Source organism: Marinobacterium sedimentorum (genome assembly GCF_024267675.1).
Taxonomy (GTDB): domain Bacteria; phylum Pseudomonadota; class Gammaproteobacteria; order Pseudomonadales; family Balneatricaceae; genus Marinobacterium_A; species Marinobacterium_A sedimentorum.
In genome coordinates this window covers 113922-227446 of record NZ_JALDYX010000001.1, presented here as the reverse complement: position 1 = coordinate 227446, position 113525 = coordinate 113922, and the positions used below count along the sequence as shown (strand labels likewise).

Genomic DNA, 113525 nt, shown 5'->3' with positions numbered 1-113525 from the left:
CGGGTACATCCTCGGCGCGAAATACTTCGAAAATGGCATTTTTTTGCCCGGGATACGCCAGCATGCCGGTGGCCGGATCAATCTTCACGCGTACTATGCCGTCTGGCTGTACGGGGCCGTTTTCGGGGGCCTGATCCAGCGCGGTTTCCATAAAATCGATCCAGATGGGCAGTGCTGCGGTACCGCCGAATTCGCTGCGGCCAAGGGGGGCTGGCTGGTCGAAGCCGACCCAGGCAGTAGCGACCAGGTCACGGTTAAAACCAGTGAACCAGGCATCCTTCTGGTCGTTGGTCGTGCCGGTCTTGCCGGCCAGGTCGGCGCGCTCCAGGCTGCGGGCACGGGTCGCCGTGCCCTGGCGAATAACGTCCTGCAGCATGCTGTACATCAGATAGGCCGTGCGTGGGTCCATGATGCGTGGGGCGCTGGGTGAGAGCGGCTCGGTCGGGGTGTCACTCTCGATATCTTGTGATGGGCTGCAGTCCGCGCAGGCGGGTCTGGCCTGAAATAGCAGGTTGCCGTGCTGATCTTCAATACGCTGGATAAAGTAGGATGAGACCTTGTAGCCGCCATTGGCAAGCGCTGCGTAGCCGGTGACGATTTCCAGTGGCGTGACGTCGGCGGTGCCGAGCGAAAGCGACAGATTGCGCGGCAGGCGCTGCGGATCAAAGCCAAAGCCCTTGATATAGTCGATGGCGGTATCGATCCCCACTGCACGCAGCAGGCGAATGGAAACCAGATTGCGGGATTTGAACAGCCCTTCACGCAGCCGTGTCGGGCCGTAGAACTGCTCGCTGTAGTTTTGTGGCCGCCAGTCACCTTCCAGGCTGGCGTCTTGCAATACCACAGGTGCATCGTTGATCAGGCTAGCCGGGGTAAAACCGTTGTCCAGCGCGGCGGCGTAGATGAAGGGCTTGAAGTTGGAGCCCGGCTGTCGGTAAGCCTGGGTGGCACGGTTGAATTTGTTGAGATTGAAGTTGAAACCGCCGCTGAGTGCGCGAATGGCACCGTCCTTTGGATCCAGGGCGACAAAGGCACCCTGAACCTGCGGGAGCTGGCTAAGGGTCCAGTTCTCGGTGTTTTTATAGAGCCGGATGATATCGCCGGGGGACAGAATGTCTGCCGCCTTTTTGGGGGAGGCGCCCATGGCGTTATTGCTGAGGAACTTGCGTGCCCATTTGAGGCCATTCCAGTCTACGGTAACGGTCTCGCCGCTTTTCAGACTGGCCTGGATGCTATTGTCCTCCACCAGGGTGACGATGGCGGGTTCCAGATTGGCATAGCTCGTCATGCTTTCAAGTTTTTGTGCGACAGCGTCGGCAGTCAGGGCCGTATCGAGCTGCGACTCTGGGCCGCGATAGCCGTGGCGCGTGCTGTAGTCAAGCAGGCCATTCTGCAGCGCAAGGGTGGCCTTGGTCTGCAACTTGCTATCCAGAGTGGTATAGACGCGATAGCCCTCGTTATACAGCTCTTCGTCAAAGCGTTCGAAAAGTTCGCTGCGCACCATTTCTGCCACATAGGGTGCGTTCAGTTCGATGTCCGCGCCGTGATAACGCGCTGTGCTGGGCGCGGCTGAGGCCTCCTCGAAAGCCTGGTCGGAAATGTAGCCCAGGCTGTGCATGCGCTGCAAAATCCAGTTGCGTCGCTCAATGGCGCGTTGCGGATTGCGGATGGGGTTGTCGGTGGAGGGGGCTTTGGGCAAGCCCGCAATGGTGGCCATCTGCGCCAGTGTCAGATCCTGAATGCTGCTGCCGTAATACACGCCCGCGGCGGCTTCGATACCGTAGGCGCGCTGCCCCAGGTAGATCTTGTTGATGTAGAGTTCGAATATTTCTTCCTTGGTCAGCTCTCGCTCAATGCGCAGGGCCAGCAGGATTTCTACGAATTTTCGGTTGAAGGTGCGTTCGCGGCTAAGGAAAAAGTTCTTCGCAACCTGCATGGTGATGGTGGATCCACCGCTCTGGATATGGCCGGTGGTGGCAAGCTGGAATGCGGCGCGGCTCAGTCCTTTGAAGTCGATACCGATATGCTCGAAAAAACGGCTGTCTTCGGCTGCCTGGAAGGCGCGTACCAGATCGGTCGGGATATTGTCGTAACTGACGGGGGTGCGGCGCTTTTCGCCAAATTCGGCTATCAGTTTGTTGTCGCTTGAAAAAATGCGCATCGGTGTCTGGAACTGAACTTCACGCAGACTTTCGACGTCTGGCAGCTGTGGCGCAAGGGTGTAGTAGACACCCGCAACGGCCAGCAGCATGATGACGAGTCCGGCCAATGCCAGTTTTACGAATATTTTTACCAGCGAAATCAACACGCCCATGCTACCTTTTAACAAACTTTTAGTGCGTAGCTGGTAGTATATCGGTTGCATGCCCGGAGCCTCTAGCATTGCGTAGTTTTATTTTCCGAAGTTTATGGCTAGAGTTGGTGAGTGCGATGGAAAACCCTGCAGTCTGCAAAGGAATACAGCAGTGTTGAGCTTGCTAGGAAACAAATCTGGAGCATGGGTCGGTGTTGACATCGGGTCATCGTCGGTCAAGCTGGTGGCGCTGTCCAAAAGTGGCACCGAATATTCATTAAATTCATACGCTGTGGTGGCGTTACCGGCGTCGACTGTGGTCGATGGCAGTATTCAGCAGATTTCCGAAGTATCGGATGCAATTGAAAAAGCATTGCGTAAAATCGGCCTGAAGCTGAATTCGGCGGTGACGGCGGTTCCCTCTTCGGCGGTAATCACCAAAAAGCTGCAAATAAGCAACGTTTTTGACGAGTTCGAACTTGAAGAACAGGTCAAAATCGAGGCGGATCAGTTTATTCCCTACCCGCTGGATGAAGTCTCACTGGATTTTGAGGTGATAGGCCCTGTAGAAGGGGTCTCGAACCTCAACGATATACTTGTTGTGGCCTGTCGTCGGGGTGATGTCGAGCAGCGGGAAGAAGCCATCAATGGTGCCGGCCTCAAATGCGAGATCATTGACGTCGATACCTATGCCATGGAACGGGTCTATCCGTGTCTCGTGGGTGATTCGGTCAAGCCCGGCGAATTGGTAGGGCTGGCGGATATAGGTGCTTCGACCCTGACGCTGAATGTATTCAAGGATGGGGTCATTATCTACAGTCGTGAACAGGCTTTTGGTGGCAATGATCTGGTCAATGCGATTCAGCAGCAGTACGGCATGCCGGCAGCTGATGCCGAGCAGGCGTTGCGACACAATGAGTTGAGCGACGAAATCCGGGAAATGCTGGTGATGCCCTTCCGTCAGACCATAGCGCAGCAGGTCTCGCGATCCATGCAGTTTTTTTATTCCTCCGGTGTGCAGCAGCAACTGGCGCAGCTGATCATAGCCGGTGGTGCTGTATCCATTGAAGGCATAGAGCCGCTGATGGAAGCGGAAGTGGGTATACCTACCGTTGTTGCGAATCCGTTTGCAGCAATGAAAATCAGCTCTAAGCTGAACAAGCAGCGACTAAAGGCTGAAGCTCCCCTGCTAACGAAAGCCTGCGGGCTTGCGATGCGCTCATTTGATCAATAGGGATAACGTATGGCGCGGATTAACCTACGACCATGGCGTGAAGAGCGAAATGCCGCACGGCAGAAGCAATTCATTACCAATCTGTTGTTCACTGTCTTTCTGGCTGGCGCAGTCTCATTTGGGATTAGCTATTATTTTGACGTTCAGATGGATCGCCAGCAGGCTCGCAATAATTATCTCAAAGCTGAAATAGTCAAGCTTGACGAGAAAATAAAAGAAATACGGGAGCTGGAACGGCAGCGCGAGCGCTTGCTTGAAAGGCTTAACGCCATCCAGGAATTACAGGGTAACCGTCCGCTGGTAGTACGTTATTTCGATGAGCTTGTGCGAGTTTTACCAGACAAGCTTTATTATTCCTCCGTATCCCGCAGTGGTGAAAGTGTTTCGGTCAATGGCCTTGCGGAGCAAAACAGGGATGTATCCAATCTGATGCGTGCCATGGATTCTTCCATCTGGTTCGGTGAGCCCAGCTTGTCCCAGGTTAGAAGTGCAGGTGCGGTGCGCCAGTTTGACCTGAGTGTACCCCTGACCAAACCCAAAGAAGATGGAGGGCAGCAATAATGGGTGCCCTGAGTAATGCCTTCAAAGGTTTCGATATTAATAATGTTGATGTCAATGAGGCCGGCAACTGGCCCATTGGCGTCAAGGTGATCGTGTATGTCTTTCTGTTCAGCGCCTTGGTGGGTGCGGCAATCTACTTCTATGTGAACGACCAGTACATTGCGGTTGAGCGGGAAATTGCCAAGGAACCGCCCATTAAAAAGGAATTTCAGAATAAGGCCTTTCAGGTGGCGAACCTGCCGGCATTGCGCAAGCAGATGGCGGACGTCGAGGGGCGTTTTTCCGAACTCTTGACCCAGCTTCCGACCGACAAGGAAGTGCCGGGTTTGCTGGAGGATATTTCCGATATCGGGCGTGGCGCAGGCTTGTCGATTAACAGCATTGCGCTGCAGTCTGAGCGAAAGAGCAAGTTCTATATTGAGCTGCCCATAAACATTTCTGTTGCCGGTACCTATCATGAGCTGGGGCAGTTTGTCAGTGGTGTGGCGGCAATTGATCGAATAGTGACACTGCATGACTTCAAGGTCAGTCCCGGCAGTGGCTCTTTGGTGATGACAATCCAGGCGAAGACGTATCGTTATGATGACACCAAATAAGCACGCAGCTGTCGCGGGCAGCACTGTCAGGGCTGGAATCGTATTCCTGCTCGCAACCCTTGCCAGCGGCTGTATCTGGGTGGAAGACACCGCAGACCTGCGCTCCTATGTGCAGCAAACCCAGGCGAAACCACCCGGGAAAATAAAGCCTCTGCCCGAGTTCAAATCCTATGAGGCCTTTATTTATCAGGGCGCGAGCCTGCGTGATCCATTCCAGCCGCTGATCGAGCTGGTGGTTGAAGAGGATCTGGGGCCTGTATCCAACTTGAAGCCAGATACCGAACGCCCGAAAACCTATCTTGAGTCCTTTCCGGTCGATGGCCTGAGCATGGTGGGAACCATAACCAGTCTTGATGGTGGTAGTCTCTGGGCATTGCTGAAAGATCCTAAAGGTGAAATTCATCGCGTGAGTAACGGGGATTTTATTGGTCTGGATTATGGCCAGGTGCAGGAGGTCTCCGAGCTGGGCCTTGAGCTTGTGGAAATTATAGAAAATGGACGGGGGGGCTGGATGAAGCGCCCGCGCGTGATTGCCCTGCCTGAAAAAGAATGATCAAAGGACAGCTAGGTTTATGAAGACATACAGCATATGCAAGGATAACTCCGTTTCACGGGGTCTTGGGTGGCAGTTAATGCTGATACTGGCATGTTGTCTTATGGCGCTGCAGGTGCGGGCGGAAAGCGTGATGCTGAAGGACTCGTCCTTCGTCGCCTTGCCGGGTCACAAGCTGGAAGTGCGGCTGGATTTCAATATGCCGCCGCCGTCGCCCAGGGCCTATGTAATTGACAGCCCGCCGCGACTGGTGCTGGATCTTGCCGGCGCGAGTAATGATTTGGGGCGCCGTCAGCTGGACATCAAAACCGGCCAGGTAGACAGTCTGAACATGGCTGAAACAGACGGGCGCTTGCGGATCGTCGCCAATCTCAATGAAATGGTGGACTACCAGACCTACACGGAAGGTAATTCACTCTTTATGGTGTTTGGCGGTTCCGCCGGGGCGCTTGCCTCAGGCGCATTGCGTGATCGCTCTGCAAAGTCGGTACAGGGCTCCAGGCCTGAACCGGGCCCTGTGGGCACGCGGGTTCAGGGTATTGATTTTGAGCGTATGGATGGCGGGCTCGGTCGTGTACTGATTTCGATGTCAGACGACAAGTCCGGTCTCGATATCATTGAAGAAGGCAATAATGTCGTCATCAACCTGCTGGGTGCTTCGTTGTCCGGCTCGCTTGAGCAGCGCGTTGATGTGCAGGACTTTGCCACGCCGGTCATGTTTATCGATGCCATGAGCAGCGGCGCCAACACCACCATTCTGGTCAAGCCGGGTGCCGCGCCCTATGACTACATGGCTTATCAGACCGGCAATCAACTGGTGCTGGATTTCCGTCCGATCACCTATGCCGAAGACGAGAAACGCAAGAAAGAGCGTTTTCCGTTCACCGGCGAGAAAATCGACCTGAACTTCCAGGACGTGGATATCCGCTCAATCCTGCAGATTATTGCCGAAGTTGCGGAGATGAACCTGGTGGTTGATGACAAGGTCAACGGCAACATTACCCTGCGACTCAAGAACGTGCCCTGGGATCAGGCGCTGGATCTGGTGCTGAAAACCAAGAGCCTGGCTAAGCGGGTTGTAGGCAATGTGATGCTGATCGGGCCGGCTGCCGATATTGCACAGCGTGAACTTGAAGAGGCTGAGGCTCAGAAGCAGGTCAAGGAACTGGCGCCCCTGGTCACAGAGTTCATACAGGTGGACTTTCGTAAATCGTCCGAAATGAAGTCCCGGGTAGAGCAGGCCAAGCTGATTTCCGAGCGCGGTTTTATCATGTCGGACGATGAGACCAATGTGCTGATGGTGCGTGAAACCGCGGCTCAAATCGAAGAAATCCGTGATACACTGCGGCGCTTCGATGTTGAGGTGGCGCAGATTCTGATCGAAGCGCGCATAGTGTCGGCGTCCAATGATTTCCAGAAAGACCTGGGGATTCGCTGGGGTGCATCGGCGGTAGAGAATCGCAAGAACAGCTCTTTTGTTATAGATGGTGGTGCGGGGTCTGTTGTGAATCCTGGTTTGTCCAGCACAGACACTACGGGTAATATCGCAAATTCAAATCTGATGGTGGATCTGGGGGTAACACCGCAGTCTTCCATTGTGTTCAGCTACATTCGGGATAACTTCCTGCTGTCGGCCGAACTGTCTGCACTGCAGACCGAAGGCAAGGCGGAGATTGTCTCTCAGCCCAAGGTCATTACGACCAATGGCAAGCCGGGACTGATCGAGTCCGGGGTACAGATTCCGTACCAGACCGTGGAAGATGGCGAGGTCAGCATCCAGTTTGAAGATGCAACTTTGAAACTGCAGGTAACACCACAGCTGAATCCGGGGGATCGCATTACGCTGGATCTTGATATTACCCAGGACTCCGTCGGTGCGGTGCTGCCCAACGGCGAGGTTTCGATCAACACCAACCAGTTGACCACAACGGTCAATGTGGCGGATGGCGATACAGTGGTTCTCGGCGGGGTCTTCCGTAACGAGACGGTAAACAACTTGAGCAAGACGCCGCTGCTGGGAGACCTTCCGGTGATAGGCAGCCTGTTTCGCAAGCGTGAACAGTCCAACACCAAGACGGAACTGTTGATCTTTATTACGCCGAAGCTGATCAGGGAGTCTCTGGCAGTTCAGTAATCGGGGTTTGGTACAATTTGAACATCTTTCTTATAGGCCCTATGGGAGCTGGAAAAAGCACCATAGGGCGTCTTCTTTCTCACGAGCTGAATCTGGAGTTTATCGACAGTGACAGGGAGATAGAGGCCCGTGCGGGGGCGAATATTCCCTGGATATTCGATGTGGAGGGGGAAACTGGCTTCCGTGAGCGGGAGGAGTCCGTCATCCGCGACCTTTGCGAGCGTGACAATATCGTGCTGGCAACCGGCGGCGGTGCAGTCATTCGTGAGGCCAATCGTGCTGCCCTGCAGTCCCATGGCGTTGTCATTTATCTGCATACCACTGTTGAGCAGCAACTCGAGCGTACGGCGCGGGACAAGAATCGTCCGCTGCTGCAAACCGAGAACCCCGCCGAGACATTGCAGCAGCTGCTGCGTCAGCGTGATCCCCTCTATCGGCAGACCTGTGATATAACCCTGCATACTGACAGGCGCCATCCCAAGGCCGTCGTATCTGAAATTTTTCGTCAGTTGTCCAAGCTTGGTCTGGTCAGGTGACTCTTTCTACACAGGAGTGATTCGCAGGTGCAGAATTTAAGCGTCGATTTGGGTGAGCGCAGTTACCCCATTTACATTGGCGAAGGCTTGCTGCAGCAAAAGTTGATCGAGCCCTATATCAGCGGCAGGCAGATCTGCATCGTAACGAATGAAACTGTTGCTCCGCTGTATCTGGCCAGGGTTCAGCAGGCGCTGCTGGACTATCAGGTTGATACGCTGATCCTGCCGGATGGCGAGCAGTACAAAACGCTGGAGCACCTGAACACAATTTTCGATCGTTTGCTTGAGCTTAGGCACAACCGCACCACCACGCTGATAGCGCTCGGTGGCGGGGTGGTGGGCGACATGACCGGTTTTGCCGCGGCCTGCTATCAGCGGGGTGTGAACTTTATCCAGATGCCGACCACGCTCCTGTCCCAGGTGGACTCTTCGGTGGGCGGCAAGACCGGCGTTAATCATCCGCGGGGCAAAAACATGATTGGGGCCTTCTACCAGCCCCAGTGTGTGCTGATCGATACCTCGGTGCTGGGAACCCTGCCTGCGCGGGAGTTGTCAGCGGGCCTGGCCGAAGTGATCAAGTACGGACTTATTTATGACGCCGAGTTTTTCGACTGGCTCGAGTCCATGATGTCGCGGCTGGTCTCGGGTGATACCGAGTGCCTGGCCAAAGCCATATACCGCTCCTGTGAAATCAAGGCAGAAGTGGTGGCCCAGGATGAGAAAGAGTCCGGCATACGAGCCTTGCTGAATCTTGGCCATACCTTTGGGCATGCCATTGAAGCGAATCAGGGCTATGGCAACTGGCTGCACGGGGAGGCTGTGGCGGCGGGAACGCTGATGGCCGCAGATCTGTCTCGTCGCCTTGGCTGGCTGAGTGATGCGGAGGTGGAACGTATCCGTGCGATTCACCTTGCTGCCGGGCTGCCCGTATTGCCGCCTGCGAGCATGACAGAAGATGACTTCCTGTCGCTGATGGCGGTCGACAAGAAGGTGCTCGATGGGCAGCTGCGCCTGATACTGCTCGAAACAGTAGGTAAGGGCATAGTGACCTCCGAGTTCGCGCCTGAACTGCTGGTCGAAACGCTGACCTCGCAACTGGCACTGGCACGGCAGTGAATGGACAGATGCGCCAGCAGGTAGCAGCAGGAGTGCCAGTGGCCTCTTCCTCGCCCTATGTTGGCGATAACCGCATTGAGTATTTTGAGCCGCCATCGCGTTTGCAATTGCTGGACAAACTGCATCATCTGCTGCGCTTCTCCGATTTTCTGCTGGTTATTCAGGGTGAGGCCGGTAGTGGCAAAAGCACACTTCTACGCCAGCTGAGACCTCAAGCCGGCGATGGGCGTCTGTGTCACCTGGTGCTGCAGCAGGCGACGGGTGCCTCGGCGTTGCTGCGCCAGTTGGGCGAAGGCTGTGGGCTGGATATCGCCGACTGCGAGACTGAAGGGCAATTGCTCGAACTGATTCACCAGGAAGCGCAGCATGCCAGGGACGCCGGAATACAGTGGTTGCTCGTGGTGGATGATGCCGACAGGCTGGATGATGAAGCGCTGGAGCTGCTGGTCAATCTGCAGTGTGCCGGTATTGCGTCCATCCGCACAGTGCTGGCTGGGCGCCGCATCGCGCAGCGCCTTGAGGCGACAGGTCTGGCCCAGGAGCTGGATGGGCGTATGCATACGGAATGCCTGCAGCCTTTTGGGGTTGAGGAGGCGGGCGATTTTATACGCCTGCGTTATCCGGCACTGGAAGTACTGGACAGTCGGAAACTGCAACAGCTGGTAAGCAACAGCGATCGGATGCCCGGTTCCCTTGAACGGCTGGCATCCAATGCCCTGCGGCTGAAGTCGCCAACACAGACCCCGGCGCCTCGCGCACGGCGGGACAAATCAGGACGGGTGCTGGGAGGAGCGTCCCTGATGCTGGTTGTCATTGTCGCCATGGCAGGCTGGATTTACTGGCAACCGGAGGCCGCCTCCAGTATCGGAGAGCGGGTTTCCGTGCCCCTGGCCGTGCCGGTAATAGCGGCGTCTGTGGATCAGCCGGTAACTACGATTGATGTTATTGCTAATCGCCCGCAGGTCACCGCGCTGTTACCGGTTCCGGCTGAGGACGCAGGGCGGGCCGCAGAAGCTATTGTTGGTCTCGCTATTCACCCGGTTGTTGATGAACTCGTCGACACGATCAAGCCGGCATCGCCGGCATTATTGCCGGCCTTAAGCGCGCAGGATTTCCTGCCCGCTGCTCGCGAGGCAGCGCCCGTTGGTCGGCCCACTGTGCAGCGTTCATCGCAGCCGGATGCCGGCTTGATGGAGATGGTTGTTGCGGCCGAGCCAGCAGTGGTACCCAGGCCGGTGCCGGGATTGGTTGAGGTGCCAGTAATGACTGAGTCCGAACCTGCGGCAAAAGAAAACTCGGGCGTGAAGACTGTGTCAGCGGTGTCTGTAAATGTGGCTTCTGCGCTACCCCGGAGCACTGCGATGCAAGGCGAGGATGAGCTGCTGAGCTGGCCGGACAAAGGCTATACGCTGCAGTTGCTGGGAGCACGTCAGCTGGAAACCGCCAGGGATTTTATTGCTGATCAGCAGGATCCCGCTGCATTCAATTATTTTTCCACCCTTTATAAGGGCAAGCCGTGGCACGTGGTGATTATTGGCCGCTACGGCAGTCGAAAGGAGGCCAGTGCTGCGGTGCAGGAATTGCCCAGGGCACTGCAAAAGCTCAAGCCCTGGGCTCGCAGCATACAGAGCGTTAAGGCGGATATCCGCAAGGCGTCCCGTTAGGGAGTAGCAAGCTGCGGCGGCGTCAGGTGTCAGGTGCCCGGGGCCTGGGCCTGATTCGAGTGTCTTTGGCAGGCGCGCTGATACTGTTCCTGTCGTTCTGATTAGCTGTTAGTGTTGCAGTGCGGTATTCGAGTGCTGTGAATTTTTCTTCTTGATTCCCCCGTTGTTACTACTTTCCGTGTAGGCTGGTGGCACTCCAAATATCACTGCAGCGTTACTTTGCTGCATATGCGTTATAATGCTGTGTGCCCAAAATCTTGCAAACCTGGTGCGGGTTGTACCCCGTCGCGTTGATGTTTTCGATGACGCAGGCCGCTGCGCAAAATTTGTACCGAAGCACGCGCCTGTGTAGAATGATCCTCCCTTTTTGCCTGAGTTGTGCGGCTGCGGCGACTAGGTTGGTGATAACGTATTGATACAAAAGAACTTTTAAGTGAGATTGGCTATGAGCAAAGGTCTGTATCGCCCCGGTGAGTTCAAGGATAACTGTGGTTTTGGGCTAATGGCTCACATGCAGGGCAATCCAAGTCATGACCTGCTTGAGAAGGCCATCGAAGCGTTGGCGTGTATGACCCATCGTGGTGGTATCGCTGCAGATGGCAAGACCGGCGACGGTTGCGGTCTGCTGATGCAGAAACCTGACTCTTTCCTGCGGGCCGTAGTGCAGCAGGAACTGGGCATTGTGCTGCAGGAGCAATATGCGGTGGGCATGGTATTCCTGCCCCGAGCGGCGGCGCAGGCAGATGCGGCGCGCAAGATTCTTAATACCGAACTTCAGGCCCAGGGTCTGGAGGTTGCCGGCTGGCGCGTGGTTCCCACGGACGAAAGCTGCCTGGGGCCAATTGCCCGGGATACGCTGCCACTGATCGAGCAGGTGCTGATCAATGCCAACGGCAAAAATGAGCAGGAACTGGCGATCAGCCTGTTCGTTGCCCGTCGCAAGGCTGAAATTGCCCTCGACGACGATGAAGACTTCTATATATGCAGCCTGTCCGACAAGGTCTTGTCCTACAAGGGCCTGACCATGCCGGTGGATTTGCCGGTGTTCTACAAGGACCTGGCTGACCCCCGACTGGAAACGGCGGTCTGTACCTACCATCAACGTTTCTCCACCAATACGGCGCCGCGCTGGAAGCTGGCACAGCCTTTCCGCTTCCTGGCCCACAACGGTGAGATCAACACCATTGAAGGCAACCGCAACTGGGCGCGAGCCCGGTCGCCGAAGTTTGCCACTGATCTGCTGCCCAACCTCGAAGAGTTGCAGCCGATCGTCAACACCAGTGGTTCGGATTCCTCCAGCATGGACAACATGCTTGAGTTCCTGATGGTGGGCGGCATGGATATCTACCGTGCGGTGCGCATGATAGTGCCGCCGGCCTGGCAGAACGTCGAAACCATGGACACCGAACTGCGGGCGTTTTACGAGTTCAACTCCATGCACATGGAAGCCTGGGATGGCCCTGCCGGCATGGTCATGACCGATGGCCGTTATGCCGTCTGCATGCTGGACCGCAACGGTCTCCGTCCGTCACGCTGGGTAATGACGCGTCAGGGTTATATCTGCACCGCCTCCGAGATCGGCGTATTTGATTACAAGCCGGAAGATATTGTGGCTCAGGGCCGCGTTGGGCCAGGTCAGATTCTGGCCATCGATACCCAGACCGGTGATGTGCTGCATACCGCTGATGTCGATAATGACCTCAAGCAGCGCCATCCCTACAAGAAGTGGCTAAAAGAGAACTCGCTGCGTCTTGAAACCACCATGAACTTCACCGAAGAGTCGCGCTCGTTCAGCGAGATGTCGGCCGATGAAGTTAAAACCCACATGAAGATGTTCCAGGTTACGTTCGAAGAACGTGATCAGATCATCCGTCCGCTCGCCGAAACGGCGATGGAAGCGGTGGGCTCCATGGGCGACGACAAGCCGATGGCGGTACTGTCCAGCCGTATTCGTTCGCCCTATGACTACTTCCGGCAGCAGTTTGCGCAGGTGACCAACCCGCCCATCGATCCGCTGCGTGAAGCTATAGTGATGTCGCTCGAAACCTGTATTGGTGCCGAGCGCAATGTCTTCGAAGATACGCCGGAACATGCGCGGCGCGTGATTCTGACCACGCCGGTATTGTCGGCGAGCAAGTTCTATCGCATTCGCGACAACGATGTGCCCGGTTTTGGCGTGGTGCGCATCGACCTGAACTACGATCCGGATACGGGGCTGGAGCAGGCACTGCACAACCTCTGTGACCAGGTCGAGCAGGAAGTGCGCAGCGGCAAGGTACTGCTGGTGCTGTCTGATGCCTTGATTGAAAAGGGCAAACTGCCGATTCACGCTGCGATGGCAACCGGTGCCGTGCACCACCGTCTGGTGGAAAAGGGCCTGCGTTGCGACTGTAACCTGATTGTGGAAACAGGCACCGCGCGCGACCCGCATCACTTCGCTGTGCTGTTCGGTTTTGGTGCCACCGCGGTCTTCCCGTACCTGGCCTACCGTGTGCTGAACGACCTCTGTGCCAGCAACGAGCTGCAGATGGCGCCGCTGGATGCCCACGAAAACTATCGCAAGGGCATCAACAAGGGCCTGCTGAAGATCCTGTCCAAGATGGGTATCTCCACCATCGCGTCCTATCGCGGTGCCCAGTTGTTTGAAGCCATAGGACTGAGCTCCGAGATCGTGAATCTGTGCTTCAAGGGCGTAGTCAGCCGCATCGAAGGCGCACGTTTCAGCGACTTCGAATTCGAGCAGGCTCAGCTGGCGAAGGAAGCCTGGACGGCCCGCAAGCCGATTCAGCCCGGCGGCCTGCTGAAGTACAAGCACGATGGCGAATATCACGCCTACAACCCGGATGTGGTCGTGGCGATCCATGAAGCGGTGGTCAGCGGTGATCCGGCCAAGTACCAGCGTTATGCGGATCTGGTGAACAAGCGCGGTATTGCCACCCTGCGTGACATGCTGTCACTGCGCAGCGATACCAAGTCGATCCCGCTGGATCAGGTTGAGCCGGTGGAAAACATCTTCCCGCGCTTTGACTCCGCGGCCATGTCCCTGGGCGCGCTGTCACCGGAGGCGCACGAGTCTCTGGCGGTGGCCATGAACGAGCTGGGCGGTCGCTCCAACTCCGGTGAAGGTGGTGAAGATCCGCTGCGTCACGGCACCATGAAGCGTTCCAAGATCAAGCAGGTGGCCTCGGGTCGTTTTGGCGTTACGCCGGAATACCTGATGAGCGCCGATGTCATGCAGATCAAGGTTGCCCAGGGGGCCAAGCCCGGTGAAGGTGGCCAGCTGCCCGGCGGCAAGGTCAATGAACTGATCGCCCGTCTGCGTTTCTCGGTGCCGGGTGTAACCCTGATTTCACCGCCGCCGCACCACGACATCTACTCGATCGAGGATTTGGCACAGCTGATCTTCGACCTCAAGCAGATCAACCCCGAAGGCCTGGTGTCGGTCAAGCTGGTGTCCCGTCCTGGCGTCGGCACCATTGCCTGCGGCGTGGCCAAGGCCTATGCGGACCTGATCACCATCTCCGGTTACGATGGCGGCACGGCGGCATCGCCGCTGACGTCTATCCATTACGCCGGCTCGCCCTGGGAGCTGGGTCTGGCGGATGCGCACCAGTCTCTGCGTGGCAACCAGCTGCGCGGCAAGATTCGTCTGCAGACAGACGGCGGCCTGAAAACCGGCCTCGACGTCATCAAGGGAGCGATTCTGGGCGCCGAGAGCTTTGGTTTTGGCACCATGCCGATGGTGGCGCTGGGCTGCAAGTACCTGCGCATCTGCCACCTGAACAACTGCGCCACCGGCGTGGCAACCCAGAACGACGATCTGCGCCGGGATCATTTCCGCGGCACCGTAGAGATGGTCAAGAACTACTTCCGCTTCGTGGCTGAAGAAACCCGTCAGTGGATGGCGCAGCTCGGTATACGCACTCTGGAAGAGCTGGTCGGCCGGGTTGACCTGCTGACCCTGCTCGAAGGTGAAACCTCGCGCCAGAAGGGTCTGGATCTGAGCCCCATCATCAGCGATGGCGGCGTGCCGAGCGAGTACCCGCATACGGTGCAGCAGAGCCGCAACGAGCCGTTCGACAAGGGCGAACTCAACAGCGCCATGCTGGAACTGGCCGGCGAGGCGATTGACGCCAAGCGCGGCGGCGACTGGGAACTGGCGATCTGCAACTGCGACCGTTCCGTGGGTGCCCGCACCTCCGGTGCCATTGCCAAGCGCTACGGCAACAATGGCATGGCGGACGAGCCTGTCACCTTCCGTTTCCGTGGTCATGCCGGTCAGTCGTTCGGTGTCTGGAACGCCGGCGGTCAGAACCTGATCCTGGAAGGCGATGCCAACGATTATGTCGGCAAGGGCATGGCGGGCGGCAAGCTGGTGCTCTATCCGTTCAAGGAAGTTACCTTCAAGTCGAACGAAACCGCGATCATGGGCAACACCTGCCTCTATGGCGCCACCGCCGGCAAGCTGTTTGCAGCCGGCAGTGCGGGTGAGCGCTTCGCGGTGCGCAACTCCGGCGTACACGCCGTAGTGGAAGGTGCTGGCGATCATTGCTGTGAATACATGACAGGCGGTCTGGTAACCGTTCTGGGCGCGACCGGATACAACTTCGGTGCGGGCATGACCGGCGGATTCGCCTATGTGCTGGATCTGGAAAACAACTTCGTGGACAAGTACAACCACGAGCTGGTCGAGATTCACCGTATTCACACTGAGCAGATGGAAGCCTACAAGAACCACCTGCGTTCGGTAATCATTGAATTCGTCCGGGAAACGGGCAGCCAGTGGGGGCAGGAAATTGTGGATAACTTCTTCGATTACATCCCGCGCTTCTGGCTGGTCAAGCCCAAGGCCGCGAGCCTGAACGCTTTGCTGGAAAACATGCGCAAGCGTCCGGAATAAAAACGCCATTTTATCCCTCGGGTCAGGCAGGCCCCGCACAGTTGAGCTGTGTCGGGTCTGCGCGATTCTTTGATGACAGATTAACGAGTGCCCGCCGCTGGCGGGTACCCAAGAAGAGGTGGGGACTATGTCTAACCGTCTGAGTAACGATTTCCAGTTCCTCGATGTGTCCCGTGAAGGGCCGGGCAAAATCAATGCCGAGGTTCGCAAGCACGAGTTTGCCGAAATTTATGATCCGTTCAAGCCGGAGGATGTGGCTGATCAGTCCCATCGCTGCCTGGATTGCGGCAACCCCTATTGCTCCTGGAAGTGCCCGGTGCACAACCATATTCCGAACTGGCTCAAGCTGATCTCGGAAGGCAACATTCTGGAAGCGGCGGAGCTGAGTCATCAGACCAACTCGCTGCCTGAAGTCTGTGGCCGTGTCTGCCCGCAGGATCGTCTGTGTGAAGGCGCCTGTACCCTGAATGATGGCTTCGGTGCCGTGACCATCGGCTCGGTGGAGAAATACATTACCGATACCGCCTTCGCCATGGGCTGGAAGCCGGATATGTCCAAGGTGGTGCGCACTGACAAGAAGGTCGCCATCATAGGCGCGGGCCCGGCGGGTCTGGGGTGTGCCGATATCCTGGTGCGCAACGGTGTCACCCCGGTGGTATTCGATCGCAATCCCGAGATCGGTGGCCTGCTGACCTTTGGCATTCCCGAGTTCAAGCTCGAGAAGGATGTCATGAAGCGTCGTCGCCACATGTTCACCGAGATGGGCGTCGAATTCCGTCTGAACGTGAACGTCGGTACCGATATCACCATGGCGCAGCTGATCGAGGAATATGATGCCGTCTTCCTCGGCATGGGGACCTACACCTATATGAAAGGTGGCTTCCCGGGTGAAGACCTGGACGGTGTTTTCGATGCACTGCCGTTCCTGATTTCCAACGTCAATCACTGCCTCGGATTCGAGAAGGATCCGTCGGAGTATATCGACATGGCGGGCAAGCGCGTTGTGGTACTCGGCGGTGGCGACACGGCGATGGACTGCAACCGTACCTCGATTCGCCAGGGCGCGCAGAGCGTGGTCTGTGCCTATCGTCGTGACGAAGCCAACATGCCGGGCTCACGCCGCGAAGTGGAGAACGCCAAGGAAGAGGGCGTCGAGTTCCTGTTTAACCGCCAGCCGGTAGAGATTGTTGGCGAAGCGGGCCGTGTTGTCGGCGTGAAGCTGGTGACAACCCGCATGGGTGAGCCGGATCATAATGGTCGTCGTCGCGCCGAAGTCGTCCCGGGCTCTGAAGAAGTCATCGAAGTCGATGCCGTGCAGGTTGCCTTTGGTTTCCGCCCGAGCCCGGCGCCCTGGCTGGCAGACTTCGATATAGCCCTGCATGAAGACGGCCGGGTTCAGGCTGATCAGAAACCCAAGGTTGAGGGGCGCTTTCCGTTCCAGACCACCAACGCCAAGGTGTTCGCCGGTGGTGACATGGTGCGTGGCTCGGATCTGGTCGTAACGGCCATCGCTGAAGGCCGTGATGCGGCTGAAGGCATCCTGGACTACCTCGACGTCTGATTCTGTACCCTGCCAGACTAAGGCCGCCTTCGGGCGGCTTTTTTGTTCCCGGGGTAAGGTTTCGGCGGAGCATGGATAGCCGGGGCTCGGGCTTGGCACAAACCCTGCTCCTGTGCATCCCTGCACTCGCAGGATAAGTACGTCCATGTACAAAAAAAGGCAGCCCGGAGGCTGCCTGCAAACAAAGAGTGAGATAAAGCCGGCAGCGAACGGGATTGTGCGATCCCGCCGTGCCCAATGCCACACGCCTGGGCGTGCGGCACTATTCAAGGTTACAGCTTGCTGCTGTAGACCTCGAATCGGGTCTGGACCGACGCCGGTGGGGCGCTGGTGACCAGGGAGGCAATGATGATCGCCAGGGTGGCGAACAGGATGCCGGGAACGATTTCGTACAGCTCGTAGATACCGCCGGAGAGCTGTTTCCAGACCACCACGGTGATGCCGCCGACCAGGATGCCCGCCAGGGCGCCGGCGCGGTTCATGCGTTTCCAGTACAGCGCCAGTATCAGGGTTGGGCCGAAGGCCGCACCGAAGCCCGCCCAGGCGTAGGACACCAGCCCGAGAACCGTGCTGTCCGGGTTCATCGCCAGTATCAGTGCCACAATCGACAGACCGATAACCGCAACGCGGCCGACCATAACGATTTCCTGCTGGCTGGCATTCTTGCGCAGCAGATTGCGGTAGAAGTCTTCCGCCAGTGCGGAGGAGGATACCAGCAGCTGGGAATCGGCGGTGCTCATGATGGCGGCCAGGATAGCCGCCAGCAGGATGCCGGCAACGATGGGGTTGAACATGGCGTTGACCAGCAGCATGAAGATGGTTTCGCCGTCACCGAGGTTGCCGCCAAGATTGCTGTCAACATAGACAATACCGGTCAGGCCGACCAGAAAGGCGCCCGCCATGGCAAGGCCGGACCAGATCACGGCGATGCGACGTGCCGCAGGCACGGCTTCATTATCACGGATGCCGGCAAAGCGGGCCAGAATGTGCGGCTGACCAAAGTAGCCCAGGCCCCAGGCGGCCAGCGAAACGATGGCAATCCAGGTCAGGGGTGTGCCGCTGGCATCGTTCCAGATGGTCAGCAGTTCCGGGTTTTTCGCTTCCAGTGCGCTGAACAGCTCAGTAATGCCGCCTTCGCTCTGCATGGCAACCACCGGGACTATCACGAGTGCGGCGGCCATCAGCAGGCCCTGGACCAGGTCGGTCCAGCAGACGGCAAGGTAGCCCCCGAAAAGCGTATAGGACACGACCGCGACAGTACCGACGATAACCGCGATGCTGTAATCCAGTCCGAATACGGTTTCGAACAGCTTGCCGCCGGCGACGAGGCCCGAGCTGGTATAGAACAGGAAGAACAGCAGAATGAAGAAGGCTGAAATGACCTGAATCATTTTGCTGCCATCTTCGAAGCGGTTGGAGAAAAACTCCGGCAGGGTCAGGGCATCATCGGCTTCAAAACTGTAGGTGCGCAGGCGCTTGGCCACCAGCAGCCAGTTCAGGTAGGTGCCGAGCAGCAGACCGCCCCCCAGCCAGACAGCTTCCATGCCGGAGGCAAAGGCATAACCGGGCAGGCCCAGCAGCAGCCAGCCACTCATGTCGGATGCGCCGGCGGACAGCGCCGCAGGCCAGGGGCCCAGCGAACGGCCGCCGAGGAAATAGTCTGCCGAGTTGGACGTGCGTTTATAGGCGTAGAGCCCGATTCCCAGCATCATAATCAGGTAAACGATGAAGGTGCCTATAATTGCGGCATTGTTTTCAATCATAAAATTGCGCCTCGTTGATAGCTCGCCTTAACAGGCATAGTTGTTATTGTGGCCTTCGGTCGGTCGAAGGTTAGCAAGCGGAGCAGAGTGATTCTGCGATTATTCGGCCTGACTCCCCAGTTCCAGCAGGGTGGCGTTGCCACCGACTGCGGTGGTGTTGGTGGTGCAGACCTGCTCGGTAATAAAACGGTACAGATACTGTTCGCTGCCAATCAGTGACAGTCCGGCGGCATCAGTTTCGGCGACCAGCTGCACCAGGACGCCGTCACGGCTGCTGAGCTGGCGGTTAAGTTCCCGCGCGGTATTGTCATCGCAGACGCAGGCAATGCCGGCCAGAGATGGGCACTGGCTGAGTTCCAGTATCGATTCCGCGCCTTCTATCAGCTGTGCCACGGCGGCCGGGCAGCTGCCTGCAACCAGCTGGCGCAGCAGGTCGCGGCAAAAACCGATCTGGCTGGCGTCGGGCGCCAGCAGTACGACATTACCGCTGATCAGTGCTGCCACCAGCTGGCCAACGATGGCCGTTTCGCTGCTGTGCTGCTCGCCGGCAATGATATAGAGGCCGCGTCCACTGGTGGAGAGCAGATTGGACTCGCCGGTGGGGCCCTGCATTTCCAGCGGGGTATCGATCAGGCGCAGGGCCTGGTCGATCTGCCACTGGGCAATGCGTGTCTGCTCCAGGTTCAGCTGAGCGACAAAGTGCTGCAGCAGTTGTGCGCGCCCGGCAACGCCGAGTCCGTTCCAGCCTTCCCAGGCTCTCAGGGCGGACTGGGCAGCCTGGACGAGTTGAGTCTGTTTGATCATGGTGGTCACTCCTATGGCTATTCGGGGGCTCAGAGCGCAACTTCGCGCGTAAAGCGCGGCAGGTAGCGCGGACCGCCAGCCTTGGGGCCGGTGCCTGAAAGACCCTGGCCGCCAAAGGGCTGTACACCCACAACTGCACCAATCTGGTCGCGGTTAATGTAGATGTTGCCGACGCGGGTGCGGCGGGCAATGTGCCGGGTGGTTTCTTCGTTGCGGCTGTGCACGCCCAGTGTCAGGCCGTAGCCGGTGGCGTTGATGGCATCGATAACCTTATCGAGTTCGGATGCCTTGTAGCGCACCACGTGCAGGATGGGGCCGAACTGCTCGCGTTCAAGTACCGCGATATCGCTGATCAGGAAGGCGGTAGGAGCCACAAAGGTGCCCTGGCTGGTGCTTGGCGGCAGTGGCGTCTGGCCGATCAGCTGGGCGCTGGCCTTGAGCTTCTCGATGTGGGCCAGCAGACCCTGCTGTGCCTTGCGATCAATCACGGGGCCTATGTCGGTGCTGTGCAGGCTGGGGTCACCCACAACCTGCTGCGACATGGCGCCGCGCAGCATGTCGATAATACGATCGGCCACATCTTCCTGCACGTACAGCACGCGCAGCGCCGAGCAGCGCTGTCCGGCGGAGGCGAAGGCGGAATGCACGACATCACGTACCACCTGCTCGGGCAGGGAGGTGGAATCGATGATCATGGCATTCTGGCCCCCGGTTTCAGCGATCAGGGGCACGATTTCGGCGTCGCGCTGGGCCAGCGACCGGTTGATCAGCTGCGCAGTTTCGGTGGAGCCGGTAAAGGCCACGCCGGCAATGCGCGGGTCGCGGGTCAGGGGCGCACCAACACTGGCACCGTCACCCGGCAGCAGGGCAATGGCATTGGCCGGAATGCCGGCCTGAAGCGCCAGTTCAACGGTACGGCAGGCGATCAGGCTGGTCTGTTCGGCGGGCTTGGCGATGACGCTGTTGCCGGCCACCAGGGCGGCGCTAACCTGGCCGAGGAAGATCGCCAGCGGGAAGTTCCAGGGGCTGATGCAGACGAACACACCGCGGCCATCAAGGCGGTACTGACGGTCCTTGCCGGTGAAGGCGGTGCCCAGCAGCGGCTGCCCAAGTCCGCGACGGGCCTGAACGGCGTAGTAGCGGCAAAAATCCACGGCTTCTCGTACTTCGTCGATACTGTCCTGAATGGTTTTGCCCGCTTCCAGGTGGCACAGCGCCACCAGCTCAGCCAGATTGTCTTCCAGCAGGTCAGCCAGGCGCTCCAGGCAGGCGGCGCGGCTATCAACCGGAGTGGCGTTCCAGCTGAAAAAACCGTCGCTCAGCAGGTCAAGGGCTTCAGTGACGTCCTGGGTGCTGGCCCAGTGCATCTCGCCGACGCGGATGCCGTGGTTCTGTGGTGCCAGTACCGGGTGGACCTGTTCGGTCTTGCGCCGGGTGCCGCCAATGATGGGGCCACCGTTCCACTGTTGCTGCATGAAGCCGTCGACCGCCTGCTTGAAGGGCGTCCACTGGCTGTCGATTTCGATGTTGGGGCTGAACGAGTTGCGACGTTCGTCACCATACAGATCCCGCGGCAGCGGAATATGCGGATTGGCGAGGGAGGCGCGGCTGCTCAGGGTTTCGACCGGGTGGTGTATAAGGTCGGCAATCGGATGCCGGGCATCAACCAGGCGGTGCACGAAGGAGCTGTTGGCACCGTTTTCCAGCAGGCGGCGGACCAGGTACGGCAGCAGATCCTTGTGGCTGCCCACCGGTGCATAGATGCGCACGCTGACGGAATGGTTTTTCAGCACCCGATTGTAGAGCGCATCACCCATGCCGTGCAGACGCTGGAACTCGAAGTCGTCGTGCTCGGTCATGGCCAGGATGGCCGCCACTGTATGGGCGTTGTGGCTGGCAAACTGCGGGTAGATCTTGCCGCGTACAGGTGCGCTCAGCAGAAAACGGGCGCAGGCCAGGTAGGCGGTATCTGTGGCTTCCTTGCGGGTGTAAACCGGGTAGCCGTCTATGCCGCGTTGCTGGCACAGCTTGATTTCAGAATCCCAGTAGGCGCCCTTCACCAGACGTACCGGAATGCGGTCGCCCTGTTCGCCGGCGAGGCTCGCCAGCCAGGTCAGTACCGCAAGGGCACGCTTGGAGTAAGCCTGTACCACCAGACCGAAGTTGCCCCAGCCGGCGCAGGCCGGGTCGCGGTAGAGTTTTTCAAACAGTGTGAGGGACAGCTCCAGCCGATCCGCCTCTTCGGCATCGATGGTGATGCCGACATTGAGTGCGCGCGCCTTGCCGATCAGCTGCAGAACGCGTTGGAAGAGTTCGTCCAGGACGCGGGCCTGCTGGCCGACTTCGTAACGCGGGTGCAGCGCCGAAAGCTTGATCGAAATGGTCGGTCTGGAGGTCTTGCCGTCGCCGTAGGTATCGTGGCCCACGGCCTCCACGGCACGCACATAGTCGGCGAAGTACTTGTCGGCATCCCTGTCGGTGAGCGCGGCTTCACCCAGCATGTCAAAGGAGTAGGTGTAGCCCAGGTCGCGGGACTTGCGGCCGCGCTTGAGCGCCTCGCCGATGTTGCGACCCAGCACAAACTGGTGCCCCATGATCTTCATGGCCTGGTACATGGCCTTGCGGATCACGGGCTCGGAGAAGCGGTTGACCAGACGGTTGATGACGTTGGCGGGTGTGCCATCGTCCTTTTCGTCCATGGTCACGACCTTGCCGGTGAGCAACAGGCCCCAGGTGGAGGCGTTGACGAACAGGGAGTCGGAGTTCTTGAGATGTTTTTTCCAGTCGGCAACGCTGAGCTTGTCGCGGATCAGGGCATCGGCGGTGTCGGCATCGGGAATGCGCATCAGGGCCTCGGCCAGACACATCAGCAGAATGCCCTCGCGGGTATCCAGGCTGTATTCCAGCAGCAGGGCGTCAATCATGTGGATGGCGGCGTCGTCGGCCCGCACCTGTTCGATCAGGTCGGTCGCGCCCAGGGTGGTGCCTTCCAGTTCCGCGTCGCTGGGCTGAGCCAGTGGCAACAGCTCCTGCAGCCAGCGGTTTTCATCGATCGCATAGAGGGGCGATATTTGTGTCCAGAGTTCTGCGGACGGGCGGGTGATGAAGTCCGGGTTTAGAACATCAATGGCCTTGAACATGATCGGGTACCTCAAGGTCCTGCAAAGGCAGGGACGGGCTGCGGTTTTCGGGGGCCTGTGGATAGGTCAGCACGGGGACTGGCTCAGGGGCAGACACCTGGGAGGCTGCCCGGCAATACTCAACCGACTGCGAACCTCCTGAGTTTGGCTGTTTTTTTGTGCTGTTTTTCGTTAAATAGAACCACTATTCGCCTTAAAACATAGCAAAAACCAGCTCAAATCAGCCGGCTCTCGCTACGGCCGAGCATTCTCGGACAGCCTCTTGGGAGTCCTTGGTCTCGCCTCCCTGGCGATAACGAGCCGCGCCGAGTGCATCGGCGACTAAACACACTTTAGTGACAGATCGGTGGGAGGTCTTACCGGAAACTCCGGAATTCTTGTCGAAAAATCCGGCCTCAGGGGGTCTGGAAGGCGGCTTGCTGACGATATCGTGCGGGTGTTTCGCCAAAGTGGCGCCGAAAGGCATGGGTGAAGGCACTCTGATTGGCAAAGCCGCATTGCTCGGTTGCATGGGATACAGAGTAGCCCTTTTCCAGCAGTGTGCGGGCCGCCGTCAGGCGTTTGATAAGCAAAAACTGGTGCGGCGTCATACCGGCCTGGCGCTTGAAAAGCTCGTGGAACTGGCTGCTGCTCAGGCAGGCGACGCCGGCCAGGTGTGCCACGCTAATCTTGCGCTGCATATTGAGCTGAATGTATTCATTGATCAGAGCCAGATCCAGCAGCCCCGGCTTGCGGGCCGGAGCTCGGGTCGTAATATGGTTGCCCAGGGTGCAGATCAGCATGTTGCTGCAGGCCCGTGCCAGCATGGGGTCGTTGGGATACTGGCGGATTTCCCGGCTGACCGCATTGGCCAGTACCTGCAGCTGGCTGTTCATGTCGAAGTAGGCCGCCTGGTCGAACAGCCGGTTGATGCGTTCGCGCTCCTCGCGCGAGACGCTCTGGCTGGTGGCCAGGTTGATCACCAGGATACTGTTGCTGCCAATGCCGCAGAACGCATGGGCAGTGGACGAAGGCACCACGCAGCCCATGCCCGGGCTGACGCGCTGGCCAAGCCCCTCGAGTTCAAATGCAGTCTGGCCTTCGAGTCCGAGGACGAGCTGATGGTAGCCGTGATCGTGGCTGTGGGCGCTGTCGGGCAGGGTGAGAATATCGGCGGCTTTGACCATGCTGGTATATTAGGGGTTAGCCTTTGCAGAGTGACCGGCCGGGATCTGCGGGCTGGTCAGGAATGAGTCCAGTATACCGGTGTCTAGACGCCAGCAACACCGTTGCGGCGCTGCCCAAGCGCATGTATTCCGAGCGGTTGCTGGCAAAAACAGTTGTATGCGCATTTTTTGTCGGAAAACGCTAAAATGGCGCGATTATTTTGACCGCTAACTGATGGCTGATCCCGATGGCTGAATTGAAGAACGACCGTTTTTTGCGAGCGCTGATGCGCGAACCGGTAGACGTAACTCCGGTGTGGATGATGCGCCAGGCCGGGCGTTATCTGCCTGAATACCGCGCCAGCCGGGCGCAGGCCGGTGATTTCATGAGCCTGTGCAAGAACCGCGAGCTGGCCTGTGAAGTGACCCTGCAGCCGCTGGAACGTTTCGATCTGGATGCGGCGATTCTGTTCTCCGATATCCTTACCATTCCGGATGCCATGGGCCTGGGACTGTACTTCGAAGCCGGCGAAGGCCCGCGCTTTCGCAAGGTGATCCGCAGCGAAGCCGATGTTGCGGCGCTGCCGGTGCCGGATGCGGCCTCGGATCTGGATTATGTGATGGCGGCGGTACGCGAGATTCGCGGCGCCCTGGGTGGCCGAGTGCCGTTGATCGGTTTCTCCGGCAGTCCCTGGACCCTGGCCACCTATATGGTTGAAGGCGGCTCGAGCAAGGATTTCCGTCACATCAAGCAGATGATGTACAGCACGCCAGAAGTGCTGCACGCGCTGCTCGACAAGCTGGCGCAGTCGGTGACCAATTACCTGAATGAGCAGATTCTGGCCGGCGCTCAGGCAGTGCAGATTTTCGATACCTGGGGCGGCGTGCTCAGCGGCCCGATGTACCATGAGTTTTCGCTTAATTACATGCAGAAGATCTGCGCCGGCCTGCTGCGCGAGCACGAAGGCCGCCGCGTGCCGGTGATACTCTTTACCAAGAATGGCGGTCAGTGGCTGGAGTCGATCGCTGATGCCGGCGCCGATGCGCTGGGGCTGGACTGGACCTGCGATATTCAGGATGCGCGCCGTCGCGTGGGTGATCGGGTCGCGCTGCAGGGCAATATGGATCCGTCTGTGTTGTATGCGCCGGCTGCGCGTATCCGCGCCGAAGTCGAAAGCATTCTTGCGGGCTTTGGCGAGGGTAATGGCCATGTGTTCAACCTGGGTCACGGCATACATCAGTTCGCAGATCCGGAGCAGGCGCGTATTTTTGTGGATGCAGTGCATGAACTCAGCGCCCGTTATCACGCCTGATTCCAAATCGAATTCATTAGCCCTTTGGTGTAATCGGAGTCGTTCATGAAGCAATTGCAGAAGCTGTTTGAGCAGAATCAGGCCTGGTCGGAACGCATATCCCGGCAAAACCCGGATTTCTTCCCCACCCTGGCCAAACAGCAGGCGCCGGAGTATCTGTGGATCGGTTGTTCCGACAGCCGGGTACCGGCCAACGAGATCATCGGCCTGCTGCCGGGGGATGTGTTCGTGCACCGCAACGTGTCCAACCTGGTGATCCACACCGACATGAACTGCCTGTCCGTGCTGCAGTACGCGGTGCGGGTGCTGAAGGTGAAGCATGTGATGGTGGTCGGGCACTACGGCTGTGGCGGCGTCAAGGCATCGCTGGAGCCGACCCAGCTGGGCTTGATCGACAACTGGCTGCGCCATGTGCGTGATGTCTACTTCAAGTACCGTGGCATTCTTGATCAGTGGAGCGACAACGAGGCGTTCAAGCTGGACCGTTTGTGCGAGCTTAACGTGATCGAACAGGCCTACAACGTCTGCAATACCACCATGGTGCAGGAAGCCTGGAGCAACGGCCAGGAGCTGTGCATTCATGCCTGGGTCTATGGTCTGGACAGCGGTGTGCTGCGGGATCTCAATTTCTGTGTCAGCAGTGCCGAAGAGATCGATACGCTGCAGCAGCAGGCGGTGGAGGCCATCGCCGCCAAGACGATCGCCTGATCGCGTAGCGAATTTTCCTATGCAAGACTCAACAGGAGCGGCCCGCGAGGGTCGCTCCTGTTGTTTTATCAGACCTTGGCCAGCGCCTGCTCAAGGTCGGCCAGCAGGTCATCAATGTGCTCTATCCCGATCGACAGGCGCACGGTTTCCGGTTTCACGCCGGCAGACTTCAGCTCCTCGTCGTTGAGCTGGCGGTGGGTGGTTTCCGCCGGAATCGACGCCAGTGAGCGGCAATCACCGATATTTACCAGTCGGATGAAGATGTTCAGTGCATCGTAGAACCGACGTGTGCCTTCGCGCCCGCTGTGCAGGCCGAAGCTGAGAATGCCTGAGGCCTTGCCGTTCATGTACTTGCGCGCAAGCGCGTGATCCTTGTGGCTTTCAAGGGCGGCGTAACTCACCCATTTCACGGCCTTGTGGTCTTCCAGAAAGTGGGCGACTTTCAGTGCATTGTCACAGATTCGCTCCATGCGCAGGGCCAGGGTTTCGATGCCCTGCAGCAGCAGGAAAGCGTTCATCGGTGACAGCGCGGCGCCCATGTTGCGCAGCGGCACCACGCGGCAGCGGCCGATAAAGGCCGCCGGGCCAAAGGCCTCGGTGTAGACCACGCCGTGGTAGGACGGGTCCGCTTCATTGAGCAGCGGGAAGCGGTCCTTGTGATCGGCCCAGGGAAAGTTGCCGCTGTCGATCACCAGGCCGCCAATGGAGTTGCCGTGGCCGCCAATGTATTTGGTGGCGGACTGCACCACTATATCGGCGCCCTGCTCGATGGGGCGCCACAGCAGCGGGCTGGCCACGGTGTTGTCCACGATCAGCGGGATGCCATGGCGGTGGGCGACTTCGGCCAGCTTTTCAATATCGGCGATGCCGCCGGACGGATTGCCAATACTCTCGCAAAAGAGGGCGCGGGTGCGGTCGTCAATCAGCTTCTCGATGCCGGCAAAGTCATCCTTGTCGACGAAGTTGACCTTGATGCCCTGGCGCGGCAGGGTATGGGCAAAGAGGTTGTAGGTGCCGCCGTAGAGCTCGCTGGTGGAGATGATATTGTCGCCGGTTTCCGCCAGGGTCTGGATGCTGTAGGTAATCGCTGCCATGCCGGATGCGACCGCCAGGGCTGCTATGCCGCCCTCCAGTTCGGCGACACGCTTTTCCAGCACGTCGTTAGTCGGGTTCATGATGCGGGTGTAGATATTGCCCGGCACCTTGAGGTCGAACAGATCGGCGCCATGCTGGGCATTGTCGAACGCGTAGGCGGCGGTCTGGTAAATGGGCACTGCGACGGCGCGGGTGGTTGGATCCGGCTCATAGCCACCGTGTACCGCGATTGTTTCCAGTTTCATCGCTTTTCTTCCTTATTGTGGGCTGTCAACAGAGTCCGGAGTGTAACCTGTTGCGGCTGTATTTAAACCCCGGGGCCACGCAGTCTTGGGCGCGGCGCCCGGCAGCGGTTAGAATGCCCGGATTGATAGCCGGCTCAGAGGATTTCGCCATGGCCAAGGCCAAGACTGCCTACGTCTGCAATGACTGCGGAGCGGATTACAACAAATGGCAGGGGCAATGCGGCGCCTGCGGCAGCTGGAATACCCTGACCGAAGTACGCCTGGCGGCGGCGGGTACGGCTGCGCGCTCGGCTCGCTTTGAGGGCTATACCGGTGCCAGCGACACGGGTGGCAAGGTCGTCAGTCTGTCGGAAGTGAACCTGGGCGAGATGCCGCGTTTTTCCACCGGCACCGATGAGCTGGACCGGGTGCTGGGTGGCGGCCTGGTACCGGGCTCGGCCATCCTGATCGGCGGCCATCCGGGGGCGGGCAAGAGTACCCTGCTGCTGCAGGTCATGTGTCACCTGGCGGCACAGAAGCCTGCGCTCTACGTCACAGGCGAGGAATCGCTGCAGCAGGTGGCCATGCGTGCCCAGCGACTTGGGCTGGAGGCCGGGCAGCTGAAAATGCTGTCCGAAACCTCGGTGGAGGCCATCTGCCAGATCGCGCAGCAGCACCAGCCCCAGCTGATGGTGATTGACTCGATACAGGTGATGCACATGGCCGATGTGCAGTCGGCGCCGGGCTCGGTGGCGCAGGTGCGCGAAAGCGCGGCCTATCTGACGCGCTATGCCAAACAGACCGGCACTGTATTACTGCTGGTGGGGCATGTGACCAAGGACGGCAGCCTGGCGGGTCCCAAGGTGCTGGAGCACATGATCGACTGTTCGCTGCAGCTGGAAGGTTCGTCCGACAGCCGCTTTCGTACCCTTAGATCCCACAAGAACCGCTTTGGCGCCGTGAATGAACTGGGCGTTTTTGCGATGCTGGAAAACGGCCTGCGCGAGGTGCGCAATCCCAGCTCGATCTTCCTGAGCCGCTCGGACGAGCCCAGCCCCGGCAGCGTGGTGATGGTGGTGTGGGAAGGTACAAGGCCGTTGCTGGTGGAGATTCAGGCGCTGGTGGATCAGAGCCATATGGCCAATCCGCGCCGGGTGGCGGTGGGGCTGGAGCACAATCGCCTGGCCATGCTGCTGGCGGTGCTGCACCGTCACGGCGGGCTGCAGACCGGGGATCAGGATGTCTTCGTCAATGTAGTCGGTGGCGTCAAGGTACTCGAGACCGGGGCGGATCTGGCGCTGCTGCTGGCAGTGGTGTCGAGCTACCGCGACCGGCCGCTGCCGCCGGGGCTGATGTCCTTCGGCGAAGTGGGTCTGTCAGGTGAGATTCGGCCGGTGCCCAACGGTCAGGAGCGTATTCGCGAGGCTGCCAAGCACGGCTTCAAGCGGGCCATCGTACCCAGGGGCAATGTGCCCAAAACAGCGCCAGCGGGGATGGAAGTCATAGGCGTGACGCGGCTGTCCGAAGCCCTGGATGCGCTATAGGCTTGCCCGCATAAAAAAACCGGCCTTGAATGGCCGGTTTTTTTACCCTGCCCGTATGCATATCCGGGCAGGGGCTCGGGTCTTTAGTTCATGCGCTTGTACTTGATGCGCTCAGGCTGATGTTCCTTGCCGTAGCGACGCTTGTAGTCGTCCTGGTACTCGGTGTAGTTGCCTTCGAAGAACTCCACCTTTGACTCGCCTTCGTACGCCAGCATATGGGTGCAGATGCGGTCGAGGAACCAGCGGTCATGGGAAATCACCACCGCGCAGCCCGGGAAGCCGAGGATGGCTTCTTCCAGTGCGCGCAGGGTTTCGATATCCAGGTCGTTGGTCGGCTCATCGAGCAGCAGCACGTTGCCGCCTTCTTTCAGCAGCTTGGCCATGTGCAGACGGTTGCGTTCACCGCCGGACAGGTCTTTTACCAGCTTCTGCTGATCGCCGCCCTTGAAGTTGAAACGGCCGCAGTAGGCGCGGGACGGTGTCTGGTAGGTGCCCACGGTGATGATGTCCTGACCGTCGGAGATCTCGGCGAAAACAGTCTTGTCGCCGTTCAGATCCCGGTCCTGATTGACGTAGGCCAGCTTCACCGTGGTGCCAATTTCGATCTCGCCGCTGTCCGGTTTTTCGGCACCGCTGATCATGCGGAACAGGGTCGATTTACCCGCACCGTTACCGCCGATGATGCCGACGATGGCGCCCTGGGGAATGGAGAAGCTCAGGTCCTCGATCAGCACCTTGTCGCCATAAGCCTTGGATATGTTGCGGGCTTCGATGACCTTGTCGCCCAGACGCGGGCCGGGCGGGATGTAGATTTCCTGGGTTTCGTTGCGGCTCTGGAACTCGCGGGAGTTCATTTCCTCGAACTGTTTCAGGCGCGCCTTGGATTTGGCCTGGCGGCCTTTCTGACCCTGACGTACCCACTCCAGCTCTGATGATACGGCCTTGTGATGGGCTGCTTCCTGCTTGGCTTCGGCCTGGAGGCGGTTTTCCTTTTGTTCCAGCCAGGAGGAGTAGTTGCCTTCGTAGGGGATACCGCGACCACGGTCGAGCTCCAGAATCCAGCCGGCGGCATTGTCGAGGAAATAGCGGTCATGGGTGATGGCCACGACGGTACCGGGGTATTCCTGCAGGAAGCGTTCGATCCAGGCCACGGACTCGGCGTCCAGATGGTTGGTCGGCTCGTCCAGCAGCAGCATGTCTGGCTTGTCGAGCAGCAGACGACACAGGGCCACACGGCGGCGCTCACCACCGGACAGGTGCTTCACTTCTGCATCCCAGGGGGGCAGGCGCAGGGCGTCGGCGGCGCGCTCCAGGGCGTTTTCCAGATTGTGGCCATCTTTGGCCTGAATCAGGTTTTCGAACTCGGCCTGGCGCTTGGCCAGTTCATCGAAGTCGGCATCGGGTTCGGCGTAGGCGGCATAGACGGCGTCCAGTCCTGCCAGGGCGGCCTTTACATCGGCCACGGACTCTTCGACGATCTCGCGCACGGTCTTGCTGTCGTCGAGCTCCGGCTCCTGCGGCAGGTAGCCGATATTGAGATTGGGCATCGGGCGGGCTTCGCCGATGTATTCCTTGTCGAGGCCGGCCATGATGCGCAGCAGGGTGGACTTGCCCGAACCGTTGAGGCCGAGGACGCCGATCTTGGCGCCGGGGAAGAAGGACAAGGAAATATTCTTGAGGATTTCACGCTTCGGCGGCACGACCTTGCCGAGGCGATCCATCGAAAACACATATTGAGCCATGGGAGCAGGACCTGTCAGTTCTGGGTTGGCGGCAATTTTAGCTGATCGGGGTAAGCAATGGCTAATGCTGAGTCATGCCGCTTGAATCCGGGATGGTCTTGACTTGAATCAATACTCTCGAGGTCGGTGCCTTTGGTGAGCGTACTAAACTTTAAATGTGGAGGTGGGTCCATTCATCAGGAGGACTTACTCCCTTGATAAGGTCTTTGCCGGTCCTGGGTTAGGGTGCGTCGGCAAGGCCGCGTTAATAAACTATCCAATGATGGGAGGGATGAGACATGAGCAATCTGACCCGCTTTAACAGTCTGTTCGACGATTCTTTTTTCAGTGATTTCTTTCGTCCGATGACCCGCAGTACGGGCGAAAAAGTTCCCGCCATCGATGTGCATGAAAACGATGGTACCTATATGATCAAGGTCGACCTTCCTGGCGTAAAGAAAGAGGACATCAAGATCAGCCTGGATAACGGCATTCTCAGTATTCGGGCCCAAACCCAGTCGGAAGAGAAAGAGGAAAAAGAGGGCAAGCTGATCCGCCAGGAGCGCCACTATGGCGAATTTCTACGCCAGCTGTCCATCGGCTCAGATGTTGATGCCGGGGCTGTGAAGGCGCAGTTTGATAACGGGGTATTGTCCCTTTCGCTGCCCAAACAGCAGGCACTGCCGAACGAGTCTCGGCATATCGCTATCGAATAGCCTGTTCTATTCACGAGATAATGGCCCCGCTCCGGCGGGGCTAGGAGGCTGTCCGACAATACTCGACCTACTGCGAACCATCCGACTCCTTAACATTAAGAGGGGCTGTTTTTTGTGCTGTTTTTCGTTAAATAGAACCACTATTCGCCTTAAAGCACCGCAAAAACCCGCTCAAATCAGCCGGCTCTCGCTACGGCCAGCATTCTCGGAAAGCCTCCTGCTCCGTGAATTCCCCTCCGGTTGCAGTGATCCAGTTTCAAGTGCGCAGTTGCAGGAGTTTCGACTATAATGGCGCCCTTTTCCGCGGTGCTGCAGCACTCCCGGGCTTGGGGCTTTTCAGCTTCGGGCTGTTTTGGGGCTGTAGTGTGGCACCGAACAGCCTTTGCACTATTGGGGACAGCTATGTTTAGCAAAGAGATGACAATCGCCGCATTTGACCCGGATCTCTGGTCTGCCATCCAGGCAGAAGAGCGCCGTCAGGAAGAGCATATCGAACTGATCGCGTCCGAGAACTACACCAGCCCGCGTGTCATGGAAGCCCAGGGCTCAGGTCTGACCAACAAGTACGCCGAAGGTTATCCCGCCAAACGCTACTACGGCGGCTGCGAATACGTCGATATTGTTGAAACTCTGGCGATCGATCGTGCCAAGGAGCTGTTCGGCGCCACCTACGCCAATGTGCAGCCGCATTCCGGCTCCCAGGCCAACGCCGCTGTCTTCATGGCGCTGTGCAAGCCGGGTGATACCATTCTGGGCATGAGCCTGGCCCACGGCGGTCACCTGACCCACGGTGCATCGGTGTCTTTCTCCGGCCGCATCTACAACGCGGTGCAGTACGGTTTGAATGCTGAAACCGGCGAGATCGATTACGCCGAGGTTGAGCGTCTGGCGCTGGAGCACAAGCCTAAAATGATCGTGGCCGGCTTCTCCGCATACTCCCGTGTTGTCGACTGGCAGCGTTTCCGCGATATTGCCGACAAGGTTGGCGCCTTCCTGTTTGTCGACATGGCGCACATCGCAGGTCTGGTTGCGGCGGGCGTTTACCCGAGCCCGATCGAGATTGCCGATGTGGTCACCACCACCACTCACAAGACGCTGGGCGGCCCGCGTGGCGGTCTGATTCTGTCGGCCCGTGCCGATGAAGAGCTGCAGAAGAAGCTGAACTTCGCTGTGTTCCCGGAATCTCAGGGTGGCCCGCTGATGCACGTGATCGCCGCCAAGGCCGTGTGCTTCAAGGAAGCCATGGAGCCGGAATGGAAGGCATACCAGGCCCAGGTCGTAAAAAACGCCCAGGCTATGGTCAAGGTCTTCCTGGCCCGCGGTATCGATATCGTCTCAGGCGGTACCGACGATCACCTGTTCCTGGTTGATCTGATCAAGAAAGACATCACCGGCAAGGATGCGGACGCCGCCCTGGGTCGCGCCAACATTACTGTGAACAAGAATGCGGTGCCCAACGATCCGCGCTCGCCCTTCGTGACCTCGGGTCTGCGTATCGGCACGCCGGCCGTAACGCGTCGTGGTTTCAAGGAAGCGGAAGTGACCGATCTGGCCAATTGGATCTGTGATCTGCTGGACGATCTGGACAACGCAGAAACCAGCGCCCGCGTTAAGCAGCAGGTGCTGGATATCTGCGCGCGCTTCCCGGTTTACAACTAAACCGGCGGCTGCACCTGCGACAGCGGCGATCGCGCTGACGCAGGTGCAAAACGCAGAGCAATTCGGGTAGAATCCGCAGGCGGCTTTTTAGCCGCCTTTTGTTATATGGGCATTTTGCACAGAGCTTTCGTTTAAAAAGCCACTGTGCAAAAAGTCAGCAGGCAACTTAGGGCACCTTTGCCCGCACCGCGTCCAAGCGCGGTCATACTTTGGAAGTCGCGTGATTACGCCTTCCCACACGCTCTTTGAATGGCAGGATTCTCCTATGCATTGTCCATTTTGCGGCGCCAATGAAACCAAGGTGGTGGATTCGCGTCTGGTTGCCGAAGGGCAGCAAGTGCGACGTCGGCGAGAATGTATCAGCTGCCATGAGCGATTTACCTCCTACGAAGCGGCGGAACTGCTGATGCCGCGTCTGATCAAGGCCGGCGGCATGCGTCAGCCCTTCGATGAAGAAAAACTGCGCGCCGGTGTTCAGCGTGCGCTGGAAAAGCGTCCCGTCGGGGTTGAAGCCATAGAAGCGGCCATTAACCGCATCAAGCTGCGTCTGCGCGCTACGGGCGAACGCGAGGTGCCCTCGCGCCTGGTGGGCGAGACCGTGATGGCGGAACTGCGCAAGCTCGACCAGGTCGCCTATGTGCGTTTTGCCTCCGTCTACCGCAGTTTCCAGGATATCAACGAGTTCAAGGAAGAGATCGACCGTTTGTCTTCCCAGACCGATGCTCCGGAGGGGTCTTCCTGATGCGCTGGAGTTCCCAGGATCATGCCTGGATGGCGCGGGCCATTCGCCTTGCGCGCCAGGGTCTCTACAGCACCGATCCCAACCCGCGGGTGGGCTGCGTGCTGGTACAGGGTGACGAGCTGGTGGGCGAGGGTTATCACCTGCGCGCCGGCGAAGGCCATGCTGAGGTCAACGCGCTGCGCATGGCGGGCGAGCGGGCCCGTGGCTGCACCGCCTATGTGACGCTGGAGCCCTGCAGCCACCAGGGGCGCACGCCGCCCTGCGCCGATGCACTGGTGCGCGCCGGTGTGAGCCGGGTGGTGGCGGCCATGGTGGATCCCAATCCTCAGGTGGCCGGACGCGGACTCGAGCGCTTGCGCTCTGTTGGCATCAGTGCCGACAGTGGCCTGCTGGAAGCCGAGGCACGCAGCCTCAATCCCGGCTTTATCCGCCGCATGGAAACCGGCCGCCCCTGGGTGCGGCTGAAACTGGCGATGAGTCTGGATGGCCGCACCGCCATGGCCAGCGGGGAGTCGCAGTGGATTACCGGGCCCGCTGCCCGGGCCGATGTGCAGCGTCTGCGGGCCCGCAGCTCGGCCATCCTGACCGGGGTGGACTCCATTCTACTGGATGATTCCTCCCTGACAGTGCGCCCGGCCGAGGCGGGTTTCAGTGCCGAAGAACAGGCGGCTATCGGTGAGCGTCAGCCATTGCGCCTGGTGCTCGACAGCCGGCTGCGCATGTCGCCCAGTGCCCGCATTCTGGATCAGCCGGGCCGTACTCTGGTGGTGAGCTGCCAGGACGGGACTCAGGCTGAGGCGGCGGCGCTGGTTGTGCGCGGTGCCGAGCTGCTGTGCCTGCCGGGTGCTGATGGCCGGGTTGATCTTGCCGCCCTGCTGGACTGGCTTGGCGCGCAGCAGTGCAATGAACTGCTGGTGGAAACCGGTGCGACCCTGGCCGGCGCCCTGGTCGCGGCGCAGCTGGTGGATGAAATCCTGGTCTATATGGCGCCCAAGCTGCTGGGCTCGGCCGCGCGGCCCTTGCTGGAGCTGCCGTTCGAACGCATGTCACAGCAGATCCCGCTGCACCTGGACGACATGCGTCAGCTTGGCGCTGATATTCGTTTCACTCTGAATCCGCAGTACCCGCAACAGCAGCCGACACAGGAGCAGCTTTGATGTTTACCGGCATTATCGAGGCCATAGGCCAGATTGCGGCGATCGAGATGTACCAGGGCGATATGCGCCTCTATGTACAGACCCGGGAACTGGATCTGAGCGACGTGAAACTCGGCGACAGTATTGCCACCAATGGTGTATGTCTCACCGTCGTGGCCCTGCCGGGGGACGGTTTCTGGGCGGATGTTTCCCGCGAAACCCTGGCCCACAGCCGCTTTGAAAGTCTGGCGGTGGGAGAGCGGGTCAATCTGGAAAAGGCCCTGATGCCCAGCGGGCGTCTGGGCGGTCATATTGTCACCGGTCATGTCGATGGCGTGGGCCTGATAATGGAGCGGCGCGAAGATGCTCGCTCCATTGTGTACCTTGTACGGGCACCCGGAGCCTTGGCGCGTTATATTGCCCCCAAGGGTTCGATTACCGTCGATGGCGTAAGCCTCACGGTGAATGCCGTGAACGGCGCGGATTTTGAACTCAATATAGTGCCCCATACCGCCGGTGAAGCCATTACCGGCGATTATCAGCAGGGCCGGGCGGTACATCTGGAAGTGGATGTGCTGGCCCGTTACATGGAGCGTCTGCTGCAGTTTGCGCCCGCTCAGGGTGCTGCAGATCGGGCCGACGCAAAGGCACAGCAAGACGGTCTGACGCTGGCCAAACTGGCCGAATACGGATACAGCCGGCGCTGAGGCGCCCAACACGAGAACATATCGATGCAGCTGAATACGACAGAAGAACTGATCGAGGATATTCGTCAGGGCAAGATGGTCGTCCTGATGGATGATGAAGACCGCGAGAACGAAGGCGATCTGGTGATTGCCGCCGAGATGGTGCGGGCCGAAGACATCAATTTCATGGCCACCCATGCCCGCGGTCTGATCTGCCTGACACTGACCCGTAGCCGTTGCGAGCAGCTCAAGCTGCCACTGATGGTACAGAGCAACGGTGCCCAGTTCTCCACCAACTTTACCCTGTCTATCGAGTCAGCCACCGGCGTCACCACCGGTATTTCCGCCGCCGACCGTGCCCACACGGTGCGGGTGGCGGTACGCGGTGATGCGGTGCCGGAAGATATCGTTCAGCCGGGGCATATTTTCCCGCTGATGGCACAGCCCGGTGGTGTGCTGAGCCGTGCAGGGCACACTGAAGCGGGCTGCGACCTGCCGCGTCTGGCCGGGCTGTCGCCGGCCTCTGTGATCGTCGAGATCATGAACGAAGATGGCACTATGGCGCGTCGCCCCGATCTGGAAAAATTTGCCGAGAAACATGGCCTCAAGATCGGTACCATCGCCGACCTGATTCACTACCGCACGCTCAACGAGCATACGGTAGTGCGTGAAGACGAAGGTGTACTGCCCACCGAATTCGGTGACTTCAACTTTGTGACCTATCGCGACGAAATCCAGAACTGCACCCACCTGGCGCTGACCCAGGGCGAGATCAGCGCTGTGGAACCGACCCTGGTGCGGGTACATATCCGTACCGAAGTACTGCGCGATGTGGTGGGTGCCTGCCCCGGTGATACCGTGAAATGGACCATGCGCCGTGCGCTGCGCAAGGTGGCGGAAGAAGGCCGTGGTGTGGTGCTGCTGCTGGATGTGGGCAGCAAGATCAACCTGGGCACGGCATTGCAGCAGATGCTGCAGGGGCCTAAGAAGTCCAAGGTGAATGTCAGCTCGTCCGGTGCCTATCTCACCGTCGGCACCGGCTCGCAGATTCTGCGTGATCTGGGCGTGGGCAAGATGCGCCTGCTCAGCTCGCCGATGAAATTTAATGCGATCTCCGGCTTTGATCTGGAAATCGAAGAATACATTCCATACGAAGATTAAGTGGGACTGCCAATGTCTGTGAAAGTATATGAAGGTGATTTTGTGAGTGGTGCCGGCAACTACGCCATCGTGGTCGGTCGTTTCAACGCTTTCGTGGTTGAAAGCCTGCTGGAAGGCGCGCTCGATACCCTGAAACGCCACGGTGTGCAGGAAGAAAACATTCGCGTGATTCGGGTGCCGGGCGCATTCGAAATCCCGCTGGCGGTACAGCGCGTTGCGGCGCAGAAGAAGGACGATGCCATCATTGCCCTGGGTGCCGTGATCCGCGGTGGTACGCCGCACTTTGAATATGTGTCCGCCGAAAGCTCCAAGGGCGTGGCTCAGGTCGCCATGGAATACAATGTCCCGGTCGCAAATGGCATTCTGACCGTTAACAGCATCGAGCAGGCGATAGAGCGCTCCGGCACCAAGGCCGGAAACAAGGGCGCGGAAGCGGCCTTGTCAGCGCTGGAAATGGTCAGCCTGCTGCGACAACTTGAGGTTTAAGCGCAACATGTCCGACGCTCCTGCTCCTACCCCCAACAAGCGCAAAAAGGTTTCTCTGACAGAGAAACGCCGTTCCGCCCGCAGCTTTGCGCTGCAGGCGGTGTATCAGTGGCAGATTGCCGGTCAGCCGCTGACCGAAATTGACGCCCAGTTTCGTGTCGACAATGACATGAAGGATACCGATGTGCAGATGTTCTCCGAACTGCTGCACGGTGTGGCCAAGTCCAAAACTGAACTGGATAAAGCCTTCGAGCCCTATCTGGATCGTGCGGTCAACGATCTGGACCCCATCGAGCTTGCGGTGCTGCGTATCGGCGCCTACGAGCTGATGCAGCGGGTTGAAGTTCCCTACCGCGTGGCGATCAACGAAAGTGTTGAGCTGGCGAAGATCTTCGGTGCCACCGAGAGCCACAAGTACGTCAACGGTGTGCTCGACAAGCTGGCTCAGCGTGTGCGTTACGCTGAAATCCGCGCCCGCAAGGGCTGACGGACAGCGCCTTGGACGAGTTTGCGCTCATAGGACACTACTTCAGCCGCCTGACCGATACCGACGACAGCATTGTCGTCGGTATCGGTGATGACTGTGCCCAGGTGCGGGTGCCGCCGGAGATGGATCTGGTGCTCTCAATAGATACCCTGGTTGAAGGCACTCACTTCCTGCCGGGAACCGATCCCGGGCATATCGCCAGCCGGCTGATGGGGGCTGCGGTCAGCGATCTTGCTGCCATGGGAGCGCAGCCGGCCTGGTTCACCCTGGCGCTGACGCTGCCTTGTGCCGACGAGGCCTGGCTGGCGGCTTTTTCCGCCCAGCTGGGGTGCTGCGCGCGGCGCTTCGGTATCCGGCTGGTGGGCGGTGATACCACCCGCGGCCCGCTGACGCTGAGCGTGCAGGTCCAGGGGCTGGTGCCCAGTGGGCGCGGGCTGCATCGCAGCGGCGCCGCTGTGGGCGATCTTGTCTGTGTGTCCGGCACCCTCGGTGACAGCCGTGCAGGGCTGGATATCCAGCTGCGCCCCGAGGTTCAGCCTGATCCGTTGCCGGCCAGCAGTCAGGACCTGCTGCAGCGTTTCTTCGCCCCCGAGCCCAGGCTGTCGACCGGGCTGCTGATCGCCGATTACGCCAGCAGCTGTATCGATATATCCGATGGGCTGCTGGCGGACCTGGGGCACATTCTCAGGGCCAGTGATGTTGGAGCCCGTATCGAACGGTGGCAGCTGCCGCTGTCCGAGGCGCTGCTGGCTTACTGTGACCGCGAGCAGGCGCGGGACTGGGCGTTATGCGGTGGTGAAGACTTTGAACTCTGCTTTACCGTGCCGGCCGCACGCTGGGCTGCCTTGCAGCATGCCCTGCGGGAACATGGGGTAGCGGTCAGCTGTATCGGTGAAATCATGCCGGCGACGGCTGGCCTGCGGCTGGAAAACAACGGCGTCGCGGTGACGACCGAGCCTTCCGGTCAGAGCCATGCCGGTTACAACCACTTTGCCCGGAACAGTGGCGTCTGATACAAGGAATAGCTATGCAGCGGTTGGCGGTCTGGCGTAATCCCGTTCATTTTCTGGCGTTCGGCTTTGGCAGTGGCCTGGCGCCAAAGGCACCCGGCACCTTCGGCACCCTGGCAGCGATTCCGCCCTATCTGCTGATGACTCTGCTGCCTGTGTCTGGCTACCTGCTGGTGGTGGTCGTGGCGGCGGTGCTGGGTATCTACCTGTGCGGTCGCACGGCGCGGGATATGGGCGTACATGACCACCCCGGCATCGTCTGGGACGAGTTTGTCGGCTTCTGGATCACCATGTTGTTTGTGCCTGTCCAGTGGTACTGGATACTGGCAGGTTTTGCACTCTTCCGGCTGTTCGATATCTGGAAGCCCTGGCCCATACGGGTGGTCGATCAAAAGGTAGAGGGCGGCTTTGGCATCATGCTGGATGATGTGCTGGCCGGGATCTATGCGCTGCTGGTATTGCAGCTGCTGCTGTACGTGTTTTAGCCGTCTGTCGTGTCTTGCCGGTTGTTAGCTCTCTGAAATTTCGCAATTTAATTCTTTCTGTACAGGTTCAATATAATGTCTGACAAGTTTTTCTTTAAAGGTCGTCAAACCCCCAAGCCCAAGCACTCGAGCTTTGGCTTTAACACCAAGCGCGCTGCAAAGCCCGGGACTGAAGATGCACCGCTGATGCTGTCAGTGCAGAGCGAGGCTCGCAAAACCGAGGTTGAAGCCATTTTGCTAGAGCATCAGCTGGTCGCCACCATTACCGTTGACGCGCAGGTCGATGAAAATATTACAGATTTGCTGAGCATGATTAATACGCCGAAAACTGTGAGCCTGGAGAGCAAGCCCAACCGCAATGATCCCTGCTCGTGCGGTAGCGGCATCAAGTATAAAAAGTGCTGTGGTGCTTAAAGCGCGATTTGAGTGTTAAGCAGACCGGCGCCAACCGATGCGGGGCGCAAGGTGGTTTTTTTGTCAGTGACAGAGTGTTTGCGGTAAGTTTTTTCGGAGTTGTCCAGGCGGGCCTAGCGCTTTTTGACGGGGGCGCGACGGTGCACAGATCCCGGATTCAGTCTTGTTTCAGACAGGCAACGTAGTCTGCAGGCTGAACAAGAGCGGCCTGACCTGAGCGATCTAGCCCGGTATCAGCGCGTCGATCGGAGGGCCCATGAAGAAACCTCAATTGCTGTTTTTCGCGGCATTGCTGCTCAGTGCCACGCTCAGTGCCAGCGCCCTGCAGCCCCTGCGGCTGGATGTGGAGGCCTGCCGCAAGCTGGTGGAAGCCGGTGAAATTCTCTCGATGATGGATCTGATGGAGCGGGTCGAACAGTTGTCGGGTGGTCAGCTGCTCGACAGCGTGCTGCTGCAGACCGACACTGTCTATATCTATGAACTCGAAGTGGCCGGTCCCGACGGTGTGGTGCGCATGTTGCATATCAATGCCCGCTCGGGCGAGCTGGTTGATTTCTGACGGAGTTACTGACCGATGCGTGTACTGCTGGTAGAGGATGACCCGGCACTGGGTCCGGATCTGAAGAGCGAACTTGCCCGTAGCGGTTATGCGGTCGATCTGGTTGATAACGGTGTGGATGCGGAAGCCGCCGGCTACGAGGATATCTACGATATAGCCGTGCTCGATCTGGGGCTGCCGGGGCGGCCGGGACTTGAGGTGCTGCACAACTGGCGCAAACGCAAGAATGCGCTGCCGGTGCTGATTCTCACCGCACGTTCAGCCTGGCAGGAGCGGGTCGACGGCTTTGAAGCCGGCGCCGATGATTACCTGTGCAAGCCCTTTCATACGGAAGAACTGCTTTTGCGCATGAGTGCACTGCTGCGCCGGGTGCATCAGCAGGCAGGAGCGGCGCTGGAGGTTGCCGGTCTGTTGCTGGATGAGAAGACCCAGTCGGTGGTGCCCCAGGGGCAGGCACCGGTCAGCCTGACCGGCACCGAATACCGCCTGCTGCGCTACTTCATGCACAACCCGGCCCGGGTGCTGTCCAAGCTGCAGCTGGTGGAGCACCTGTATGATGACGCCGTTGAAAACGACAGCAATGTTATCGAGGCCTACATCAAGATGTTGCGCAAGAAGATCGGCCATGACCGCATCGAGACCCGGCGCGGCCAGGGTTATGTTTTCCGGCCGTGAAATCGATTCAGACCCGCCTTAACAGTGCCTTTGTGCTGATTACCCTGGCACTGTGCCTCATTCTCTGGGTGTCCTACAGCTGGTTTCTGCGCCAGACCGCCTACGATTTTGTCAATGCCAGCCTTGGCAGTGAAGCCTATGTACTGCTCAAATCCGTCGAAATGGACGATAGCGGTGGCTGGCGTATCAATGCGCAGTATGTCGCGCCTGTCTACGAACAGCCGATGTCCGGCCACTATTTTCAGTTTCAGGTGGGGGATGACCCCAAGTGGCATTACTCGCGCTCGCTGTGGGATGAAAGCATTCCACTGGAAGGCGGGGAGTTTGTGGGAAACCAGGGTCTGCGGCTGCTGAAAAAGCATGACAAGCCCTGGCTGGTGCGCGAAGAGGTTTTCACCAAGGACGGACGCCGGCTGCGCATGCTGCTGGCATCGGACGTCAGCCATATTGAATCGGGGCTGGCGCGCTTGCGCTGGGGCATGATGCTGGTGGTGGCACTTTTTCTCGGTGCCATGCTGCTGGCCCAGATACTGGTGATTCGCAGCGGGCTGCGCTCACTGGTGCGGGTAAGTGGTCAGCTAAATCAGCTCAAGCAGGGTGAAATACGTAAGTTGCCGGAGGCCGATACCGTTGAGGTGGAGCCGCTGGTTACCGAGATCAACTATCTGGTCAAGAGCATGGAGATGCGTCTGACCCGCTCGCGCAATGCGCTGGGTAATCTGGCCCATGCCGCCAAGACGCCGCTTACAGTGCTGGATCGTCAGATCGAGGCGCTGCAGCGTATCGCGCCTGAACAGGCGGAGGCGCTGCGTGAGCAGTCCAAGCAGCTGCGTGATCTGATGGAGCGCGAATTGCGTCGGGCTCGTATCGCCGGTGCAGCCCTGCCGGGGCACCGCATCTACCTGCAGCAGGAGCTCGACAAGCTGGTGCGCACCATGCACGCCGTGCATCGCGACCGCCAGCTGCAAATCGATACCCAGATCTCGGCCACCAGCTATTTTCCCGGCGAGCGGGATGACCTGGTGGAGTTGCTGGGCAATCTGCTCGACAACGCCTGCAAGTGGGCGCGCAGCCGGGTGCGGGTCAGCGGCATGATGGATGAACACTGCCTGGATCTGCGCATCGCCGATGATGGCCCGGGTGTGGCAGCGGATCAGCGCGAGCGTTTGCTGCAGCGGGGCGAACGGCTGGATGAATCCCGTGCCGGCCACGGTCTTGGCATGAGCATCGTGGCTGAGATTGTGCGTCAGTACGGCGGTGAGCTGGACCTGCAGCGGGCGGATCTGGGCGGGCTGGAAGTGCGGCTGTTGCTGCCGCGCCGCCAGGGCATGGACCTGTCTGCCAGTTTGCACCGGGATAGTGCAGCAAGCCCCTTGTAAAAGCGCCGGTTTGCCTCCATTTAAGGGAAATCATCCAAACGTCGCCTGACGTGAAGGCTGCTGTTAAAATGTGCGCCTTCGTTCGCTGAGGATCGGGTCTGTGTCAGTTAAATATGTTGCGTCGTCCAAATTGCCAACCCCCTGGGGGACCTTCACCATGGTGGGTTTCGAGGACGAAAGCAGCGGCAAGGAACATGTCGCCCTGGTTTTCGGCGAAGTGGCCGGCAGCACGGCGGTGCTGGCGCGGGCCCATTCCGAGTGCCTGACCGGCGATGCGCTGTTCAGCCTGCGCTGTGACTGCGGCTTTCAGCTGCAGGAAGCGCTCAAGCGCATCAGTGAAGAAGGCAGTGGCGTGCTGCTGTACCTGCGCCAGGAGGGGCGTGGCATCGGCTTGCTGAACAAGATCCGTGCCTATCATCTGCAGGATGGTGGTGCCGATACGGTGGAAGCCAACGAACAGCTGGGTTTTGCCGCCGACATGCGTGATTACAGCATGTGCCTGCCGATGCTGGAACATCTGGGCGTGCAGCAGGTCAGGCTGATGACCAACAACCCGCGCAAGGTGAAGGCGCTGGAACAGTATGGTGTGCCTGTGTCCGAGCGGGTACCGCTGCAGGTGGGCAAGAACCGCCACAACGAGCAGTACCTTGCTACCAAGATGGGCAAGCTGGGTCACATGATGACCGAGCATCACTTTCGCGACGACGAAGAAGAAAACTGAGCGAAAGCCGGTCGCTTTCGGCGCCCGGTCTAGCTTTAGCCAGCCGGAAGTCTTTCGCTGCGTATTCCGGCCGGGCCCTGTAAAAGACAGGGCCAGGCCGGTTTAGTGAGGTTGGGCTTAGTGTCGCAGCGCCCACCTTAGGTGTTCAGGTTGGGGTCGGTCGATACGTCCGTTTCAGGCTTTCAGTCTTGCTTCAATTCGCCGGACAATCTGCTCCGCACTCAGTCCGCAATCCACTAACTGCTCTGCCCGCGAGGCGTGTTCGATCCAGCGATCGGGTACACCCAGGCTGAGCAGATCCCCGCCTAGGCCGCTGGCCTGCAGATATTCCGCCACTGCTGAACCCGCACCTCCCTGTACCGCGTGATCCTCCAGCGTGACCAGCAGGCTGTGGTGGGCGGCGAGCTCAGAAATACGGCTTTCATCCAGCGGTTTCACGAAACGCATGTCCACCAGGGTCAGATCCAGTGCCTGGGCGGCGGCTTCTGCCTGGGGCAGCAGCGGGCCGAAGTTGAGCAGTGCCGCGCGGCTGCCCTGTCGCAGGGTTCGGCTCTGCCCCAGCGGGATTTGCGTCATGCTGTCGCCAGGCACCAGGCCCGGGCCGCCACCGCGGGGGTAGCGCACCGCCGCAGGCCCCGGGTGCATATAGCCGGTATACAGCAGATCACGCAGTTCCTGTTCGTCCGAGGGCGTCATGATCAGCATGTCGGGCAGGGTGCGCAGGCAGGCGATATCAAACAGGCCGGCGTGGGTGGCGCCGTCTTCGCCTACCAGGCCCGCTCTGTCCAGCGTCAGCAGTACATCGAGTTGCTGGATGGCGATATCGTGTACCAGCTGGTCGTAGGCGCGTTGCAGAAAGGTAGAGTAGATGGCCACTACCGGCTTCATGCCGCCGCAGGCGAGCCCGGCCGCCAGCGTCAGGGCATGCTGCTCGGCGATGGCGACATCGAAGTAGCGCTCTGGGAAACGTTTCGAAAACTCGATCAGATCCGAGCCTTCGCACATGGCCGGCGTGATCGCGACCAGTTTGGCGTCGCCCTCGGCCTGATCACAGATCCAGCGGCCGAATATATTGGCAAACTTAGGCCTCGCCGGCGCACTGGGTTTGATCACCGGTTCTATCTTGGTGATGGCATGGTATCCCACAGGATCCGCTTCGGCCGGGGCAAAGCCTTTGCCCTTGCGTGTCACTATATGCAGGAACTGCGGGCCCTGGGCATTCAGCACCCTGTGCAGCGCCGGCAGCAGTGCGTCCAGGTCATGCCCGTCGAGCGGGCCTGTGTAGGCGAACTCGAGGGCTTCAAACAAGGGGGCTGCAACATTGCTGTCGGTGCGGTGCTTGAGGTTCTTCGCCAGATAGGTGGCCAGCCCGCCTTCATTGTGGGAGATCGACATGTCGTTGTCGTTCAGGATTACCAGCAGGTTGGCACCGGTGTGGCCAGCATGATTCAGTGCCTCAAAGGCCATGCCGGCGGTCATGGCGCCATCACCGATGACGGCCACGGAACGGTGTTTGCGCCCCTGCAGCCGGTCGGCCAGGGCCATTCCCAGGGCGGCGCTGATGGAGGTACTGGAGTGGCCGGTACCGAAGGCGTCGCAGGGGCTTTCGGCGCGTTTGGGAAAGGGTGCCAGGCCATCCTGCTGGCGCATGCTGAACATCTGCTCGCGCCGGCCGGTGAGAATCTTGTGAGGGTAGCACTGATGGCCCACGTCCCAGATCAGGTGATCCTGGGGTGTATCGAGGCAGTAATGCAGTGCGACTGTCAGCTCGATAACGCCAAGGCCGGCGCCAAAATGACCACCTGTCTGGCCCACGCTGTAAAGCAGGAAGGCGCGCAGCTGCTCTGCCAGCTCCGGCAGCTGAGCGGGGCGCAGCTGGCGCAGCTGCGCCGGGCTGTCGATGCTGTCGAGTAGCGCAGTCATGGGGCGCTGCAGCGGGATCTGTTCAAACATCAGTGATCCCGTTTGACGATATAGTCGGCCAGGGCGCGCAGCGGGTCGGCCTCGCTGCCAAAGAGCGCCAGCGCCTCAATGGCCTGGCTATGCAGCTGCTGCAGTTTTCCCCGTGCCCCGGTGATGCCGAGCAGTGCCGGGAAGGTCGGCTTGTTCTGTGCCAGATCCGAGCCCTGGGGCTTGCCCAGGGTCGCCGTGTCGCCTTCGATATCCAGGATGTCGTCCTGTACCTGGAAGGCGAGACCAATGGCATCGCCGAACTGGCGCAGCGCCTCGTAGCGCTCGCCGCTGTCGACCCCGGCGGACAGGGCACCCAGCTCCACCGATGCGGTGAGCAGGGCACCGGTCTTGTGGCGGTGCATCTGTTGCAGCTGTTCCAGCGTCAGGCTCTGGCCGACATGGGCCAGATCGAATGCCTGCCCGGCCACCATGCCCTGATCGCCCGCGGCTCGTGCCAGTACGGCCAGCATGCGTAACTGCACCTGTGGCACCAGTTCGGCCTGTGGTTGTGCCAGCCACTCGAAGGCACAGCATTGCAGCGCGTCGCCGGCCAGTATGGCGCAGGCTTCGTCAAAGGCGATGTGGCAGGTGGGTTTGCCACGGCGCAGATCATCGTCATCCATAGCCGGCAGGTCGTCATGCACCAGCGAGTAGCTGTGCACGGCTTCCATGGCGCAGGCCGGTGCGTCGGCCAGGTTCAGCTGTCCGCCGAGTAGCTGGTTGCACAGGTAGATCAGCCCCGGGCGGATGCGCTTGCCACCATTAAACAGGGCGTAGCGCATGGCTTGCTGCAGGCGGGGCTCGATGCTGCGGTGTTGCAGGCGGCTATCAAGCGCGCTTTCGACGCGCAGGCAGTACTGTTGCAGCAGGGAATTCAGAGCCACGGATCAGGCGTCCTCGGGGTCGGTGAAGGGGACTGTTTGCAGCTCGCCGTCTTTTTCTACCAGCATCCGCACCTTCTGTTCGGCCTGATCGAGGATACCCTGGCAATCGCGGGTCAGGACGATGCCCTGTTCAAATGCCTGCAGTGCATCGGCCAGCGGCATATCGCCCTGTTCCATGCGGTTCACCAGCTGCTCAAGCTCGGTCAGCGAGGTTTCGAAGTCTGGAGTCTTTTTTGTGCGTGGCATCAGGTTTACCCGTGATCAATGAGGCGTAAAAAGTACTAGAGCATAGCTACAGGGTCAATCCGGCCCGCAGGCTCGGATCGGGCAATCGCTGCACAGGTGTGCTCGATTAAAATTCTGTTATCATGCTGCGTAGCCGATAATACGCCTGTTCGGAGTTAAGGAGAAACCCGTGGATATCGCAACGCTGGTCGGTTTGATCGGGTCAATGGGCATTGTCATCGCGGCCATGGTTTTGGGTGGCGATGTGGGTATCTTCGTGAACCCTCCCTCGCTGCTGATCGTGGTCGGCGGAACCCTGCTGGTGGTACTGATGAAGTACACCCTGCAGCAGTTTCTCGCGGCCGGCAAAATCGCCGCCAAGGCGTTCATGTTCAAGTCGCAGAATCCGGAAGACATCATCACAGAAACCGTTGAACTGGCCGATGCCGCGCGCAAGGGCGGTTTGCTGTCACTGGAAGAAAAGGAAGTTGCCAACAGTTTCATGCAGCGCGGTATCCAGCTGCTGGTGGACGGGCACGATCCCGAGATCGTGCGCATGCTTCTGAACAAGGAAATGCGCCTGACCGTTGAGCGCCACGACTTCGGCAGCCGCATCTTTCGCGCCATGGGGGATGTGGCGCCTGCCATGGGCATGATTGGTACCCTGGTGGGGCTGGTACAGATGCTCTCCAACATGAGTGACCCCAAGTCCATAGGCCCGGCCATGGCGGTGGCGCTGCTGACGACCCTGTACGGCGCCATGATTGCCAACATGCTGGTGCTGCCCATTGCCGACAAACTGGCGGTGCGCAAGGATCAGGAGGCGCTGAATCAGGCACTGGTGATTGATGGCCTGCTGGCGATTCAGGCCGGCCAGAACCCGCGGGTTATAGAGCAGATGCTGCGCAACTACCTGCCGGAGAAAAAACGCCTGGTAGAAGCAGCCGGATAGCTGACCCATGACCGATCAAACAGAATGTGAATGCCCGCCCTGCGATCCCGGCCTGCCGGCCTGGTTGGCGACCTTTGCCGACCTGATGTCGCTGCTGATGTGTTTCTTCGTGCTGCTGCTGTCCTTTTCCGAAATGGATGTGCTCAAGTTCAAGCAGCTGGCAGGCTCCATGCGCGAAGCCTTCGGTGTTCAGAATCAGATCAAGGTGGAAGATATTCCCAAGGGTACCTCTGTCATTGCGCAGGAGTTCAGCCCGGGCCGGCCGGAACCGACACCGTTGAACGAAGTGCGCCAGATGACCATCAACAGCGACCTGAATACGCTGGATGTACGCTCCAAGGAAGGCGAGAACGAAACGCCGGACAAGTTCAGGGGCAGTGTCGAGGCACTGCTCAAGCAGTTGGCCAGGGAAGCGGAGCAGGAAGCCATCGAATTTGCCGCGGCACTGGCGAAGGAGATTGGTGATGGTTCGGTGGAAGTGGAAACCGATGGCGCCAAAATCATCATTCGCATAAAGGAGAAGGGGTCTTTTGACTCGGGTTCGGCGGAGCTCAAGTTTGACTCCATTCCGATCATCGCCAAGATCCGTGATGTCCTGCTGAACGTGAACGGCAGTGTCGCCGTGCAGGGCCATTCCGACTCCATTCCGTACTCGGGCCGGCGCTTCGAGTCCAACTGGGATCTGTCGACCGCCCGGGCACTGGCGGTTGCACACGAACTCTTTGCCGACAACCGCATGGATCAGTCGCGCTTCACGGTCAGTGGTATGGCGGCGACCCGTGCACTGGTGCCCAATAATACGCCGGAAAACCGCAGTCTTAACCGCCGGGTTGAGATTGTGATTCAAAAGGGCAAGGACGAAGAGGCACTGCTGCCGTTACAGTCCCGACCTGATGGAGATACAGAAGGGCAGTCGCTGCGACCGGGTGAGATTTTCTGATACATCCAGTTTTGCGCACCTCTTCAGTTCGGATGCCTGCCCATAAAAAAACCGTCTTGCGACGGTTTTTTTATGGCTGCTGTGGCTGATGCTTACTTGGCGGCGTCCAGCATGTACTGGATGGCTGCGGTCAGCTCAGTGTCGGAGCAGTCCATGCAGGTGCCCATGGGAGGCATGGCATTAAGACCGCTTTTGGCGCTGGCCAGCAGCCCATCGACGCCTTTGGCGGCACGGGGTGCCCACTCTTCGGCATTGCCATACTTGGGAGCGCCAGCAACGCCCGCTGCGTGGCAAACGCCACATTTGGTATTGTAGAGTTCTTCTCCGCTGCGCTCGGCGTTGGCGGTCATGGGCAGGGAAAGCGCAGCAACCGCTGCCAGGATCAGTGTTGTTTTCATCGTTGTTATCCCTCAAGGCTCACTAGGTCGGCTCAAAAACAACCGAAGTTTAGGACCAGTCTCTCACTATTGTAAATAGACTATTGGCAGTGAATGGGGGCTGAACGTCGGCGGGAGCTTTGGCTGGGCAAGGCTGCAATGAGCGGGAATAAACGCTGGAATCCGCTGAACGGGGCTTGGTTCGTCGCCCGCTCAGCGACCCAGGGAAATGGCGAAGTCCGCCTGGCCACGCAGTATGCGCGCCTGTTGCTGTTGCTGGTTGTACTGGGACTGAAGCTCGCACAGTACCTGCTCGACCGCCGCCCGGGGGGCGATAATCAGGTTGCGAATTTCATCTTTCGAATAACCCTGTTTAAGCAGCTGTTTGAGCTGGGAGCTCAGTTTTTCGTGATCCATTGGCTTATCTCTCCATTATTGTGAGGCATATTTATACGTGATTTTGATTGCAGATTTATTGCGGTGGTTTTGACCACAGCCAGAGGTCAGTTTTGACTGGCGCTGCAGCTGGGCAGCGCGACGCACTGGGATTGGTTTGTGCGTGAGGCACGGGTTTTGCCAGAGAGTTCCTGCAGGCTGTCCTGGAAGGCGCTGTTGGCGGGTGCCAGCTGTACGGCGCAATTGACCGCCTGCAGCGCAAGCCGGCCACAGCCTTCGGCATTCAGGCTGTAGGCGAGGTTATTCCAGGCGTCGGCGGCATCGGGTTCTTGGGCCAGCGCCCAGCGAAATGCCTGGCTGGCCGCTTTCGCATGGTCTGCGGCAAGTTCCGCATTGCCAAGCGCCATGGACACCAGATAATTATCGGGCCAGCGTTGGCGGGCACTGTGCAGGCTGCGAAGTGCGGCCTGCGCATTGGAGGCTTCCAGTTCCAGGGTGGCGCGGACAACGTCCAGCGGTGTGGTTTGCAGCGGCAGCTGCCCGGGGGGGAGCGCCAGCAGAGCCCAGTGGTTACTGCGCTCCCAGGTGCGCTCAAACAGCTTCAGCGGTGTGATACGCCGCTGTTCGGTACCGGAGCGCAGGATGACGTTTTGCGCCTGCAGGTCAAAGCCGACGATCACGGCGTAATGCCAGCGCGGAAGGATAGCCAGCCCCAGGTTCTGCATGACCACCACGGGGCGACCGGCGGCAACTTCAGCCAGCAGTCCTTTCAGGTGGGTCGGCGCTTCCATGGCCAGCATGCCGTGGCGCCGTGCCGCAACTTTCATCTCGATTTGCAGGCTGCCGCCGCGTTCAGGGATATAGATCTGTGGCACCAGAGCGTCGGGCGTGGTGCGCAGCTGGTCATTGTTCAGCACTGTGGCCAGGGCTGCAGGGCCGCACTGATAGAGTTCCTGTGGATAAAACGGGACTTCGGTGAGTTCGATGGACACTGGCAGGGTGTCGGACAAAGTGGCTAGCTGGTCGCTGGAAAAACGTGTGGCACAACCGCTTAGCAGGGACAGACAAAGAGCCACCGCCGTCAGCAAGACGGCGGGGTTCAGACGCTTGAACATAGTTAGCGGACGGGGTGCACGAAGTTGAAGATATTGGTCGCACCCAGCATGTCGGTAATGATAAAGACGATAAAGATCAGCACTATGGCACCCAGCACGCCGGCACCGGCGGGAAGGGAGTCGATCTGCTGGTTAAGGTCTGCGACTTCGGCTGCGGACATATCGGCAACGCGCATCTGCGCATCGGCGGGATCGACACCAAAGGCGCTGAGCTGTTCTGCAACATCATCGCGCTGAAGCAGGGTCATCAGCTTTTCGCGATCCGCATCGGTGGCCGCAACACTCTGTGGCGCGATCATGGATGAGGTGGATACGGGAGCAGCCTGGGCCAGACCCGAGATGAGAAGCATGCAGGCCATCATGATATGGGCTACAAAAGAACGAACGATGCGGGATTGCTGCATGAACATTTAATACCTCCTTGAGGCTGTACCGGCAGGTGCCGGTCTTGGCCTATGTTTTACACCTGAATGAAGCTTAGTCGCATGTGAATGAATATGGGATGAACTCGTTGAATTCAATCATGGTTTTACGTGCCTGTTACCTTAAAATAGCCGACCTTTGGCGTAATGACAGGGCATAAGGGCAGATGACGAACTTATTGCTGGTCATCCTGCCGTGGGCGGTTTGGTTCAGCCTGATAGGGCCATGTACTCTGATCAGGCTAAGTGTCGTGCTGGGCCCGCGGGCGTGTCGCGGGCCTGCGGGATCAGAGTGATTTGCTGATCGAAAGCACCCAGGCGTCCTGGTTGGCGAGGTGGCCGCTGTTGATGCGCCAGGCGGCGTCTATGTCGGTGTCCATATAGGCCAGGGCGATGTCCAGGCCGGCCCAGCTGCGCGACAGGGTCAGGCTGTAGTCGTTGTATTCATCCAGGCCCACGGCGGCGGGGTCGTCAAAATAGCTGCCAAAGGAGTGGCCGGCGTGAATGTCCAGCGCCAGTTCCGCCGGTAGCGCCAGGCTGTAATTGGCTTCGATATAGCGGTAGTCCTCGCCGCTATTGAAGTAATCATCGGCGTACCAGTACGCCAGCCGGGCGGGCCCGACTTCGACACCCAGGCTGAGCTCACTGTAATCCGCGCTGGTGATGGCGCCGGGGTAGAAGTAGCGGTACAGGCTGAGGTCGTAGCTGATGCGGTCGCTGACTTCGCCGGAGTAGCCGGCATAGATATCCAGTTCGATGCTTTCATCGTTGTCATAGGCATCGCCCGCGGCGTAGAAGTCCACATTGCTGCCCCAGACGCCGGCGAAGAAGCCGGATTCATGGCTGTAATCCAGCCCGCCCTGCAGTGCCGAATCGTCACCGCTTTGGCTTATTCCCCGAAAACGGTAATCGCTGGTCAGGTTGACGTTGCCGCTGATGTCGGCCTGTACCAGGGCTGTCGGGGTGATGAGTGCCAGGCCTAGCAGGGTCTTTGCGAGCAGGTTTTTCATTCTTGTTAGTCCATCTTGTGGTGGGATCAGACGTGCAACAGCAGCGCCTGGCCCGCACTATTGCCTGTGTGGTGATAGCGGCTCAATACCCTTTAGGGGGTAAGCAAGGTGCATTAGGCCCCCCGAACTAGGCCGCTGAACACAGTCTGATCAGGCGCTTGGCCAGATCCTCGATGCGCGCCGGTGCCGGGCTCTGATAATGCAGTGCCAGTTCGATGGAACCGGGCGTGATGAAGCCCGGTGCCGGGGTCAGACGCAGGTGGCCGGGGTGTGCCATGCGACTGGGCAGCAGGCTGACGCCCAGCCCATCGGCCACGGCTGCGCGCAGGCTTGCCAGGCTCGCACTGAGGTAGCTTATGCGCCAGCGTCTGCCGGCGCTTTCCAGGGCATGGATCATCTCGTCTCGATAGAGCCCGCCCGGCGGAAACATCACCAGCGGCAGCGGGTCCTGCAGCTGCGTCGGTGCCCGGACGCTGTCGAACCAGCCCAGCGGCTCGGGCCAGCTGGCCTGGGCGGTGGCCTGGCCACGGCGCTGCTTGATCAGTATCAGTTCAAAGGCGCCGGCGCCAAACTGCTGCCACAGGCGGGCGCTCAGATCGCTGGTGACCTCCAGCCGGATATTGGGGTGGGCCTTGGCGAAGGCGGCCAGCGTGGGTGTGAGACGCTCGGCGGCAAAGTCCTCCGCCACGCCGATGCGCAGCTCAGCGGGGTTTTCCGTCGCCTGGATCTGCTCGACAGCCTCATGCATCAGGTGCAGCAGGCGCCTTGCATAGCCCAGCAGGTGCTGGCCCTGTTCGCTGGCCTGTACATAGCGGCCACGCCTATCCAGCAGGGTGCAGCCAAGCTGTTCCTCCAGGCGGCGGATCTGCTGGCTGACGGTGGACTGACTCAGGTGCACACGCTCACCGGCGCGGGTGAAACTGCCACTTTCGATGACCGCAACAAAGCTGCGCAGCAAAACCGGATCAAGGGTCGTAAACATTATTCGATAATCCACTGATGATTAGTTGGATATTTAATTTATGAATAATAGGGCCTGCCCTTAGACTGGGGCCAGTTATAACAGCCACATCCGCCAATCCGGAGCGCGAATGAACAGTCAACAGCCACCCGGGCCACCGGTGTCCCTGACCATAACACCAACGGCAGCACCGACTGCATCAGCGCCTGTCTTGCAAAGCGCGGGTTTGTGGGGTTTCGCGCTGCTGGTGCTGGTGGGGTTGAATTTGCGGCCCTTTCTGACCTCGGTCGGGCCCGTACTGAATGCGGTGCAGGCTGATACCGGCATGGGGCACGGTATGGCGGCGGTCCTGACGACCCTGCCCTTTGTCATGATGGGGCTGCTGGCACTGGCAGGCGCAGCCCTGGCCCAGCGCTTTGGCGAGCGGAGAACGCTGCTCTGTGCCCTGTTGTTGCTGGCGCTGGGGTGCGGTGCCCGTTTGCTGGCGGACTCTGCCACCAGTCTGATACTGACCGCCATACTGGCCGGAACCGGCGTTGCCACGGTGCAGGCGCTGATGCCTGGCGTCTGCAAGCGCTGGTTTGCCGGTCGCATTGCTCTGGCCATGGGGTTGTATTCGGCGGCGCTGGTGGGCGGAGGTGCCATGGGGGCGCTACTCAGCCCGGCGCTGGCGACGCTGACTGCAGACTGGCGGCCGGGGCTGGCAATCTGGGCCTTGCCGGCGCTGCTGGCCTGGGGCCTGTGGCTGTGGCGTGCGCCAGGGCAGAGCGTGACAGCGGCTGTCTCGGCATCAGTCCCGCTGTCTGTACTCGCGTTCTTTGGCAGCCGGCGGGCTTGGTTGCTGGCGCTCTATTTCGGCCTGGCCAACAGTGGTTATGCCAGCCTGGTGGCCTGGTTGCCGTCCTTTTATCTCGATGAGGGGATGGGGGCACAGTCGGCGGGGAACCTGCTGGCCTGGATGGCACTGTTTCAGGCCGCTGCAGCGCTGCTGATGCCACTGAGCGTGCGCGGCTCGCTCGACAGGCGCGTCGGGCTCTATGTGGTCATGCTGTTGCAGCTACTGGGTTTTGCAGGCTTTGCCCTGGCACCCCAGGTTGCGCCCCTGCTTTGGGTCGCGCTGGCGGGCTTTGGACTGGGGGGCTGCTTTTCGCTCTGTCTGATCGTCAGCCTTGACCATCTGCCGGGCGCCCGTGCCGCCGGCGCACTGGCGGCCTTTGTGCAGGGTATCGGTTTTCTGATCACCGCCATTGGCCCCTGGCTGGTGGGGGCGCTGCGTGATGCTGGCGGCGATTTTACCGATGCCTGGTGGCTGCACGGGGCCATTGCCTTGGGCATGCTGTTGGTTAGCGCGCGCTTTAATCCCGCCAGCTATGGGCGCAGCATGGGGCGACTGGGGGCTTGAAATGGCGCCGCGTCGCTCTTATGTAATAAGTCCGGTGGCCGGGCGGCCTGATGCGAGGTTGGCTCGTTTGTGTGCAGTACCACGGACCTGTCCCAAGAGGCCACCAACGGGTGGCCTCTTCATGTTCAGCCGCGGCGGTTGGACAGCCAGATATACTGATAGGGCATCAGGGTAATCTGCGCCATACGGTCGTTATAGGACTCGCCACTGATCAGGTCGATCCAGTCATCGGTGGCGATCAGGTTGAGTTCGCTGAGGTTGAATGACTGCGGCTGGTCGCTGATGTTGTAGACCGCGAAAAGGCTTTGCCGGCGATCGATGCTCTGGCGCCAGAACGCAAACAGGGACTCGCCGGTGTGCAGGGTGTACTGGGTGGCGTTGGGGTGAAATGCCGGTTGCAGGCGGCGAATACGCAGCAGGGTGCGCATGGCATCGAACACGCGGGCATGATGGCTGTCATCGCTGAGCGCCTGCTGCAGCGCCTCTTCCTGCCAGATATGACGGTTGATTGCACGATAGCTGCCGGTGTTCTCCACCCGTTCGTTGTCATTGCCCGTGGCCACCAGGCTGTGGATATAGTAGGCCGGTATGCCTTCAAGCGCGGCCATGATGGCGGCGGCGCAGACAAAGCGGGCAAAGTGCCACTGGTCCGGCCCCTGGCTACTGGTACCACTGAGGGCATCCCACAGGCTGATATTGACCTCATAGGGTTTGGACTCGCCGCTGGCGGTGGTGCGGGCGCTGACACGGCCGCCAAAGCGCTGCAGGGTGGCGATGAGGCTTTGCAGCTCCCAGTCGCTCAGCAGCCCTTCGGCCGGGCGCAGGCCGATACCGTCGTGGGAGGCGATGAAATTCAGATAAGTAGTACCGTGCTGCGCCGGCGGCATGGTCATGAGCCAGTTTTTCAGGTGCGTGCAGGAACCGGTCAGCAGGGTATTGATCAGCAGCGGCGGCAACGAAAAGTTGTAGATCAGATGGGCTTCATTGGCGTTGCCGAAATAGGTCAGATTTTCCTGATTGGGAATATTGGTTTCGGTGATGATGACCGCGTCCGGGGCCCGGTGTTCGATCAGCAGGCGCAGCAGCCGGATCAGCTCATGGGTTTCGGGCAGGTTGACGCAGGGCGTGCCGGGCGTTTTCCACAGGAAGGCGACGGCATCGAGGCGGAACCAGCGAATGCCGTTATCCAGATAGAGGCGGATGATTTTCAGAAACTCCAGCAGTACGCGGGGATTCTGGAAATTGAGATCCAGCTGGTCGTGGCTGAAGGTGCACCAGAGGTGACGCTCGCCGGCGGCTGTCTTGACCTCGCGCAGCAGCGGCGAGGTGCGGGGCCGCACGACAGCGCTCAGGTCGGTGTCGGGGTCGGCTTCAACAAAGTAGCTGGCGCCGGGCTCTAACCCGGCCTTGTAGTTCTCGAACCACAGACTGCGGCTGGAGCAGTGATTGATCACCAGATCGCCCATGATCTTGACGTCCTGGCTGAGCCTGTTGATCTGTTCCCAGCTGCCCAGGGACGGATTCACCGTGGTGTAATCCATTACGCTGAAGCCATCGTCCGAGCTGTAGGGGAAAAAGGGCAGCAGGTGCACCGTCGAGATGCAGTCATGCAGCTGCGTGTGTACGAAGCGGGTGAGGCTCTGCAGCGGTGCTTCGTGCTCGCTGCGCAGGCTGTCGCCATAGGTGATGAGCATGACATCGCGCTCATCCCAGAGGTTGCGATGGGGCACAGGCGCACAGGCGTCCGCCCCCAGGCCAAACTGCGCCAGGCACTGCTGTGCCAGCGCCATGAGATCGCTCTGTGGATAAAGCAGTTGCAGGTGTCCGACGAGCCGTTGTTGCAGTGGTGTCATGGCGCTGCTCCCTGAGTGTGCGGTGGATTTACTGGCGGCCGAATTCCGCCATGTCGGCGTCGACGGCGGCGACCAGCTGCTGCTGCACCCCAGGAAAGGCGCTGATGACGCGGTTCCAGCTGGATATAAACGGGGTTTCCATCGGGTTGTCGAGGAAATGGGTGCCGGCCTTGACGATATTGCCGGCAAAGAGCTCAACCGCCTGTTCTTCCTGGTGAATATCCAGTTTCAGGCCGTTGATGATGGCATCGTTGTGGTAGGTCTCGACAAAATCCAGCGCAATGCGGAAGTAGGTCGCCTTGATGGTACGGAAAGTTTCCTGATTGAATACGATGCCATTGGTGGCCAGCTTGCGAAAGACCGCCTTGGTGATGTCGATCGACATCTTCGACAGTCCGGCTTCGTCCGAATCCAGCGACAGGTCCTGGTGCTTGTGGTCGTAAACGTCGGCGATATCGACCTGACACAGGCGATTGTTGGAGTAGTTGCGCGTCATCTCGCTGAGCACGCCGATTTCGAGCCCCCAGTCACTGGGGATGCGGATATCGCTCATCACATCGCGCCGGAATGAGAACTCGCCGGCCAGCGGGTAGCGATAGCTGTCCAGGTATTCCAGATAATCCAGATTGCCGAACACCTTCTTCAGCGCCCGCAGCAGCGGCGTTACCAGCAGCCGGCTGACGCGGCCGTTGATCTTGTGCTCGGCCACGCGGGCATAGAAGCCCTTGCAGAATTCGTAGTTGAAGTTCGGGTTGGCGACGGGATAAATCAGCCGCGCCAGCAGTTCGCGGTCGTAGGTGAGGATATCGCAGTCGTGCATGGCGATGGACTCCGCCTTGCCGGTGGCCAGGGTATACCCCATGCAGAACCAGACGTTACGGCCCTTACCGGGCTCGGTGGGCGACAGCTCCTCGCCCTTGAGCGTGCGGTCGATGGCACGCAGGCGCGGACCGTCGTTCCAGAGCACCCGATGGGGCTGCGGCAGGGACGAGAAAAATTCCAGCGCCCTGCGATACTGCTCTTCAGTGGCACGGTCCAGGCCAATGATGATCTCCGACAGGTAGGGCACCTGCTTGAGATGCCGGAGTATATTGGGCATCGCCTCGCCTTCGAGTTCCGAATACAGGCACGGCAGTATCAGTGCCAGGGGGCGTTGTTTCGAGAAGGCCAGCAGTTCGCGTTCCATGTCCTCCAGCGGCCGGTGAGACAGGTTGTGCAAGGTGGTGATGATGCCGTTCTGGTAGAAGTCGCCCATGGTGAATCCTTTTGTTGTGTTAGGTGCCAAGCTCCAGGCGCTGCAGGGTTGCGCAGACCGCGTCATTCCAGCCTGCCGGGCCCGGCTGTTCAGTCAACAGAACATCGCTGCGCCCCGGAACCTCGGGTGGAGCCTGGGCCGGTGAGCGCACCAGTACCGCAATATCGGCCTGCTGCAGCATGCCGACGTCGTTGTGGCCGTCGCCCAGCGCCATCGAGGTAACCTTTTCGTTCCAGAGGGCCTGGTATTGCTCGACCAGCCAGGTCATGGCCTCGGCCTTGTCACAGCGCCCCATGACATGGGTAAAGCGGCCACCACGCTGGACCTGAAAGTTCAGCAGTGACAGCTCAGAGGCAAAGTCCTCCAGCGCGCTGCGGGAGTCTTCCCAGATCAGTGGCTCGGTAAACTGTCGGCTCATCGCCTGGCGGGCGGCATCGGGGGCCAGGCCCGTCAGGCCGGCGAGGCGCTCGGATGTCAGGGCAGCAAAGCCGGTAAAGCGATAGCGGCGTGACAGCGGTTCCAGCGCCAGCAGAATCCGACGCCGGCTGGGGCCGAAGGTCTTGCGGCGATAACGCCCGCCGGGATCCAGTGCCAGCTCCGGTGCCAGGGGGGAGTCGAGGGGAATATAAACGGCGGCACCGTTCTCGACGACAAAGGGGTGGCTGTTGTCGAGCTGTCGGCGCAGGGGCTCCAGCTCGGCGAGGGTCTTGCTGGTATTGAGCACCCAGGGTATCTGCAGCTGGCGCAGGCGCTGCAAGGCCGGCTCCGCCGCCATAGCGCTGTAGCTGTAGTGATCCAGCAGGGTGCCATCGAGGTCTGTGGATATCAGTAATCGGGTCATGCTTACCTCGACTCGTTGACCGACAGGGCCTGTTCGCGTTGAGTCAGATAGTGCAAGTTGGGTGCCAGCATTGCGCAGGCGGTGCTCAACCCCGGCCTTGGGCCGGCTCAGCAGATGTTATCCACAGTGAAGGTAATGTTATGCCCTGTTTTGGTGCGTCGACTGGGCCGCTTTGGGCCGCACTGGCCCCAACCTGCCAGGAGGCACTCAACGCATGGACGAGGATAGAGGATGCTGTTGCGACCGCCGGTGGGCGCGGCCGGTTTTGGCTGGGTGTGAAAGGATGGAATCGCGCCGGCTAATCGGCAGCCGTTGTCAGGCAGCCAACGGCGGGTTGGCAGCCGTGTTCAGTGGCTGCTGCTGAGCGTGGTAATGGAGCGCAGCTTGTAGCGTGTACCCGGGTGGGTGAGGCTGGCGAAGCTGATCAGGCGGTTGTCGGACCAGGTGCGGCGATTGACCTGAATGCAGGGAGTATTGGCGTCTATATCCAGCAGTTCCTGTACCTGTTCGCTCGGCAGCACCGCCTCGACGATATGCTCGATACTGGAAATGGGGCACATTCTGGACAGGTATTCGTTGGGCGTGTGCTGGGTAAAGTCCTGTTCCAGATAGCCGGGTACCGAGGATGCAATCACATAACGGTTTTCCAGCTGAATCGGCAGCGCGTTTTCCAGGTGGACAATGACTGAGCGATACACCGGTGTACCTATGGGAATGCCCATCTGCATGGCCACCGATTCGCTGGCGGCAGTCTCGCGCAGCTTGACGATGCGACAGCTATAGTCGTGGCCGCGCTGCCGTACTTCTTCGGCAATGTTCTTGATATCGGCCAGCGGGGATTCGGCCTTGGCGTCGGACACAAAGGTGCCGAGCCCGGGATAGCGCACCAGCATGTTGTCCTGTACCAGATCGCGGATGGCCTTGTTGACGGTCATGCGACTGACCGCGAACTGCTGCGCCAGCTCGTTTTCAGTCGGGATCTTGCCGCCGGGGCGGTAGGTCTGCTGCTTGATCCCGTCGAGGATAAAGCTCTTGATCTGCTGGTAGCGCGGCTTGTTGCTCACCCGTTGTCCCCAAGGATACCTAAACACAGGATTGTATATACTTCGATGCCCACTCACAACGCGGGCAGGGGCTGTCAGAACGCAGCGGTACGGCCGGGCCGGAAAGAAAAAATCATAAATGAGTTTACGTCTCGACCAATAATGTATATACATATACATACAAAAGGAATTGGGGCTCGCTGACGACCGCCTGCAAGGAGGTCGTCATATTCGGAGCGTCAACGGGTGAGGGCGTCGTGACAGGCGGGCCCGCGCAGCGCTTCCTACAATAAAACAGGCAAAACTAATGAACACTAACGAGGCTCTGGACGTGACGTCCCCAAACCCGTTGTCTGTGCTCAAGCTCATCATGTTCAGCGCGCTGGGTATCTTCTTCTTCTTTGTGCCGGTGGAGTTGGGCGGCAAGTCCACCATCCCGCTGGATCACATCGTATCCTGGATTCGAGGCAATCAGGCCGGTGGCGCGGCTATTTACGCACTGCTGATCATAGTCGCCGGCGGGCTCTATCCCTTTGTACGCGGCACCTGGCGCGACAGCAGTACGCAGATGGTATTTTCATTTCTCAAGCTCGGTGGCGTACTGGTCTCGCTGATGGCCTATTTCGAATTTGGTCCGGCAGCCCTGTTCGAAAAGGACATGCTGCCCTTCCTGTTCAACAAGCTGGTGATTCCGGTTGGGCTCATCGTGCCGCTGGGGGCCATCTTTCTAGCCTTTCTGATCAGCTACGGTCTGCTGGAGCTGATTGGCGTGCTCTGTCAGCCGGTGATGCGACCGCTGTTCAAAACCCCCGGCAAGTCTGCCATCGATGCTGTTGCGTCCTTTGTTGGCAGCTACTCCATTGGTCTGCTGATTACTAACCGGGTGTACAAGTCCGGTCAGTACTCCGCCAAGGAAGCGGCTATTATCGCTACCGGTTTCTCCACCGTATCGGCCACCTTCATGGTGATCGTGGCCAAGACCCTGGGACTGATGGATATCTGGAATCTGTTCTTCTGGTCGACCCTGCTGGTCACTTTCGTGGTGACTGCCATTACGGTGCGCATCTTCCCGTTGTCGAAAATGGACGATACCGCCGCTTCGCCGGAGTCGGAGGTGCTGGAGCATTCGCGTTTCAAGCAGGCACTGATTGAAGGCCTGGAGGCGAATCGACAGGCGCAGCCGCTGCTGACCAACGTGGGCATCAATCTGCGCGAAGGCGTGCTGATGGCCATGAGCATTCTGCCATCGATCATGTCGGTGGGCCTGATTGGCCTGCTGCTGGCCAAGTACACGCCGCTGTTCGACTGGATGGGTTACCTGTTTTACCCGTTCACGGCGCTGGCACAGCTGCCGGATGCGCTGCTGGTGGCCAAGGCCTCGGCCACGGGCCTGGCGGAAATGTTTCTGCCGGCGCTGCTGATGGCCGATGGCGCCATTGCCGGCAAGTTCGTCACCGGTAGCGTCGCCATCTCATCGATCCTGTTCTTCTCGGCGTCTATCCCCTGCATCCTGTCGACCGAGATTCCACTGACCATCCGCCAGATGCTGATGATCTGGTATCAGCGCGTCGCCCTGACCATTCTGTTGTCGGCGCCCTTTGCCTTCTATGCGCAGCATCTGCTGAGCTGAGGCGCCCGCTGGCGCGGGCATCAAGCTGAAAAGCCCGGAACGGATCCCGCCGTTCCGGGCTTTTTGTTTATGGATGTTCTGCTACCGGGCTTGAGATGGGTGTGCTTCCCGATATTGTGCCGTGCCTGAGTGTTGGTACAGGGAGTCGGCCTGCGCCGATTCCTCATAGGCGCAGGGCCTATCTTCCTCGTCGAAGATCCCGCCTATTTCAGCCAGTACCGCCTGGGCGACAGGCTGCTCGGAGGCTGTCCGACAATGCGGTGTGAACCCTGCCCGTTATGCGAAATACCAATGTTAAGGAACATGAACGGACTGCATACCTGCAAGGTTGCAGGCATTGACCATTCCTGCGTTTACAGGACAGGCGTTCTACCATTATCCATAGTCCATTCATCCAATCGGCCGGCCCATCACTGACGGCGCCGTCAGCTGACGACGACCGCAGAGCCGGCACAGACGCAGGAGATTGCAGCTATGGTATCCGATCTGCAGGGCAACTCAGTTTCCGGCGCCAGCACCGCGGCGCTGGATCTCTATGAAGGGGCCAACCGTGCCTTCAATCTCTATCGGGGGGACCCGATAGGCCTGATTGATGCTGCGATTGAGGCGGCACCCGACTTTGCCATGGCCCATATTCTCAAGGCCTACCTGTATGGCGTGGCAACGGAGCCTGACGCCACGCTGGAGGCCCGGGCGATTCTCGGGCGCGCCAAAACGCTGTCGCTGAACGAGCGTGAAAAGTCCCATATAGGCGTGCTGGAGCTGTTGCTGGCGGGCAACTGGACGGCGGCGGCGCTGGCGCTCGACAGGCACAACATCAACTACCCGCTGGATCTGGTCGGGCTCCAGTGCGGGCATCTGATGGATTTCTATCGGGCCTGCGCCCGTAACCTGCGGGATCGCATCAGCCGTGTGCTGCCCGGGTGGTCGGCGGCGATTCCGGGCTATTCGATAGTGCTGGGCATGTATGCGTTCGGGCTGGAAGAGTGCGGTGACTATGGCCGCGCCGAAGCGACAGGGCGCCAGGCAATCGCCCTCGAACCGCTGGACTGCTGGGCCCACCATGCGGTCACCCATGTGATGGAGATGCAGGGGCGGGCCGAGGACGGGGTTGGCTGGATGCGTACCCGTGAAGCTTGCTGGTCTGGAGAGGACAATTTTTTCCGCGTCCACAACTGGTGGCACCTGTCGCTCTACCATCTCGACCTGGGAAATGTCGACGAGGCGCTCAGGCTCTATGACGGGCCAATCCGTGAAGATCGCAGCCAGGTGGCGCTCGACATGATCGATGCATCGGCACTGCTGTGGCGACTGTCACTGCTCGGTCGTGATCTGTCGGATCGCTGGCAGGAACTGGCTGACGTCTGGGATCAGCATGCCGATGGCAAGCTCTATCCCTTCAACGACTGGCATGCCGTCATGGCCTATCTGGGGAGCGGGCGCGACCAGGATGTCGAACGCATTCTCGCGGCGTTTCGCGCAGCGCAAGGCGAGACGCCGGAGGTTGCACGCTGGGCCCGGCATACCGGATTGCCACTGGTGGAAGGCTTTGTTGCCTTCTGGCGCGGGGATTATGCAACCGCCGCCGAGCGGCTCCACGGGGCGCGCTTTATCGTCAACAGCTTTGGTGGCAGTCATGCGCAGCGGGACATTATTGACTGGACCCTGACGGAAGCGGCAGTGCGCGCGGGCATAAAGCCTCTGGCAGAGGCCCTGGTCAACGAACGACAGGCACTGAAGCCGCACAGCCGCGTAAATTGCGGCTTTCTGGCACGGCTGCACCAAAACGTGAGCCGCTGAAGAGGCGACCCTGCCACTAATGGTTTTCCCGTGGCCGGGTAACCGGCAAGGCTTGATGGAGCCTTTTCCCGCTAAGTGATGGTCGGTGCAGTGACGGCCAGTGCATGCGCAGGCACTGGCCTGAGAGCATCTCGAAAATATAGATATATACATATGTTCCTGGCCGCACTGGGTGTCGAATGCCAGGGCACAGTGCGACTCACCCCGAAAGTGCCTGAAGTCCGCGTCAGCGCTGGCGTTGCGGGCAGCAATAACCTGAACAACGGCAACCTTGGTCAGAACTTTCAGCAAGAAAAGTTTTGACCTCTTAAAATCTTGTGGTATACATATGTATATACAAACTACGAACCCCAAGGTGAACGCAGTGTTCGATACCTGTGAGCGAATCTGGATCAATGCAAACCTCGCGACCTTCGATGCCGCTGTCCAGGCGGGCTACGGTGCCTTGGCAGCCCAGGCAATCGGTGTGCGTGAGGGGCGTATCGTCGCCATCGCACCCATGTCGGCCTTTGATGCGTCCGCGGTATCGGCCGAGATCATCGATGCCCGCGGTGGCTGGATGACGCCGGGCCTGGTGGATGCCCACACCCATCTGGTGTTCGCCGGCAGCCGGGCGCAGGAATTCGAACAGCGCCTCAAGGGTGTGAGCTACGAAGAGATCGCTCGCAATGGCGGCGGCATTATCTCTACCGTGCGCGCCACGCGCAGTGCGACTGTTGCGGAGCTGGTTCGCCTGTCCGAACCGCGTTTGCAGGCGCTGATGCGCGAGGGCGTTACCTCGGTCGAGATCAAGTCCGGTTACGGTCTGAGCCTCGAAGATGAACTGAAGATGCTGCGGGCGGCGCGCCTGCTGGGGGAGCGCAACGCCGTGCGGGTATCGACCTCGCTGCTGGCCGCCCATGCGCTGCCGCCGGAATTTTCCGGCAACGCCGATGGTTATATCGACCTGATCTGCAACGAGATTATTCCGGCCGCTGTGGCTGAAGGCCTGGTGGATGCGGTGGATGTGTTCTGCGAAAGCATCGCCTTTTCACCGGCCCAGTGCGAGCGCGTATTCAAGGCGGCGCAGCAGCATGGCCTGGGTGTGCGCGCCCACGTCGAGCAGCTGTCGAATCTGCATGGCGCGGCGCTGGCGGCCCGCTACGGTGCCTGGTCGGTGGATCACCTGGAGTGGCTCGACGAGGAGGGCGTTCAGGCGATGGCCGCATCCGGCACGGTCGCGACACTGTTGCCCGGCGCCTTTTACTTCCTGCGCGATACCCGGGTTCCGCCCATCGAACTGCTGCGCCAGCACGGCGTCGGCATGGCGGTGGCGACGGACCTGAATCCCGGTTCCTCGCCGCTGGCGTCCATTCGCCTGGCAATGAACATGGCCTGCACCCTGTTCCGCCTGACGCCGGAAGAAGCCCTGGCCGGTTGTACCCGTTTTGGCGCCAGGGGGCTGGGGCTTGAGGGCAAGGTCGGTGAACTCAGAGTCGGCATGCAGGCGGATATGGTGCTCTGGGATATCGATCATCCGGCGGAGCTGGCCTACCAGTTTGGTGTCAATCTGGTGCGTGAACGCATTGTGGCCGGGGAAGTGAACAATGTCTGATCTTGATGCCGCTGCTTTTCGCGCTATCTGGAGCGGTCGCGTCGATGCCGAAGAACAGGCCCAGCTCGCCACGCGCCTGCACCAGGTGATTGCACCGCTGCAGGCAGACAGCCCGGCGGGTCTGGCGATTGTCGGCTTCTGTTCCGATGAGGGCGTGCGCCGCAACAAGGGGCGTGTGGGTGCCAGCCTGGCGCCGGATCTGTTGCGCAAGGCCCTGGCCAATATGCCCTGGCATCCCCAGCGTGCCGCCTGGGATGCCGGCAATGTGGTGTGCGAGGCCGAGCAGCTTGAAGCCGCCCACAAGGCCCTGGCCGACCGGGTGCAGCAGTGTCTTGGGGCTGCACATTTTCCGCTGGTCTTGGGCGGTGGTCACGAAGTTGCCTACGGCAGCTGGCTGGGGCTGGCGCAGTATTGCGAGTCGCAGCTTGGCACCGGAGCAAGGATGCCGCGCATCGGCATCATCAATTTCGATGCCCACTTCGATCTGCGCCTGGACAGCAATGGCTGCAGCTCCGGCACACCCTTTTACCAGATCGCACAACGCTGCGCGCAGCAGGGCTGGGATTTCCGCTACTGCTGCCTGGGCGTGAGTGAGATGTCCAATACCGCCGCGCTGTTTCGGCGCGCGGATGAACTGAATGTCAGCTATCGCCGCGATAGCGACATGGGACTCAATCAGCTGGATGAGGCCCGTACGCAGCTCGAACGCTTTATGGATGACTGTGACCTGCTGTACCTGACCATCGACCTGGATGTGCTGCCGGCGAGTGTTGCGCCCGGCGTCAGTGCACCGGCGCCCCGGGGCGTGGGTCTGGATGTTCTGGAACCCCTGATCGAGTCAGTCCGGCACACCGGAAAACTCACACTTGCCGATGTCGCGGAATATAACCCGACTTTCGACATTGATAACTGGACCGCCCGAGTAGCCGCGCGTCTTCTCCACTGTATTGTTAAATGAGGCCATAAAAATGACCAATACCCGTCGCGATACCAGCCGTGTCATCAAGGCACCCACCGGCAGCGAAATTACCTGCAAGAGCTGGCTGACCGAAGCCGCCATGCGCATGCTGATGAACAACCTGCACCCCGATGTGGCCGAACGCCCGGAAGAACTGGTGGTGTACGGTGGTATCGGTCGTGCCGCCCGTAACTGGGAATGCTACGACAAGATTATTGAAGTGCTGCAGCGCCTGGAAGACGACGAATCCCTGCTGATCCAGTCCGGCAAGCCGGTGGGTGTGTTCAAGACCCACACTGATGCGCCCCGCGTACTGATCGCCAACTCCAACCTGGTGCCCCATTGGGCGACCTGGGAACACTTCAACGAACTGGATAAGAAAGGCCTGATGATGTACGGCCAGATGACCGCCGGTTCCTGGATCTACATCGGTTCCCAGGGCATAGTGCAGGGCACTTACGAAACCTTTGCCGCCATGGCCAAGCAGCACTTCGGCGGCGATGCCTCCGGTCGCTGGGTGCTGACCGGCGGACTCGGTGGCATGGGTGGCGCTCAGCCGCTGGCCGCCACCATGGCCGGTTTCTCCTGCATCACCGTTGAGTGTGACGAGACCCGCATTGATTTCCGGCTGCGTACCCGTTACGTCGACAAGAAGGCCTTCAGCCTGGACGAAGCGCTGCAGATGATTGACGACGCCAAGACCCGCGGCGAAGCCATCTCCGTCGGTCTGCTGGGCAACTGTGCCGATGTTTTCCCGGAACTGGTCGAGCGCGGCATCACGCCGGATGTGGTTACCGACCAGACCAGCGCCCATGACCCGCTGAATGGCTACCTGCCCCAGGGCTGGACCATGGAATACGCCGCCGAAATGCGCCTGAAGGATGAAGCCGCGGTGGTTGATGCCGCCAAGGAATCCATGGCCGTGCAGGTGCGCGCCATGCTGGGGCTGCAGGCGCGTGGCGCCGCCACCACCGACTACGGCAACAATATCCGCCAGATGGCGAAAGAGAAGGGCGTCGAGAATGCCTTTGATTTCCCGGGTTTTGTGCCGGCCTATATTCGTCCGCTGTTCTGCGAGGGCATAGGTCCGTTCCGCTGGGTGGCGCTGTCCGGTGACCCGGAAGACATCTACAAGACCGATCAGAAGGTCAAGGAACTGATTCCCGATGACGCTCACCTGCACAACTGGCTGGATATGGCGCGCGAGCGTATTGCCTTCCAGGGTCTGCCGGCCCGTATCTGCTGGGTCGGCCTGAAAGACCGTGCCCGCCTGGCGCTGGCGTTCAACGAAATGGTGCGCAACGGCGAACTCAAGGCGCCGATCGTCATCGGCCGCGACCACCTGGATTCGGGCTCCGTCACCAGCCCGAACCGCGAAACCGAAGCCATGAAAGACGGCTCCGATGCCATCTCCGACTGGTCACTGCTCAATGCGCTGCTCAGCACCGCCGGCGGCGCGACCTGGGTATCGCTGCACCACGGTGGCGGTGTCGGCATGGGCTTCAGCCAGCATGCCGGCATGGTGATCGTCGCCGACGGTACTGAGGCTGCTGATAAACGTCTGGGCCGTGTGCTGCGCAACGACCCGGGCACCGGCGTCATGCGCCATGCCGATGCCGGTTACGATATCGCCATCGACTGCGCCAGGGAGCAGGGCCTCGACCTGCCCATGCTCGAGGGCTAAGTCCCCCGCGAGACAGGCCGAGGTGGCGTTGCGCCGCCTCCGCCGACTTTGCCGATCTTCTGTTGTTGGGCTTTTTACGCACCGGCTGGCGCTGATACGCACATATCCGCCAGCCGTTTTTTTAAGTGGCTGTTCGTTTTAACTGCCTATTCGCATCAAGTACCCATTCGATTGTGGCCTTCAGGCCAGTAAGGCCGCAATCGAATGGGAACCTGGCAAGGCCTGTACTCAGAGCGCCCGCACGGCGCGTCTGCCGGGTCTGTGCCGAACCCGCACCGTTTACCTCTTGTACGTTGTTTGAGTGGAATAATCCAAGGGTTGAGGGCGGTACAAAAGTGATAGTCCAAGCGGCAAAAAGAAAACAACAAGCTATTGCCAACATGCTGATGGCAATTCCCGGTCAGAATCAGGAACCACGGGCGTCGCAACTGGCATCGCTGTGCCGGCTGCTGTTCGAGGGTATAGACCCTGAGGCGCTGGCGAGCCGCGATGCGGGTGCGCAGCTGGCATCGGTAGCGGAGTTGCTCGGCTTTATTGAATATCGCCAGTCAGCAGAGGCGCGGGTACGTGTCTTTAATCCCGAGCCTGTACTAGCCGGTGCCGCGCCTGAGGGCACACTGGCTCAGGTGCAAAGCCATTCAATCGTCGATGTCGTGATGGAAGACAGGCCTCATCTGGTGGCGTCCCTCGGTCTGGCGCTGCAACGTGCAGGTATTGCCGTGCAGCAGGTGATTCATCCGGTGGTCGGGGTGCAGCGTGATGCACAGGGGCGGCTGGTCTCACTGCAGGCGCCCTGTGCCGCTGCGGACGCTGAAGCCATTGTACGCTTCGAAATCGAGCACCTGAGCGAGGCTTCCAAACGTGCGGAACTTGAGCAGAGTCTCGCGGATGTGATTGCAGACGTGCGCATGCTGGCGTCTGATGCAGCGGCGATGCGACAGCGCCTGAGCGCTGCCATCAATGCCACGTCGCAACTGCTGTCTGGCTTGGCGCCGGGCAATACTCAGCTGCAGGAAACCCTGGATTACCTGCGCTGGCTCAGGGACGGTCATTTTACCCTGGTTGGCGCCGCCAGCTATGGCTTGAGTTTCACTGCGACGGACCGATGCCAGCTGTCACTGGATGCTGCCAGCCGGCTTGGCATTCTGCGTTTCGAGCGCCACTTTCCCGCCGAGAAGAAGCAGATTGAGCTGTCGGCCTATCTATCCGGCCTGATGTGCAACTCCAATCCGCTGATGCTGACCAAATCGACCTACAGTGCGCCCGTGATACGCGAAGGTCACCTGGATTATGTGGGCGTAAAACAGTATGACAGCGATGGCCAGGTGGTTGGCGAGCACCGCTTCTTTGGTCTCTATGACGCTAGGGTCTATGGCACGGCCGCCGACGAGGTGCCGCTGTTGCGCTTTCGACTCGCCCGGTTAAGGGCCGCCATCAAGGCCCCGGCCGACAGTTTTCGTGGCCGCCTGCTTGAGCGCATTCTGGACCAGTATTCCCGGGATGAGCTGCTGCAAGGTACGCCTGAAGATCTGCAGGAGATCCTCTGTGGCATGCTGGAGGCGCATGACCGCCCCCGGCTGCGGCTGTTTACCCGCCTGGATGCCTACGGCCGCTTCGTCAGCGCCCAGGTGCTGTTGCCACGGGACAAGTTCAATGCCGGCATGCGTCGGCGCTTGCAGGACATCCTGCTGCAGGCGCTGGGCGGGCTTGATGCCGAGTACCGGGTCGGTGATCTCGATGGCCTGCTGGTGGCCATTCAGTATCGTATTCACACCCGGGATGCGCGGCAGCTGCAGATCGATAGCCAGGCGCTCGAGGCTCGCCTGAGCCAGGCGCTGTTGAGCTGGGATGATCAGTTACATGCTGCGTTGGTCGAGGTTGAAGGCGAGGTCCGCGCCGGGACACTGTTTGAGCGTTATGCTGCGCGCTTGCCGGCGGGTTATCGTGCCGATACGGCACCGGCCTGCGCGCTGGCTGACATCCAGCGCCTGGCGGTGCTTGAGCCTGTGCCTGGCAGTTCTGCGGGGACCAGGCTCGCCTGCGTGCTCAGTGGTGCAGAAGATTGCGCCGCGACAGCCTGGCAATTCAAGCTCTATGGCTGGGGCCCGGCGCCTGTATTGTCCGATGTGCTGCCGATTCTGGAGAACCTGGGCCTGCGGGTGCTGGAGGCCAGACCCTGCCATCTGACCGAGCGGACGGATGGCGCGGGTGGCTCTTCCGGCATTGCTGCTGGCGATTCCAGGATGGACCAGCCCGGCTGGATTCTGGACTTCGGCGTTAGCCTGCTGCTGCCGGATGCACGCGGTGCGCAATTGCACGGCTCTGAGCTGAACGGCTCTGATGTAAAGAACTCCGATCTGAAAGCGCGCTTTCAGGCCGCATTTGAAGCGCTCTGGCACCAGCAGGCCGAGAACGACGGCTACAATCGCCTGGTCGCGGCCGCCGGGCTCGACTGGCGTCAGGTGGTGGTGCTGCGCGCCATCGGCGCTTACCTGGGGCAGATCAAGCTGCCATTTTCCCAGTCCTATCTGCAGGATACCCTGGCGCGTAACAGTGATATAGCCGCCATGCTGAGTGGGCTCTTCGAGGCCCGCTTCGATCCAAGCCATGATTCCGGAAGCGTTTCGCAAGCGGCGTTGCAGCACAGCTGCGATGCACTGCAGCAGTCTCTGGATGCGGTGCCGAGTCTTGATGAGGATCGAATCCTGCGCGCCTTCCTGGCCGTTATTCAGGCGATAACGCGGACCAACTATTTCCAGCGCAACAGCAAGGGTCTGCACAAGGACTATCTGTCTCTGAAGCTGAGCCCTGGCCGTATCCCGGGAATGCCAAAGCCCTGTCCGTTGTTCGAAATTTTCGTTTATTCGCCCCGGGTGGAAGGCGTGCACCTGCGCGGCGGCAAGGTAGCCCGTGGTGGCCTGCGCTGGTCTGACCGGCGCGAGGACTACCGCACCGAAGTACTGGGGTTGCTCAAGGCCCAGATGGTCAAGAATGCGGTCATAGTGCCGCAAGGCTCCAAGGGGGGCTTCTTCTGCAAGCGCCTGGGGCAGGATAATCCGGCTGCCATGCAGCAGGAGGCCATCGGCTGCTATCAGACCTTTATTCGTGCCCTGCTGGACGTAACGGATAACCTGGTGGACGGCGAGGTGGTTGCACCGGGCGCGCTGGTGCGCCACGACGATGATGACCCCTACCTGGTGGTTGCCGCGGACAAGGGCACCGCGACCTTTTCCGACATCGCCAACGCCATCTCCCAAGAGTACGACTTCTGGCTGGGCGATGCCTTTGCATCGGGCGGCGGTAACGGTTATGACCACAAAAAAATGGGCATTACCGCCCGGGGCGCCTGGGAATCGGTCAAGCGCCTGTTCCGTGAACAGGGGCGCGATAGCCAGCGGGAGGACTTTAGCGTTGTTGGCATCGGCGATATGGCGGGGGATGTGTTTGGCAATGGCATGCTGCTATCCGGGCACATTCGTCTGGTGGCCGCCTTCAATCACAGGCACATTTTTATTGATCCTGCGCCCGATGCCGCAACCAGCTTCATAGAGCGCAAGCGTCTGTTTGAGCTGCAGGGGTCTAGCTGGAGCGACTATCAGGCCGCGCTGATTTCGCCGGGCGGAGGCCTGTTCGAGCGCAGCGCCAAGCAGATCCGCATCAGTCCTGAAATCCGCCAGGCGCTGGCCATCGCTGATGCACCCGATATGCTCACGCCGGCGCAGCTGATTCGCCATATCTTGAAGGCCCCGGTGGACCTGCTCTGGAACGGTGGCATCGGCACTTACGTCAAGGCCAGCAGCGAAACCGATGTCAGTGTGGGGGACCGGGCCAACGATGCCGTGCGCATCAATGGCACGGATCTGCGCTGCAAGGTTGTGGCCGAGGGTGGCAACCTGGGGCTGACGCAGCGCGGGCGCATCGAATATGCGCGTGCCGGCGGCCTGATCAACACCGACGCCATCGACAATGCCGGCGGCGTCGATTGCTCGGACCACGAAGTGAACATCAAGGTGCTGTTGAATCAGGCGGTGCATGACACCGGGCTCAGGCTCGAAGAGCGTAACCACTTGCTGGCGCAGCTCGATGCCGAGGTCGCGCAGGCTGTGCTGGATAACAATTACCGCCAGGCGGCGTTGCTGAGCCAGGCGGTGGGCAGCTCAGCCCGGGATCTGGACAGCTACGTGCAGCTGATGCGCACGCTGGAACTTGACGGTGGCCTGGATCCTGCGCTTGAACACCTGCCCGATGCCAGTGAACTGGCACAACGCGGCCTGCGCCAGGAGGGGCTGTCCCGGCCGGAGCTCGCCGTACTGCTGGCCTACAGCAAGCTGCACTTGTCCGGCCAGCTGGTGGCGGCGCAACTGGCTGACAACAGCTGGTTCGGTGCAGGGTTAGCAGCCTATTTCCCCACACGGCTGGCGCAGCAATACCCGCAGTTGATTCAGCAACATCCGTTGCGCCACGAAATTCTCGCAACCCGGTATGCCGGCGAGCTGGTGAATCGCATGGGCGTGCCCTTTGCGACACTGCTGCAGGATGAACTGCGCTCTACGCCGCTCGAACTGCTCTGTGCCTACCTCATTGCCCGTGAACTCCTGGGCGCAGAATCCCTGTGGGCCGGAGTTGATGCCTTGGGAGCCGATGTGCCCTATGCGCTGCAGCGGGATTTGCTGGATGCAATCCGCGAACAGCTGGAGCAGGCGTGTCGCTGGCTGCTTAACAGCGAAGAGGCCCTGACTGACGTGCAAGGCACGCTGGCGCGTTTGCAATCGGGCATCGAGCGGTGCAGCCGTGCGGTGCAGACACCGGCGGCAAAACAGCGCCTGGCGGCCAGGGCCGATGAACTGATCGCACAGGGCATCCCCCAGGCGCTGGCCGAGGGGGTAGCACAGCTGCCCGCGGTGCTGGCCGGGCTTGATATCGCGCGAATGGAGGCGGGTAGCGACCTCGGGCCGGAAATGGCCGGCACGGCCTACTTTCAGCTCGAAGACCTGCTGCAACTGCACTGGCTGCGTCATAGCATTCGCTGCCTGCCCGCAGGTGATAGCTGGCAACGCCAGGCCCGGGCTTCGCTCAGGACCGAACTGAACGCTCTGGTGTCTGAGCTGGGCCGCAAATGGCTCGCCGCCGCGTCCGCCACGCGCCCCGGCGGTGAAAGTATCTGGTTCAAGGCTCTGCAGGCCAGCGCCACCAGTGTGCTGGCCATGTTTGAAACCCTGCAGGCAAGCCCGGCACCCAGTTTTACCCAGCTCAGTGTGCTGCTGCAGGAACTGAAACGCCTGGCACAACGGGACTTATACCCCGCCGATTGAGTTCGATAACCACAAGGCCCGGCGACCCTCGCCGGGCCTTTTTAAAAATTGGGCCAACAAAAAAGGCTTCGTTTCGAAAGCCTTGTTTGTTCTTGCTGGGAGCGGAATTGCCTGGATCTACGATCCTCGTCCTTCGAGGTGCTGTCGCAGGCGGCAACGCTGTCTCGCACCCATAAAAATCCCAAAGAAAAAGGGGCTACCTTGCGGTAACCCCTTTCTCGTTGCATTTGGTGGAGGTGGCGGGTTTCGAACCCTCAACATCGTGTGATCGTTAGACCACTACGTACCGCAATGCCTTGATTTCAGACGGTTTCACGCTGCTGGCCTCCGTGGTTGTACCACTGTAAACCGCTACGTTTGCGACACTTTTGCGACACCCTGAGCGCGACACATTCATGTTCTATGGCTGCCATGTCTCGGACTATTGAGTCCGATAAGAGTTGATACGGGTTTACTTCTAGGCTGTTTTCAACCCCGAATCATTCAGTGTCAGTAGCTTAACAGTACGTTACTAATTGCTAAAGTTACGGGAGGCGTTTATAGAGAAATACAAATGAGAGGGTGGGTGAGAGGCGTAGTTAAAACGCCTCTTTTTAATTAAGTAGCGATTAGAGTGTGAAAAAGTACTCGGTGCTACTCGGTCGGTACAGGCCATCAATTGAATGAGAGACGCTGAAGCCCTTAGACATTAACAGTGGCGTTAGCTCACATTTTCTATCGTCCGAAACGGTAATGAAAGTATCATTCCGATCCAGCGTGGCTAGTGCTGCATCCATTAATTCGGTACCTATGTTCATATCGCGATAGGCAGGCTTCACAAAGAAAGTACAGATCTTACTTTCCTCGCGACGCAGTTTTAGGAGCGCTGCCCCCATGAGCTGATTGCCATCGTGAGCTATAACGACACTTCTTTCTCCCATCCGCATGTTGCGTCGGAAAGTGAAGTTTAGCCAAGCATCGAAACATGGATAAAGCGGGGCTACGTCTTGCAGCAGCGCTCTAAGTGCTGGGAACCCGATGTCTTGAGTGACTTCAAGTGAGAAGCTGGTCTTGGTGAGTATGTTAGTAGTAGTCATTGTTGCTCACCTCCGTGTTTAGGTTTGTCAAGCATCGTATTTGCGCTTTGTGCCTTGGATTGACCGTCCTCTGTGCCCCGAGGACCTCCCTCCCTGCTGCTTCGGGTGCTGTCTAAACTGCCAAGATTACCCCCCGTAGAGGGGGCTTCTTGTGTACCATCAGCAAGCTCGCAGGATTCTACCTCTTTATGCATAGAACTCCAAGTTAAATTTGTCAATAGCCCGGAGAAAATGCTTAGGGCAACTAACACTACTAGTATGACCAAAATATTCAAATTTGTAACATTTCTTCTGGTAAACTTCGCAAAAGCAGAAAAGTGATCTATATCTTCCTCTTTTTCCTTAGTTTTCCAGTGATATATTAACATCTGGCTTTGTTTCTTCTTTTTCTTCGAAGAGTCGTCTTGTTCTAAGTACTTATTCCATAGATCGTCTTCAAGAATTCTGCATCGACTGTACTGTGAATGAGACATTTTGTATTCAGAATTTGCTTCTCTTATTAAAAAGAAATGAATTCGAGATAAATGAGAGTGGTCATTTAGATTAGCGCGAATTTTCTCAGGTAAATTTCTGGTTTCATTAACCCTAAAGTCAACCATTTCTGTTTTTTCGAAATGATTAGTTATAAAGGAATCTTTTGCTTCGTATATTTGAGATATACTTCGATGCGCATCTGATTTCAAAATAACTCGGAATCTGAAATAATTGTCAAACTTTGTTTTTGTGTCGACTTTTGTTTCTATTTCGAATAAGTCTCGTGGGAATTTTAACAGGCAACCTTTTTCGTTTTCATGATTTGATCTTTCTAATGTGACGCCACCTAGCGAGTCAGATGCCAGTAAAATTTGAGTGAAGAATCTCAGCTGAGGACTCTCGGTGTCGGTGGTGAAGGAGAAATCATAAACTCCTTTTGTTTCTGTATGGCTCTCATGCTTGGCGGGCGAGTTAAATATAGCGGAAACAAGCACAAGGTTCTCACAAACCCTTTTTCCTAAGTCAGGTTTATAATCGATTTGGTCGATGTTGAAAGGCAAATAAAAGTTAATTGAATCAAATAGACCGGCTTCTGATATCTTTACGCCAATGTCTATATAATTTGTAAGTCCATTATTTAAGGACCAATAGTTGAAATGCAGCTCAACTTTGGTATTATTGTCCCCATCTGGACGCGGCTTTTCCAGCCAAAATCCCAAGCTCCTTGCCACCGCGGGTTACTCCTTGTCTTGATAAGGTTATTCGATAATGAGTGAAATTATTCTAAGTATCAAACCTTTTTATGCCGATAAGATATTTAGCGGGGCCAAAAAGATTGAGTTAAGAAAGAGGGTTGGTCGGTTGTTCTTCCCTGGGAATATTGTATATATTTACAGTTCTTCACCCGTCAAGGAAGTTACAGGTTTTGCGAGAATTAGTCAAGTTGAACGGTTAGCGGTTAGCGATATTCGTGATCGTTTTTTACATGATGCATGCATAGCTAAAAAGGACTTTGATAGCTATTATGAAGGTCATAAAGAGGGTGTTGCCGTTTGGTTGCGAGATATTGTTCATTTTAAAAATGGAGCTCCTCTTTCTATTTTGAGGTCGAGTGGTTTTAATCCACCGCAATCATACTGTTATTTATCGCCAACCGTTAAGAAGATATTGGGTGAGTATCTGTGAGAAAGGTAATAGGCGTTTTTGGCCTTTCTGGTGTTGGGAAGAGTTCTTTGGCAGAAAAAATTTGTGATGCAAGAAGCGACTTTGTATGTGTAAAGGCGTCAGAGATACTTAAGAATTACAATGGCACCATAGCTTTCGATGAGCTTACAGAAGATTCTGTTGCTAATAATCAGAGAGTTCTTGAATGTGGTTTTGAGATATATCGTCAGCTTAACTCTGAAAAAAATATAATAATTGAGCTGCATAATGTTATAGAGACGCCAAAGAAATTGGTTGATGTAAATATCAATGTCTTTGAGCGGCTTAGGTTGGATATGGCCTGCTTTTTATATTTAGAAGCTAAAGATTTGCTCTCAAATAGATTGCTAGATGATGAAAGAAAAAGGCCCATTGTATCTATCGGGGAATTAGATAAGCGTCAATATTATGCATTAGCTTACTTTGAAAAGTGCTTTTCGACTTTAGGTGTACCTTACTTCATAATAACTAACGACCATTATAATGGTTTTTTGAAAATTGTGGATTAGGTATGGTTTCTTATATTCTATGATATTCTGAAAGCCTAATACGCTAATGGTAGGATGAAAGGAAAGTTCATAGATGGTAATATGTATACTTTTATTGGAATCCAAAAATTATTTTATTTAGGTGGTTTTTAAGGGCAGTATTCGCGTATTTTATCTAGCCCTTTGATGGTGCCTTTATTTTTATAATCATGTCGCCAGAATTTACATTGTGGACTGTTGTACTGCTTGTAACGGTTTTCAGCAATTCTTTGTTCAGTTTGCTGTTTTCGTTGTTCAGCGGCTTCATGTTGTAGTGCTTTCGTAGCGTTTTCCAATGTCCGGGATACCATGTACAAATCGTAGCGGTGAAGTATTTCCTTCGTCATGACGATTAGTAGCACTGCTACCACTATACCAACTGTTATATGTCCCCAAAGTGGCGCATCGCTGTTGTAGTTCGAGCGGTATTTTGTGCGGTGGCGTATTTCATCATTATCAGGTTTTATATCCATACTTAGCACTCACTGTGGTTGTACTAGAAATTCCTTCGCCGCCTGGAAAATTTTATTGTGTGTTTACCGCCCTAAGTCTTATTCATTTTGTTAGTTTGATACTTACCATTAAAATTTGGCGCTTATTACAGCTCGTTCTATTCTGTTTAATGTACAGTATTCATTCATTTTTTGTTTGTGCTTTTCTGTTTGGTAAGATTTGTAATTTTCTGTCCAAAATCGGCAGTCATCGGATGTTAGTTTATTTCGCTTAGCTGTGGCTAATGCTTGTTTTTTTTGCTCAGCCAGCCGTGCTTTTTCTTCTTCTAATCTTTGAGTTTTACTTTGTTGGCGTTGTATTTCCATTTTTTGGCGCATGCGCTCAGCATTGATGTTTGCTTGTTTTACGGCTGAATTGCTTTGTTGTATGAAACTTTGAGTTTGTTGTTCTAGGAATTTTTGCAGCTGGTATAGTTGGTAACGATCGTACACTTCGCGGAAAATAAAAATTATGATAGCAGCCGCGAGTACTCCACCCATTACCTGGGCCCAAATTGGTAATGAATCAGAGCTGTAAACGGATTTTCGTTGTTGGTGGCTTCTAATTTCGATTGGCTCGGGTTTGATGTTCTCCCAGGATCTGTTTTCTTTGTCTTGCGGCTCCATACTCAGCCCTCCCTGTGGTTGTACCAGCGTTCCTTCACTGTCTGTGCAACTTCTATCCCGCGTTTACCGCCCCTGAGTCTGAGCTACTGATCTCGTCGAGCTCTGGACTGGTCTGTCCGATCTCAGGCGAGACTTTACCTGTGATGAGCCAAAGAGCGTATTGGGGGTAGAGCTTTGCAAGAGTTTCAGCTTCTTCTATGCCCATTCGTGCTCTACCGCGTTTCACGTTCTGCCAGCGTGCGTATTCTTTGCTGTGAGGTATGGCTAGTTCCTTGATGCTTGTTTGCTCAAGTAATAGCAAAGCTCTATCAGCCGCGCTACTTTCCATTGATAAATACCATATTTGTAACCTGTACAAACTATGACATGGTTTGTACTATGTGAATATGTACTCAGTACAAACATGAGTAGGCTTCTTCTAACAACGGATTATAGGGGCGCAACGATGGAACAACAACCGATGACTCCTGTAGCAACACCAACGCCGCCCCTGATGGCCTGGCGTGAGTTCGCGGACTGGATACGCATGGAGCAATCCATTGTTCGCGGCTGGATCGAAAAAGGGCTGCTCCCTACTGAGCGTATCGGGAAGCACCGCCTGGTAAACGTTTCGCTGCTCTCTAAGCAGCTCCTGGAGCGGGACTCGCTCTGATACGGCATGGAGATTAACGGCATGAAAAAGGACATGATTTCGATTTTCAAAGATGGCTGTTTGGCCGTCCCCCTTATGCGCCCGTCTGAGTACGCCCGTCACGTTGGCGTTACTCCTGCAGCAGTTGCAGGCCAGATGGATCGCGGCGAACTGCCTGTATTCACGCTGACACCGCCAGCACCAGGCAAACGCCCCACTCGATACATCAACCTCGTTGCGCTCTATGAGCTGTGCAAAGACCTGGCCGATGAGGGGAGGGTAGTCGCATGAACACTTCCGTTGTTTCACATAACCCGCAACTGGTTCTGCCTGGTTGCCCTGACCTTTCCCGCGTTACCGATGCCGAGCGGTTCGCCGCGATGGCATCCGAAGTCATGGCCCAGGCACTGCGCCTCAATGCGCAAGGCTGCAGGGTTGATTGCCAGACAAGCGGCTTTGGCCTGGCTGTTGATTTGGATATCTGGTGTCTGATCAAGGGTCCGGTGCCGGATCGTCCTTTATATGGCAACCATCGTGTGACCAGTTGCCCTATGGAAAGCTCTCCATATGAGCCTGATCGTTATATCCGTGAGTCCTACACAGCTAATCCGCGTCATCAGGATTCGTTCGGCAATGTGTTCGCCGCCCTTGAATCCATGCTCCAGGCATTGAACTACGTAGAGCAGAACATAGATGCCTTCCAGGTCGCTCTGGCACTGGAAGCATAGGGAGGTGATATGTCCAGGCGGTTTCCGTGTCGCTGCCGGTCTTGCAGATCGCGGCGAACATTAAGGAAGCGTCCAGAAGAGTACAGGCGTGAACCTGTTTGCAGTTGCGGTGGTTGTTATCAAGTCGATATCTATCGAATGAACAAAGAGCATAAACGGGTGCTGTGTTTCTGTGACGCATATTGGTTTCCACACCGGCATTCCGAGCAGTGCTGCCGATTTAGCAATCAAGCTGGATTAGCTAAAGGGTGAATAGCATGGAAAATAAAGCGATTCGATTAATTGGCTATGTAATTGAAGGCACAGGCGACGTGAAACTTGCTGCACGGGCTATTAAACACTGCAGCAACGCACTCTTACCGTCTGGATTCTCATTTGATTTTGAAGGTGTGAAAATTCGTTACTGGTTCCAGGACCATTACGACAACACACACCGCTTCGGCTCCCAAAATGGCTGGGCCTGCCCGCTTGGCCGGGGGCGTGTTGGCTAACCCCAACACGTTAATTCGCTGTACGGCAGGTATCCGCAACTACCCCGGCCCTATTCATGCCGTTAGGGCCGGTTAAGAATTCAGCTTTTGGCTTTATCGCTTTTGATGTTGGGGGTTTTAACAGGTGGTGATGTTACCCGCCCGTCATTGTCGTTAATCGCTGGCGATACCAGAGGCAAGGCTTTAGGTTTTCAAGAGCTTGAGCGTAGCGTCTCTTTAAAACCTAAAGAATTGTCTCATCGTCAGCATAAAGATTAACGTCACTGCCGGGCGGGTAAACCGCCCAGAGTTCGAGTTGGAGCGATCTTGCTTTTAGCAAACGGAGTGCGCAGGCATGAAGGATCGTTACCCGCAGGGCCAATAACGTAGTCTGTTATTGGTGAACGAAGTTCATAGAGCCTGGTTGCGCAGCAACATGCAGATCTTAGAATTACGGGACTTAATGACCATGAACAAACGACTTCGCCAGTGCGTTCATACAGCCGAAAATCTAGGCCTATGCCTGGTCTGCGGTCCCGATAATATCTGCACCTGCAACACCGTTTCTATTGCTCCGGCTCCGGCTCTGGCTTCCGAACCTGTTACCAAACAGAATTTTAATCCAACCCCTATTAATCAGGATCTTTTCGACATTGTTAAAAAACCCAAAATAACCAAAAAGCTCAACAGAACCCAAACCCTGTACGACATCAGCAATGGTGCAGTCGCTGTCTCCTACAGATCTTGTGACGCCTGTCTAGGCATTATCAAAATGCCGTTTCCTCGGAGGACTGTGAAGTGCCCGGGATGCGGAAACATAAACGTCGAGGTGAAACCATGAACATTACACTGACCGGCCAAGTCATCCAGGCCAAACGCTACAACATGGACGGCAACAAAGGCGCCGCCCTCTACATGACCCAAAAGTCTGACGGCACCAACGAAGACCTCGTCGGCCTTGAAATCATGAAACTGGCGGCGCCTTATGAAGTCGTTGAACAGCTGCGTGAACACCTGCCCTGCAACTGCGAAATCGTCGCACAACCCGTCCAGGGCGCCGGCCAGAAAATGTCCTTCAAGGTGCTCTCCATCAAGCCTGTCACATCGGGCAAACCAGCATCCAACGCGGCCTAAGCCATGTCCGTATTCATCACTTGCGACGGCACTGTCTCAGTAGGCAGTGAAGGAGAACCCATCTGCTCCGGCACCTGGGCCACAGTCGAAAGTGAAACCCTAATCCAGGGAAACCAAGCCTACACCGCTGCCGAATGGGAGTACGTGTGGGACAGCGTGATCTGGATATTCGTCGCCGCAGCAAGCTACATCGTCTTAATGCGGCTTATCCACAACATGAGTAGCGAGGTAACAACTCATGAATCGTAAACTTCTTGCGCTTCGTAAGCGCGCTGAGGCTGCACACGGCATTGCTCGTCGTGCAGTGGTTACAGGTGCCGTACTGCTTGCCGCTTCCGCCGGTCAGGCCTTCGCGGCGTTGGATACAGTCGCGTTCGATGCCGAAGTGGCGTCAGTGAAAACTGACATCGCTTACGTCGGTGCTGCCTTCCTGTTCGTTTCCATCGCAGTCGCTGTCTGGCTGTACCTGAAACGCGCAGCCCGCTAACGGCCACCGTTAACGCTCGGTTTCGGATAAGGGGGCGGAAACGTCCCCTTTTATATTGGAGGCAACAAAATGTCTATAGATCCTTACGGCCTGGTTGTTGTTGTCGGCTGCCTCTGCATGTACGCAATGATTCGAGTGATGTAAGGAGGCGTTATGCGCTATCTAAAACCTAACTTTTCTAATCACCCGCTCAATTATATATTTGCTTTGGCTGTAGGCTTTATCTTCTTCCTCCTGGCATCCTTCGCTAATGCGCATAATGATGTTTATATTCATCGTATTGTTCAGGCGCCTGAAGAAACTCAGCAGCAGACTATTAATCGTATGATTTCCGACTGTAGTAATACTGTTCGTCCAGGTTCTTTTGAAGGGTATGCTTATAAATCCAGCCAGGGGAACTGCGGCACTTCCATTAAGACCTGGGATAATGATGATGGTTATGACGCCTATCACAATTGGTTGTACAGAGAATATGGCACAGCTGAAACCACGTCCTGCGGAAATGCCTATTGTGATCATCGTATCGTTCATTATTGGCGTTTGTTCAGTACTGATAATTGCCCTGCAGGCATGGAGGATCTAGATGAAAACGGCGTTTGTGATGAACCGATAGAAGACTGTAACGAACTGCAGACTCTTGAACCGGATTCTTACCTTTATACGTCTGATAAATATTTTAACTATGGGTGTGACAATAGCTGCTTGTTGGTTGCGGATACGGCCACTTACTCAAAAGAAAACAACAGCTGGCTAGTATTCGCCAAATACACCGGCGAAAACTGCCCTGGTACTAACGGTTATAACGCTGACTCTGAATTTGTCGGTAACTTCAAAGACGTCTACCCGGAAGACCAGGAAATGCAGAATTGCTACAAACCGGATGGGACTTTCATGGGTCGCATCGGGATTGAAATGAATTGTCCGACCTATGTTAATTGCTGGAACGAAGACCGTACCATGGTAACCGCCGTTGCTCCTGATCCTAATTCCTGTCCTTCCGGTACGGAGTCAGATACATCTAGGGACGCGCAACAGGGGGCTGTGTCACAGACTCAAACTGAAACGGTAAATCCCGACGGCTCAACTGAGAGCGTCACAGAGACATCGACAGAGCAAACCGCCTTGGATGGTAGCAAGGGTTCCTCCAAAACTTACACCACCACTACCTGTGATCCTCAAAACAATTGCACGACTACAGAAACAACACAGGAGACTGGCAGCGTATGTGAGGGCGAAGACTGTTTCACCGATCCTGAGGTATCTGATGTATTGAGCTGTTCTGATCAGTTTGAATGTACCGGTGATGTATTGCAGTGTGCTCAGCTCCAAATAAATTTTGAGCGTTCTTGCTCGTATATCTCTGATGAATCTATTCAGGAATGGATAGAGTCTGATGATTTTGGTGATCACGTGGCTGTTGGCACTGATGCCGATGGCCAGTTATCGGCGTTAAATGGTGGCACCATCGATGTTGCTGAATCCCTCGGTGTCCCTGACTGGATGGTTGATGATGGTGTCACGGCGGATTGTCCCCAGGTTATCTCCGGTTGGATTGAACTGGATATGGGGCCATTGTGCAGCTTCTTTTCTGCCATGCGTTACCCCGTTTTATTCTTTAACGGATTCGCAATCATGATGTTCATACGTAGAGCAACCCTGGAGACTTAATCATGCCATTACCTGTATTAGCTGCAGCCGGAATTTGGGCTTTTATCTCCTCGATTATCACGCCCATTGTCAAAGCCATCATTGTTTCGCTGGGGGTATCTCTTGTGATTTTCGGAGGTCTTGAAATAGCGTTCGATCAGATCTACGCAAAACTGATGCTGAATGTTAATAACTTTCCGGCGGCTGGCCTGTATGTATTCAAGGCCGTGGGTTTTCAAACAGCCTTGAGTCAGTGGTTCGGTGCCATAGCGGGCGTCATGGTTTATAAATCGGTCACAGCCGGTCCTAAAATCATGTGGAAGAAACCCCTATGATCTTCTTATTCACAGGTGTACCTGGTGCAGGCAAAACCCTTAACGCCATCAAGTTCGTGGCTGAGGATGAGCAATTCAAGGATCGCCCTGTTTTCTACTTCGGCATTCGTGAACTGACGCTACCCTGGCACGAACTGTCCCCGGACGACGTGAAAACCTGGTACGAACTGCCACACGGCTCAGTGGTGTTTATCGATGAATGTCAGAATGTATTTCCGCCGCGCAATGTTCGTGGTGAAGCGCCGCCGCACGTTTCCCATCTTAATACTCATCGTCATTATGGGATTGATATTGTCCTCATCACACAGCATTCCAGGCTCATTGATACGTCTGTTCGTCCGCTTGTTGGTCAGCATCAGCACTACGAACGTAAGTATGGCTGGACTCGGGTAAAGCGAATTATCTTCGAGAAGTGCCAGGACAACACCGATAGCAAAGCCGCCCGCGAGTTTGCGCAGATCAAGCAAGTCAGCTTCGATAAGAAGTACTTCGGCATCTATAAGTCTGCTGAGGTGCATACGCACAAGGCCCGAGTACCGTTGAAGCTGGTACTCATTTTTCTGTTTCTGGGAGTCCTGCTTCCAGGCTTTCTATACAAGGCATATGGCCACCTGAGTTCCAGGGGCGAGGTGGAAGAAACCAGCACCGAACCTCAATCCGCAACCGGTCGCCTGGACCTGAAAGAAAAGCCTGTTCAGTCCAACCAGAAGTCAGCGGATGAAATCGCCAAGCTTCCGCTCGATCCAGCTGAGTACATGAAGCTCTACCGCCCGCGGATCGCTGGCATACCGTCCACCGCGCCTATCTATGACGAACTCATGATGCCGGTGGAAGCGCCCAAAACCTACTGTGTCAGCTGGCGCAAAGAAGAGATCGACCATTGCCAGTGCTACACCCAGCAAATCACCAAAATAAACATGAGCTTCTCCGCCTGCAAGAACATCGTCAACCACCGCATGTGGGACCCAACCCTTAAAACAGCGACGTACAGCTCGGAGGGCAGCCCTATCGACGGGTAACGCGCCGCGCCGCAGCGCAGGAACGAGCACGCCAGCGGCGCATTACCCGGGCGCACAACGCGCCAGCAGACGGCCATGTAGCACGTCTCAAATAAATACATCGTTATTCACTGACAACCATATACAGCTCAGATTGGGGGCAGCCAATGAGTAAGCAACATCTTCCACGGTACAACGGTAATTTTGAACTGGATCAGAAGGGGAAAACTTTCGTTATGCCTTCGGGTGAACTCTCTTCCTTTGATGATCTGGTGATCCTGGACACCTCAATCGACACAGTGAGACAGCTGTACAAGGGCACTCCGGACGAAGCTTTATTGAATGACCTCTCTGAGCGCCTGGAAGACTCACCAGGAAAAGCCCAATACCACTGGTTCGGCAGACCCTGGCTGTTGAGAAGGGGCGGTAAGTCTGGATTTGCCTACCTGCTGCAGAACGTCTCTGATGGTCTGGTCGTCCTGATCAAGAACAACCACATCAAAGCCGACCAGGAAGGCTCCCACGTCAAAATCGAGCTATCGCCTAAAGTCATCCGGGACCAGTACCCGGAATCCCTGCAAATCATGATGGACGATATCGCCCGTGAAGCCTGCACCGATGAGCCCACACCTAACGGCTGTGCAATCCACCTGGCCTGCGATCTCCAGGGCTGGACACCTCCGGCAAACCTGGCTGAATCCCTCACCTGTCGCTCTCACAAGGTGTATGACCGTAACGGCTTCTCTGACCTCTCTGTCACCACCGGCGAAGTCGCTGCCATCTATGGTCGTGGCCAGTCCTACACCTTCGGGTCTGCCTCATCCCTGCAGTTCGCGATCTATAACAAGTCCAAAGAGATCTACGCCCACGATAAGGCAGACTTCTTCCTGCCCATCTGGCGCGAAAAAGTAGCCGAAGACCTGACCACCAAGCTTTATAACGAGGACGCCCCTGTATGGCGCTGTGAGGCCCGTTTCAGTCATACCGTGATCAATCAGTTTGCAGACTACAACCAGGTCAACCTGAAGAGCTTCGAGGCCGTTACAGCGTACCTGGGCAACATCTGGCGCTATGCCCTGCAGAACTTCCGTCTCGACTGCTCCAGGGACTACGTACATCCACTGTGGACCCTGCTCGAACAGGACGCCGAGTTCTACCCACCGTCCCCAAGCTTCACGGAGAAACGCATGTACAAGAGACCCGGTATCGGTAACGAAAAGAACGTCGCCCTGGCACTCGGCAACCTGCTGTCGATCTACGCCAGGAACAACATCAGCGCAAGACAGGCCTGGAAATGCCTCAAAAAGTCCGGCATGTGGGCTGATCTCATGGGCTACTGCAAGCAGCGCAAGGTCAGCAAAGACGAACTGTTCGAGGTCATCGAGCAGGGATTAAAGGAGCGACGACTAGCGAGTAAGGTAGCGGCCTGATGGGTATAAAGAGGACAGCAACGGGTCGCTGGCGTGTCGATGTAGAGTTGTCGCGTGGTAATCGTCTACGTAGAACCTTCGATAACAAAGTCGATGCCCGGCAATTCCAATTGGCTGTGCTCAACAAGAGGCAGGTCAAGGACTCGGACTGGTTGCCTAAACGCGCTGATAAGCGACGCCTCTTGGAGTTGGTGCAGCTCTGGTTTGATATGCATGGGCATACATTGCGCGATGGTGAACGGCGCTTTCGGGCTCTGCAGCGCCTGGCTGCTCGGCTCGGTGATCCGATTGCGAAAGGCATTGATGCTAGTCGGTATGCTCGTGATCGTCGGCAGCGCTCTGCAGCTGGTATTTCCGATAAAACACTTAACAACGAGCTGTCCTACGTTCGGGCTGTGTTTAACGAGCTACGCTCGCTGGGCGAGGTGACTTACCCGAATCCGCTCGCCAACATTAAACCTATCAGGCTCCAGGAACATGAACTCTCCTGGCTGACGAAAGAACAGATCGATGAACTGCTGACTGCGGTCAGTAATCGTGGAGCTGGGGCCAATCCTCACCTGGAAATGATAGTCCTGGTCTGCCTTGCTACTGGTGCCCGCTGGTCAGAAGCGGAAAGGCTGGGGTCTAGCTCGGTGCGCAACGGGGCCGTGACGTTCAGCAATACGAAATCGGGGAAAGTCAGGACAGTACCGATTGACCAGGCGTTGATAGATAGGCTGCTCGATCACTGGCGCTTGGTGGGGCCGTTTACCAGCTCGATAGGTGCATTTCGCCGCGCTATTGCAAAAACATCGATCCAGCTGCCGAAAGGTCAGGCCAGTCATGTACTCCGGCACACCTTCGCGTCGCACTTTATGATGAACGGAGGCAACATTCTTACGCTGCAGCGGATTCTGGGGCACTCGTCGGTAAAGGTAACGATGAGGTATGCACACCTCGCACCCGAGCACTTGCAGGATGCGGTCAAGCTGAATCCTGTCTACAGTCTATTTAAGTGCTAGAAGCTATTAATAATAGTAAAAAAGTGCTGAGTCTAACGTGATATGTCTCATATTATGAGTATGCTAGTTAGTTGCTGGATTTCTCAATGTTTTCCACATGGCAGCGGAAATTAATATGACCTTTTTTCAAAATATAAGCAAAGTACTGCTTGTATTTCTTTATATATAAAAGTTTTTTTCCATCAGATTCTTCAAATAGCCCTGTTGAAGATAGAAGGAAGTCAGATACACCGTTTCCGCATGTTGAATCAATTGTTTCTGTGTCATATAAGTTATACGAAATATTGTAAGATTTATAAAGTAATTTGGATTCGCCAGGTGCTAATGTATAAGTTTCGATATAATTACCTATGTTGTCCGAAAATCTAAATATAGCAAGAAGAGATTTTTGACAATTGTTTTTTATGTTGTGATACGTTTCATCATTGTCTAATGAGCTGCAAGAAATTGAATTTTTTATTTCGATATACTTAAGTTCATTGTGTGGATCAAATGTTTTTGCATGAATAGGAAGAGCTAATAGATTAACTAATATCATAATGGGAAATATAATATTATGTAAATGTATACCCATGTTATTTTTATATCCTATCAAGTTTTCATCGTGTGAAAAATCATTGTAGCACTTCTAGGACTTAAACGGCATAGAGGCATGATAGTGAGCAATGAGTGGACTTGCACTCGTATAGCGTTCAACCATGAGTGTCGCACTAGTTATCTGAATTAACGAGGGGTAAATCCCCGACTATGCCAGGGTGAGTCGCATATGTTTTACCGAGTCTACGGTCTATGTACCTTCGTTTTCGACCAAGAAAGCAGAAGGTAGCACTGTGCGAGACCATGAAAGGTTCGCGTATACGCGCTGGGGTTTTAAGTACCACTTGGTGTTCATCCCGAAGAAGAGGCGGAAGATGATTTATGGGAGAGCTTCTCCGATGCATGGGAGAAATATTCCATGAACTTGCAGGATGCAAGGGCGTAAAAATTGTTGAGGGAAATTTTGTGCCGGATCACATTTACATATGTATCAGTATTCCGCCTAAGTACTCGATATCAAAGGTGGTTGGTTACCTGTAGCGCAAAAGTTCGATAGCCATCGCGATGCAGTTTAAAGGCCGGCAACGTAATTTCAATGGTAATAATTTTTGGGCAAGAGGCTACTTCGTATCGACGGTTGGCCTAGATGAAGCAATGGTTCGCGAGTACATCCGTAATCAGAAGAAAATGGATGAACATCGGGATCAACTGAGGCTAGGGATGATGTAGCGTCCTTGGACGCAATTGATAGTCATTTGAGGGCGCCCCCTGATAAGTCTCAGACTTTTCCGGAGGTCATTTAATTTCTGCGAGCCTATTGATGTCGCTCAAGCCTGTCAAAGTATAGTAGGCATGAACTGCTTTGGTTACCGGCATAGCGAGCAGATCAATTTTTGACAGAGCTCGGCAATCGCTACTGAGCCTGATCTAATCCGCACTTTGACGATGTTGTGGGAGCCTGCCTTGGTAACAGCGCCCGTTGGCTGGAGCCTGAGAGGTTAGTGTTGGGTGCTATACGTCATGGCTTCGGGCACTCGTCGGTAGAGGTACAATGTGATACGCAAACCTGTCACTGGAGCATCGGAGGGGCGCTATCAATCTTGGTCTAGTGCGCTTCGGTGACACATTGGTGACACCTTGAAGGATTTTTTCGGGCTAGAATAGAAAAAGGCCTGTAAAAACAGGCCTTTATCGACGGGCATTTGGTGGAGGTGGCGGGTTTCGAACCCGCGTCCGCCAATCCTCTGCCTTAAGATCTACATGCTTAGGCTTCTCGATTAGATTAACCCGTCGCGACCCGAGAGCCAGGGTGCTGTGGGCGAGCCTCTTTAGTTTTAACCGTTCAGCTTGAGACAAAGCATCCGGGCGATTCTGTCTCCAATGACACCGCAAAACCTCTGAGTTACAGACACCTTAGAGAGCGGCGCTAGCGGCCTTAAGCTGCTAGAGCGTAGTTATCGTCGTTAGCAACTATAACTGTGTAGTGACGGATTTACGAGATTCACTACGAACTCGACATGCACCCAAGGGTTCGTAATCAGCGTCGAAGCCAAGTCACCCCCGTAGATGCCGCCAGTATACATTTTTTTGTTGCGGCAATGGAATCTTTTTGCGGCCTGTGGGGAGAGAAAATCGCTGGCGGGGCCTGCGGGGCGGCTTAGTGTGCCGCCAGACCGCGCTGCTTCTCGCGTTCGCCTTCGCGTTCTTTCTCGCTGGCGCGCTTGTCGTGCAGCTTCTTGCCTTTTACGAGAGCGATTTCGCATTTGACCCGGCCGCCTTTCCAGTACATGGCAAGCGCCACGCAGGTGTGGCCCTTGGCCTGGGTTGCTACCTGCAGCTTGTCGATCTGGCGACGGTGCAGCAGCAGTTTGCGATCACGCCTGGGGTCTGCAACCACATGGGTACAGGCGCTAATAAGCGGGGTGAAGTGAGCGCCCACGAGCCATGCCTCATCGTTCTTGAGGATGACGTAGGAGTCGATCAGTTGAGCGCGACCCTCGCGCAAGCTCTTGACTTCCCAACCGGTGAGAGCGACACCTGCTTCGAATTTTTCTTCGATGCTGTATTCGTGCCGTGCCTTTTTGTTGAGACAGATTGTCGAGCTGGTGTTCTTGGATTTCTTGGTTGCCATGGTGGGCGATTATATCGATGCACTGTCGGGGTGGAAAGCTGTGCGTTGTGTTTCGCCGCCACTCAACGCAAAAAAACAGCCGGAGCGGGGTAAAACGGTTGCCTGAGTCCGGCAAAATAGGAAGAATGCCCCGTTTTGCGTTGCGAAGTTCGAATGCAGGCATCGCTCTGGTGCTTCATTTATATGCAGCTGCATTCACAGGCAACGCGGTTTGATAGCTTTTACAGAGGCAAGTATGCAGGAACGGCACTCGATACATGGTACCTGGGCCAACCGCTGGATCTTTATTCTGGCAGCGACCGGCTCGGCCGTCGGTTTGGGCAATATCTGGAAATTCCCCTATATCACCGGGGAGAATGGCGGCGGTGCTTTTGTACTGGTGTATCTGGTCTGCATCCTGCTGGTTGGCGTACCCATCATGATGGGTGAAGCGCTGATCGGTCGCCGCGGGCGCTGTAACCCCGTCAATGCGATGAAGGTCACCGCCAGCGAGTCGGATCTTTCAACTGGCTGGCAGGCCATTGGCTGGATGGCGGCCCTGGCGGGTTTCCTGATCTTCAGCTTCTACTCGGTGGTGGCCGGCTGGGTGCTGAACTATATAGCCGGCATGGTGCGCGGAGACTATATCGATATGGGGCGGGATCAGGCCGCGGCCCAGTTTGAACAGCTGCTGGCCGATCCCAAACTGATGCTGGCCTGGCACTCTGTATTTGTGGTGCTGGTGATGCTGGTCGTGGTCGGTGGCGTCAACAAGGGGCTTGAGCGGGCTACCCGTATCATGATGCCCTCGCTCTTTGCCTTGCTGGCGCTACTGCTGGGTTATTCCTTCACGACCGGGCATTTCACTCAAGGTCTGGAATTTCTGTTTCGCTTCGCGCCTGAGGACCTGACCTGGGACAGCGTGCTGGTGGCGCTGGGGCACTCGTTCTTTACTCTGTCGCTCGGGATGGGGGCTATTTTGGCCTACGGCTCCTATATGCCCAAGCAGGCATCGATCGGCGGCACTGTTATGACGATTGCCTTTCTGGATACCCTGGTCGCGCTCGCGGCGGGCATGGCGATCTTTCCTATCGTGTTTGCCAACGAGCTGGATCCCGGTGCCGGCCCTGGCCTGATGTTCATCACCCTGCCGGTCGCCTTTGGGCAGATGCCGGGCGGTCAGCTGTTTGGCTTCCTGTTCTTCCTGCTGGTGGGTGTTGCCGCCTGGACTTCGGCGATTTCGCTGATGGAGCCGGCAACGGCCTGGCTGGTTGAGCGGCTTAAGCTGGAACGCCTGCCAGCCTGTCTTATCCTGGGCGCCGCGGGCTGGGCGATGGGGATTTTAAGCCTTGGGTCCTTCAATGTGCTGGCGGACTTCAAGCTTCTGGGTATGACCACCTTCGATTTTCTCGACTTCGTGACGGCTAATATCATGTTGCCGCTCGGCGGGCTCTTCCTGGCGATCTATGTGGGCTGGTTTATGCGCCGCAGTGCCATCATGGATGAGCTGGCGATGAAAAAACGATTGCACTTCAATCTGTGGTACGGCGTGGTGCGCTTAGTGGCGCCGGTTGCGGTGGCGATCATATTCGCGCTTAATCTGTACCAGAAACTGGCCTGAAGGACGCTTATCCGATGACCCGTGTCGAACGCAGCGCCCTTGTGCTGCATACAGTCGAGCAAATGTTTGATCTCATCAATGATGTGGATGCTTACCCGCAGTTTCTGCCCTGGTGTGCCTCTACTGAGCTGATCAGGTCATCGGAGGCTGAGCTGGTGGCGACGTTGCACCTGGCGAAGGCCGGGCTGAAGTACAGCTTTACGACGCGCAACCGGCTTGAACGCCCGGGTAAAATGACCATCGAACTGGTGGAAGGGCCTTTTGCATCGCTCAGTGGTGTCTGGACCTTCACGCGGCTCAGTGATGAGGCGTGCAAGGTGCATCTTGACCTGAGCTTCGATTTTGGCGGAAAGCTAACCGGCATGGCCATGTCCAGGGTGTTCAACCAGGTGGCGACGACCCTGGTTGAGGCTTTTGTGAACAGGGCTGACAAGGTGTACGGCTAATTAAAGGACATAACACAGATGATTACAGTCGAGGTTGCCTTTGCGCTACCCAAGGAACAGAAAATCATATCGCTGCAGGTGGAGGATGACTGCACGGCCCATGATGCGGTGATCAAGTCCGGCATCGTGGCATTGTTCCCGGAGATAGATCCCGATCGCACGCCCATGGGCGTTTTTGGCAAGGCGATTCGCAGTCCCCAGGAGTATGTGATGCGCGATGGCGATCGGGTGGAGATATACCGGCCGCTGATTGCCGATCCCAAGGAAGCCCGTGCCAAACGTGCCGCAAAAATGAAAGCCCAAAAGGCGGTCGGGAAGGATCAAGCCTGAAGCGGTTTTGTGCAAAGCGGGAAGCGGTAACTCGGCAGCGACGGATGCGCTGCCGTAAGCAGGTCGTTACTGGGTGGCAACGGGGCGGTAGTCGCCACTGATGCGGCTCAGCTGGTCGCCGCTGAAGTACAGAGAGACACCTTCCTGGGTCCGGGCTTCTCCACCCTTTTCCATGCTGTAGATGTAGTCCCAGCGATCCGGGCTGAAGGTATCGGTGATCAGTGGGGTGCCCATAACAAAACGGACCTGATTTCGGGTCATGCCGGGCTTAAGCTGATTGACCATTTCCTGTGTAACGACGTTGCCCTGCGGGATATCAATCTTGTGGACGCCGGGGAACTCGGCGCAGCCGCTGATCAAAATGCTGGCGGTGATGCCGATAAGAAATTTCCGTATCTGCATTAAACTTCCACTATGGTGCATAAACAAAGATAATGGAGTCTAACATTCCAAATCGCGAACAGCATAGAGAAAGATTATGGCGCTTGAAAATCAGGAACTGCGTAAGGCAGGACTGAAAGTCACCCTGCCCAGGGTCAAGATCTACCAGATTCTGGAGCGTGCCGGTGAGGGAGATCACTTTAGCGCCGAAGATATATACAAGTTGTTGATTGAGCAGGGAGAAGACGTTGGCCTGGCAACGGTTTACCGGGTTCTGACGCAGTTTGAAACGGCCGGTCTTGTGTCGCGTCATCACTTCGAGGGCGGGCATTCTGTGTTCGAACTGGCCAGTGATCAGCAGCACGATCATGTGGTCTGCGTACGTTGTGGCAAGGTGCGTGAATTTACCGATCCTGAGCTGGTACGGCGTCAGAATGCGATTGCAGAAGAGTTGGGTTTTCGCCTGACCGACCGCACATTGTATCTGTATGGTCTGTGCAAGGATGGTTGCGAAAAACGCTAACCGCGTTTGACGCAGGCTTGCGGTGGAGGCTGCTGCCCGTGGCAAGGCCACCAGTCGTGGTCATTTCATATCGTTATAAACGTGGCCAAAAGAGTCAGCTGAACGCGCAGTTACAAAAAAAGCCGGTGAAAACCGGCTTTTTTTGCGTCTGCAGGTGCTTAACCGAAGCCGAGCATTTCACGGGCATGGGCGACGGAACGCTCGGTAATGTCGATGCCGCCAAGCATGCGAGCCACTTCCTGTACGCGGTCGCTGTTGTCCAGGTTGCGAATGCGCGTGTGGGTATGCACATCGCCGGCAATCTTGCTGACGAACAGGTGCTGGTGCCCCTGGGAGGCGACCTGTGGCTGGTGGGTTACGCAGAGGATCTGGGCGCGTTCGCCGAGCTGGCGCAGCATGCGGCCGACGACTTCGGCTATGGCGCCGCCGATGCCGACATCGACTTCGTCGAATATCAGGGTGGGCGTGGCGGATGTCTGCGCCGTGATGACCTGAATCGCCAGGCTGATACGGGACAGTTCGCCGCCTGATGCGACCTTGCCAAGCGGACGGGCGGGCTGGCCACGGTTGGCGCTGATCAGGAACTCCACCTCTTCCAGCCCCTGTGGCCCCTGGCGTTCCTGCGGCAAGGGGCTGAGGCAGACTTCAAACCGGGCGTCATTCATGCCCAGCTCATGCAGTTGTGCATCCACGGCCTTGCCGAGCTGGCGTGCCGCCTTTTGGCGGCCGCGACTCAGGCGTGCAGCAGCCTTGCTGTAGGAGTCCCGGGCTGCGGTGACTGCCTGGGCAAGCAGGTCGAGTTCCTCATCGGAGCGGCTCAGGGAGCTGAGCTCCTGCTTCAGTTCGCTGTGAAATCTCACCAGGTCTTCGGGTTTAATGCGGTGCTTGCGCGCGATTTCATAAATGCTGGAGAGGCGCTCTTCAACTTCCTGATGGCGCTGCGGATTGACCTCGACGCGATCCAGGTAATGGCGAATCTCCTGGCTGGCTTCCTCGATCTGTATCTGTGCGCTGCCGAGCATTTCTGCGGCCTGCTGCAGGGCCGGCGACTGAACGTCGAGCGAGTGCAGCAGCTGTTCGCAGTGCGCCAGCAGGCTCAGGCAGTTGGCCTGTTCGGCGTCGGCGGTGAGTTCAAGCAATTGGTGCCCGGTGTGCAGAATGTCATCGGCGTTGGCCAGGGTTTTCTGTTCTTCTTCCAGCGCGCTGAGTTCGTTGTCCTGCAGGCCAAGCTGATCAAGCTCGTCGGTCTGGTAGCTGAGCAGCTGAATGCGGGCCGCCTGTTCGGCACTTTGTTCGGTCAGGCTGCTCAGTTCCTGATCCAGCCGGCGCCAGCGCAGGAAGGAGTCGCGTACCTGCTGGGCCTGTTTGCTCTGGCCGGCGTGTTCATCCAGCAGGGTACGATGGTAATCGCGCTTGAGCAGACGCTGGTGCTCATGCTGGCCGTGAATATCCACCAGATGATTCGCCAGAGTGCGGATGGCCGTGACCGGGCAGGGCTGACCGTTGATATAGGAACGCGAGCGCCCTTCTCGGGTGATTACACGGCGCAGTATGCAGTCGCCATCCTGGTCGAGATCCTGTTCCTGCAGCCAGGCGGTTGCATCGGGCAGGCCGCTGATATTAAAACTGGCGATGATCTCGGCGCGATCGGCGCCCGTGCGCACGACGCCTGTTTCGGCGCGATCGCCCAGGGCCAGGGCCAGGGCATCGAGCATGATGGACTTGCCGGCCCCGGTTTCACCGCTGACAACGGTCATGCCGGTGGCAAGTTCCAGGTCCAGGCTTTCGACAATGGCAAAGTTGCGGATCGTCAGCTGACTGAGCATGATGGTATTTTACCTGTGCATTTATACAGTACTTTTACTGTATAGGTCATTTCCATTGCCGTTGCAATCGTCGGGGCATCGCGTTGCAAATTTTTTCTGTGCTGGCGGTTGAATCACCGGCGAATAACCCCATATACAGCAGCAGTAATCTTTTCAAACATCTTTGCATTGAGGTGGTAGCAGGAATGGCAGAGCAAGAGAAAAATCCGGCGGATGAAATCCTGGAATCGCCGGTAGCCGAAGAGCAGCAGGCAGACGCAGCGACAGCGGATGCAGCAGAGCTGCCTGATGCACAAACCCTGGCTCAGGAACTCGAGACTGTCACCACTGAAATGGATGAGTTGCGCGATCAGCTGCTGCGCACCCAGGCCGACTTCATGAATGTTCGGCGTCGTGCCGAACAGGATGTGGAAAAGGCGCACAAGTTTGGTGTCGAGAAGTTTGCCAACGAAATGCTGCCGGTGCTGGATAGTCTGGAGCGTGCGGTTGACAGCTTCGACAAGGAAGACGCCGCAACCCAGGCCATTCGCGAAGGTGTCGAGCTTACGCTGGGCATGCTGGTGTCGGGTCTGAACAAGTTCAAGATCGAGTCTGTTGATCCGCAGGGTGCGGCTTTCGATCCGGCTCTGCATCAGGCCATGTCGCTGGTGGATGCGCCGGACACGGCGCCCAACACCGTAGTCGCGGTGGTGCAGAAGGGTTACACCCTCAACGGTCGCCTGTTGCGCCCGGCGATGGTCATGGTTTCGAAAAGTTAAGCAGAGACTTTAGGCCTGGCGCTTGAAACGGCGATATTCGGCCCTATATAGAACTGCAAGCAAGTTAATCGGATTTCGTGCCTTGCAATACAGGCACTGCAGAACTGGAGCAAAGACACATGGGTAAAATTATTGGCATCGACCTGGGAACCACCAACTCCTGTGTGGCGATCCTGGATGGCGACAAGACTCGCGTACTGGAAAACGCCGAAGGCGATCGCACCACGCCGTCCATCATCGCCTACAGCGAAGATGGCGAGATCCTGGTGGGACAGCCGGCCAAGCGCCAGGCAGTGACCAACCCGAAAAACACCCTGTTTGCCATCAAGCGCCTGATCGGCCGTCGTTTCAAAGACGATGTCGTGCAGAAAGACATCAAAATGGTGCCGTACTCTATTGTCGAAGCTGACAATGGCGACGCCTGGGTTGAGGTTAAAGGCAAGAAGATGGCTGCGCCCCAGGTGTCTGCCGAAATCCTGAAAAAAATGAAGAAGACCGCCGAGGACTACCTGGGTGAAGCGGTGACTGAAGCCGTTATCACGGTACCGGCCTACTTCAACGATGCACAGCGTCAGGCGACCAAGGATGCTGGCCGTATCGCCGGTCTGGACGTCAAGCGCATCATCAACGAGCCGACAGCCGCTGCACTGGCCTACGGCCTGGACAAGGGCAAGGGTGATCGCACCATTGCCGTATACGACCTGGGTGGTGGTACCTTTGACGTATCCATCATCGAAATCGCCGATGTTGATGGCGAGCACCAGTTCGAAGTACTGGCCACCAACGGTGATACTTTCCTCGGCGGTGAAGATTTCGACCTTAAGCTGATCAACTACCTGGCGGACGAATTCAAGAAAGAGTCCGGCATCGATCTGCACCATGATCCGCTGGCATTGCAGCGTCTGAAGGAAGCCGCCGAGAAAGCCAAGGTTGAGCTGTCCTCTGCCCAGCAGACCGACGTCAACCTGCCGTACATCACCGCCGATGCCACAGGTCCGAAGCACCTTAACGTCAAGGTGACCCGTTCCAAGCTGGAATCTCTGGTTGAAGATCTGGTCAAGCGCACGCTGGATCCGTGCCGTATCGCACTGAAAGATGCTGATCTGAGCGCGTCTGCAATTGATGAAATTATCCTGGTGGGCGGTCAGACCCGCATGCCGATGGTGCAGAAGTCCGTTGCCGAGTTCTTTGGCAAGGAACCGCGCAAGGATGTGAACCCCGATGAAGCTGTTGCCATTGGTGCTGCCATTCAGGGCGCCGTACTGTCCGGCGATGTTAAAGACGTACTGCTGCTGGACGTCACTCCGCTGACTCTGGGTATTGAAACCATGGGTGGCGTAGCGACAGGGCTGATCGAGAAAAACACCACTATCCCGACCAAGAAGTCTCAGGTGTTCTCTACCGCAGACGACAACCAGAACGCTGTAACCATTCACGTGGTGCAGGGCGAGCGCAAGCAGGCGGCGCAGAACAAGTCGCTGGGCCGTTTCGACCTGGCAGACATCCCGATGGCGCCCCGTGGCGTACCGCAGATCGAAGTCACCTTCGACCTGGATGCCAACGGTATCCTGAATGTGTCCGCCAAGGACAAGGCGACTGGCAAGCAGCAGTCCATCGTGATCAAGTCTTCTTCCGGCCTGTCGGATGACGAAATCGATCAGATGGTAGCGGACGCCGAGTCCCATGCCGATGAAGACCGCAAGTTCGAAGAACTGGCCCAGGCTCGCAACCAGGGTGACGCCATGGTTCACTCGGCGCGCAAGACGCTGACCGAAGCGGGCGACAAGGCGACTGCGGAAGAGAAAGAGCAGATCGAAAAAGCCATTTCCGAGCTGGAAGAAGCCCTCAAGGGTGACAGCAAGGAAGGCATCGATACCAAGGTCGCTACCCTGACTGAAGCTATCTCCGGTGTGGCGCAGAAGATGTATGCCGATGCCGCAGCGCAGGCGGAAGGCGAGCAGGCAGGTGAAGAGGCGTCCGGCAAGCCTGGCGAAGATGCTGTCGATGCAGAGTTTGAAGAGGTTAAAGACGACAAGAAGTAAGTCGTTGACCTGCTTTGCAATACTCTGAAATGTGGCAGCGCGGGCAATAGCCCGCGTTGTCGTGTCCGGCTCCCGGTGGAGCCAACCGCTGCAACATGACAGACCCGCTTATGTCCAAACGAGATTATTACGAAGTGTTGGGCGTGTCGAAAGACACGGCTGACCGCGATATCAAGAAAGCCTATCGGCGCATGGCGATGAAGTTTCATCCGGATCGCAATCCGGGCGACGCCGAAGCTGAAGACAAGTTCAAGGAGGTCAACGAGGCCTACGAAGTACTGTCCGATGCGCAGAAGAAAGCCGCCTATGACCAGTACGGCCATGCCGGTGTTGAGCAGGGTGCCGGTGGTCACGGTGGTTTTGACGGCGGTTTCTCCGATATTTTCGGCGATGTCTTCGGCGACATTTTTGGTGGCGGCGGCGGTGGCCGTCGTCGCAGTTCCGTGCAGCGTGGCGCAGATCTGCGCTACAACCTGGATCTGAGCCTTGAAGATGCCGTGCGCGGCGTCGAGAAATCGATTCGCGTGCCCACGCTGGTCGGCTGCGAACCCTGCAATGGCTCCGGCGCCAAGCCCGGCACCAGTGCCAAGGTCTGTGGTACCTGTGGCGGTAATGGCCAGGTGCGCATGCAGCAGGGCTTCTTCTCGGTCCAGCAGACCTGCCCGACCTGTCGTGGCGAGGGCAAGGTGATTTCCGAGCCCTGCGGTAGCTGTCGTGGTCAGGGCCGGGTCGAGCAGGTCAAGACGCTGTCGGTGAAGATTCCGCCGGGTGTGGATACCGGTGACCGTATCCGCCTGTCGGGCGAAGGTGAGGCGGGCAGTCACGGCGGGCCGGCCGGGGATCTGTATGTGCAGGTTAACGTGCGCCAGCATCCGATCTTCGAGCGTGACGGCCGCGACCTATACTGCGAGATACCGATCAGTTTTGTGGATGCGGCGCTCGGTGGCGAGCTCGAAGTGCCAACCCTTAACGGGCGGGTCAAGCTGCGGGTACCGGCGGAAACGCAAACCGGCAAACTGTTCCGTCTGCGTGGCAAGGGGGTAACCCCGGTGCGCGGTGGCCCTGTGGGTGATCTGCTGGTGCGGGTGATACTGGAAACGCCGGTGAGTCTCACCAGTCGCCAGAAGGAGCTGCTGAAAGATTTCCAGCAGGAAACCGAAGGTGGCAACAAGAAACACAGCCCGAAAAAACATTCGTTCTTCGATTCTGTAAAGCAGTTCTTCGAAGATATGACCTGATCAGGCCGGGCGTCTGAACGGCGCCTGTGCTTTGTATCCAAGGGGGAGCTATGAACTCTGTCGCCATAGAACCCGCCGCGCTCTGGGCCCGGCTTCAGCAGGAAGCCAGGCTTGAGATAGAGCGTGAGCCCTTTCTGGCAAGTTTCTATCATGCCGCCATTATCAGTCACAAGGATCTGTCCTCGGCGCTGTCGTTTTTACTGGCGTCAAAGCTTGCCGACGAGGTGATGTCGGCGGTTTCACTGCGTGAAATGATCGAGCAGACCTACGCCGACGATCCGGGCATTATCCACTGCGCCTGCCTCGATTTGATGGCCGTGAAAACCCGTGACCCTGCGGTCGACAGTCTCTGCACCGTGCTGCTGTACCTCAAGGGCTTTTCCGCACTGCAAACCCACCGTGTGTCCCACAATCTCTGGAAACAGGGACGTCGAGCTTTGGCGCTCTATTTCCAGAGCCGTGTCAGTTCGGTAATGCAGGTGGACATTCACCCGGCGGCGCGTATTGGCCACGGTGTCATGTTCGACCACGCCACCGGCATCGTTATTGGTGAAACCAGTGTGGTTGAGAACGACGTCTCTATCCTGCAAAACGTGACCCTTGGCGGTACCGGCAAGGACAGCGGCGATCGTCATCCGAAGATTCGCGAAGGCGTGCTGATCGCGGCGGGTGCCAAGATCTTCGGCAATATCGAAGTCGGTGCCGGCGCCAAGGTGGGCGGCGGCAGCGTGGTGCTGGAGAATGTGCCACCCCATACCACTGTGGTGGGTGTACCGGCCCGGGTGGTGGGGCATCCCGGCTGTGACAAGCCGGCGCTGGACATGAACCAGTCTTTTCCCAAGGACGGTTGCTAGGCAGCCTGTCGGACTTGACCGGTCGTAGCGAGGGAATGGCCGTTTTGAGTCAGTTTTTGGGCTCTTTTAAGGCGAATGGCACAGTGTTGCCACAGTTCGCTATCCCTTTTTCGACGATGGATTCTGTAAACATGATTCGAGTAGCAGTAACCGGTGCGGCCGGGCGTATGGGCAAGACCAATATCGAGGCGCTGCATCTGGCAGACGGCGTCGAGTTGAGCGCCGCCATTGTTGAGCCGGGCAGTTCGCTGTTGGGCGCCGATGCGGGTGAGCTGGCCGGGGTCGGGCGTCTGGGTGTCAAGCTTGTGGGCGACATCAACGATGTGCTGGATGACTTCGACGTGCTGATCGACTTCACCACGCCGGCTACCACCATGGATAACGTTGCTATCTGTGCCCAGCACGGCAAGAAGATCGTTATCGGCACCACGGGCCTCAGCGACGAACAGAAAGCGGAACTGGAGCTGCGTGCCAGCCAGATCGCGATCATGTTCGCGCCCAATATGAGTGTTGGTGTGAATGTCTGCTTCAAGGTGCTGGATCTGGTTGCCAAAACCCTGGGGGATGATTACGACATCGAAGTGATCGAAACCCATCACCGCCACAAGGTGGACGCACCCTCAGGCACTGCATTGCGCCTGGGTGAGGTGGTTGCAGAGGCGCTGGGACGGGATCTGAAGGAATGTGCCGTTTATGGTCGTGAAGGTCAGACGGGCGCGCGGCCGCGCAAGGAAATCGGTTTCGAGACCATTCGTGCCGGTGATGTGGTGGGCGATCATACGGTTCTGTTCGCCACCGAAGGCGAGCGTATCGAGATTACCCACAAGGCCAGCAGCCGCATGACCTTCGCCAAGGGGGCCGTACGGGCGTCCCTGTGGCTGGGTCAGCAGTCGCCTGGCCTGTACGACATGCAGGACGTGCTGGACCTGCGCTAGCAGTTTGGCCATGCCTGCGCTCGTATGTGTAGTGGCTGTACGTGGGATAAGAGGGGGAGCCTGACGGGCTCCCCTTTTTTGTTTTTTGTTTTTATTTGTGGCATCGATGTTTTTGGTCTGGCTCTGTGCCGGGCTGGCGCAAGAGTTGCCCGCAGGGGGATGGGTGTATGTACAAGCTGTGTTTTTATGTGCCGGATGAACAGTTGGAAAGCGTCAAGCAGGCGCTGTTTGACGCCGGTGTCGGTCGCATCGGTCGCTACGACAGCTGCTGCTGGCAAACCCAGGGCACGGGTCAGTTCAGGCCGCTGGCGGGCAGCGATCCGCATATAGGTGCAAGGGGTGCACTGGAAAAGCTGCAGGAATGGAAGGTCGAAATGGTGTGCGAGGATGCGCTGATTCGTACCGCTGTAGCTGTGCTGAAGCTGGCGCACCCCTATGAAGAGGTGGCCTATGATATCTGGCGACTGGAAGACATCTGAACAGCGCACCCAGGTCTGATCTGGTAGCAGGCATCCGCCGTGGGCCGTTTCTGCAGCTGTACGCTGACACTTACTGCCCGGTCTGCTCCATCTTCTGGCGATAGATTTCGTCGCTCTCCTGCAGGCGCTCGCGGATCATGTCATCGCTTTCCCGCAGTTTCTGATTGATCTTTTGTTTGTACTGCAGTGTCTGTTCGGTCTGGAGTGACACCGCGGAATCGCAGCTCTTCATGCTCACTACGCCTATCGCTATGATTGCCAGTACCATCATGAGCCGCAGCATCGTCGTCTGTCCTGTTATTGCTTCGGTGTCTGGAACCCGCCCGCGCAGGTCGCCCCCTGTGTTGAATACTAGACCGGCATGGGACTGAGGGCGACCGCCAGTGCGCTCAGAAGGCGTTGGCCTGGATAAAGCCGTGAATGCCAGTGAGTACGATCTGGGAGGCCATGGCCGCCAGGATCAGGCCGGTGACCTTGCTGAGAATATTCAGGCCGGTGCGCCCGAGCAGGCGCTCCATGGCGGTGGCCATGTGCAGAAAGCCCAGCAGGCAGCCCAGCGCCAGCATCATGCCGGCAATGCCAAATATCATGTCCAGCCCCTGTAGCTCGGCACCGTACACCAGAATGGCACCGATGGTGGCGGGTCCCACGATGGTGGGCATCGCCAGCGGAACCACGGCGATATCGTCGCGCTGCTCGTGGGGGATTTCGGCGTTGACGCGCACGCCATCGCGTACCAGGCTGACGCCGGACAAAAACAGCAGCACGCCGGCGCCTACGCGGAACGAATCCAGCGTAATGCCCAGGGCGTCAAACATGGGGCTGCCGAAGAAAAACAGCATCAGGCAGATAAAGAAGGCCGCGAGGACCGCGCGGTTGGCGATGGAGCGTCGCTCGGCGCGGCTGTCGTTGCGGGTTAGCGACAGGAACATCGAGACCACGAAAAAGGGTGCGAACAGGAACAGAAACTTGATCCAGGTGGTAACCAGCAGGCTCATTGCTACAGGGCTCAATAAATGGGGACGGCGCGCATCTTATCACGCTATACGGACATTCCCGTATCTATTGCTGACCTAGCAGCCTGTCGGACTTAACACTGATCTACTGCGAAAACGCCGATTTTGGCCACTTTTCGTACTCTTTTTCGTTAAATAGAACCACTATTCGCCTTAAAAAAGCCCAAAAACTGACTCAAAACGGCCATTTCCTCGCTACGACCGGTCAAGTTCGACAGGCTGCTAGCAGATCAGTAAGGCTTATGCAGCTGCAGAATAATTAACTTTCATTCGCCGCCGGGCGCGTTATGCTGCCCGATTTTACCGCCGTCTGCTTTCTCTGGTCGCCTGTTTTCGCGGCGCCACCATTGGGTATCGCCGTCATGTCGTCCCGTATCACGCCCATTCTCTGCCTGACCCTGGCCATGCTGTTGTGGGCCAGTGCCTTTATTGCCCTCAAACTGGCGTTCCGTCACTACGACCCCATGGTGGTGCTGGCCGGGCGCATGCTGGTGGCATCCTGCTGCTTTGTGTGGGTGTTGCGCCGCTTCGGGCCTGTGCACTACCGCGCCGGAGACTGGAAGCTTATCGGGCTGCTGATGCTGGCCGAACCCTGCCTGTATTTCCTGTTCGAGGCCAGTGCGCTGCAGTACACCAGCGCGGCTCAGGCCGGCATGATCACCGCACTGTTACCCCTGCTGGTTGCCCTGGGTGCCTGCTTCTTTCTGCGTGAGCGCCTGCGGCTGCAGGCCTGGCTGGGCTTTGCGCTGGCGGTCATTGGAGCGCTCTGGCTCAGTTTTGCAGCCCAGGTGTCGGATATCGCGCCTAATCCTTTGCTGGGCAACTTTCTCGAGTTGTGCGCCATGTTGTGCGCCATGCTTTATACGCTGTGCCTCAAGCGGTTGTCGTCGCGCTATTCTCCCTGGTTGCTGACGGCGCTGCAGTCGTTTTGCGGTACGCTGTTCTTTGTGCCGGCGCTGGCGGTGCCGGGGGTTGAGTTGCCAAGTGTCTGGGTTCCGGAGGCGGTGCTGGCGATCTTGTATCTGGGGCTGGTGGTCAATATTTTTGCCTACGGACTCTTCAATCTCGGGGTGTCCTGGATTCCGGCAAGCCAGGCGTCGGCATATATCAATCTGATTCCGGTGTTTACCGTTATCCTGGCCTATGTGCTGTTGCACGAAACCCTGAATTATCAGCAGCTGGCGGCAGCGGCGCTGATTATTGGCGGAGTAACGCTGAGTCAGTGGCCCGAGTCGCGGTCAGCGACCCGGGCGGTAGCGGGCTAGCAGCCTGTCGGACTTACCACTGATCTACTGCGGAAAAGCCGAATTTGGTCATTTTATGTGCTCTTTTTTGTTAAATAGAACCACTATTCGCCTCAAAAGAGCTCAAAAACTGCCGCAAATCGGTCTTTCCCTCGTTACGATCGGCCAAGTCCTACAGGCTGCTAGGGGAAGCGCCCCTGGGGGATAGCGCTGCGGTTTACTCGATTTCGATCAGAACCTCGCCCGGTGTCACGCGATCGCCCTTGGCGACATGCACGGCCTTGATGCTGCCGGCAACCGGCGCCTGCACCTCGGTCTCCATTTTCATGGCTTCAGTCACCAGGATCGCCTGGCCTGCCGTCACGGTATCACCCACGCTGACCAGCACATCGACGATGTTGCCCGGCATGGAGGTGGTGACATGACCGGGACTGGTCGCCTTGGCGCGCTCGCTGGCAGCGCCTGCCACATACAGATTCAGTGGTTCGAACACCACTTCCTCGGGCATGCCATCCAGCGTCATGAAGATATGCCGCTTGCCTGAATCCAGGGTACCGACACCGGTCACGGCAATCTCGTAGGTTTCGCCGTGCAGGTCGATCTTGAATTCGGTGGGAACACCTTCATCGACTGCGCGGGTCTTGCTCTCGATGCCCTGCAGTATCTCGGGCTGCAGGGTACCGTCGCGGCGCTCGCTGAGGAACTGACGGCCTATATCCTGGAACATGGCAAAGGTCAGTACGTCTTCCGGGCTCAGGGCAAGGTCTCCGATCTCCTTTTTCAGGCGCGCCATTTCGGGCGGCAGCTGGTCCGCCGGGCGGCCTTCAACGATTTCACCATTGCCGATGGCCTGCTTCTGCAACTCCTTGTTGACCTCCGCCGGCGGCTGACCGTAACCGCCCGCCAGATAGCGCTTCACCTCGTTGGTGATAGTGTTGTAGCGCTTGCCCGACAGTACGTTGAGTACCGCCTGGGTGCCGACTATCTGGGATGTCGGTGTTACCAGTGGCGGGAACCCAAGGTCTTCGCGCACGCGGGGAATCTCGGCGAAGACTTCGCGAATCCGTCCCAGGGCATTCTGTTCCTTGAGCTGGTTGGCGAGGTTGGACATCATGCCGCCTGGCACCTGGTTGATCTGTACGCCAACATCCTCGCGGGTAAACTCGCTCTCGAACTGGTGATACTTCTTGCGTACCTCTCGGAAGTAGTCGCCGATTTCCTGCAGCAGCTCCAGGTCCAGCCCGGTATCCCAGGGGGTGTCACGCAGGGCTGCTACCTGGGACTCGGTGGCCGGGTGGCTGGTGCCTGAGGCGAAGGCTGAGATGGCGGTGTCTATATGCTCGGCGCCGGCTTCGATGGCTTTGAGCTGGCACTGGGCGGCGATGCCGGCGGTATTGTGGCAATGGATAAAGATCGGCAGCTTGACCGCCTTGCGGATGGCCTTGACCAGATCATAGGTGGCGTAGGGCGTCAGCAGCCCGGCCATGTCCTTGAGGGCGATGGAGTCCGCCCCCATTTTCTGCAGAGCCTTTGCCTGTTTGACGAACAGCTTGGTGGTATGAACCGGGCTGGTGGTATAACAGATGGTGCCCTGGGCGTGCTTGCCGGCCTTCTTCACCGCCTTGATGGCGGTTTCCAGGTTACGCAGGTCATTCAGGGCATCGAACACGCGAAAGACGTCGATGCCATTGGCGGCGGCGCGCTCGACAAAGGCTTCGACCACGTCATCGGCGTAGTGGCGGTAGCCCAGCAGGTTCTGGCCGCGCAGCAGCATCTGCAGGCGGGTATTGGGCAGTGCGGCCCTGAGCTGGCGCAGGCGCTCCCAGGGGTCTTCCTTGAGAAAACGCACGCAGGCGTCAAAGGTGGCGCCGCCCCAGACTTCCAGCGACCAGTAGCCAACCTGGTCCAGCTTGTCGCAGATGGGCAGCATGTCTTCGGTACGCATGCGGGTCGCAATCAGGGATTGATGGGCGTCGCGCAGGATAACGTCGGTTACTTTCACTTTGCTCATTGTCTTTCCTCTGGGCCCTGCCAGGCGTAATGCTCAATTGCCGCCTGCAGTACCAATTCTTAATTCAGGACTCGCTTGTGGCCTGTGCTGCTTTTTGCGCCGCTGTTTTTACTGCAGCGCACGCGGGGTCAGAGTCCGGCATGGGCGGCGATGGCGGCGGCGATAGCCAGGGCGATTTCGCTGGGGTGGCGCTTTTCCGAATAGTTCAGCAGTTCCGGGTGGTCCGGAACAAAACTGGTGGTGAACACGCCGCTGCGAAAATCAGGGCATTTGAGGATTTCCTGATAATAGGGCGCTGTGGTGCGTACCCCCTGCAGGCGCATGTCGGCCAGGGCGCGGGCGCCACGGTCCAGGGCGTCTTCCCAGTTCAGCGCCCAGACCACCAGTTTCAGGCACATGGAGTCGAAGTAGGGCGGAATGGTGTAGCCGGTGTAGATGGCGGTATCGGTACGCACGCCTGGGCCGCCGGGGGCATAGTAGCGGGTGATTTTGCCAAAACTGGGCAGGAAGTTGTTTTTCGGGTCTTCCGCGTTGATGCGAAACTGCAGGGCGTAGCCGCGGTGCTGAATGTCCTGCTGGCGGTATTGCAGCGGCAATCCGGCGGCGATACGAATCTGCTCGCGCACTATATCGACGCCGGTGATCTGTTCGGTAATGGTGTGTTCGACCTGCACGCGGGTATTCATTTCCATGAAATACACTTCGTTGTTCGACAGCAGGAATTCGACGGTGCCGGCGTTTTCGTAGTTCACGGCGCGCGCGGCGCGTACAGCCAGCTCGCCTACGTAGGCGCGTTGCTCCGGTGTCAGCTGCGGGCTGGGGGCGATCTCGATCAGCTTCTGATTGCGCCGCTGGATGGAGCAGTCGCGTTCGAACAGGTGAATGGCTTCACCCTGGCTGTCGGCGAGGATCTGCACCTCTATGTGCTTGGGGTCCAGGATGCACTTTTCGAGGAAGACGTCGGCGGAACCAAAGGCCTTGGTGGCTTCGGAAATGACGCGGGGGTACTGGGCGCGCAGTTCCGTCGGGTTGTCGCAGCGGCGGATGCCGCGGCCACCGCCGCCGGAGGTCGCCTTGAGCATAACCGGGTAACCGATCTGCTCGGCCACGCTGAGCGCCTGCTTTAGATCGGTGAGGTTGCCGTCTGAGCCCGGCGTGACGGGAATGCCTGCGCTGATCATGCTGCTGCGTGCGGCGGTCTTGTCACCCATGCGGGAAATCACGTCGGCATTGGGGCCGACAAAGGCAATGCCGCGTTCGGCGCAGATACGGGCGAAGTCGGCATTTTCGGACAGGAAACCGTAGCCTGGATGAATGGCGTCACAGCCGGTTTCCACCGCGAGGCTGACAATACGGCGTGGATCCAGGTAGCCCGCCAGTGGGTCTGTGCCGGCGAAGTGAGCCTCATCGGCACGCTTGACGTGCAGGGCGTAGCGGTCGGGCTCGGTAAAGATTGCAACCGAGCGGATGCCCATTTCTGCGCAGGCCCTGACAATCCGGACGGCAATTTCGCCACGGTTGGCGATCAACAGTTTTTTGAACATTGAGTTCCTCCGTCAGCGGGAGCGCACATGCGAAGATGGAAGTGGTGCGCCTGTGACCGTTTTAAGGTAGTACAGCTGCAATGTTAATTAAAAATTGATATTTTTTTGTTTTTGTATAAATTTTGGCTTATACATTGTGTCAAAATCGCCCGGCAAGGGGATTGTTCGGTGTGAATCCGGTATTTCCCCGGTGTTAACTGTTGAGAGATTCGTATGGCTTACTCACTGCCACAGCTGCTGAACCGGCTGTCATTTCGTCAGCTTCAGGTTTTTTCGACGGTCTATCGTCTGAAAGGCTACAGTCGTGCCGCCGCGGAACTGGGGCTGACGCAGCCGGCAATTAGTGCCCAGATACGCCAGCTTGAGCAGGCGCTGGGACAGCCTCTGTTCGATTACGTCGGCAAGAAGCTCTATACCACTGCCGCCGGTGATCAGCTGGCGAGCAGCGTGCGGCAGATCTTTGGCGAGCTGGAACAACTGCAGATGCAGTTGTCGGAGCTTGAGGGTACGGTATCAGGCACTCTCAGTCTGGCAGCGGTCAGTACCACCCAGTATGTGGTGCCCCATCTGCTGTCGGGTTTTCTGAAGAAGTACCCCAAGGTTGAGGTCAAGATGAAGGTGGTGAACCGAGCCCAGGCTATCGAGCGCCTGGCGGAAAACCACGATGACCTGGTGATCATGGGCATGGTGCCGGAAGATCGGTCTCTCACCTTTATGCCTTTTCTGGATAACGAGCTGATCGCGCTGGTGCCGGCGGGGCACCCGCTGGGCAAGAAAAAATCGGTGTCGCTGGCGACCTTTCTGGCACAGCCACTGCTGCTGCGCGAACAGGGTTCCGGCACGCGTCGGGCGCTGGAGTCATTCTGTTCAGAGCACCGTGTGCCGCTGAACGGCTATATGGAACTGGGCTCCAATGCCGCCATCAAGCATGGTGTGCTGGCGGGGCTGGGGGTGGCGGTGATGCCGCGCCTCAGTGTGCAGCTGGAGCTGGATAATGGCCTGCTGCAGCAGGCCCAGGTGACAGGCTTTCCGCTGCGTCGATCCTGGTGCACTGTCTATCCGCGCAGCAAACACCTGACGCCGGTGGCGGAGGCCTTTGTGGCCTATGTGCGTGACAATCTGGCCCAGATCAAAACCCAGTTTGAAAACCTCTACGGCCCGCGCGGCCCCGAATAGTACCGGGAGCAAGGGGCTTGGTGGCTGAGGCTTAGGGGCTAGCAGCCTGTAGGGCTTGGCCGATCGTAGCGAGGGAAAGTCCGCTTTGAGGCAGGTTTTGAGCTCTTTTGAGACGAATAGTGGTTCTATTTAACAAAAAAGAGCACGAAAAATGACCAAAGTCGGCTTTTCCGCAGTAGATCAGTGTTAAGTCCGACAGGCTGCTAGCAGGCCATGTACTTGCCTCGGGGTGTGTTCAGTTCGAGGTGGCGCAGCGGGAAGCGGTTGTTGCGACGGTCTTCGAAATAGAACCGCAGGGCATTCTTGATGGTCTGGAACGCCAGGTTCTCCCAGGGAATTTCATCCTCGGTGAACAGTTCGACCTCCAGGGATTCTTCTCCCGGGCCAAATTCCGGCGTTTTCAGCTCGGCCAGATAAAGCATCTGCACCTGGTTGGCATGGATGATGGACGTCACTGTATAGAGGTCGCCAATCCTGACCTGGGCGCGGGCTTCTTCCAGGGTTTCGCGGGCGGCGGCCTGCTCGGTCGTTTCGCCGTTTTCCATAAAGCCGGCCGGCAGTGTCCAGTAGCCAATGCGCGGTGCTATGGCCCGCTTGCACAGTAGTACGCGATCACCCAGTACCGGCAGGCAGCCGGCGATGATGCGCGGATTCTGATAGTGGATGGTGCCACAGCGATCGCATATATGGCGCGGGCGATTGTCCCCCGGCGGAATACTCTGGCTGACGCTGTGCCCGCAATCGCTGCAATAATTCAAGGCATGTCCTCTTGTGGTTGCCTCCATTCTAATGGCAGGCCTTTGTCGGCGACAAGGCTGCTGGTCGCTGTGGTGTTTTGGCATTCATTTTTAGCCCCGCGGCGCGTTATCATGGCGTTATTATTCGCTGAAGAATGACGTCATGCTTGAGTTGCTGCGCCACCGCCTGGCCGACTACCGGCCACGTCGCCTGTTATCCGAACGTCCCAATGCCAGTGTGCTCATCGCCCTGACGGATGAGGCTGAACCTCAGGTTATCCTTACCAGGCGTGCCTCCCATCTGTCGACCCACCGGGGCGAGGTTGCCTTCCCTGGCGGCAAGCAGGACGAGACCGACCCGGATCTGCTCTATACGGCACTGCGCGAGGCGCAGGAGGAAATCGGCCTGGAACCTGGACTGGTGGATGTGCTGGGGCCCCTGGGGCAGGTTATGTCCAAGCATCAGTTGCAGGTGACGCCCTGGGTCGGGATAGTGCCGCAGGATGTGATACTTACGCCCAGCCTCGCCGAGCTGGAGAGTCTTTTCAGGGTGCCGCTGAGCTTCTTTATGGAAGACCGGCGCCAGCGTACCGATATTGTGCGTTTTCGCGGCATGACACACTATGTGCCGGCCTACGAGTATAACGGTTACGTTATCTGGGGCCTCACCGCTTACATGCTGGTGGAGTTGCTGAATGTCGGCTTTGATGCCGGTATCCCGATGAAGCCTCGCCCGGAACATGAGCCGGGTGGGTACTAGTGTACTGGTGCACTCTTGGTGGTGCTTTAGAGCGCGCTCATTTTTTCGCCAGCCAAGGCGTGAGGCACAGTCTTGGTGGGGCTACGGCGACAACGAACAACGTAGGATGGCGGAAAAAGGGGCCGTTATAATCTTCATATAGCGTGCAGCAGTACACTAGCTGCTTTTTTGTTGTAAAGAGTGTTGGAGTGTTATGGAAAAGGTTGAAAAAGAGCGCCCGATACGCAGCCCCTGTGTCGGCGCCTGCTGTCCGGGTGAGCGCAATCTGTGCACCGGGTGCCTGCGCAATGCGATGGAGATCGCGGAGTGGGGCGTACTGGATAATGCTGAAAAGCGCGCTGTACTGGCGCTGATCAGGCGACGCGAAAAGGGTGAAATCTGCTAGGAAGCCCAAGCATGAATGTAATGATCGATCTGTGTGTAATTCCCTTGGGCGTCGGGGTGTCGGTATCACCTCATGTGGCGGCTTGTCAGCGGGTGTTTCAGGATGCGGGTCTGAGTCATCAGATGCACGCATACGGTACCAATGTGGAAGGGGAGTGGGAGGCGGTATTTGCCGCTGTGCGGCGTTGCCATGAAGTGCTGCATGATATGGGCGCGCCCCGCGTCTCGACCTCAATGCGCGTGGGAACCCGTACCGACCGGGATCAGACCATGGCAGACAAGATCAGCAGTGTAGAGCAGAAGCTGGCGCCGGCGCAGTAGTTAAGCCGCTTGCTGTCAGCTGCGAGCGGCGGTGGTCAGGATTCGTTTTCGTCGTTGTGCGGGTTTGAGTGATAGCGGGTGACCCGCGCCGTCTTGATCAGGTTGTCGCTGATCTGCAGTGTTTCGAAGCGGTAGCTGTTCAGTTCCAGGCAGAGGTTGGCATCGGGAATGGATTCCAGATTCTCGGTGATCAGTCCATTGAGGGTTTTGGGCCCGTCGGTGGGCAGATCCCAGCCCAGACTCTTGTTGATCTCTCGAATGTAGGCCGTGCCTTCGATAAAGAAGCTGCCGTCTTCCTGGGGGTGGATTTCCTGATTACTGGCCTTGTTCTGGGCCGACAGCTCGCCGACGATCTCTTCCAGAATGTCTTCCAGTGTAACGATGCCGAGAATGTCGCCGTATTCGTCCACCACCAGGCCAATGCGGCGGCTTTCGTTCTGGAAATTGAGCAGCTGGGTGTGCAGCGGTGTGCTTTCGGGCACGAAATAGGCTTCACGCACCACCTGCAAAATGGAGGCCTTGGTGACCTGGCCCTGCTGAATCAGCTGGGCAAGGTTGCGCATGTGCAGGGTGCCGACGGCCTTGTTGATATCGCCGTGGTAAACCGGCAGGCGCGTATGGCTGGTGTGGGACAGCTGATACAGCAGCTGCTCCAGATCGTGGTCCAGGTCGATGCCTTCAACTTCGTTGCGCGGAATCATGATGTCGCTGACGGTGACATCGTTCAGCTCCAGCACGCCGAGCAGCATCGACTGATTGGTCTGTGGCAGCAGGGCACCGGCTTCGTGTACCAGGGTGCGCAGCTCTTCAGTACTGAGCAGGTGGTTGTTGCCTTCGCCTACCTTGACGCCGAACAAGCGCAGCAGGCTGTTGGTAATGCTGTTGACGACCCACACCAGCGGATAGGTGATCTTCAGCAGTGGCAGCAGCACATAGGACGCCGGGAACGCGATACGTTCGGGGAACATGGCCGCGACTGTCTTGGGGGAGACTTCGGCGAAAATCAGGATGATCAGTGTCAGGCCGGCGGTGGCGATGGCGATGCCGGCGTCGCCCCACAGACGTACGGCGATCACGGTGGCGATGGCGGAGGCGAGGATGTTGACGAAGTTGTTGCCGATCAGGATGACGCCAATCAGTCGGTCGGGCCTTTCCAGCAGGCGGCTGGCCTTGCGGGCGCCGCGGTGCTTGTTTTTCACCAGATGCCGCAGTCTGTAGCGGTTGAGCGACATCATGCCGGTTTCAGAGCTGGAGAAAAATGCCGAACAAAAGATGAGGAAGATGAGAATCCCGACGAGGGTGCTTATCGATGCGTCTTCCAAGACGGGTGAACCTTAGACTGGACAATAGGGCGTCCATTGTCTGGTCCGCCGAGGGGGCTGTCAAGGGAGCTGCGCGGGATGATCCCGGGCTAGCTCGGCAGAAAGAATTCTATGACCAGTTTCGAGCCGAAAAACGCCAGCATCAGGGCGATGAAGCCGCCTATGGTCCAGCGGATGGCGCGCAGGCTGCGCCAGCCCAGTAGACTGTGGCCGGCCAGCAGAATGGCGTAGACAATCCAGGCCAGAATTGACAGCGTGGTTTTGTGAATCAGGTGCTGGGCGAAGAAGTCCTCGACGAAGAAAAAACCGCTGACCAGCGAGGCTGACAGCAGAATGATGCCGGTCCAGAGCATTTCAAACAGCAGGCGCTCCATGGTCTGCAGCGGCGGCAGGCTGGCCACCAGGCCGCGGGTATGGTGCTGCTTGAGTGCCGTATTCTGCCGCCACAGCAGCAGCGCCTGCAGTGTTGCCAGCGTAAAGATGCTGTAGGCCAGTATGGACAGCAGAATGTGGGTGATCAGGCCGGCGCTGTAATTGCGGTGCAGGCTGGTGTCCGGGTCCAGGGTGGCGGTGAGCAGGGAAATGATGGCAAGGGGAAAGACGCCGATAAACAGGTTGTCGATATGCTGGCGCGAACTGCTCAGCAAAACAAGTGCCGCCAGCAGCCAGCTGATCTGGCTGCCGACACTGAAAAAGCCCAGGTTGAGCCCGGGGCCCTGGTGTATCACCAGGTACACTGCCAGTGCATGTACAGTGACACCGCACAGGCCCAGGCCGCGGATCAGGTTGCGTGCGGGTCGCTTTTGACCCTGCAATACCCGCCACTGCAACAGGGTTGCAGCCAGGTAGAACAGCACGGCAACAAGTATCGACGTCGGCAGCATCCGGGACCTCCATGGAAAGGCGCTAAGTGTGTCATAAAAAAGGGGGGTGTGAAATATGAGGTGCCGCCCTCTGGAGCCCTGCTGTATAATGCGCATCCTTTGAAAGTTCAAGGCGTCTCCCTCGCCGCTTCAGGGGCCCGATTCGGCCCGGCCGGTGGAGAAAAACAGAGGCAGGATATGTTTGAGAATCTGACAGATCGGCTCACGAAAACGCTCAAGACCGTTACCGGGCAGGCGAAACTCACCGAAGACAACATCAAGGGCACGCTGCGTGAAGTGCGCATGGCGTTGCTCGAGGCAGATGTCGCGCTGCCGGTGGTCAAGGAGTTCGTTAACAGCGTCAAGGACAGGGCTGTCGGCCAGGAAGTCAGCAAGAGCCTGACGCCAGGCCAGGTGTTCGTCAAGATCGTCCAGGAAGAGCTGGTCAAGATCATGGGCGAGGCCAACGAGAAGCTTAATCTGGCGGCCCAGCCGCCGGCTATCGTGCTGATGGCGGGTCTGCAGGGGGCGGGCAAGACCACTTCCGTCGCCAAGCTGGCGCGTACCTTGCGCGAGCGCGACAAGAAGAAGGTTCTGGTTGTGTCGGCGGACGTATATCGCCCCGCGGCGATCAAGCAGCTGGAAATGCTGGCCGGCGAAGTGGCGGTGGATTTCTTCCCGTCTAGCGCTGAGCAGGATCCGGTGGATATCGCGATGGCCGCGATTGCCCACGCCAAAATCCAGCATCATGATGTGGTGCTGGTGGATACGGCGGGCCGTCTGCATGTCGATGGCGACATGATGGACGAGATCAAGCGTCTGCACAGTGCCATCAATCCGGTGGAAACCCTGTTCGTGGTCGATGCCATGACCGGTCAGGATGCGGCGACGACGGCCAAGGCCTTCAGTGATGTGCTGCCGCTGACCGGTGTGATTCTGACCAAGGCGGACGGTGATGCCCGTGGTGGTGCCGCGCTGTCGGTACGTTATATCACCGGCAAGCCGATCAAGTTTATCGGTGTGGGTGAAAAGGTCGACGCACTGGAAGCCTTCCATCCTGATCGTGTTGCATCGCGCATCCTGGGTATGGGTGACGTGCTGTCCCTGATCGAGGAAGCCGAACGCAAGATCGACAAGGACAAGGCCGAAAAATTTGCCCAGAAGATCAAGAAGGGCAAGGGCTTTGATCTGGAAGACTTCCGCCAGCAGATTCAGCAAATGAAGAATATGGGCGGCATGGCCGGCATGCTCGACAAGTTGCCGGGCATGGGGCAGATGGGTCAGATGGGTCAGGTTGCCGATGCCGCCAAGGCGGAGAAGGGCATGCACCAGATGGAGTCGATCATTAATTCCATGACGCCCGGCGAGCGTAGCAATCCCGATATCATCTCCGGTTCGCGCAAGCGTCGCATCGCGCTGGGCTCGGGGACGCAGATTCAGGATGTAAACCGCCTGCTCAAGCAGCACAAGCAGATGGCCAAGATGATGAAGAAATTTTCCACCAAGGGTGGCATGGCCAAGATGATGCGCGGTATGAAAGGCATGTTGCCGCCGGGTATGGGCGGTGGTGGTGGCTTCCCCCGCATGTAATGCGCCGCCGGTGCTGCTTAATATTTATCCACAAAGTGCTTTTGTCGGGGCCGGGTTTGACGTAAAATCTCGGCCCTGATTTTGTAGGCCCGGTAGCTGCATGGGGTTAGTCCCGGTGTGGCCCGGATTTGAAACCGCGGGCGATCCTAAAACCCGCGCACATAAAGGGACCATGCACATGGTAACAATTCGTCTGTCTCGTGGCGGCGCCAAAAAGCGTCCGTTTTATCATCTTACCGTCGCCGACTCTCGCAATGCGCGTGATGGTCGCTTTATTGAGCGCGTTGGTTTCTTCAACCCGGTTGCACGCGGTCAGGAAGAAAGCCTGCGCGTTGATCTGGAACGTGTTCAGTACTGGCAGGAAAAAGGCGCTAGCCTTTCCGAGCGTGTTGCTCAGCTGATCAAAGAAGCAAAGAAAGCAGCTAAGTAACGCAAGGTCGGGCCGGGTCGAAGGATGGAAGACACAAGTTCTCTTATAACGCTGGGCAAGATTACAACTCTTTACGGCGTCAAAGGTTGGGTAAAGGTTCATTCCAGTACCGAACCGATGGAAAACATCCTGAACTATGCCCCCTGGCAGCTGAAGATCGGAAACGAAACAAAATTCGTCGAGATTGAAAGTGGCCGGGTTCATGGCAAAGGCCTGGTGGCCAAGCTGGCTGGAGTAGATGATCGGGACGTGGCACGGCTTTACTGCGGTGCTGAAATTCTGGTCGAACGCAGCCGCCTTCCTGAACTGGAAGCCGGTGAGTACTACTGGAGGCAGCTCGAAGACCTGCTGGTATATACCGAGTCCGGGCAGTTGCTGGGCAAGGTAGAGCACCTGATCGCAACGGGCTCCAACGATGTTTTGATCGTACGGGGCACCGAAGAGAGTATTGATCGCCGCGAGCGTTTGATTCCCTACTTGCCGGATCAGGTGATCAAGGAAATTGATTTGGTTAAGGGTAGCATTCGGGTCGACTGGGATCCGGAGTTTTAGGCGGTGTGGTTTGGTGTAGTCACCCTCTTTCCCGAGATGTTTGAAGCTGTTACGGCTTACGGGGTCACGGGACGGGCGGTGCGCAATGGGCTGATTGATGTCCGGTGCTGGAATCCCAGGGATTTTACTCTGGACAAGCACCGTACTGTCGATGACCGTCCCTATGGTGGCGGTCCTGGCATGCTGATGAAAGTTCAGCCTTTGCGGGATGCGATAGCGGCTGCGCGCAGTGCTGCTGGCGAAGGTGCGACGGTGATTTATCTGTCGCCCCAGGGGCGTCGGCTGGATCATGCCGGTGTGCGTGAACTGGCAGCACGGCAGAAGTTGATTTTGGTGGCGGGGCGTTACGAAGGTATCGACGAGCGTCTGCTGGAAACCGAAATCGATGAAGAGTGGTCGCTGGGAGACTTTGTCCTCAGTGGCGGCGAATTGCCGGGCATGACGCTGATTGATGCAGTATCCAGGCTGGTGCCCGGTGTGCTGGGTCATCAGAGCTCCGCTGCCGAAGATTCCTTTAGCGAGGGGTTGCTGGACTGCTCACACTACACAAGACCGGAACAGTTTGACGGAATGCAAGTACCCGAGGTGCTGCTGGGCGGTAATCACGAGGAAATCAGGCGCTGGCGCCTGAAACAGCAACTGGGCCGAACCTGGACAAGGCGCCCGGACCTGCTGGAAAGCCTCGAGCTGGATCGCGAGCAGCAG

The 113525-nt window shown here is 57.8% G+C and carries 106 protein-coding genes, 1 other RNA gene and 1 pseudogene (2 of these 108 cut by a window edge); 72 read left to right on the top strand and 36 right to left on the bottom strand.

The annotated features are described in order from the left end of the window. A protein-coding gene (locus MRS74_RS01075) for a penicillin-binding protein 1A (RefSeq protein WP_254578418.1) crosses the window boundary here: on the bottom strand, window positions 1–2314 show its 5' portion. Its footprint begins 59 nt before the window's first position; 2314 of the gene's 2373 nt are visible here — the first part of the coding sequence; the start codon lies at window positions 2312–2314; its stop codon lies beyond the left edge, outside the window. A 151-nt stretch (window positions 2315–2465) separates the two neighbouring features. On the opposite strand from MRS74_RS01075, the gene pilM reads away from it, so the two are divergent. The 10 genes from pilM to MRS74_RS01025 all read left to right on the top strand — a co-directional run bounded on the left by pilM (window position 2466) and on the right by MRS74_RS01025 (window position 17148). Next, a complete protein-coding gene (gene pilM, locus MRS74_RS01070; RefSeq protein WP_254578417.1) occupies window positions 2466–3527 on the top strand; it encodes a type IV pilus assembly protein PilM in 1062 nt (353 codons plus the stop codon). A gap of 9 nt (window positions 3528–3536) precedes the next feature. Then, on the top strand, window positions 3537–4088 hold the full coding sequence (locus MRS74_RS01065) for a PilN domain-containing protein (RefSeq protein ID WP_254578416.1): 552 nt from the start codon (window positions 3537–3539) through the stop codon (window positions 4086–4088). Further along, window positions 4088–4684: a type IV pilus inner membrane component PilO gene (locus MRS74_RS01060; RefSeq protein WP_254578415.1), complete on the top strand. Its 597-nt coding sequence runs from the start codon at window positions 4088–4090 to the stop codon at window positions 4682–4684. Before MRS74_RS01065 ends, MRS74_RS01060 begins: the two co-directional genes overlap by 1 nt. After that, window positions 4668–5237, top strand: coding sequence for a pilus assembly protein PilP (locus MRS74_RS01055; protein WP_254578414.1), 570 nt, complete (start codon window positions 4668–4670; stop codon window positions 5235–5237). Before MRS74_RS01060 ends, MRS74_RS01055 begins: the two co-directional genes overlap by 17 nt. Window positions 5238–5316: 79 nt before the next feature. Beyond that, entirely contained in the window at window positions 5317–7371 is a 2055-nt protein-coding gene (locus MRS74_RS01050) for a type IV pilus secretin PilQ (protein ID WP_254578413.1), read from the top strand. A gap of 17 nt (window positions 7372–7388) precedes the next feature. Beyond that, window positions 7389–7907 (top strand): shikimate kinase AroK, encoded by a 519-nt coding sequence (gene aroK, locus MRS74_RS01045; protein ID WP_256557723.1) that lies wholly within the window; start codon window positions 7389–7391, stop codon window positions 7905–7907. A gap of 27 nt (window positions 7908–7934) precedes the next feature. Then, complete coding sequence (gene aroB / locus MRS74_RS01040) at window positions 7935–9023, top strand: 3-dehydroquinate synthase (RefSeq protein WP_254578412.1); 1089 nt, start codon at window positions 7935–7937, stop codon at window positions 9021–9023. 38 nt (window positions 9024–9061) lie between these two features. Further along, window positions 9062–10687 carry an SPOR domain-containing protein gene (locus tag MRS74_RS01035; protein WP_254578411.1) on the top strand — a complete coding sequence of 542 codons (1626 nt, stop codon included), beginning with the start codon at window positions 9062–9064 and terminating at the stop codon, window positions 10685–10687. 445 nt (window positions 10688–11132) lie between these two features. Beyond that, a complete protein-coding gene (gene gltB / locus MRS74_RS01030; RefSeq protein ID WP_254578410.1) occupies window positions 11133–15587 on the top strand; it encodes a glutamate synthase large subunit in 4455 nt (1484 codons plus the stop codon). Between the two features lie 127 nt (window positions 15588–15714). Next, on the top strand, window positions 15715–17148 hold the full coding sequence (locus MRS74_RS01025; protein WP_254578409.1) for an FAD-dependent oxidoreductase: 1434 nt from the start codon (window positions 15715–15717) through the stop codon (window positions 17146–17148). 272 nt (window positions 17149–17420) lie between these two features. Here MRS74_RS01025 and putP read toward each other — a convergent pair whose 3' ends face one another. The 4 genes from putP to MRS74_RS01005 all read right to left on the bottom strand — a co-directional run bounded on the left by putP (window position 17421) and on the right by MRS74_RS01005 (window position 24021). Further along, on the bottom strand, window positions 17421–18911 hold the full coding sequence (gene putP / locus MRS74_RS01020; RefSeq protein ID WP_254578408.1) for a sodium/proline symporter PutP: 1491 nt from the start codon (window positions 18909–18911) through the stop codon (window positions 17421–17423). 99 nt (window positions 18912–19010) lie between these two features. Next, window positions 19011–19715, bottom strand: coding sequence for a 1-pyrroline-5-carboxylate dehydrogenase (locus MRS74_RS01015; RefSeq protein ID WP_254578407.1), 705 nt, complete (start codon window positions 19713–19715; stop codon window positions 19011–19013). Between the two features lie 29 nt (window positions 19716–19744). After that, entirely contained in the window at window positions 19745–22855 is a 3111-nt protein-coding gene (putA, locus tag MRS74_RS01010) for a bifunctional proline dehydrogenase/L-glutamate gamma-semialdehyde dehydrogenase PutA (protein WP_254578406.1), read from the bottom strand. Between the two features lie 395 nt (window positions 22856–23250). Further along, window positions 23251–24021, bottom strand: coding sequence for an AraC family transcriptional regulator (locus MRS74_RS01005; protein ID WP_254578405.1), 771 nt, complete (start codon window positions 24019–24021; stop codon window positions 23251–23253). A 227-nt stretch (window positions 24022–24248) separates the two neighbouring features. On the opposite strand from MRS74_RS01005, the gene hemE reads away from it, so the two are divergent. Next, complete coding sequence (gene hemE / locus MRS74_RS01000) at window positions 24249–25313, top strand: uroporphyrinogen decarboxylase (protein ID WP_254578404.1); 1065 nt, start codon at window positions 24249–24251, stop codon at window positions 25311–25313. 45 nt (window positions 25314–25358) lie between these two features. Then, a complete protein-coding gene (gene can, locus MRS74_RS00995) occupies window positions 25359–26021 on the top strand; it encodes a carbonate dehydratase (RefSeq protein ID WP_254578403.1) in 663 nt (220 codons plus the stop codon). Window positions 26022–26089: 68 nt separating this feature from the next. Here the strand turns inward: can and MRS74_RS00990 are convergent, their stop codons facing one another. After that, complete coding sequence (locus tag MRS74_RS00990; RefSeq protein WP_254578402.1) at window positions 26090–27361, bottom strand: O-acetylhomoserine aminocarboxypropyltransferase/cysteine synthase family protein; 1272 nt, start codon at window positions 27359–27361, stop codon at window positions 26090–26092. A gap of 149 nt (window positions 27362–27510) precedes the next feature. Between MRS74_RS00990 and radA the strand changes: the two genes are divergently transcribed. After that, window positions 27511–28884 carry a DNA repair protein RadA gene (radA, locus tag MRS74_RS00985; RefSeq protein ID WP_254578401.1) on the top strand — a complete coding sequence of 458 codons (1374 nt, stop codon included), beginning with the start codon at window positions 27511–27513 and terminating at the stop codon, window positions 28882–28884. A gap of 83 nt (window positions 28885–28967) precedes the next feature. Here radA and ettA read toward each other — a convergent pair whose 3' ends face one another. Then, the gene (gene ettA / locus MRS74_RS00980; RefSeq protein WP_254578400.1) at window positions 28968–30626 is read right to left on the bottom strand and encodes an energy-dependent translational throttle protein EttA; all 1659 of its coding nucleotides are present in this window, start codon (window positions 30624–30626) and stop codon (window positions 28968–28970) included. Window positions 30627–30904: 278 nt separating this feature from the next. On the opposite strand from ettA, the gene MRS74_RS00975 reads away from it, so the two are divergent. From MRS74_RS00975 to ribA, 15 genes are all read left to right on the top strand, one after another. Further along, entirely contained in the window at window positions 30905–31321 is a 417-nt protein-coding gene (locus MRS74_RS00975) for an Hsp20/alpha crystallin family protein (RefSeq protein ID WP_254578399.1), read from the top strand. 402 nt (window positions 31322–31723) lie between these two features. Further along, complete coding sequence (gene glyA / locus MRS74_RS00970) at window positions 31724–32980, top strand: serine hydroxymethyltransferase (RefSeq protein WP_254578398.1); 1257 nt, start codon at window positions 31724–31726, stop codon at window positions 32978–32980. 265 nt (window positions 32981–33245) lie between these two features. Beyond that, the gene (gene nrdR / locus MRS74_RS00965) at window positions 33246–33722 is read left to right on the top strand and encodes a transcriptional regulator NrdR (RefSeq protein ID WP_254578397.1); all 477 of its coding nucleotides are present in this window, start codon (window positions 33246–33248) and stop codon (window positions 33720–33722) included. Then, complete coding sequence (gene ribD, locus MRS74_RS00960; RefSeq protein ID WP_254578396.1) at window positions 33722–34879, top strand: bifunctional diaminohydroxyphosphoribosylaminopyrimidine deaminase/5-amino-6-(5-phosphoribosylamino)uracil reductase RibD; 1158 nt, start codon at window positions 33722–33724, stop codon at window positions 34877–34879. The genes nrdR and ribD overlap by 1 nt, the downstream gene beginning before the upstream one ends. Then, the gene (locus tag MRS74_RS00955) at window positions 34879–35565 is read left to right on the top strand and encodes a riboflavin synthase (protein ID WP_254578395.1); all 687 of its coding nucleotides are present in this window, start codon (window positions 34879–34881) and stop codon (window positions 35563–35565) included. The genes ribD and MRS74_RS00955 overlap by 1 nt, the downstream gene beginning before the upstream one ends. Before the next feature lie 24 nt (window positions 35566–35589). Further along, entirely contained in the window at window positions 35590–36705 is a 1116-nt protein-coding gene (ribBA, locus tag MRS74_RS00950; RefSeq protein WP_254578394.1) for a bifunctional 3,4-dihydroxy-2-butanone-4-phosphate synthase/GTP cyclohydrolase II, read from the top strand. Window positions 36706–36717: 12 nt separating this feature from the next. Further along, on the top strand, window positions 36718–37191 hold the full coding sequence (ribH, locus tag MRS74_RS00945; protein ID WP_026291761.1) for a 6,7-dimethyl-8-ribityllumazine synthase: 474 nt from the start codon (window positions 36718–36720) through the stop codon (window positions 37189–37191). Window positions 37192–37198: 7 nt separating this feature from the next. Continuing rightward, window positions 37199–37678, top strand: a complete 480-nt coding sequence (nusB, locus tag MRS74_RS00940; RefSeq protein WP_254578393.1) for a transcription antitermination factor NusB — start codon at window positions 37199–37201, stop codon at window positions 37676–37678. A gap of 11 nt (window positions 37679–37689) precedes the next feature. Further along, complete coding sequence (gene thiL / locus MRS74_RS00935) at window positions 37690–38691, top strand: thiamine-phosphate kinase (protein ID WP_254578392.1); 1002 nt, start codon at window positions 37690–37692, stop codon at window positions 38689–38691. 14 nt (window positions 38692–38705) lie between these two features. Next, a complete protein-coding gene (locus MRS74_RS00930; protein WP_254578391.1) occupies window positions 38706–39173 on the top strand; it encodes a phosphatidylglycerophosphatase A family protein in 468 nt (155 codons plus the stop codon). Window positions 39174–39248: 75 nt separating this feature from the next. After that, a complete protein-coding gene (locus MRS74_RS00925; RefSeq protein WP_254578390.1) occupies window positions 39249–39587 on the top strand; it encodes a PBPRA1643 family SWIM/SEC-C metal-binding motif protein in 339 nt (112 codons plus the stop codon). A 256-nt stretch (window positions 39588–39843) separates the two neighbouring features. Beyond that, complete coding sequence (locus MRS74_RS00920; protein WP_254578389.1) at window positions 39844–40146, top strand: PepSY domain-containing protein; 303 nt, start codon at window positions 39844–39846, stop codon at window positions 40144–40146. 15 nt (window positions 40147–40161) lie between these two features. Then, on the top strand, window positions 40162–40821 hold the full coding sequence (locus tag MRS74_RS00915) for a response regulator transcription factor (protein ID WP_254578388.1): 660 nt from the start codon (window positions 40162–40164) through the stop codon (window positions 40819–40821). Next, a complete protein-coding gene (locus MRS74_RS00910; RefSeq protein WP_254578387.1) occupies window positions 40818–42200 on the top strand; it encodes an ATP-binding protein in 1383 nt (460 codons plus the stop codon). The genes MRS74_RS00915 and MRS74_RS00910 overlap by 4 nt, the downstream gene beginning before the upstream one ends. A 157-nt stretch (window positions 42201–42357) precedes the next feature. Further along, window positions 42358–42921 (top strand): GTP cyclohydrolase II, encoded by a 564-nt coding sequence (ribA, locus tag MRS74_RS00905; RefSeq protein WP_438362312.1) that lies wholly within the window; start codon window positions 42358–42360, stop codon window positions 42919–42921. Between the two features lie 174 nt (window positions 42922–43095). On the opposite strand, the gene dxs is transcribed toward ribA, so the two are convergent. From dxs to MRS74_RS00890, 3 genes are read right to left on the bottom strand one after another with little or no spacing between them, the layout of a single operon-like run. Then, window positions 43096–44874 carry a 1-deoxy-D-xylulose-5-phosphate synthase gene (gene dxs, locus MRS74_RS00900; protein ID WP_254578385.1) on the bottom strand — a complete coding sequence of 593 codons (1779 nt, stop codon included), beginning with the start codon at window positions 44872–44874 and terminating at the stop codon, window positions 43096–43098. After that, window positions 44874–45758, bottom strand: a complete 885-nt coding sequence (locus MRS74_RS00895; RefSeq protein WP_254578384.1) for a polyprenyl synthetase family protein — start codon at window positions 45756–45758, stop codon at window positions 44874–44876. Before MRS74_RS00895 ends, dxs begins: the two co-directional genes overlap by 1 nt. Window positions 45759–45761: 3 nt before the next feature. Beyond that, a complete protein-coding gene (locus MRS74_RS00890; RefSeq protein ID WP_254578383.1) occupies window positions 45762–46004 on the bottom strand; it encodes an exodeoxyribonuclease VII small subunit in 243 nt (80 codons plus the stop codon). Between the two features lie 169 nt (window positions 46005–46173). Between MRS74_RS00890 and pomA the strand changes: the two genes are divergently transcribed. Together pomA and MRS74_RS00880 are read left to right on the top strand one after the other, a co-directional pair. Beyond that, window positions 46174–46935: a flagellar motor protein PomA gene (gene pomA / locus MRS74_RS00885; RefSeq protein WP_254578382.1), complete on the top strand. Its 762-nt coding sequence runs from the start codon at window positions 46174–46176 to the stop codon at window positions 46933–46935. Between the two features lie 7 nt (window positions 46936–46942). After that, window positions 46943–47875 (top strand): flagellar motor protein MotB, encoded by a 933-nt coding sequence (locus MRS74_RS00880; protein WP_254578381.1) that lies wholly within the window; start codon window positions 46943–46945, stop codon window positions 47873–47875. A 92-nt stretch (window positions 47876–47967) separates the two neighbouring features. Here MRS74_RS00880 and MRS74_RS00875 read toward each other — a convergent pair whose 3' ends face one another. The 6 genes from MRS74_RS00875 to MRS74_RS00850 form a co-directional block, all read right to left on the bottom strand. Continuing rightward, a complete protein-coding gene (locus MRS74_RS00875) occupies window positions 47968–48273 on the bottom strand; it encodes a c-type cytochrome (RefSeq protein ID WP_254578380.1) in 306 nt (101 codons plus the stop codon). A 192-nt stretch (window positions 48274–48465) separates the two neighbouring features. Next, window positions 48466–48669: a hypothetical protein gene (locus MRS74_RS00870; RefSeq protein ID WP_254578379.1), complete on the bottom strand. Its 204-nt coding sequence runs from the start codon at window positions 48667–48669 to the stop codon at window positions 48466–48468. Window positions 48670–48755: 86 nt separating this feature from the next. Next, entirely contained in the window at window positions 48756–49763 is a 1008-nt protein-coding gene (locus MRS74_RS00865; protein WP_254578378.1) for a PA2778 family cysteine peptidase, read from the bottom strand. Between the two features lie 2 nt (window positions 49764–49765). After that, window positions 49766–50173: a PA2779 family protein gene (locus MRS74_RS00860; protein ID WP_254578377.1), complete on the bottom strand. Its 408-nt coding sequence runs from the start codon at window positions 50171–50173 to the stop codon at window positions 49766–49768. 299 nt (window positions 50174–50472) lie between these two features. After that, window positions 50473–51195: a TorF family putative porin gene (locus MRS74_RS00855; protein WP_254578376.1), complete on the bottom strand. Its 723-nt coding sequence runs from the start codon at window positions 51193–51195 to the stop codon at window positions 50473–50475. A 127-nt stretch (window positions 51196–51322) separates the two neighbouring features. Continuing rightward, window positions 51323–52177, bottom strand: coding sequence for a LysR family transcriptional regulator (locus MRS74_RS00850; RefSeq protein ID WP_254578375.1), 855 nt, complete (start codon window positions 52175–52177; stop codon window positions 51323–51325). 109 nt (window positions 52178–52286) lie between these two features. Between MRS74_RS00850 and MRS74_RS00845 the strand changes: the two genes are divergently transcribed. Continuing rightward, the gene (locus MRS74_RS00845) at window positions 52287–53558 is read left to right on the top strand and encodes a cyanate transporter (protein ID WP_254578374.1); all 1272 of its coding nucleotides are present in this window, start codon (window positions 52287–52289) and stop codon (window positions 53556–53558) included. A gap of 125 nt (window positions 53559–53683) precedes the next feature. On the opposite strand, the gene MRS74_RS00840 is transcribed toward MRS74_RS00845, so the two are convergent. The 4 genes from MRS74_RS00840 to hutC all read right to left on the bottom strand — a co-directional run bounded on the left by MRS74_RS00840 (window position 53684) and on the right by hutC (window position 58571). Beyond that, window positions 53684–55411 (bottom strand): alpha-amylase family glycosyl hydrolase, encoded by a 1728-nt coding sequence (locus tag MRS74_RS00840; RefSeq protein WP_254578373.1) that lies wholly within the window; start codon window positions 55409–55411, stop codon window positions 53684–53686. 28 nt (window positions 55412–55439) lie between these two features. Continuing rightward, window positions 55440–56666 (bottom strand): glycosyltransferase family protein, encoded by a 1227-nt coding sequence (locus MRS74_RS00835; RefSeq protein ID WP_254578372.1) that lies wholly within the window; start codon window positions 56664–56666, stop codon window positions 55440–55442. A gap of 19 nt (window positions 56667–56685) precedes the next feature. Continuing rightward, on the bottom strand, window positions 56686–57507 hold the full coding sequence (locus tag MRS74_RS00830) for an HAD-IIB family hydrolase (protein ID WP_254578371.1): 822 nt from the start codon (window positions 57505–57507) through the stop codon (window positions 56686–56688). Window positions 57508–57854: 347 nt separating this feature from the next. Further along, entirely contained in the window at window positions 57855–58571 is a 717-nt protein-coding gene (gene hutC, locus MRS74_RS00825; RefSeq protein WP_254578370.1) for a histidine utilization transcriptional repressor HutC, read from the bottom strand. A 286-nt stretch (window positions 58572–58857) separates the two neighbouring features. On the opposite strand from hutC, the gene MRS74_RS00820 reads away from it, so the two are divergent. From MRS74_RS00820 to MRS74_RS00790, 7 genes are all read left to right on the top strand, one after another. Continuing rightward, a complete protein-coding gene (locus tag MRS74_RS00820; RefSeq protein WP_254578369.1) occupies window positions 58858–60180 on the top strand; it encodes a YjiH family protein in 1323 nt (440 codons plus the stop codon). 474 nt (window positions 60181–60654) lie between these two features. Continuing rightward, window positions 60655–61980, top strand: a complete 1326-nt coding sequence (locus MRS74_RS00815) for a tetratricopeptide repeat protein (RefSeq protein ID WP_254578368.1) — start codon at window positions 60655–60657, stop codon at window positions 61978–61980. Window positions 61981–62133: 153 nt separating this feature from the next. Next, complete coding sequence (locus MRS74_RS00810; RefSeq protein ID WP_254578367.1) at window positions 62134–62283, top strand: hypothetical protein; 150 nt, start codon at window positions 62134–62136, stop codon at window positions 62281–62283. Between the two features lie 25 nt (window positions 62284–62308). After that, window positions 62309–63574, top strand: coding sequence for an imidazolonepropionase (hutI, locus tag MRS74_RS00805; RefSeq protein WP_254578366.1), 1266 nt, complete (start codon window positions 62309–62311; stop codon window positions 63572–63574). Then, complete coding sequence (gene hutG, locus MRS74_RS00800) at window positions 63567–64532, top strand: formimidoylglutamase (protein ID WP_254578365.1); 966 nt, start codon at window positions 63567–63569, stop codon at window positions 64530–64532. Before hutI ends, hutG begins: the two co-directional genes overlap by 8 nt. Window positions 64533–64542: 10 nt before the next feature. After that, the gene (gene hutU, locus MRS74_RS00795; protein WP_254578364.1) at window positions 64543–66216 is read left to right on the top strand and encodes a urocanate hydratase; all 1674 of its coding nucleotides are present in this window, start codon (window positions 64543–64545) and stop codon (window positions 66214–66216) included. Between the two features lie 380 nt (window positions 66217–66596). Next, the gene (locus MRS74_RS00790) at window positions 66597–71528 is read left to right on the top strand and encodes an NAD-glutamate dehydrogenase (protein ID WP_254578363.1); all 4932 of its coding nucleotides are present in this window, start codon (window positions 66597–66599) and stop codon (window positions 71526–71528) included. A gap of 608 nt (window positions 71529–72136) precedes the next feature. Here the strand turns inward: MRS74_RS00790 and MRS74_RS00785 are convergent. Both MRS74_RS00785 and MRS74_RS00780 read right to left on the bottom strand, forming a co-directional pair. Beyond that, window positions 72137–72604, bottom strand: coding sequence for a GNAT family N-acetyltransferase (locus tag MRS74_RS00785; protein WP_254578362.1), 468 nt, complete (start codon window positions 72602–72604; stop codon window positions 72137–72139). Further along, window positions 72601–73809 carry a hypothetical protein gene (locus MRS74_RS00780; RefSeq protein ID WP_254578361.1) on the bottom strand — a complete coding sequence of 403 codons (1209 nt, stop codon included), beginning with the start codon at window positions 73807–73809 and terminating at the stop codon, window positions 72601–72603. The genes MRS74_RS00785 and MRS74_RS00780 overlap by 4 nt, the downstream gene beginning before the upstream one ends. A gap of 37 nt (window positions 73810–73846) precedes the next feature. Between MRS74_RS00780 and MRS74_RS00775 the strand changes: the two genes are divergently transcribed. Beyond that, window positions 73847–74263, top strand: a complete 417-nt coding sequence (locus MRS74_RS00775) for an ASCH domain-containing protein (protein ID WP_254578360.1) — start codon at window positions 73847–73849, stop codon at window positions 74261–74263. After that, the gene (locus MRS74_RS00770; protein ID WP_254578359.1) at window positions 74260–74790 is read left to right on the top strand and encodes an ATP-binding protein; all 531 of its coding nucleotides are present in this window, start codon (window positions 74260–74262) and stop codon (window positions 74788–74790) included. Before MRS74_RS00775 ends, MRS74_RS00770 begins: the two co-directional genes overlap by 4 nt. Window positions 74791–74918: 128 nt before the next feature. On the opposite strand, the gene MRS74_RS00765 is transcribed toward MRS74_RS00770, so the two are convergent. Beyond that, on the bottom strand, window positions 74919–75281 hold the full coding sequence (locus tag MRS74_RS00765) for a hypothetical protein (RefSeq protein WP_254578358.1): 363 nt from the start codon (window positions 75279–75281) through the stop codon (window positions 74919–74921). A 108-nt stretch (window positions 75282–75389) separates the two neighbouring features. After that, complete coding sequence (locus tag MRS74_RS00760; RefSeq protein WP_254578357.1) at window positions 75390–75926, bottom strand: hypothetical protein; 537 nt, start codon at window positions 75924–75926, stop codon at window positions 75390–75392. Between the two features lie 445 nt (window positions 75927–76371). On the opposite strand from MRS74_RS00760, the gene MRS74_RS00755 reads away from it, so the two are divergent. From MRS74_RS00755 to MRS74_RS00700, 12 genes are all read left to right on the top strand, one after another. Continuing rightward, on the top strand, window positions 76372–76578 hold the full coding sequence (locus MRS74_RS00755; RefSeq protein WP_254578356.1) for a DNA-binding protein: 207 nt from the start codon (window positions 76372–76374) through the stop codon (window positions 76576–76578). Window positions 76579–76599: 21 nt separating this feature from the next. Beyond that, entirely contained in the window at window positions 76600–76848 is a 249-nt protein-coding gene (locus tag MRS74_RS00750) for a hypothetical protein (RefSeq protein WP_254578355.1), read from the top strand. Continuing rightward, window positions 76845–77285 carry a hypothetical protein gene (locus tag MRS74_RS00745; protein ID WP_254578354.1) on the top strand — a complete coding sequence of 147 codons (441 nt, stop codon included), beginning with the start codon at window positions 76845–76847 and terminating at the stop codon, window positions 77283–77285. Before MRS74_RS00750 ends, MRS74_RS00745 begins: the two co-directional genes overlap by 4 nt. A gap of 257 nt (window positions 77286–77542) precedes the next feature. Then, entirely contained in the window at window positions 77543–77776 is a 234-nt protein-coding gene (locus tag MRS74_RS00740; RefSeq protein WP_254578353.1) for a hypothetical protein, read from the top strand. An 87-nt stretch (window positions 77777–77863) separates the two neighbouring features. Beyond that, entirely contained in the window at window positions 77864–78034 is a 171-nt protein-coding gene (locus tag MRS74_RS00735) for a hypothetical protein (RefSeq protein WP_254578352.1), read from the top strand. A gap of 558 nt (window positions 78035–78592) precedes the next feature. Continuing rightward, window positions 78593–78889 carry a hypothetical protein gene (locus tag MRS74_RS00730; protein WP_254578351.1) on the top strand — a complete coding sequence of 99 codons (297 nt, stop codon included), beginning with the start codon at window positions 78593–78595 and terminating at the stop codon, window positions 78887–78889. Between the two features lie 238 nt (window positions 78890–79127). Then, complete coding sequence (locus tag MRS74_RS00725; RefSeq protein WP_254578350.1) at window positions 79128–79376, top strand: major capsid protein; 249 nt, start codon at window positions 79128–79130, stop codon at window positions 79374–79376. Window positions 79377–79529: 153 nt separating this feature from the next. Continuing rightward, window positions 79530–81044, top strand: coding sequence for a hypothetical protein (locus tag MRS74_RS00720; RefSeq protein ID WP_254578349.1), 1515 nt, complete (start codon window positions 79530–79532; stop codon window positions 81042–81044). Between the two features lie 2 nt (window positions 81045–81046). Next, window positions 81047–81358: a DUF2523 family protein gene (locus MRS74_RS00715; protein WP_254578348.1), complete on the top strand. Its 312-nt coding sequence runs from the start codon at window positions 81047–81049 to the stop codon at window positions 81356–81358. Further along, entirely contained in the window at window positions 81355–82377 is a 1023-nt protein-coding gene (locus MRS74_RS00710; protein ID WP_254578347.1) for a zonular occludens toxin domain-containing protein, read from the top strand. Before MRS74_RS00715 ends, MRS74_RS00710 begins: the two co-directional genes overlap by 4 nt. 146 nt (window positions 82378–82523) lie before the next feature. Next, window positions 82524–83786: a phage replication initiation factor gene (locus tag MRS74_RS00705; RefSeq protein ID WP_254578346.1), complete on the top strand. Its 1263-nt coding sequence runs from the start codon at window positions 82524–82526 to the stop codon at window positions 83784–83786. Next, window positions 83786–84790, top strand: coding sequence for a phage integrase (locus MRS74_RS00700; RefSeq protein WP_254578345.1), 1005 nt, complete (start codon window positions 83786–83788; stop codon window positions 84788–84790). Before MRS74_RS00705 ends, MRS74_RS00700 begins: the two co-directional genes overlap by 1 nt. Before the next feature lie 67 nt (window positions 84791–84857). Here MRS74_RS00700 and MRS74_RS00695 read toward each other — a convergent pair whose 3' ends face one another. Next, a complete protein-coding gene (locus MRS74_RS00695; RefSeq protein ID WP_254578344.1) occupies window positions 84858–85364 on the bottom strand; it encodes a hypothetical protein in 507 nt (168 codons plus the stop codon). A gap of 256 nt (window positions 85365–85620) precedes the next feature. Here MRS74_RS00695 and tnpA point away from each other — a divergent pair. Next, window positions 85621–86056, top strand: a pseudogene (gene tnpA / locus MRS74_RS00690) (IS200/IS605 family transposase). Window positions 86057–86530: 474 nt separating this feature from the next. On the opposite strand, the gene ssrA reads toward tnpA, so the two are convergent. Together ssrA and smpB are read right to left on the bottom strand one after the other, a co-directional pair. Then, window positions 86531–86889: a transfer-messenger RNA gene (ssrA, locus tag MRS74_RS00685) on the bottom strand. 95 nt (window positions 86890–86984) lie between these two features. Then, window positions 86985–87458, bottom strand: a complete 474-nt coding sequence (gene smpB, locus MRS74_RS00680) for an SsrA-binding protein SmpB (protein WP_254578343.1) — start codon at window positions 87456–87458, stop codon at window positions 86985–86987. Window positions 87459–87693: 235 nt separating this feature from the next. Between smpB and MRS74_RS00675 the strand changes: the two genes are divergently transcribed. The 3 genes from MRS74_RS00675 to MRS74_RS00665 are packed head-to-tail and all read left to right on the top strand — an operon-like array spanning window position 87694 to window position 89834. Beyond that, window positions 87694–89058, top strand: coding sequence for a sodium-dependent transporter (locus MRS74_RS00675; RefSeq protein WP_254578342.1), 1365 nt, complete (start codon window positions 87694–87696; stop codon window positions 89056–89058). Between the two features lie 14 nt (window positions 89059–89072). After that, complete coding sequence (locus MRS74_RS00670; RefSeq protein ID WP_254578341.1) at window positions 89073–89504, top strand: type II toxin-antitoxin system RatA family toxin; 432 nt, start codon at window positions 89073–89075, stop codon at window positions 89502–89504. An 18-nt stretch (window positions 89505–89522) separates the two neighbouring features. Continuing rightward, window positions 89523–89834: an RnfH family protein gene (locus MRS74_RS00665; RefSeq protein ID WP_254578340.1), complete on the top strand. Its 312-nt coding sequence runs from the start codon at window positions 89523–89525 to the stop codon at window positions 89832–89834. A 66-nt stretch (window positions 89835–89900) separates the two neighbouring features. Here the strand turns inward: MRS74_RS00665 and MRS74_RS00660 are convergent, their stop codons facing one another. Then, window positions 89901–90236, bottom strand: coding sequence for an outer membrane protein assembly factor BamE (locus MRS74_RS00660; protein ID WP_254578339.1), 336 nt, complete (start codon window positions 90234–90236; stop codon window positions 89901–89903). A gap of 76 nt (window positions 90237–90312) precedes the next feature. Here MRS74_RS00660 and fur point away from each other — a divergent pair, with 76 nt between their 5' ends. Further along, the gene (gene fur, locus MRS74_RS00655) at window positions 90313–90738 is read left to right on the top strand and encodes a ferric iron uptake transcriptional regulator (RefSeq protein WP_067377564.1); all 426 of its coding nucleotides are present in this window, start codon (window positions 90313–90315) and stop codon (window positions 90736–90738) included. A 158-nt stretch (window positions 90739–90896) separates the two neighbouring features. Here the strand turns inward: fur and recN are convergent, their stop codons facing one another. Beyond that, window positions 90897–92564 (bottom strand): DNA repair protein RecN, encoded by a 1668-nt coding sequence (gene recN, locus MRS74_RS00650; protein ID WP_254578338.1) that lies wholly within the window; start codon window positions 92562–92564, stop codon window positions 90897–90899. A gap of 185 nt (window positions 92565–92749) precedes the next feature. On the opposite strand from recN, the gene grpE reads away from it, so the two are divergent. The 6 genes from grpE (at window position 92750) to MRS74_RS00620 (ending at window position 98870) form a co-directional block, all read left to right on the top strand. Further along, window positions 92750–93322, top strand: a complete 573-nt coding sequence (grpE, locus tag MRS74_RS00645) for a nucleotide exchange factor GrpE (protein ID WP_254578337.1) — start codon at window positions 92750–92752, stop codon at window positions 93320–93322. A gap of 119 nt (window positions 93323–93441) precedes the next feature. Further along, window positions 93442–95364: a molecular chaperone DnaK gene (gene dnaK / locus MRS74_RS00640; RefSeq protein ID WP_254578336.1), complete on the top strand. Its 1923-nt coding sequence runs from the start codon at window positions 93442–93444 to the stop codon at window positions 95362–95364. Between the two features lie 110 nt (window positions 95365–95474). Next, the gene (dnaJ, locus tag MRS74_RS00635; protein ID WP_254578335.1) at window positions 95475–96602 is read left to right on the top strand and encodes a molecular chaperone DnaJ; all 1128 of its coding nucleotides are present in this window, start codon (window positions 95475–95477) and stop codon (window positions 96600–96602) included. A gap of 50 nt (window positions 96603–96652) precedes the next feature. Continuing rightward, window positions 96653–97456: a serine O-acetyltransferase gene (gene cysE / locus MRS74_RS00630; protein ID WP_254578334.1), complete on the top strand. Its 804-nt coding sequence runs from the start codon at window positions 96653–96655 to the stop codon at window positions 97454–97456. 131 nt (window positions 97457–97587) lie between these two features. Then, window positions 97588–98391, top strand: coding sequence for a 4-hydroxy-tetrahydrodipicolinate reductase (gene dapB, locus MRS74_RS00625; RefSeq protein ID WP_254578333.1), 804 nt, complete (start codon window positions 97588–97590; stop codon window positions 98389–98391). Window positions 98392–98558: 167 nt separating this feature from the next. Beyond that, a complete protein-coding gene (locus MRS74_RS00620; RefSeq protein ID WP_254578332.1) occupies window positions 98559–98870 on the top strand; it encodes a YqfO family protein in 312 nt (103 codons plus the stop codon). 70 nt (window positions 98871–98940) lie between these two features. On the opposite strand, the gene MRS74_RS00615 is transcribed toward MRS74_RS00620, so the two are convergent. Beyond that, window positions 98941–99153 (bottom strand): hypothetical protein, encoded by a 213-nt coding sequence (locus tag MRS74_RS00615; RefSeq protein WP_254578331.1) that lies wholly within the window; start codon window positions 99151–99153, stop codon window positions 98941–98943. Window positions 99154–99259: 106 nt separating this feature from the next. Next, window positions 99260–99868, bottom strand: a complete 609-nt coding sequence (locus MRS74_RS00610) for a MarC family protein (RefSeq protein ID WP_254578330.1) — start codon at window positions 99866–99868, stop codon at window positions 99260–99262. Window positions 99869–100173: 305 nt separating this feature from the next. On the opposite strand from MRS74_RS00610, the gene MRS74_RS00605 reads away from it, so the two are divergent. Continuing rightward, a complete protein-coding gene (locus tag MRS74_RS00605; RefSeq protein WP_254578329.1) occupies window positions 100174–101151 on the top strand; it encodes a DMT family transporter in 978 nt (325 codons plus the stop codon). Window positions 101152–101347: 196 nt separating this feature from the next. Here the strand turns inward: MRS74_RS00605 and oadA are convergent, their stop codons facing one another. Further along, on the bottom strand, window positions 101348–103141 hold the full coding sequence (oadA, locus tag MRS74_RS00600; RefSeq protein WP_254578328.1) for a sodium-extruding oxaloacetate decarboxylase subunit alpha: 1794 nt from the start codon (window positions 103139–103141) through the stop codon (window positions 101348–101350). 128 nt (window positions 103142–103269) lie between these two features. Then, window positions 103270–104685, bottom strand: a complete 1416-nt coding sequence (locus MRS74_RS00595) for an acetyl-CoA carboxylase biotin carboxylase subunit (protein ID WP_254578327.1) — start codon at window positions 104683–104685, stop codon at window positions 103270–103272. Between the two features lie 213 nt (window positions 104686–104898). On the opposite strand from MRS74_RS00595, the gene MRS74_RS00590 reads away from it, so the two are divergent. After that, window positions 104899–105861, top strand: a complete 963-nt coding sequence (locus MRS74_RS00590; protein WP_254578326.1) for a LysR family transcriptional regulator — start codon at window positions 104899–104901, stop codon at window positions 105859–105861. Window positions 105862–106064: 203 nt separating this feature from the next. Here the strand turns inward: MRS74_RS00590 and MRS74_RS00585 are convergent, their stop codons facing one another. After that, complete coding sequence (locus MRS74_RS00585; RefSeq protein ID WP_254578325.1) at window positions 106065–106619, bottom strand: NUDIX hydrolase; 555 nt, start codon at window positions 106617–106619, stop codon at window positions 106065–106067. Between the two features lie 142 nt (window positions 106620–106761). Here MRS74_RS00585 and MRS74_RS00580 point away from each other — a divergent pair, with 142 nt between their 5' ends. The 3 genes from MRS74_RS00580 to MRS74_RS00570 all read left to right on the top strand — a co-directional run bounded on the left by MRS74_RS00580 (window position 106762) and on the right by MRS74_RS00570 (window position 108063). Next, window positions 106762–107358 (top strand): CoA pyrophosphatase, encoded by a 597-nt coding sequence (locus tag MRS74_RS00580; protein ID WP_254578324.1) that lies wholly within the window; start codon window positions 106762–106764, stop codon window positions 107356–107358. Between the two features lie 193 nt (window positions 107359–107551). Then, window positions 107552–107743: a DUF1289 domain-containing protein gene (locus MRS74_RS00575; protein ID WP_254578323.1), complete on the top strand. Its 192-nt coding sequence runs from the start codon at window positions 107552–107554 to the stop codon at window positions 107741–107743. Between the two features lie 11 nt (window positions 107744–107754). Beyond that, the gene (locus MRS74_RS00570) at window positions 107755–108063 is read left to right on the top strand and encodes an MTH1187 family thiamine-binding protein (RefSeq protein WP_254578322.1); all 309 of its coding nucleotides are present in this window, start codon (window positions 107755–107757) and stop codon (window positions 108061–108063) included. A 35-nt stretch (window positions 108064–108098) separates the two neighbouring features. On the opposite strand, the gene MRS74_RS00565 is transcribed toward MRS74_RS00570, so the two are convergent. Further along, window positions 108099–109385: an HlyC/CorC family transporter gene (locus MRS74_RS00565; protein ID WP_254578321.1), complete on the bottom strand. Its 1287-nt coding sequence runs from the start codon at window positions 109383–109385 to the stop codon at window positions 108099–108101. A gap of 89 nt (window positions 109386–109474) precedes the next feature. Beyond that, window positions 109475–110269, bottom strand: coding sequence for a cytochrome C assembly family protein (locus MRS74_RS00560; protein ID WP_254578320.1), 795 nt, complete (start codon window positions 110267–110269; stop codon window positions 109475–109477). A gap of 177 nt (window positions 110270–110446) precedes the next feature. On the opposite strand from MRS74_RS00560, the gene ffh reads away from it, so the two are divergent. The 4 genes from ffh to trmD form a co-directional block, all read left to right on the top strand. Beyond that, window positions 110447–111838 (top strand): signal recognition particle protein, encoded by a 1392-nt coding sequence (gene ffh / locus MRS74_RS00555; protein WP_254578319.1) that lies wholly within the window; start codon window positions 110447–110449, stop codon window positions 111836–111838. Window positions 111839–112016: 178 nt separating this feature from the next. Continuing rightward, window positions 112017–112268 carry a 30S ribosomal protein S16 gene (rpsP, locus tag MRS74_RS00550; protein ID WP_067286204.1) on the top strand — a complete coding sequence of 84 codons (252 nt, stop codon included), beginning with the start codon at window positions 112017–112019 and terminating at the stop codon, window positions 112266–112268. A 24-nt stretch (window positions 112269–112292) separates the two neighbouring features. Continuing rightward, a complete protein-coding gene (rimM, locus tag MRS74_RS00545) occupies window positions 112293–112820 on the top strand; it encodes a ribosome maturation factor RimM (RefSeq protein WP_067286205.1) in 528 nt (175 codons plus the stop codon). A 3-nt stretch (window positions 112821–112823) separates the two neighbouring features. Further along, window positions 112824–113525 carry the 5' portion of a tRNA (guanosine(37)-N1)-methyltransferase TrmD gene (gene trmD / locus MRS74_RS00540; RefSeq protein ID WP_254578318.1) on the top strand. It continues 48 nt past the right edge of the window, so only the first 702 of its 750 coding nucleotides appear in the window; the start codon lies at window positions 112824–112826; its stop codon lies beyond the right edge, outside the window.

What these genes read in the sequence shown, in the direction of transcription:
- hutI (WP_254578366.1), top strand. Translation starts at nt 62,309, where the DNA reads ATGTATATACAAACTACGAACCCCAAGGTGAACGCAGTGTTCGATACC.
- MRS74_RS00595 (WP_254578327.1), bottom strand. Translation starts at nt 104,685, where the DNA reads ATGTTCAAAAAACTGTTGATCGCCAACCGTGGCGAAATTGCCGTCCGG.
- MRS74_RS01025 (WP_254578409.1), top strand. Translation starts at nt 15,715, where the DNA reads ATGTCTAACCGTCTGAGTAACGATTTCCAGTTCCTCGATGTGTCCCGT.
- MRS74_RS00755 (WP_254578356.1), top strand. Translation starts at nt 76,372, where the DNA reads ATGGAACAACAACCGATGACTCCTGTAGCAACACCAACGCCGCCCCTG.
- oadA (WP_254578328.1), bottom strand. Translation starts at nt 103,141, where the DNA reads ATGAGCAAAGTGAAAGTAACCGACGTTATCCTGCGCGACGCCCATCAA.
- MRS74_RS00990 (WP_254578402.1), bottom strand. Translation starts at nt 27,361, where the DNA reads ATGAAACTGGAAACAATCGCGGTACACGGTGGCTATGAGCCGGATCCA.
- grpE (WP_254578337.1), top strand. Translation starts at nt 92,750, where the DNA reads ATGGCAGAGCAAGAGAAAAATCCGGCGGATGAAATCCTGGAATCGCCG.
- MRS74_RS00955 (WP_254578395.1), top strand. Translation starts at nt 34,879, where the DNA reads ATGTTTACCGGCATTATCGAGGCCATAGGCCAGATTGCGGCGATCGAG.
- MRS74_RS00665 (WP_254578340.1), top strand. Translation starts at nt 89,523, where the DNA reads ATGATTACAGTCGAGGTTGCCTTTGCGCTACCCAAGGAACAGAAAATC.
- MRS74_RS00745 (WP_254578354.1), top strand. Translation starts at nt 76,845, where the DNA reads ATGAACACTTCCGTTGTTTCACATAACCCGCAACTGGTTCTGCCTGGT.
- dapB (WP_254578333.1), top strand. Translation starts at nt 97,588, where the DNA reads ATGATTCGAGTAGCAGTAACCGGTGCGGCCGGGCGTATGGGCAAGACC.
- MRS74_RS00710 (WP_254578347.1), top strand. Translation starts at nt 81,355, where the DNA reads ATGATCTTCTTATTCACAGGTGTACCTGGTGCAGGCAAAACCCTTAAC.
- MRS74_RS01055 (WP_254578414.1), top strand. Translation starts at nt 4,668, where the DNA reads ATGATGACACCAAATAAGCACGCAGCTGTCGCGGGCAGCACTGTCAGG.
- MRS74_RS00580 (WP_254578324.1), top strand. Translation starts at nt 106,762, where the DNA reads ATGCTTGAGTTGCTGCGCCACCGCCTGGCCGACTACCGGCCACGTCGC.
- MRS74_RS01005 (WP_254578405.1), bottom strand. Translation starts at nt 24,021, where the DNA reads ATGGTCAAAGCCGCCGATATTCTCACCCTGCCCGACAGCGCCCACAGC.
- MRS74_RS00920 (WP_254578389.1), top strand. Translation starts at nt 39,844, where the DNA reads ATGAAGAAACCTCAATTGCTGTTTTTCGCGGCATTGCTGCTCAGTGCC.
- MRS74_RS01060 (WP_254578415.1), top strand. Translation starts at nt 4,088, where the DNA reads ATGGGTGCCCTGAGTAATGCCTTCAAAGGTTTCGATATTAATAATGTT.
- fur (WP_067377564.1), top strand. Translation starts at nt 90,313, where the DNA reads ATGGCGCTTGAAAATCAGGAACTGCGTAAGGCAGGACTGAAAGTCACC.
- MRS74_RS00675 (WP_254578342.1), top strand. Translation starts at nt 87,694, where the DNA reads ATGCAGGAACGGCACTCGATACATGGTACCTGGGCCAACCGCTGGATC.
- dnaK (WP_254578336.1), top strand. Translation starts at nt 93,442, where the DNA reads ATGGGTAAAATTATTGGCATCGACCTGGGAACCACCAACTCCTGTGTG.
- MRS74_RS00915 (WP_254578388.1), top strand. Translation starts at nt 40,162, where the DNA reads ATGCGTGTACTGCTGGTAGAGGATGACCCGGCACTGGGTCCGGATCTG.
- MRS74_RS00860 (WP_254578377.1), bottom strand. Translation starts at nt 50,173, where the DNA reads ATGTTCATGCAGCAATCCCGCATCGTTCGTTCTTTTGTAGCCCATATC.
- hemE (WP_254578404.1), top strand. Translation starts at nt 24,249, where the DNA reads ATGGCTGAATTGAAGAACGACCGTTTTTTGCGAGCGCTGATGCGCGAA.
- MRS74_RS00930 (WP_254578391.1), top strand. Translation starts at nt 38,706, where the DNA reads ATGCAGCGGTTGGCGGTCTGGCGTAATCCCGTTCATTTTCTGGCGTTC.
- MRS74_RS00705 (WP_254578346.1), top strand. Translation starts at nt 82,524, where the DNA reads ATGAGTAAGCAACATCTTCCACGGTACAACGGTAATTTTGAACTGGAT.
- MRS74_RS00610 (WP_254578330.1), bottom strand. Translation starts at nt 99,868, where the DNA reads ATGAGCCTGCTGGTTACCACCTGGATCAAGTTTCTGTTCCTGTTCGCA.
- nusB (WP_254578393.1), top strand. Translation starts at nt 37,199, where the DNA reads ATGTCCGACGCTCCTGCTCCTACCCCCAACAAGCGCAAAAAGGTTTCT.
- MRS74_RS00875 (WP_254578380.1), bottom strand. Translation starts at nt 48,273, where the DNA reads ATGAAAACAACACTGATCCTGGCAGCGGTTGCTGCGCTTTCCCTGCCC.
- MRS74_RS00760 (WP_254578357.1), bottom strand. Translation starts at nt 75,926, where the DNA reads ATGGAGCCGCAAGACAAAGAAAACAGATCCTGGGAGAACATCAAACCC.
- ettA (WP_254578400.1), bottom strand. Translation starts at nt 30,626, where the DNA reads ATGGCTCAATATGTGTTTTCGATGGATCGCCTCGGCAAGGTCGTGCCG.
- MRS74_RS00725 (WP_254578350.1), top strand. Translation starts at nt 79,128, where the DNA reads ATGAATCGTAAACTTCTTGCGCTTCGTAAGCGCGCTGAGGCTGCACAC.
- MRS74_RS00570 (WP_254578322.1), top strand. Translation starts at nt 107,755, where the DNA reads ATGAATGTAATGATCGATCTGTGTGTAATTCCCTTGGGCGTCGGGGTG.
- MRS74_RS00740 (WP_254578353.1), top strand. Translation starts at nt 77,543, where the DNA reads ATGGAAAATAAAGCGATTCGATTAATTGGCTATGTAATTGAAGGCACA.
- MRS74_RS00590 (WP_254578326.1), top strand. Translation starts at nt 104,899, where the DNA reads ATGGCTTACTCACTGCCACAGCTGCTGAACCGGCTGTCATTTCGTCAG.
- ribH (WP_026291761.1), top strand. Translation starts at nt 36,718, where the DNA reads ATGTCTGTGAAAGTATATGAAGGTGATTTTGTGAGTGGTGCCGGCAAC.
- glyA (WP_254578398.1), top strand. Translation starts at nt 31,724, where the DNA reads ATGTTTAGCAAAGAGATGACAATCGCCGCATTTGACCCGGATCTCTGG.
- MRS74_RS00855 (WP_254578376.1), bottom strand. Translation starts at nt 51,195, where the DNA reads ATGAAAAACCTGCTCGCAAAGACCCTGCTAGGCCTGGCACTCATCACC.
- nrdR (WP_254578397.1), top strand. Translation starts at nt 33,246, where the DNA reads ATGCATTGTCCATTTTGCGGCGCCAATGAAACCAAGGTGGTGGATTCG.
- MRS74_RS00700 (WP_254578345.1), top strand. Translation starts at nt 83,786, where the DNA reads ATGGGTATAAAGAGGACAGCAACGGGTCGCTGGCGTGTCGATGTAGAG.
- ribBA (WP_254578394.1), top strand. Translation starts at nt 35,590, where the DNA reads ATGCAGCTGAATACGACAGAAGAACTGATCGAGGATATTCGTCAGGGC.
- MRS74_RS00660 (WP_254578339.1), bottom strand. Translation starts at nt 90,236, where the DNA reads ATGCAGATACGGAAATTTCTTATCGGCATCACCGCCAGCATTTTGATC.
- putA (WP_254578406.1), bottom strand. Translation starts at nt 22,855, where the DNA reads ATGTTCAAGGCCATTGATGTTCTAAACCCGGACTTCATCACCCGCCCG.
- MRS74_RS00575 (WP_254578323.1), top strand. Translation starts at nt 107,552, where the DNA reads ATGGAAAAGGTTGAAAAAGAGCGCCCGATACGCAGCCCCTGTGTCGGC.
- MRS74_RS00830 (WP_254578371.1), bottom strand. Translation starts at nt 57,507, where the DNA reads ATGACCCGATTACTGATATCCACAGACCTCGATGGCACCCTGCTGGAT.
- MRS74_RS00845 (WP_254578374.1), top strand. Translation starts at nt 52,287, where the DNA reads ATGAACAGTCAACAGCCACCCGGGCCACCGGTGTCCCTGACCATAACA.
- MRS74_RS00865 (WP_254578378.1), bottom strand. Translation starts at nt 49,763, where the DNA reads ATGTTCAAGCGTCTGAACCCCGCCGTCTTGCTGACGGCGGTGGCTCTT.
- MRS74_RS00670 (WP_254578341.1), top strand. Translation starts at nt 89,073, where the DNA reads ATGACCCGTGTCGAACGCAGCGCCCTTGTGCTGCATACAGTCGAGCAA.
- MRS74_RS00775 (WP_254578360.1), top strand. Translation starts at nt 73,847, where the DNA reads ATGAGTGAAATTATTCTAAGTATCAAACCTTTTTATGCCGATAAGATA.
- MRS74_RS00720 (WP_254578349.1), top strand. Translation starts at nt 79,530, where the DNA reads ATGCGCTATCTAAAACCTAACTTTTCTAATCACCCGCTCAATTATATA.
- ribD (WP_254578396.1), top strand. Translation starts at nt 33,722, where the DNA reads ATGCGCTGGAGTTCCCAGGATCATGCCTGGATGGCGCGGGCCATTCGC.
- dxs (WP_254578385.1), bottom strand. Translation starts at nt 44,874, where the DNA reads ATGTTTGAACAGATCCCGCTGCAGCGCCCCATGACTGCGCTACTCGAC.
- MRS74_RS00810 (WP_254578367.1), top strand. Translation starts at nt 62,134, where the DNA reads ATGTTCCTGGCCGCACTGGGTGTCGAATGCCAGGGCACAGTGCGACTC.
- can (WP_254578403.1), top strand. Translation starts at nt 25,359, where the DNA reads ATGAAGCAATTGCAGAAGCTGTTTGAGCAGAATCAGGCCTGGTCGGAA.
- MRS74_RS00880 (WP_254578381.1), top strand. Translation starts at nt 46,943, where the DNA reads ATGACCGATCAAACAGAATGTGAATGCCCGCCCTGCGATCCCGGCCTG.
- MRS74_RS00730 (WP_254578351.1), top strand. Translation starts at nt 78,593, where the DNA reads ATGAACATTACACTGACCGGCCAAGTCATCCAGGCCAAACGCTACAAC.
- rimM (WP_067286205.1), top strand. Translation starts at nt 112,293, where the DNA reads ATGGAAGACACAAGTTCTCTTATAACGCTGGGCAAGATTACAACTCTT.
- MRS74_RS00835 (WP_254578372.1), bottom strand. Translation starts at nt 56,666, where the DNA reads ATGGGCGACTTCTACCAGAACGGCATCATCACCACCTTGCACAACCTG.
- MRS74_RS00750 (WP_254578355.1), top strand. Translation starts at nt 76,600, where the DNA reads ATGAAAAAGGACATGATTTCGATTTTCAAAGATGGCTGTTTGGCCGTC.
- hutU (WP_254578364.1), top strand. Translation starts at nt 64,543, where the DNA reads ATGACCAATACCCGTCGCGATACCAGCCGTGTCATCAAGGCACCCACC.
- MRS74_RS00615 (WP_254578331.1), bottom strand. Translation starts at nt 99,153, where the DNA reads ATGCTGCGGCTCATGATGGTACTGGCAATCATAGCGATAGGCGTAGTG.
- MRS74_RS00870 (WP_254578379.1), bottom strand. Translation starts at nt 48,669, where the DNA reads ATGGATCACGAAAAACTGAGCTCCCAGCTCAAACAGCTGCTTAAACAG.
- hutG (WP_254578365.1), top strand. Translation starts at nt 63,567, where the DNA reads ATGTCTGATCTTGATGCCGCTGCTTTTCGCGCTATCTGGAGCGGTCGC.
- MRS74_RS00715 (WP_254578348.1), top strand. Translation starts at nt 81,047, where the DNA reads ATGCCATTACCTGTATTAGCTGCAGCCGGAATTTGGGCTTTTATCTCC.
- MRS74_RS00820 (WP_254578369.1), top strand. Translation starts at nt 58,858, where the DNA reads ATGAACACTAACGAGGCTCTGGACGTGACGTCCCCAAACCCGTTGTCT.
- MRS74_RS00560 (WP_254578320.1), bottom strand. Translation starts at nt 110,269, where the DNA reads ATGCTGCCGACGTCGATACTTGTTGCCGTGCTGTTCTACCTGGCTGCA.
- recN (WP_254578338.1), bottom strand. Translation starts at nt 92,564, where the DNA reads ATGCTCAGTCAGCTGACGATCCGCAACTTTGCCATTGTCGAAAGCCTG.
- MRS74_RS00765 (WP_254578358.1), bottom strand. Translation starts at nt 75,281, where the DNA reads ATGGATATAAAACCTGATAATGATGAAATACGCCACCGCACAAAATAC.
- ribA (WP_438362312.1), top strand. Translation starts at nt 42,358, where the DNA reads ATGGTGGGTTTCGAGGACGAAAGCAGCGGCAAGGAACATGTCGCCCTG.
- MRS74_RS00620 (WP_254578332.1), top strand. Translation starts at nt 98,559, where the DNA reads ATGTACAAGCTGTGTTTTTATGTGCCGGATGAACAGTTGGAAAGCGTC.
- putP (WP_254578408.1), bottom strand. Translation starts at nt 18,911, where the DNA reads ATGATTGAAAACAATGCCGCAATTATAGGCACCTTCATCGTTTACCTG.
- MRS74_RS00785 (WP_254578362.1), bottom strand. Translation starts at nt 72,604, where the DNA reads ATGACTACTACTAACATACTCACCAAGACCAGCTTCTCACTTGAAGTC.
- gltB (WP_254578410.1), top strand. Translation starts at nt 11,133, where the DNA reads ATGAGCAAAGGTCTGTATCGCCCCGGTGAGTTCAAGGATAACTGTGGT.
- MRS74_RS00695 (WP_254578344.1), bottom strand. Translation starts at nt 85,364, where the DNA reads ATGGGTATACATTTACATAATATTATATTTCCCATTATGATATTAGTT.
- MRS74_RS01065 (WP_254578416.1), top strand. Translation starts at nt 3,537, where the DNA reads ATGGCGCGGATTAACCTACGACCATGGCGTGAAGAGCGAAATGCCGCA.
- MRS74_RS01050 (WP_254578413.1), top strand. Translation starts at nt 5,317, where the DNA reads ATGCTGATACTGGCATGTTGTCTTATGGCGCTGCAGGTGCGGGCGGAA.
- rpsP (WP_067286204.1), top strand. Translation starts at nt 112,017, where the DNA reads ATGGTAACAATTCGTCTGTCTCGTGGCGGCGCCAAAAAGCGTCCGTTT.
- ffh (WP_254578319.1), top strand. Translation starts at nt 110,447, where the DNA reads ATGTTTGAGAATCTGACAGATCGGCTCACGAAAACGCTCAAGACCGTT.
- MRS74_RS00850 (WP_254578375.1), bottom strand. Translation starts at nt 52,177, where the DNA reads ATGTTTACGACCCTTGATCCGGTTTTGCTGCGCAGCTTTGTTGCGGTC.
- smpB (WP_254578343.1), bottom strand. Translation starts at nt 87,458, where the DNA reads ATGGCAACCAAGAAATCCAAGAACACCAGCTCGACAATCTGTCTCAAC.
- MRS74_RS00605 (WP_254578329.1), top strand. Translation starts at nt 100,174, where the DNA reads ATGCTGCCCGATTTTACCGCCGTCTGCTTTCTCTGGTCGCCTGTTTTC.
- MRS74_RS00840 (WP_254578373.1), bottom strand. Translation starts at nt 55,411, where the DNA reads ATGACACCACTGCAACAACGGCTCGTCGGACACCTGCAACTGCTTTAT.
- dnaJ (WP_254578335.1), top strand. Translation starts at nt 95,475, where the DNA reads ATGTCCAAACGAGATTATTACGAAGTGTTGGGCGTGTCGAAAGACACG.
- radA (WP_254578401.1), top strand. Translation starts at nt 27,511, where the DNA reads ATGGCCAAGGCCAAGACTGCCTACGTCTGCAATGACTGCGGAGCGGAT.
- MRS74_RS01015 (WP_254578407.1), bottom strand. Translation starts at nt 19,715, where the DNA reads ATGATCAAACAGACTCAACTCGTCCAGGCTGCCCAGTCCGCCCTGAGA.
- MRS74_RS00890 (WP_254578383.1), bottom strand. Translation starts at nt 46,004, where the DNA reads ATGCCACGCACAAAAAAGACTCCAGACTTCGAAACCTCGCTGACCGAG.
- MRS74_RS00975 (WP_254578399.1), top strand. Translation starts at nt 30,905, where the DNA reads ATGAGCAATCTGACCCGCTTTAACAGTCTGTTCGACGATTCTTTTTTC.
- MRS74_RS00790 (WP_254578363.1), top strand. Translation starts at nt 66,597, where the DNA reads ATGCTGATGGCAATTCCCGGTCAGAATCAGGAACCACGGGCGTCGCAA.
- MRS74_RS00815 (WP_254578368.1), top strand. Translation starts at nt 60,655, where the DNA reads ATGGTATCCGATCTGCAGGGCAACTCAGTTTCCGGCGCCAGCACCGCG.
- cysE (WP_254578334.1), top strand. Translation starts at nt 96,653, where the DNA reads ATGAACTCTGTCGCCATAGAACCCGCCGCGCTCTGGGCCCGGCTTCAG.
- MRS74_RS00925 (WP_254578390.1), top strand. Translation starts at nt 39,249, where the DNA reads ATGTCTGACAAGTTTTTCTTTAAAGGTCGTCAAACCCCCAAGCCCAAG.